This is a genomic window from Lacicoccus kunmingensis DSM 17847, assembly GCF_059568765.1.
Genome location: NZ_JCANUC010000002.1, coordinates 1 through 114,728 on the forward strand (window position 1 = coordinate 1; position 114,728 = coordinate 114,728).

Annotated in this window: 135 protein-coding genes and 2 pseudogenes (1 of these 137 running past the window's edge); 22 read left to right on the top strand and 115 right to left on the bottom strand. The window is 41.5% G+C overall.

Annotated elements, in window-relative coordinates; translation table 11 throughout:
* Positions 1–847 (bottom strand): IS30 family transposase (locus BO48_RS02370; RefSeq protein WP_496365838.1); only part of this gene is annotated, 847 nt, incomplete at its 3' end.
* Positions 848–1,038: 191 nt separating this feature from the next.
* Here BO48_RS02370 and BO48_RS02375 point away from each other — a divergent pair.
* On the top strand, positions 1,039–1,386 hold the full coding sequence (locus BO48_RS02375; protein ID WP_496365839.1) for a DUF6176 family protein: 348 nt from the start codon (positions 1,039–1,041) through the stop codon (positions 1,384–1,386).
* A 495-nt stretch (positions 1,387–1,881) separates the two neighbouring features.
* On the opposite strand, the gene BO48_RS02380 is transcribed toward BO48_RS02375, so the two are convergent.
* The 12 genes and pseudogenes from BO48_RS02380 to BO48_RS02435 form a co-directional block, all read right to left on the bottom strand.
* The gene (locus BO48_RS02380; protein ID WP_496365840.1) at positions 1,882–2,358 is read right to left on the bottom strand and encodes a GNAT family N-acetyltransferase; all 477 of its coding nucleotides are present in this window, start codon (positions 2,356–2,358) and stop codon (positions 1,882–1,884) included.
* 15 nt (positions 2,359–2,373) lie between these two features.
* A complete protein-coding gene (locus BO48_RS02385) occupies positions 2,374–3,114 on the bottom strand; it encodes a hypothetical protein (RefSeq protein ID WP_496365841.1) in 741 nt (246 codons plus the stop codon).
* 39 nt (positions 3,115–3,153) lie between these two features.
* Positions 3,154–4,168: pseudogene (locus BO48_RS02390) on the bottom strand (S66 family peptidase).
* 39 nt (positions 4,169–4,207) lie between these two features.
* Positions 4,208–4,717, bottom strand: a complete 510-nt coding sequence (locus tag BO48_RS02395; RefSeq protein ID WP_496365842.1) for a GNAT family N-acetyltransferase — start codon at positions 4,715–4,717, stop codon at positions 4,208–4,210.
* A gap of 25 nt (positions 4,718–4,742) precedes the next feature.
* Positions 4,743–5,240, bottom strand: a complete 498-nt coding sequence (locus BO48_RS02400) for a GNAT family N-acetyltransferase (RefSeq protein WP_496365843.1) — start codon at positions 5,238–5,240, stop codon at positions 4,743–4,745.
* Between the two features lie 19 nt (positions 5,241–5,259).
* Entirely contained in the window at positions 5,260–5,679 is a 420-nt protein-coding gene (fosB, locus tag BO48_RS02405; RefSeq protein WP_496365844.1) for a FosB/FosD family fosfomycin resistance bacillithiol transferase, read from the bottom strand.
* Positions 5,663–6,025 carry an HIT family protein gene (locus BO48_RS02410; RefSeq protein WP_496365845.1) on the bottom strand — a complete coding sequence of 121 codons (363 nt, stop codon included), beginning with the start codon at positions 6,023–6,025 and terminating at the stop codon, positions 5,663–5,665. Before BO48_RS02410 ends, fosB begins: the two co-directional genes overlap by 17 nt.
* Positions 6,026–6,080: 55 nt before the next feature.
* Positions 6,081–6,284, bottom strand: a complete 204-nt coding sequence (locus BO48_RS02415; RefSeq protein ID WP_496365846.1) for a hypothetical protein — start codon at positions 6,282–6,284, stop codon at positions 6,081–6,083.
* A 155-nt stretch (positions 6,285–6,439) separates the two neighbouring features.
* Positions 6,440–7,309 carry an AraC family transcriptional regulator gene (locus BO48_RS02420; protein ID WP_496365847.1) on the bottom strand — a complete coding sequence of 290 codons (870 nt, stop codon included), beginning with the start codon at positions 7,307–7,309 and terminating at the stop codon, positions 6,440–6,442.
* A gap of 217 nt (positions 7,310–7,526) precedes the next feature.
* The gene (locus tag BO48_RS02425) at positions 7,527–7,709 is read right to left on the bottom strand and encodes a hypothetical protein (protein WP_496365848.1); all 183 of its coding nucleotides are present in this window, start codon (positions 7,707–7,709) and stop codon (positions 7,527–7,529) included.
* Positions 7,710–8,237: 528 nt separating this feature from the next.
* Entirely contained in the window at positions 8,238–8,552 is a 315-nt protein-coding gene (locus BO48_RS02430; protein ID WP_496365849.1) for a YesK family protein, read from the bottom strand.
* 638 nt (positions 8,553–9,190) lie between these two features.
* Positions 9,191–9,463 carry a YesK family protein gene (locus BO48_RS02435; protein ID WP_496365850.1) on the bottom strand — a complete coding sequence of 91 codons (273 nt, stop codon included), beginning with the start codon at positions 9,461–9,463 and terminating at the stop codon, positions 9,191–9,193.
* Between the two features lie 265 nt (positions 9,464–9,728).
* On the opposite strand from BO48_RS02435, the gene BO48_RS02440 reads away from it, so the two are divergent.
* A complete protein-coding gene (locus BO48_RS02440; RefSeq protein WP_496365851.1) occupies positions 9,729–10,547 on the top strand; it encodes an SDR family NAD(P)-dependent oxidoreductase in 819 nt (272 codons plus the stop codon).
* A gap of 571 nt (positions 10,548–11,118) precedes the next feature.
* Here the strand turns inward: BO48_RS02440 and BO48_RS02445 are convergent.
* Together BO48_RS02445 and BO48_RS02450 are read right to left on the bottom strand one after the other, a co-directional pair.
* Positions 11,119–11,496, bottom strand: a complete 378-nt coding sequence (locus tag BO48_RS02445; RefSeq protein WP_496365852.1) for a hypothetical protein — start codon at positions 11,494–11,496, stop codon at positions 11,119–11,121.
* Between the two features lie 102 nt (positions 11,497–11,598).
* Positions 11,599–12,219 (bottom strand): hypothetical protein, encoded by a 621-nt coding sequence (locus BO48_RS02450; protein ID WP_496365853.1) that lies wholly within the window; start codon positions 12,217–12,219, stop codon positions 11,599–11,601.
* Positions 12,220–12,423: 204 nt separating this feature from the next.
* On the opposite strand from BO48_RS02450, the gene BO48_RS02455 reads away from it, so the two are divergent.
* The 4 genes from BO48_RS02455 to BO48_RS02470 all read left to right on the top strand — a co-directional run bounded on the left by BO48_RS02455 (position 12,424) and on the right by BO48_RS02470 (position 15,172).
* Entirely contained in the window at positions 12,424–12,795 is a 372-nt protein-coding gene (locus BO48_RS02455) for a GntR family transcriptional regulator (RefSeq protein ID WP_496365854.1), read from the top strand.
* Between the two features lie 4 nt (positions 12,796–12,799).
* Positions 12,800–13,657: an ABC transporter ATP-binding protein gene (locus BO48_RS02460; RefSeq protein WP_496365855.1), complete on the top strand. Its 858-nt coding sequence runs from the start codon at positions 12,800–12,802 to the stop codon at positions 13,655–13,657.
* Between the two features lies 1 nt (position 13,658).
* The gene (locus BO48_RS02465) at positions 13,659–14,258 is read left to right on the top strand and encodes an ABC-2 transporter permease (protein ID WP_496365856.1); all 600 of its coding nucleotides are present in this window, start codon (positions 13,659–13,661) and stop codon (positions 14,256–14,258) included.
* Between the two features lie 68 nt (positions 14,259–14,326).
* Complete coding sequence (locus BO48_RS02470) at positions 14,327–15,172, top strand: CPBP family intramembrane glutamic endopeptidase (protein WP_496365857.1); 846 nt, start codon at positions 14,327–14,329, stop codon at positions 15,170–15,172.
* Between the two features lie 25 nt (positions 15,173–15,197).
* Here the strand turns inward: BO48_RS02470 and BO48_RS02475 are convergent, their stop codons facing one another.
* From BO48_RS02475 to BO48_RS02485, 3 genes are all read right to left on the bottom strand, one after another.
* Entirely contained in the window at positions 15,198–15,419 is a 222-nt protein-coding gene (locus BO48_RS02475) for a hypothetical protein (protein ID WP_496365858.1), read from the bottom strand.
* Positions 15,420–15,491: 72 nt separating this feature from the next.
* Entirely contained in the window at positions 15,492–15,716 is a 225-nt protein-coding gene (locus BO48_RS02480; protein WP_496365859.1) for a hypothetical protein, read from the bottom strand.
* 20 nt (positions 15,717–15,736) lie between these two features.
* Positions 15,737–15,871, bottom strand: a complete 135-nt coding sequence (locus tag BO48_RS02485) for a hypothetical protein (RefSeq protein ID WP_496365860.1) — start codon at positions 15,869–15,871, stop codon at positions 15,737–15,739.
* Between the two features lie 260 nt (positions 15,872–16,131).
* Between BO48_RS02485 and BO48_RS02490 the strand changes: the two genes are divergently transcribed.
* A complete protein-coding gene (locus BO48_RS02490; RefSeq protein WP_496365861.1) occupies positions 16,132–16,554 on the top strand; it encodes a universal stress protein in 423 nt (140 codons plus the stop codon).
* Positions 16,555–16,613: 59 nt separating this feature from the next.
* Here the strand turns inward: BO48_RS02490 and BO48_RS02495 are convergent, their stop codons facing one another.
* The 7 genes from BO48_RS02495 to BO48_RS02525 form a co-directional block, all read right to left on the bottom strand.
* The gene (locus BO48_RS02495) at positions 16,614–18,260 is read right to left on the bottom strand and encodes an alpha-keto acid decarboxylase family protein (RefSeq protein WP_496365862.1); all 1,647 of its coding nucleotides are present in this window, start codon (positions 18,258–18,260) and stop codon (positions 16,614–16,616) included.
* A gap of 140 nt (positions 18,261–18,400) precedes the next feature.
* Positions 18,401–19,216 carry an amidohydrolase family protein gene (locus BO48_RS02500; protein WP_496365863.1) on the bottom strand — a complete coding sequence of 272 codons (816 nt, stop codon included), beginning with the start codon at positions 19,214–19,216 and terminating at the stop codon, positions 18,401–18,403.
* A gap of 19 nt (positions 19,217–19,235) precedes the next feature.
* Complete coding sequence (locus tag BO48_RS02505; RefSeq protein WP_496365864.1) at positions 19,236–20,303, bottom strand: C45 family autoproteolytic acyltransferase/hydrolase; 1,068 nt, start codon at positions 20,301–20,303, stop codon at positions 19,236–19,238.
* 121 nt (positions 20,304–20,424) lie between these two features.
* Positions 20,425–21,522, bottom strand: coding sequence for a glycerol dehydrogenase (locus BO48_RS02510; RefSeq protein ID WP_496365865.1), 1,098 nt, complete (start codon positions 21,520–21,522; stop codon positions 20,425–20,427).
* A gap of 115 nt (positions 21,523–21,637) precedes the next feature.
* On the bottom strand, positions 21,638–23,197 hold the full coding sequence (locus BO48_RS02515; RefSeq protein ID WP_496365866.1) for a flotillin family protein: 1,560 nt from the start codon (positions 23,195–23,197) through the stop codon (positions 21,638–21,640).
* A gap of 361 nt (positions 23,198–23,558) precedes the next feature.
* On the bottom strand, positions 23,559–23,741 hold the full coding sequence (locus tag BO48_RS02520) for a hypothetical protein (RefSeq protein WP_496365867.1): 183 nt from the start codon (positions 23,739–23,741) through the stop codon (positions 23,559–23,561).
* 30 nt (positions 23,742–23,771) lie between these two features.
* Positions 23,772–24,896 (bottom strand): MFS transporter, encoded by a 1,125-nt coding sequence (locus tag BO48_RS02525; protein ID WP_496366143.1) that lies wholly within the window; start codon positions 24,894–24,896, stop codon positions 23,772–23,774.
* Positions 24,897–25,057: 161 nt separating this feature from the next.
* Here BO48_RS02525 and BO48_RS02530 point away from each other — a divergent pair, with 161 nt between their 5' ends.
* From BO48_RS02530 to BO48_RS02540, 3 genes are all read left to right on the top strand, one after another.
* Complete coding sequence (locus BO48_RS02530; RefSeq protein WP_496365868.1) at positions 25,058–26,029, top strand: periplasmic substrate-binding domain-containing protein; 972 nt, start codon at positions 25,058–25,060, stop codon at positions 26,027–26,029.
* A 215-nt stretch (positions 26,030–26,244) separates the two neighbouring features.
* Positions 26,245–27,723 carry a malate dehydrogenase (quinone) gene (mqo, locus tag BO48_RS02535; RefSeq protein WP_496365869.1) on the top strand — a complete coding sequence of 493 codons (1,479 nt, stop codon included), beginning with the start codon at positions 26,245–26,247 and terminating at the stop codon, positions 27,721–27,723.
* Between the two features lie 114 nt (positions 27,724–27,837).
* The gene (locus BO48_RS02540) at positions 27,838–28,617 is read left to right on the top strand and encodes an acetoin reductase (protein ID WP_496365871.1); all 780 of its coding nucleotides are present in this window, start codon (positions 27,838–27,840) and stop codon (positions 28,615–28,617) included.
* A 332-nt stretch (positions 28,618–28,949) separates the two neighbouring features.
* On the opposite strand, the gene BO48_RS02545 is transcribed toward BO48_RS02540, so the two are convergent.
* Complete coding sequence (locus BO48_RS02545; RefSeq protein WP_496365872.1) at positions 28,950–30,134, bottom strand: NAD(P)/FAD-dependent oxidoreductase; 1,185 nt, start codon at positions 30,132–30,134, stop codon at positions 28,950–28,952.
* A 200-nt stretch (positions 30,135–30,334) separates the two neighbouring features.
* Here BO48_RS02545 and BO48_RS02550 point away from each other — a divergent pair, with 200 nt between their 5' ends.
* On the top strand, positions 30,335–31,162 hold the full coding sequence (locus BO48_RS02550) for an SDR family NAD(P)-dependent oxidoreductase (protein ID WP_496366144.1): 828 nt from the start codon (positions 30,335–30,337) through the stop codon (positions 31,160–31,162).
* 20 nt (positions 31,163–31,182) lie between these two features.
* A complete protein-coding gene (locus BO48_RS02555) occupies positions 31,183–31,416 on the top strand; it encodes a glutaredoxin family protein (protein WP_496365873.1) in 234 nt (77 codons plus the stop codon).
* A 49-nt stretch (positions 31,417–31,465) separates the two neighbouring features.
* Here BO48_RS02555 and BO48_RS02560 read toward each other — a convergent pair whose 3' ends face one another.
* The 28 genes and pseudogenes from BO48_RS02560 to BO48_RS02695 form a co-directional block, all read right to left on the bottom strand.
* Positions 31,466–31,951, bottom strand: a complete 486-nt coding sequence (locus BO48_RS02560) for a hypothetical protein (RefSeq protein WP_496365874.1) — start codon at positions 31,949–31,951, stop codon at positions 31,466–31,468.
* Between the two features lie 30 nt (positions 31,952–31,981).
* Positions 31,982–32,166: pseudogene (locus BO48_RS02565) on the bottom strand (helix-turn-helix transcriptional regulator).
* A gap of 154 nt (positions 32,167–32,320) precedes the next feature.
* Entirely contained in the window at positions 32,321–33,664 is a 1,344-nt protein-coding gene (locus BO48_RS02570; protein ID WP_496365875.1) for an MFS transporter, read from the bottom strand.
* Positions 33,665–33,696: 32 nt separating this feature from the next.
* Positions 33,697–34,803, bottom strand: coding sequence for a 5-methyltetrahydropteroyltriglutamate--homocysteine S-methyltransferase (locus BO48_RS02575; protein WP_496365876.1), 1,107 nt, complete (start codon positions 34,801–34,803; stop codon positions 33,697–33,699).
* Between the two features lie 192 nt (positions 34,804–34,995).
* Positions 34,996–35,430, bottom strand: a complete 435-nt coding sequence (locus BO48_RS02580; protein WP_496365877.1) for a VOC family protein — start codon at positions 35,428–35,430, stop codon at positions 34,996–34,998.
* Positions 35,431–36,029: 599 nt separating this feature from the next.
* Positions 36,030–36,389: a 50S ribosomal protein L20 gene (gene rplT, locus BO48_RS02585; RefSeq protein WP_496365878.1), complete on the bottom strand. Its 360-nt coding sequence runs from the start codon at positions 36,387–36,389 to the stop codon at positions 36,030–36,032.
* Positions 36,390–36,415: 26 nt separating this feature from the next.
* The gene (gene rpmI, locus BO48_RS02590) at positions 36,416–36,616 is read right to left on the bottom strand and encodes a 50S ribosomal protein L35 (protein ID WP_496365879.1); all 201 of its coding nucleotides are present in this window, start codon (positions 36,614–36,616) and stop codon (positions 36,416–36,418) included.
* A gap of 21 nt (positions 36,617–36,637) precedes the next feature.
* On the bottom strand, positions 36,638–37,168 hold the full coding sequence (gene infC, locus BO48_RS02595; protein ID WP_197272225.1) for a translation initiation factor IF-3: 531 nt from the start codon (positions 37,166–37,168) through the stop codon (positions 36,638–36,640).
* A 212-nt stretch (positions 37,169–37,380) separates the two neighbouring features.
* Positions 37,381–39,312: a threonine--tRNA ligase gene (gene thrS / locus BO48_RS02600; protein WP_496365880.1), complete on the bottom strand. Its 1,932-nt coding sequence runs from the start codon at positions 39,310–39,312 to the stop codon at positions 37,381–37,383.
* Positions 39,313–39,615: 303 nt separating this feature from the next.
* Entirely contained in the window at positions 39,616–40,542 is a 927-nt protein-coding gene (dnaI, locus tag BO48_RS02605) for a primosomal protein DnaI (RefSeq protein ID WP_496365881.1), read from the bottom strand.
* 4 nt (positions 40,543–40,546) lie between these two features.
* Complete coding sequence (locus tag BO48_RS02610) at positions 40,547–41,899, bottom strand: replication initiation and membrane attachment family protein (RefSeq protein WP_496365882.1); 1,353 nt, start codon at positions 41,897–41,899, stop codon at positions 40,547–40,549.
* Complete coding sequence (nrdR, locus tag BO48_RS02615) at positions 41,886–42,359, bottom strand: transcriptional regulator NrdR (protein ID WP_496365883.1); 474 nt, start codon at positions 42,357–42,359, stop codon at positions 41,886–41,888. Before nrdR ends, BO48_RS02610 begins: the two co-directional genes overlap by 14 nt.
* Before the next feature lie 110 nt (positions 42,360–42,469).
* On the bottom strand, positions 42,470–43,474 hold the full coding sequence (locus BO48_RS02620) for a glyceraldehyde-3-phosphate dehydrogenase (protein ID WP_496365884.1): 1,005 nt from the start codon (positions 43,472–43,474) through the stop codon (positions 42,470–42,472).
* 72 nt (positions 43,475–43,546) lie between these two features.
* Entirely contained in the window at positions 43,547–44,146 is a 600-nt protein-coding gene (gene coaE, locus BO48_RS02625) for a dephospho-CoA kinase (protein WP_496365885.1), read from the bottom strand.
* Positions 44,147–44,170: 24 nt separating this feature from the next.
* On the bottom strand, positions 44,171–45,034 hold the full coding sequence (gene mutM, locus BO48_RS02630; protein WP_496365886.1) for a bifunctional DNA-formamidopyrimidine glycosylase/DNA-(apurinic or apyrimidinic site) lyase: 864 nt from the start codon (positions 45,032–45,034) through the stop codon (positions 44,171–44,173).
* 8 nt (positions 45,035–45,042) lie between these two features.
* A complete protein-coding gene (gene polA / locus BO48_RS02635; protein WP_496365887.1) occupies positions 45,043–47,643 on the bottom strand; it encodes a DNA polymerase I in 2,601 nt (866 codons plus the stop codon).
* 104 nt (positions 47,644–47,747) lie between these two features.
* Positions 47,748–49,319 carry an AbgT family transporter gene (locus BO48_RS02640; protein ID WP_496365888.1) on the bottom strand — a complete coding sequence of 524 codons (1,572 nt, stop codon included), beginning with the start codon at positions 49,317–49,319 and terminating at the stop codon, positions 47,748–47,750.
* Between the two features lie 160 nt (positions 49,320–49,479).
* Complete coding sequence (gene icd / locus BO48_RS02645; RefSeq protein ID WP_176754073.1) at positions 49,480–50,751, bottom strand: NADP-dependent isocitrate dehydrogenase; 1,272 nt, start codon at positions 50,749–50,751, stop codon at positions 49,480–49,482.
* Between the two features lie 15 nt (positions 50,752–50,766).
* A complete protein-coding gene (locus tag BO48_RS02650) occupies positions 50,767–51,882 on the bottom strand; it encodes a citrate synthase (protein WP_052255954.1) in 1,116 nt (371 codons plus the stop codon).
* A gap of 235 nt (positions 51,883–52,117) precedes the next feature.
* The gene (locus BO48_RS02655) at positions 52,118–52,888 is read right to left on the bottom strand and encodes a hypothetical protein (RefSeq protein WP_496365889.1); all 771 of its coding nucleotides are present in this window, start codon (positions 52,886–52,888) and stop codon (positions 52,118–52,120) included.
* Positions 52,889–53,008: 120 nt separating this feature from the next.
* A complete protein-coding gene (gene pyk / locus BO48_RS02660; RefSeq protein ID WP_496365890.1) occupies positions 53,009–54,769 on the bottom strand; it encodes a pyruvate kinase in 1,761 nt (586 codons plus the stop codon).
* 13 nt (positions 54,770–54,782) lie between these two features.
* The gene (gene pfkA, locus BO48_RS02665; protein ID WP_496365891.1) at positions 54,783–55,742 is read right to left on the bottom strand and encodes a 6-phosphofructokinase; all 960 of its coding nucleotides are present in this window, start codon (positions 55,740–55,742) and stop codon (positions 54,783–54,785) included.
* 114 nt (positions 55,743–55,856) lie between these two features.
* Complete coding sequence (locus BO48_RS02670; protein ID WP_496365892.1) at positions 55,857–56,810, bottom strand: acetyl-CoA carboxylase carboxyltransferase subunit alpha; 954 nt, start codon at positions 56,808–56,810, stop codon at positions 55,857–55,859.
* The gene (accD, locus tag BO48_RS02675; protein WP_496365893.1) at positions 56,810–57,661 is read right to left on the bottom strand and encodes an acetyl-CoA carboxylase, carboxyltransferase subunit beta; all 852 of its coding nucleotides are present in this window, start codon (positions 57,659–57,661) and stop codon (positions 56,810–56,812) included. Before accD ends, BO48_RS02670 begins: the two co-directional genes overlap by 1 nt.
* A gap of 25 nt (positions 57,662–57,686) precedes the next feature.
* Positions 57,687–58,100, bottom strand: coding sequence for a FadR/GntR family transcriptional regulator (locus BO48_RS02680; RefSeq protein ID WP_496365894.1), 414 nt, complete (start codon positions 58,098–58,100; stop codon positions 57,687–57,689).
* Positions 58,101–58,103: 3 nt separating this feature from the next.
* Entirely contained in the window at positions 58,104–59,333 is a 1,230-nt protein-coding gene (gene ystJ / locus BO48_RS02685) for an NADP-dependent malic enzyme (protein ID WP_496365895.1), read from the bottom strand.
* Between the two features lie 71 nt (positions 59,334–59,404).
* Positions 59,405–62,548 carry a DNA polymerase III subunit alpha gene (locus BO48_RS02690; RefSeq protein ID WP_496365896.1) on the bottom strand — a complete coding sequence of 1,048 codons (3,144 nt, stop codon included), beginning with the start codon at positions 62,546–62,548 and terminating at the stop codon, positions 59,405–59,407.
* Positions 62,549–62,565: 17 nt separating this feature from the next.
* On the bottom strand, positions 62,566–63,537 hold the full coding sequence (locus tag BO48_RS02695) for a DHH family phosphoesterase (RefSeq protein WP_496365897.1): 972 nt from the start codon (positions 63,535–63,537) through the stop codon (positions 62,566–62,568).
* Between the two features lie 76 nt (positions 63,538–63,613).
* Here BO48_RS02695 and BO48_RS02700 point away from each other — a divergent pair, with 76 nt between their 5' ends.
* Positions 63,614–63,967, top strand: coding sequence for a YtpI family protein (locus BO48_RS02700; RefSeq protein WP_496365898.1), 354 nt, complete (start codon positions 63,614–63,616; stop codon positions 63,965–63,967).
* A gap of 32 nt (positions 63,968–63,999) precedes the next feature.
* Here BO48_RS02700 and BO48_RS02705 read toward each other — a convergent pair whose 3' ends face one another.
* The 4 genes from BO48_RS02705 to cysK all read right to left on the bottom strand — a co-directional run bounded on the left by BO48_RS02705 (position 64,000) and on the right by cysK (position 67,703).
* Positions 64,000–65,271, bottom strand: a complete 1,272-nt coding sequence (locus tag BO48_RS02705; protein ID WP_496365899.1) for a DRTGG domain-containing protein — start codon at positions 65,269–65,271, stop codon at positions 64,000–64,002.
* A 104-nt stretch (positions 65,272–65,375) separates the two neighbouring features.
* On the bottom strand, positions 65,376–66,059 hold the full coding sequence (locus BO48_RS02710; RefSeq protein WP_496365900.1) for a metal-dependent hydrolase: 684 nt from the start codon (positions 66,057–66,059) through the stop codon (positions 65,376–65,378).
* 58 nt (positions 66,060–66,117) lie between these two features.
* Positions 66,118–66,636 carry a GNAT family N-acetyltransferase gene (locus tag BO48_RS02715; protein ID WP_496365901.1) on the bottom strand — a complete coding sequence of 173 codons (519 nt, stop codon included), beginning with the start codon at positions 66,634–66,636 and terminating at the stop codon, positions 66,118–66,120.
* Positions 66,637–66,785: 149 nt separating this feature from the next.
* Positions 66,786–67,703, bottom strand: a complete 918-nt coding sequence (cysK, locus tag BO48_RS02720; RefSeq protein WP_496365902.1) for a cysteine synthase A — start codon at positions 67,701–67,703, stop codon at positions 66,786–66,788.
* A gap of 127 nt (positions 67,704–67,830) precedes the next feature.
* Here cysK and BO48_RS02725 point away from each other — a divergent pair, with 127 nt between their 5' ends.
* Entirely contained in the window at positions 67,831–68,409 is a 579-nt protein-coding gene (locus BO48_RS02725; RefSeq protein ID WP_496365903.1) for a hypothetical protein, read from the top strand.
* 74 nt (positions 68,410–68,483) lie between these two features.
* Positions 68,484–69,623 (top strand): MFS transporter, encoded by a 1,140-nt coding sequence (locus BO48_RS02730; RefSeq protein ID WP_496366145.1) that lies wholly within the window; start codon positions 68,484–68,486, stop codon positions 69,621–69,623.
* Between the two features lie 46 nt (positions 69,624–69,669).
* On the opposite strand, the gene ald is transcribed toward BO48_RS02730, so the two are convergent.
* The gene (gene ald, locus BO48_RS02735) at positions 69,670–70,782 is read right to left on the bottom strand and encodes an alanine dehydrogenase (RefSeq protein ID WP_496365904.1); all 1,113 of its coding nucleotides are present in this window, start codon (positions 70,780–70,782) and stop codon (positions 69,670–69,672) included.
* Between the two features lie 161 nt (positions 70,783–70,943).
* On the opposite strand from ald, the gene BO48_RS02740 reads away from it, so the two are divergent.
* The gene (locus BO48_RS02740; protein ID WP_496365905.1) at positions 70,944–71,453 is read left to right on the top strand and encodes a universal stress protein; all 510 of its coding nucleotides are present in this window, start codon (positions 70,944–70,946) and stop codon (positions 71,451–71,453) included.
* A gap of 53 nt (positions 71,454–71,506) precedes the next feature.
* On the opposite strand, the gene BO48_RS02745 is transcribed toward BO48_RS02740, so the two are convergent.
* The 7 genes from BO48_RS02745 to sppA form a co-directional block, all read right to left on the bottom strand.
* Complete coding sequence (locus BO48_RS02745) at positions 71,507–71,674, bottom strand: hypothetical protein (protein ID WP_176754071.1); 168 nt, start codon at positions 71,672–71,674, stop codon at positions 71,507–71,509.
* The gene (locus BO48_RS02750; protein WP_496365906.1) at positions 71,667–71,942 is read right to left on the bottom strand and encodes a hypothetical protein; all 276 of its coding nucleotides are present in this window, start codon (positions 71,940–71,942) and stop codon (positions 71,667–71,669) included. Before BO48_RS02750 ends, BO48_RS02745 begins: the two co-directional genes overlap by 8 nt.
* A gap of 162 nt (positions 71,943–72,104) precedes the next feature.
* Positions 72,105–73,298, bottom strand: a complete 1,194-nt coding sequence (locus tag BO48_RS02755) for an acetate kinase (protein WP_496365907.1) — start codon at positions 73,296–73,298, stop codon at positions 72,105–72,107.
* Between the two features lie 8 nt (positions 73,299–73,306).
* The gene (locus BO48_RS02760; protein WP_496365908.1) at positions 73,307–74,221 is read right to left on the bottom strand and encodes a class I SAM-dependent methyltransferase; all 915 of its coding nucleotides are present in this window, start codon (positions 74,219–74,221) and stop codon (positions 73,307–73,309) included.
* 72 nt (positions 74,222–74,293) lie between these two features.
* Positions 74,294–74,791 carry a thiol peroxidase gene (tpx, locus tag BO48_RS02765; RefSeq protein WP_092985636.1) on the bottom strand — a complete coding sequence of 166 codons (498 nt, stop codon included), beginning with the start codon at positions 74,789–74,791 and terminating at the stop codon, positions 74,294–74,296.
* The gene (locus BO48_RS02770) at positions 74,766–75,359 is read right to left on the bottom strand and encodes an RDD family protein (RefSeq protein ID WP_496365909.1); all 594 of its coding nucleotides are present in this window, start codon (positions 75,357–75,359) and stop codon (positions 74,766–74,768) included. The genes tpx and BO48_RS02770 overlap by 26 nt, the downstream gene beginning before the upstream one ends.
* A gap of 11 nt (positions 75,360–75,370) precedes the next feature.
* A complete protein-coding gene (gene sppA / locus BO48_RS02775; protein WP_496365910.1) occupies positions 75,371–76,375 on the bottom strand; it encodes a signal peptide peptidase SppA in 1,005 nt (334 codons plus the stop codon).
* 86 nt (positions 76,376–76,461) lie between these two features.
* On the opposite strand from sppA, the gene BO48_RS02780 reads away from it, so the two are divergent.
* Positions 76,462–77,262 carry an NAD kinase gene (locus BO48_RS02780; RefSeq protein WP_496365912.1) on the top strand — a complete coding sequence of 267 codons (801 nt, stop codon included), beginning with the start codon at positions 76,462–76,464 and terminating at the stop codon, positions 77,260–77,262.
* A 21-nt stretch (positions 77,263–77,283) separates the two neighbouring features.
* On the opposite strand, the gene thiI is transcribed toward BO48_RS02780, so the two are convergent.
* The 3 genes from thiI to BO48_RS02795 form a co-directional block, all read right to left on the bottom strand.
* Entirely contained in the window at positions 77,284–78,486 is a 1,203-nt protein-coding gene (gene thiI / locus BO48_RS02785; RefSeq protein WP_496365913.1) for a tRNA uracil 4-sulfurtransferase ThiI, read from the bottom strand.
* Positions 78,483–79,610 carry a cysteine desulfurase family protein gene (locus tag BO48_RS02790; protein ID WP_496365914.1) on the bottom strand — a complete coding sequence of 376 codons (1,128 nt, stop codon included), beginning with the start codon at positions 79,608–79,610 and terminating at the stop codon, positions 78,483–78,485. Before BO48_RS02790 ends, thiI begins: the two co-directional genes overlap by 4 nt.
* 70 nt (positions 79,611–79,680) lie before the next feature.
* A complete protein-coding gene (locus BO48_RS02795; protein ID WP_496365915.1) occupies positions 79,681–81,375 on the bottom strand; it encodes a septation ring formation regulator EzrA in 1,695 nt (564 codons plus the stop codon).
* A 105-nt stretch (positions 81,376–81,480) separates the two neighbouring features.
* Between BO48_RS02795 and BO48_RS02800 the strand changes: the two genes are divergently transcribed.
* From BO48_RS02800 to BO48_RS02810, 3 genes are all read left to right on the top strand, one after another.
* Entirely contained in the window at positions 81,481–81,951 is a 471-nt protein-coding gene (locus BO48_RS02800) for a GAF domain-containing protein (protein WP_496365916.1), read from the top strand.
* 223 nt (positions 81,952–82,174) lie between these two features.
* Complete coding sequence (gene rpsD, locus BO48_RS02805; RefSeq protein ID WP_496365917.1) at positions 82,175–82,777, top strand: 30S ribosomal protein S4; 603 nt, start codon at positions 82,175–82,177, stop codon at positions 82,775–82,777.
* Between the two features lie 264 nt (positions 82,778–83,041).
* Positions 83,042–83,227, top strand: a complete 186-nt coding sequence (locus BO48_RS02810; protein ID WP_496365918.1) for a hypothetical protein — start codon at positions 83,042–83,044, stop codon at positions 83,225–83,227.
* 91 nt (positions 83,228–83,318) lie between these two features.
* Here BO48_RS02810 and BO48_RS02815 read toward each other — a convergent pair whose 3' ends face one another.
* The 7 genes from BO48_RS02815 to BO48_RS02845 form a co-directional block, all read right to left on the bottom strand.
* Complete coding sequence (locus BO48_RS02815) at positions 83,319–83,591, bottom strand: hypothetical protein (RefSeq protein WP_496365919.1); 273 nt, start codon at positions 83,589–83,591, stop codon at positions 83,319–83,321.
* 178 nt (positions 83,592–83,769) lie between these two features.
* Positions 83,770–84,594, bottom strand: coding sequence for a hypothetical protein (locus BO48_RS02820; RefSeq protein WP_496365920.1), 825 nt, complete (start codon positions 84,592–84,594; stop codon positions 83,770–83,772).
* Between the two features lie 287 nt (positions 84,595–84,881).
* The gene (locus tag BO48_RS02825) at positions 84,882–85,718 is read right to left on the bottom strand and encodes a M23 family metallopeptidase (protein WP_496365921.1); all 837 of its coding nucleotides are present in this window, start codon (positions 85,716–85,718) and stop codon (positions 84,882–84,884) included.
* A complete protein-coding gene (locus tag BO48_RS02830) occupies positions 85,702–85,839 on the bottom strand; it encodes a hypothetical protein (protein ID WP_496365922.1) in 138 nt (45 codons plus the stop codon). Before BO48_RS02830 ends, BO48_RS02825 begins: the two co-directional genes overlap by 17 nt.
* A gap of 67 nt (positions 85,840–85,906) precedes the next feature.
* Positions 85,907–86,203: a hypothetical protein gene (locus tag BO48_RS02835; RefSeq protein ID WP_496365923.1), complete on the bottom strand. Its 297-nt coding sequence runs from the start codon at positions 86,201–86,203 to the stop codon at positions 85,907–85,909.
* Positions 86,163–86,624 (bottom strand): hypothetical protein, encoded by a 462-nt coding sequence (locus BO48_RS02840; protein WP_496365924.1) that lies wholly within the window; start codon positions 86,622–86,624, stop codon positions 86,163–86,165. Before BO48_RS02840 ends, BO48_RS02835 begins: the two co-directional genes overlap by 41 nt.
* 16 nt (positions 86,625–86,640) lie before the next feature.
* Positions 86,641–86,922 (bottom strand): hypothetical protein, encoded by a 282-nt coding sequence (locus tag BO48_RS02845; protein WP_496365925.1) that lies wholly within the window; start codon positions 86,920–86,922, stop codon positions 86,641–86,643.
* A gap of 123 nt (positions 86,923–87,045) precedes the next feature.
* On the opposite strand from BO48_RS02845, the gene BO48_RS02850 reads away from it, so the two are divergent.
* A complete protein-coding gene (locus BO48_RS02850; protein WP_496365926.1) occupies positions 87,046–87,291 on the top strand; it encodes a hypothetical protein in 246 nt (81 codons plus the stop codon).
* Positions 87,292–87,315: 24 nt separating this feature from the next.
* Here BO48_RS02850 and BO48_RS02855 read toward each other — a convergent pair whose 3' ends face one another.
* From BO48_RS02855 to BO48_RS02955, 21 genes are all read right to left on the bottom strand, one after another.
* The gene (locus BO48_RS02855) at positions 87,316–87,447 is read right to left on the bottom strand and encodes a hypothetical protein (protein WP_496365927.1); all 132 of its coding nucleotides are present in this window, start codon (positions 87,445–87,447) and stop codon (positions 87,316–87,318) included.
* Positions 87,448–87,475: 28 nt separating this feature from the next.
* Positions 87,476–87,835: a hypothetical protein gene (locus BO48_RS02860; protein WP_496365928.1), complete on the bottom strand. Its 360-nt coding sequence runs from the start codon at positions 87,833–87,835 to the stop codon at positions 87,476–87,478.
* A 2-nt stretch (positions 87,836–87,837) separates the two neighbouring features.
* Positions 87,838–88,023 (bottom strand): hypothetical protein, encoded by a 186-nt coding sequence (locus BO48_RS02865; RefSeq protein WP_496365929.1) that lies wholly within the window; start codon positions 88,021–88,023, stop codon positions 87,838–87,840.
* Positions 88,024–88,341 carry a hypothetical protein gene (locus BO48_RS02870; RefSeq protein WP_496365930.1) on the bottom strand — a complete coding sequence of 106 codons (318 nt, stop codon included), beginning with the start codon at positions 88,339–88,341 and terminating at the stop codon, positions 88,024–88,026.
* 12 nt (positions 88,342–88,353) lie between these two features.
* Positions 88,354–92,406, bottom strand: a complete 4,053-nt coding sequence (locus BO48_RS02875; protein ID WP_496365931.1) for a phage tail spike protein — start codon at positions 92,404–92,406, stop codon at positions 88,354–88,356.
* Positions 92,403–93,137 carry a hypothetical protein gene (locus BO48_RS02880; RefSeq protein ID WP_496365932.1) on the bottom strand — a complete coding sequence of 245 codons (735 nt, stop codon included), beginning with the start codon at positions 93,135–93,137 and terminating at the stop codon, positions 92,403–92,405. The genes BO48_RS02875 and BO48_RS02880 overlap by 4 nt, the downstream gene beginning before the upstream one ends.
* 12 nt (positions 93,138–93,149) lie before the next feature.
* Positions 93,150–97,577, bottom strand: a complete 4,428-nt coding sequence (locus BO48_RS02885) for a tape measure protein (protein ID WP_496365933.1) — start codon at positions 97,575–97,577, stop codon at positions 93,150–93,152.
* Positions 97,578–97,771: 194 nt separating this feature from the next.
* Entirely contained in the window at positions 97,772–98,149 is a 378-nt protein-coding gene (locus tag BO48_RS02890; protein ID WP_496365934.1) for a hypothetical protein, read from the bottom strand.
* A 31-nt stretch (positions 98,150–98,180) separates the two neighbouring features.
* On the bottom strand, positions 98,181–98,429 hold the full coding sequence (locus BO48_RS02895) for a hypothetical protein (RefSeq protein ID WP_496365936.1): 249 nt from the start codon (positions 98,427–98,429) through the stop codon (positions 98,181–98,183).
* Positions 98,430–98,489: 60 nt separating this feature from the next.
* On the bottom strand, positions 98,490–99,071 hold the full coding sequence (locus tag BO48_RS02900) for a major tail protein (RefSeq protein ID WP_496365937.1): 582 nt from the start codon (positions 99,069–99,071) through the stop codon (positions 98,490–98,492).
* A gap of 13 nt (positions 99,072–99,084) precedes the next feature.
* Positions 99,085–99,486, bottom strand: coding sequence for a DUF3168 domain-containing protein (locus BO48_RS02905; protein WP_496365938.1), 402 nt, complete (start codon positions 99,484–99,486; stop codon positions 99,085–99,087).
* On the bottom strand, positions 99,483–99,878 hold the full coding sequence (locus BO48_RS02910; RefSeq protein ID WP_496365939.1) for a hypothetical protein: 396 nt from the start codon (positions 99,876–99,878) through the stop codon (positions 99,483–99,485). The genes BO48_RS02905 and BO48_RS02910 overlap by 4 nt, the downstream gene beginning before the upstream one ends.
* Complete coding sequence (locus BO48_RS02915; protein ID WP_496365940.1) at positions 99,868–100,245, bottom strand: hypothetical protein; 378 nt, start codon at positions 100,243–100,245, stop codon at positions 99,868–99,870. The genes BO48_RS02910 and BO48_RS02915 overlap by 11 nt, the downstream gene beginning before the upstream one ends.
* On the bottom strand, positions 100,208–100,387 hold the full coding sequence (locus BO48_RS02920; protein ID WP_496365941.1) for a hypothetical protein: 180 nt from the start codon (positions 100,385–100,387) through the stop codon (positions 100,208–100,210). Before BO48_RS02920 ends, BO48_RS02915 begins: the two co-directional genes overlap by 38 nt.
* Before the next feature lie 145 nt (positions 100,388–100,532).
* Positions 100,533–100,850: a hypothetical protein gene (locus BO48_RS02925; RefSeq protein WP_496365942.1), complete on the bottom strand. Its 318-nt coding sequence runs from the start codon at positions 100,848–100,850 to the stop codon at positions 100,533–100,535.
* A 49-nt stretch (positions 100,851–100,899) separates the two neighbouring features.
* Positions 100,900–102,081: a phage major capsid protein gene (locus tag BO48_RS02930; RefSeq protein WP_496365943.1), complete on the bottom strand. Its 1,182-nt coding sequence runs from the start codon at positions 102,079–102,081 to the stop codon at positions 100,900–100,902.
* Between the two features lie 26 nt (positions 102,082–102,107).
* On the bottom strand, positions 102,108–102,863 hold the full coding sequence (locus BO48_RS02935; protein ID WP_496365944.1) for a head maturation protease, ClpP-related: 756 nt from the start codon (positions 102,861–102,863) through the stop codon (positions 102,108–102,110).
* On the bottom strand, positions 102,860–104,032 hold the full coding sequence (locus BO48_RS02940) for a phage portal protein (protein WP_496365946.1): 1,173 nt from the start codon (positions 104,030–104,032) through the stop codon (positions 102,860–102,862). Before BO48_RS02940 ends, BO48_RS02935 begins: the two co-directional genes overlap by 4 nt.
* Positions 104,033–104,058: 26 nt before the next feature.
* The gene (locus BO48_RS02945; protein WP_496365948.1) at positions 104,059–105,744 is read right to left on the bottom strand and encodes a terminase TerL endonuclease subunit; all 1,686 of its coding nucleotides are present in this window, start codon (positions 105,742–105,744) and stop codon (positions 104,059–104,061) included.
* A complete protein-coding gene (locus tag BO48_RS02950) occupies positions 105,741–106,076 on the bottom strand; it encodes a P27 family phage terminase small subunit (protein WP_496365949.1) in 336 nt (111 codons plus the stop codon). The genes BO48_RS02945 and BO48_RS02950 overlap by 4 nt, the downstream gene beginning before the upstream one ends.
* Before the next feature lie 136 nt (positions 106,077–106,212).
* The gene (locus tag BO48_RS02955) at positions 106,213–106,548 is read right to left on the bottom strand and encodes an HNH endonuclease (protein ID WP_496365950.1); all 336 of its coding nucleotides are present in this window, start codon (positions 106,546–106,548) and stop codon (positions 106,213–106,215) included.
* A 386-nt stretch (positions 106,549–106,934) separates the two neighbouring features.
* On the opposite strand from BO48_RS02955, the gene BO48_RS02960 reads away from it, so the two are divergent.
* Positions 106,935–107,543: a hypothetical protein gene (locus BO48_RS02960; protein ID WP_496365951.1), complete on the top strand. Its 609-nt coding sequence runs from the start codon at positions 106,935–106,937 to the stop codon at positions 107,541–107,543.
* A gap of 90 nt (positions 107,544–107,633) precedes the next feature.
* Here the strand turns inward: BO48_RS02960 and BO48_RS02965 are convergent, their stop codons facing one another.
* From BO48_RS02965 to BO48_RS03050, 18 genes are all read right to left on the bottom strand, one after another.
* Positions 107,634–108,065 carry a hypothetical protein gene (locus BO48_RS02965; RefSeq protein WP_496365952.1) on the bottom strand — a complete coding sequence of 144 codons (432 nt, stop codon included), beginning with the start codon at positions 108,063–108,065 and terminating at the stop codon, positions 107,634–107,636.
* A 17-nt stretch (positions 108,066–108,082) separates the two neighbouring features.
* Positions 108,083–108,475, bottom strand: coding sequence for a hypothetical protein (locus tag BO48_RS02970; protein WP_496365953.1), 393 nt, complete (start codon positions 108,473–108,475; stop codon positions 108,083–108,085).
* On the bottom strand, positions 108,475–108,699 hold the full coding sequence (locus BO48_RS02975; RefSeq protein ID WP_496365954.1) for a hypothetical protein: 225 nt from the start codon (positions 108,697–108,699) through the stop codon (positions 108,475–108,477). Before BO48_RS02975 ends, BO48_RS02970 begins: the two co-directional genes overlap by 1 nt.
* An 11-nt stretch (positions 108,700–108,710) precedes the next feature.
* The gene (locus tag BO48_RS02980; protein WP_496365955.1) at positions 108,711–108,971 is read right to left on the bottom strand and encodes a hypothetical protein; all 261 of its coding nucleotides are present in this window, start codon (positions 108,969–108,971) and stop codon (positions 108,711–108,713) included.
* Positions 108,972–109,161: 190 nt separating this feature from the next.
* A complete protein-coding gene (locus tag BO48_RS02985; RefSeq protein WP_496365956.1) occupies positions 109,162–109,584 on the bottom strand; it encodes a DUF1064 domain-containing protein in 423 nt (140 codons plus the stop codon).
* Between the two features lie 41 nt (positions 109,585–109,625).
* Positions 109,626–109,880 (bottom strand): hypothetical protein, encoded by a 255-nt coding sequence (locus BO48_RS02990; protein WP_496365957.1) that lies wholly within the window; start codon positions 109,878–109,880, stop codon positions 109,626–109,628.
* Positions 109,881–109,955: 75 nt separating this feature from the next.
* Positions 109,956–110,117 (bottom strand): hypothetical protein, encoded by a 162-nt coding sequence (locus BO48_RS02995; protein ID WP_496365958.1) that lies wholly within the window; start codon positions 110,115–110,117, stop codon positions 109,956–109,958.
* The gene (locus BO48_RS03000; RefSeq protein WP_496365959.1) at positions 110,118–110,381 is read right to left on the bottom strand and encodes a hypothetical protein; all 264 of its coding nucleotides are present in this window, start codon (positions 110,379–110,381) and stop codon (positions 110,118–110,120) included.
* Between the two features lies 1 nt (position 110,382).
* The gene (locus BO48_RS03005; RefSeq protein WP_496365960.1) at positions 110,383–110,646 is read right to left on the bottom strand and encodes a hypothetical protein; all 264 of its coding nucleotides are present in this window, start codon (positions 110,644–110,646) and stop codon (positions 110,383–110,385) included.
* A gap of 46 nt (positions 110,647–110,692) precedes the next feature.
* Entirely contained in the window at positions 110,693–111,208 is a 516-nt protein-coding gene (locus BO48_RS03010) for a dUTP diphosphatase (protein WP_496365961.1), read from the bottom strand.
* On the bottom strand, positions 111,205–111,429 hold the full coding sequence (locus tag BO48_RS03015) for a hypothetical protein (RefSeq protein WP_496365962.1): 225 nt from the start codon (positions 111,427–111,429) through the stop codon (positions 111,205–111,207). Before BO48_RS03015 ends, BO48_RS03010 begins: the two co-directional genes overlap by 4 nt.
* Positions 111,426–112,220, bottom strand: a complete 795-nt coding sequence (locus BO48_RS03020) for an ATP-binding protein (RefSeq protein ID WP_496365963.1) — start codon at positions 112,218–112,220, stop codon at positions 111,426–111,428. The genes BO48_RS03015 and BO48_RS03020 overlap by 4 nt, the downstream gene beginning before the upstream one ends.
* Positions 112,221–112,235: 15 nt before the next feature.
* The gene (locus tag BO48_RS03025; protein ID WP_496365964.1) at positions 112,236–113,000 is read right to left on the bottom strand and encodes a DnaD domain-containing protein; all 765 of its coding nucleotides are present in this window, start codon (positions 112,998–113,000) and stop codon (positions 112,236–112,238) included.
* Between the two features lie 33 nt (positions 113,001–113,033).
* Positions 113,034–113,513 (bottom strand): single-stranded DNA-binding protein, encoded by a 480-nt coding sequence (gene ssb / locus BO48_RS03030; protein ID WP_496365965.1) that lies wholly within the window; start codon positions 113,511–113,513, stop codon positions 113,034–113,036.
* Positions 113,514–113,534: 21 nt separating this feature from the next.
* Positions 113,535–114,266, bottom strand: coding sequence for a hypothetical protein (locus BO48_RS03035; protein WP_496365966.1), 732 nt, complete (start codon positions 114,264–114,266; stop codon positions 113,535–113,537).
* Between the two features lie 107 nt (positions 114,267–114,373).
* The gene (locus BO48_RS03040) at positions 114,374–114,505 is read right to left on the bottom strand and encodes a hypothetical protein (protein ID WP_496365967.1); all 132 of its coding nucleotides are present in this window, start codon (positions 114,503–114,505) and stop codon (positions 114,374–114,376) included.
* Complete coding sequence (locus BO48_RS03045; RefSeq protein ID WP_496365968.1) at positions 114,502–114,663, bottom strand: hypothetical protein; 162 nt, start codon at positions 114,661–114,663, stop codon at positions 114,502–114,504. Before BO48_RS03045 ends, BO48_RS03040 begins: the two co-directional genes overlap by 4 nt.
* Positions 114,664–114,667: 4 nt before the next feature.
* A protein-coding gene (locus BO48_RS03050) for a hypothetical protein (protein WP_496365969.1) crosses the window boundary here: on the bottom strand, positions 114,668–114,728 show its 3' portion. The gene runs 134 nt beyond the window's last position; the window shows 61 of its 195 coding nt (coding positions 135–195); its start codon lies beyond the right edge, outside the window; its stop codon occupies positions 114,668–114,670.

Below are 114,728 nucleotides of genomic sequence, written 5' to 3' on the forward strand. Positions count from 1 at the left end.
TCACATGCTTCAAGGTTTCATGAAGTGCACTGAATTCAGAGCCATTATCCGATGTGATGGTCTTGAATAACGACGGCATGTGGTCACCGGCCCGTTCAACGAGTGATTCAATCGCCTCAGTGACGGATTGCGCGTCCTTGCCATCAATTTTTAACAGCACTTCAAATCGGGTCTGTCGCTCCGCGAGTGTCAGCAACAACACATCATCCTTGTGTCTCGCACCGATGACTGTGTCGATTTCCCAGTGACCGAATGTCTCCCGGGATTCGACAGCTTCCGGCCGGCCAGAGATCGACGGCCCCAAATCACGTTTGTGTTCACGGTCCTTGCGCGTTTTTGATTTTGTATTGCGGCCCAGCTTCTCTGATAGATTGAGGTTCTTCGTGCGCATGATATGCCGGTCAATCCAGTTGTACAGTGTCGTCGTACATGGCATCAGCTCAGCAGGGAACAGATCCGCCTGTTTCGCAGCACCGACGACCGCATCCGGTGACCAGTGGTGCTCCAGCATCTGTGCATCTGCCCAGTCGACAAATGCATTGGATTGGCTCCATTTCGGTCGCCGGCCAGAGTGAAGACGGTTGGTTTCATAGCGTGTTTGGGCATAGCCCGGGTCATAGACATAATACTCATAATCATAGGTCTTACCCTTCTGTTTCTGGCGGGCGATTTGCCGAACAGTGCCGCGATTGATTTCGTTATTAATCGTTTGAGGTGCGCGTCTTAAACGGCGGGCAATCGCACGGTTGGAGTATTTTTCTTTCTTTAACACCTCGATTTGGGCCCGTTCATCTTTGGTGAGGTGTTTGTCTTTGATGGATTCAGTGTTATCATGAAATTGCGTCATGTGATTTCATTCCTTTATTGAGAGTCTGCTAACTTCAATATAACATGAAATTCACATGGCGTTTTTTGTATCAAAGGTGGCTAAGTTCATTATAAAATCCACCAAACAGTAGAACATATCAAATAATTATACCAAAGTGGTGTAAATTATCAGAACAGATATTATTTCTTTCTGATTATAGGAGGTTGAAAATGGAAATTGAGATTACAAGATTTAGAGTGAAACCAGGTAAATCTGAAGTGGTGGTGGATGAATGGCTGAAATTTTTGAAAGATAATATTGAAGATGTACTTGTCACTCTGGAAGGTGAAAAGATGTACGTTGAGTCAATACACCGGGAAATATGGAATGGAGCAGAATATCTTTATTGGTATTCAGTCCAGGGATATGGCGGTATTGAAGTCGAAGAATCTGAGCATTGGATTGATAAAAAGCATTTAAAATACTGGGAAGAGTGTATTGATAAGACATTTAAGCCAATGGACCTGTCAACAGAAGTGGTCATGATCCCCAGAAAAGTAAGAGAAAGTATGAATTAATTATTTAAATATACGATTAATAACTATATTCATTATTAAGAACCCGGTGTTTATCAATCTTTTCGATACCGGGTTCTAATTATATCTATATTAATCTTTATTACCATTTCTCTTTATTCTGAGCTGCTCCCCAATCAACTGTCTGCAAATATTCATACGTTCCGTTATTCTTAAAAAATTTTGCCATTCACCTGGAAAACTTAAATTTTTTTGTTCTTATTTCAACATTTAAGAAGTCATCAATTTCAAAATTCAGAGCATCCATAATTTCATTCTTTGTGCCAATAGCCTGCCCGTAACCATACTTAAAAATTTTTCGATTTTTCACCCATTCAGAATCACTTCTTACGGTAAATGTTGTAGCATTCTATGATATGTGCGTGAACTCCATAGTATGTTTCATCGGTTGATGCTCTCATAATGCTTTTTATATAAAACTCACTCTATTAATATTTTAATACCCTGTTTGAAGTACGCCTATATTAACAAAATATGTTACCTGAATTTCTCAAGTCGATACAAACCTTCTTCATCTACCTGACCGACACCATTTTTAAAATCATAACCCAACTTTTGATAGAAAGATAAAGCGGTGATGGAGGCTGGGATTTCTATACGCTTTGCTCTCAGAAAATATTCATCACTTTCCAGCTTCTCCATGATCTGTTTCCCAATTCCTTTGCCTTGATAGTCGGGTGAAACGAATATCGTGAATAAGCTGCTTTCGGTTTCACTGCCCCAATATGATCCTATAGAACCGACACCGATGATTCTTTCAGTCTTTTCATCTGTAAAGACATAACAGTTCGTCCACCTACTTCTTTCAATAAAAAAGTTCTCATTTATTTTTGCGACATCATTCTCAATATATTCTTCCGAGTAATCTTTACTGTTCGTCTCTCTTAAAGTTCTTCTGACCATTTCTGATACTTCTTTCGCATCCTGTTCTTTAAATCTCCTATTGTTTATCATCGCAGACTCCTTTATCTAATTTTCTAAATCAAAATATTTAGAGAGAGTGACTTTTCTCTCTTCCCTGCCCCATTTATGATAATCATCAAAAACAGCTGCGATATCATTATCCGCCCTTACTTCCACCAGATATTTTACCGTCAGATAGCTTCGCCAATAATCAAACATTATACTGGATAAAGTCCCTTGATATGAGCTGCTCCCGAACGCTTCCAGTGAATGATTCCCATATTCATCTTTAAATGCATTGTATAACTCAGTTTCTACATTGGTAACTTGATTGAAATCACTTTTATTCAAGAGCAATTTTCTTGGCAGATAGAGGCACATGCCTTCCTCAAACCAAATGCCTTCATCTAATTCCTCGTCAAAATCATCCAAAAACAGATCTGAATGATGAGTAAGTTCATGAGCCAGAATGATAAGCATTTCCTTCTCTGTATTTTCCTTATAAAATCGTCTCACCCCAGGCAAATCTTTGCCATTCAGCTGGTCTTCAAAGATATTCTCCCATGCTTTAATTTCCGGAGACATGTATATTAAATCCTTATTAGTATAAGCCGGTATAGGCACCTCAGAAAATACAGTTGTAGCCAGTTCTTCCGTAGTCCATACAACCGCTTTAGGTTTATCTTTCAATGAAAATTCTTCTTCCAGTATTTGTTGATATTCACTCAATCCTGATGTGAATCTATCAATAATATCATGATACTTTTCAAAATCACTTTTATGTTCAAATGCATATATCTTTTTCATTGAAACAGTCCTGACATGAATTTTTCTGCACCTAATGTTTTATTTAAAAGTTTGCTTAAGAGTCCCTTTGCCATCTTTAACCTCAACTTCTGCATATGCGCCATTAATAAAAGTCATCTGTGGCGGAACGTGACCGCAGTCGATATCGTATATGATCGGCACGCCTAATTCGTTATTCAATTCTTCGTATACATCACTTATAAAATAGTTATCTGCTGCATCATTCGCAGCACTGCGGCCGAACATAATACCGGAACAATTATCAAACCAGCCTGCAAGTTTCATCTGAACCAGCAATCTCCTCAGATCTGTTGTATTTAGTTCACAGTTCTCTAAATACCACAATATCGGCTCGTCAAAAATATGGTTTTTCCTGAAATCATTCACATTGCCATATGGTGTTCCCACTAAATGTCTGATGACATCTATACACCCTCCAAGCAGCCTGCCATTTACAGCCACTGGTTCATCGTCAACCGTCTTCCACTCGGTTGGTTCATTAAGATGGTACACACAGTCAGAAGGGTTCTCATGATTCCACTCTTTTTGAAAACTTGTCTGAAGAGTGCTGAGTTACATAATTTCCGGCCTTTGTACTTAATACCTTTTCCCACATAGCAGTGGTCTCATCAGAGTATTTACCTCTTAAATCGACCAGGTTTGTCCCGTGCGCTGTAGCTATGCCTGTCTTTAAAGTCACTGCCAAGAGCAATGCACTTATGTCCGAATACCCCAATATCCATTTGGGATTTAAGTTGTTCCAGTCTAAATGTTCCAGTATTTCTATTAATAACTCTCCGCCCCACGGCGGTATGATGATATCTATTTCATCATTTGCCAACATTTTGTTAAATTCTTCAGCTCTCTTCAAAGCGTCAGATGATTTAGCCTTATTCTGAGTCCAGATCGTTTCTCCTGCAGTCACTTCGTAGCATCTACTTTCAAACTTTTTAAAAGCCTCATTCAACAAGTTATGCAGTACTTCCGGCACTCCGGATGAAGGCGCCGTTACACCGACTGTATTTTTCTCATTCAATATAGGATATTCGATCATTTTATGCTCCACCTTTTATAATAAAAATTCTTATGTGATTCATCCTGACATGTATTCACTGGAGAGGATACTGTAAACCAATGTATCTCTGTAACCATCCTTCAATAAGATGTTCTCACGCAGCAGGCCTTCTTTTGTCATGCCTGCTTTTTGCATCACTCTTTCGGATCCTTTGTTTCTCTTATCAGTCGCCGCTGATATTCTGTTCAATTTCAATTCATTAAATCCATAATCGAGTAGCTGATTCACTGCATGTGTAGCAATTCCTCTGTTCCAGAAATCCGGATGTAAAATATAGCCGATTTCTCCGCTGTCATTGTCTTTATCAATCGTCATTTCAATCGCTCCGATAACCTTATCAGATTGCTGATCGACAATAACTTTATGATAATGCGTCTCATCACTGTGCATAACAATTTCCACATGCTCTTCTGTATCTTCCAGGCTGTTCGGTCCCCATCCCTGGTATTTTGATACTTCCTCCAAAGCGGCATAGTTATGTATGGCTTCTACATCAGTCCGCTTCACATCTCTTAAATAAAAGTTCATATCAGCACCTCGTATGTATTAAAGCTTATAAAATTTTGGCCATGTAGTATTCATCGTAAAATTTATCATTTATTAAAAGAGAATCTTTTTTGATGCCCTCGATTTCAAATCCCATCTTTTTATATAATGCGACTCCTGCTTTATTGTCAATAACGACCGTGAGTTCCAGGCGATGTATATTATTGTTTGATGCCCATTCGTTCATTTCACTGAATAACCGGGTACCAATCCCCTTTCCTCTATGTGCTTCAAGTATGCCAACGACAATATAAGCTGTATGTCTTTGTCTTCTTGCATTACCGCCAAGAATGAACATGTAGCCGATCAACTCTTCCCCTGCTTCAGCAACCAGTATTGTAGAGTTATCTTTCCTCTGTATACCATCAATCATTTTGAGTTGATTTTCAGCTGGTATATTTCTCTCTCCCGCTTCCCAAAGCATATATTGTGAACTTTGATCCACCTGCTGCATGAGCGTTGTCAGTTGTGCGGCATCATCTGTTGTAGCGCTCCTTATAATCAATTAAACTCTCTCCTCTTCTTTACACATAAAAGTCCATATCCGGTTTTGATTGTTTATAATAATTCAACCGGTCTTCCAGTGTACCTGTATGCAGCTCAAGTTTATGCCCGTCGGGATCGGTAAAATAAACGGATTGCTTATCCCGAATATCTCTTTTGCGACCTTCGAGAATATTCGCTTCATTGTCCTCCAGCCATTGATACCATTCATCAAAGTCGCCATCAGATATGCTGAATGCCATGTGGGTATATGAATATTTGATTTCCTCTCTTGGTATGTTCTTCTCTTCATTCAAAGCAAGCCAGAGCCCGCCAATGTTAAAATAAGCGGTCTTCTTACCCTCAACTAAAATTTCTGCTTTTAAAACATCTTTGTAAAATCTGATGGACCTGGGTAAATCAGATACAGAGTAAGTGACATGATTAACTGATTTGATCATTTTGTGTCCTCCCGTTGCTTTTATCCTTCAAATGCGATCTTACACCTTTGCCCGCCAACTTCTCATCCTGATACCTCGGCATTATATGCATATGAGTATGACCGATATGCTGACCACCAGTTTCATATACATTCCACCCAATATTATAGCCATCGGGTTTATGCTTATTATCTATGTGCACCTTAACTTTACGCAGCAGATGATATGTATCCGTCCATTCCTGATCTGTCAAATCAAACACTGTCTCCCGATGGTTTTTAGGTATGATTACACCTGCGCCTTCCAGAGTCCCCTCTTTTTTCTGCAGCTCGTCCAATTGAAGGAAATAACAGCTCTCATTTTCCATTATAATTTTTTGACCGGCATTTATATTCAAATCACAAAACTCACAGTCATTCATTTTAGTACCCCGACTTTTCATAATCGTCATCCTCAGATCTGTCCCGGCCGATGAAGAAACTGATTATCAATTCAAACACCGAGTATACTATGACTGCCACGATGAACAATGCCCACGATATCAATTCAGGGTTAATGAAATACATCGTCGCTAAAATTCCTACAAATAACAGTCCGAATAAACTTCTGAATACTCTCAGTTTCATATTATCCCTCTTTTCTAACTATTAAGAATAATTATATATAAAATCTCAATAGTTATAAAGATTTAGTTTAATAAATACATATTTATGAGCTTTATATTATGTCCTTTAAAATACGAAAAGGCCACAGTCTACAATATGACCGTGACCTTTCTTTATCAATTTTTCATTTCTTTTACAGGAATCCATATTTCGCTGTAAGCATAACTTTCTTTTTCATCATCCATTATTGTAAATGAAAATGTTGGTGCATCCACCAATTCATAGTTTGAAGATGGCAGCCACTCCGAATATGTCCGGGCCATTGTATTTTGAAGTGTTTCCGGAAACTTCCCTTCATTTGGAAGGACTACCCAAGTGTGTGCATCAACAGCGACTGTATCAAGAATTGAATTGATATCTTCTGCAGTAGTCACTACACCTATTGTATGTGTCAGATCGCCTTCTTCTTTTAATAATTTTTCATCTGCGTCGTATGCAGCATTTACAACCTGATTGGGTTCAAGGTTTTTAATCCTATGCATCTCTATTCTTTGTTCTTCTGTAATACTCTCCGCAAGTTCAACAATTTCGTTGTTCACACCTTCGAACTGCATCGCTACTCTCTTACTCACTCCTGCAATCGTGAATGCAGGCATCTCTTTGATTTTCACTTCCATATTTTCTCCTCCTCTGACATCGATATAGAAAGAAAGTTTTGGAAATGAAATGATTGTCCCAGTCTGTTTAACCTCTGAAGGCAGATGACCGCTCCAGGCTTTGAATGCTCTAGTGAAACCATCCATAGACTGATAACCATATTTGAATGCGACAGATGTCACACTCTCGCCATCCACCAGATCCTGATTGGCCATGGCCAATTTTCTCTTTTTAATATATTCACTGAGTGGCATGCCACTGATATACTGAAAGATTTTCCTGAAATGATAATCGGATTCTCCTACAAAACTTGCAACACCCTCCACTTTAATATCATTCGAAAGATTTTCTTCAATATATTCAATTACATCGTTTAATGTTTTAATCATCATTTCCATCTTCCTTTCAAATCTTATGCTACACACCAATGAAAAGAATCACTCGATGTTTTTATGTCAATTTAAGTCGGATGAAATTTCTCTCGAAACTATTAATATGATATTTATTTTATTATCAAGCGCGAATGTAGGATTAGGAAGAGAAAAAACCACACCTACAGTGATGTGGTTTGAAGCTTATTAGAGTTAGAGTCGCTAATACAAGATCTCATCTATTCATCTGTTTTTCATCTTCAGGTTTGAACATCTCTAACACTGTACCAATTATAAAAACAATGATTGCAATTGCAATAACTCTCAAAATTAAATTATCAATTACGTCTGGAAGTATCAAACCACCTATAATTCCGGTAAGAACTGCCAAAATTAAATATCTCATTTGTTTATTCACATTTATTCCTCCCCTATAATTAAAGGATAGCTACCAACTTTATCTACAACCAACAATTTAATGTTGTGAAATGTATAATCTTCTTCATTAAAATTGGTGAAATGTTTTGACTTCTTACTACGTTTTTACCATATAATTGCTTTTTTAAACAAATTATCAATTCAATAGCAAATGGATTTTGTTCATGTAAAAGAAAAAATGAGATTGAGTAAAACCACTATCTGAATCCACGATCTTAATTACCGTTTCAACAGATGGACTCGATTAAGCGACTGTAGGATGGTTTGCTGGAAAATTTGAGAAAGTGCTGCTGAAAGGAAGGGATTAAACTAAAGGACAAAAGACAGTCGAGGAGATTATAAATAAAAGGGGTAATGAGAAGCTGAGTGACTATAACGGTGACTTCTCCTCTCTTGAATCAGTTGTACAGGCTGCTTAAGATATACTCTCCGACAATGAACGAAATATTTTCCGACTAGTTGTGAGTATGATTTTTTTTATTAAATCCAGTTGTAATTTCTGAATAATCTACCTACAAGAATCTTTGAAAAGTACAATAATCGCGAAAATAAATATAGGGATAGCACACATTATATAAGCAAGACCTTGAAATCCCCTGACGTAAACATATCCGATAACGAACAAGATCAGACCAGCAATGATACCTGAGTAACCCAGGATATTTACAAAAATCGGATTTCCAGAATTTTTTCTAATCAATGACGAAGTATAAAGTAAAATAAGACCAACTATGATTCCAACTCCCATAGGTATGAAAAACATCCAACTCTCTCCCTTTAACTGATTATTTATGGGCTGCCTATCATCGCTTACTTCTCCCATAAAAATTTAATGCTTATTCTCTTCATCGTTATTCCATAGTTTTGTTTTCATTAAAAAACCAACTGATATCGCTGCTGCTACAATGTCTAAAAACCCTAATAGTACTTCCATCATACCCCCACTTTGTTTTTAAAACTTATTTGAATTATACGAAGTATCAACCATTCATCGGAAAGTTTTTGATAAACTCCATCAAACCAAAATAACCAAGCGAACCCAAGCCAAGACCAATGACGATTATAGCAATGATAATATATCTGGTTTTTCTGTCCATTTTCAACCACTCCTGTTTGATCTCATTTATTTTCCAGTTCCTTTATAGTAAGCTTAGGAACTTGCGCCAAGTATCCAAATAATTGAAAATAATATAATCATAACACCTAATAAAACTAATAATGCATTGATAATGAATGCGATCTTTCCTAAGATGCCTGTTTCTTTTTTCATACTTAATAAGCCAAAGATTGTACCCAATATAGCGGAAAGAAAGGATATCGAGATCGGATATAGCGGCTCTGGACCGAAGAAAGGGATAATCACTAGAAAGATACATATTATTGCCAAGTACTTGAACATTTTAATCTCTCCTATTTGTACCATTATTTATCTGTATAATTGAATAGATTAGATGTAGCAAATCAGTTCTCTTTTATTAAAACATCTCCAACTATAGTACCTATCCATATTCCGAAAAAAACTGTGACGGTAAGGAATAATACACCTACTCCGTCCCAACCTCCAATACCGATCAGGCTGTAAATAACTACCGCAATGCAGATTAGACTTGAAATAACAGCGACCGAATATAAAGATTTCCTTGAAATGCTGCGAGAAAAAATTATAAATAAAACCGCAAAACCTAAACCTATCAGGAGTATTGGAGTCCATCCCTCTAACATTAAAGCATCCATCTTCCCCCTCCTCTTAATACTTCTATAAAACTGCCAACATAGTACCCATATTGATAAAAACTAATATGAAAATTAACATTGTATCTTTAACCTTTTAATATATTTTTACCGTATCATCCAACTATTAAACAAATAGTAAAATATAAATTTCTTTCAGGTGAATTTTGAGTACTTTTTAAGGGTAAGCAGTTAATGACCAGGATTTTATTTTAAATTGACATTTCACAGAAATATTTCATAAAAATTAAAGGAAAGGAAGTTTTCAATGAAACAGATATCTGAATCTACAGTGTTAATTACAGGGTCAACAGACGGACTCGGCAAAGCAACTGCTGAATGGTTTGCCGAAAAAGATGCGAAGGTGCTGCTGCATGGAAGGAATGAAACTAAAGGACAACAGTCAGTCGATGATATTAGAAATAAGACTGGCAATGACAAGCTGAAGTACTACAACGGTGACTTCTCCTCACTTGAGTCTGTCGCAGGTGTCACTGAAGATATACTGTCGGATAATGAACAAATCGATATACTGATTAATAATGCAGGTATCGGTGGCGGCCCAGTGTCAGATAACCAACGTGAAACAAGCAAAGATGGTTACGAGTTGGTGTGGGCAGTGAATTATCTTTCACAAGTACTTTTCACCAGAAAATTACTGCCTTTAATGAAAGATGATTCAAAAATCATTAATATCGCTTCTATCGGTCAGGCGGAACTTGATTTTGATGACCTGGGCACTGAAAATAATTATGATGATTTTCTGGCATATTCACGCAGTAAACTTGCATTGATCATGTTCACGTTCGATCTTGCTGATGAACTGGCTGATAAAGGCATCAGTGTCAATGCCATCCATCCCTCCACACTCATGGATACAAACATGGTTCAACGACATTTCGGAAGTTCACAGACATCTGTAAAACAGGGATTGGATGCTGTGACAGCACTGGCAACTGCTGAGGAGATTACGGGAGAATTCTTTGATGGTAAGAATCGTTCGAAAGCACTGGGACAGGCTTATGAGATAGAGGCCAGAGATCAGTTGAAAAGAATTACGAGATATAACTTACAGGCATATATTTGATTAGCATGTATTTATAACTTTAGTGGAATTCAATAACTGCCTTTAAATTACAAGACACTATTTCCTCAGAGATAATATAAACACCGGACAAAATTGTCCGGTGTTTATATTTGTTTAAATATTCATGCTTAATCTTATATCATGATATCTTTCTACCCACTGACGGGAATCATTCTCTTAAAAATATGAACTGATCCAAGTGAATATATCACTTATAAACAAGTAATTGAAAGTAAATACGCCACTGATCAAGAATGCTATCATAGTAATTTTTAGAATTGAAAATGATTCGAATAATTCTTTAATCAAGTATATCTCTCCTTCATACCTTATAATTTTGAAACTAGTTTAACAGGTAAGTAAATCAAGAAAACATGTGCTAAAAATGGCGTTAATATATAAATTATAACATCAAGGTTCAATGAATAGTCCATGACCCCAAGCAAAAACACCGCTGTAATAATACTGATTACCAAACCTACGAATGGCAGCCAGTTCAAATATGTGTCTAAACTCTTTTCCTGCTCTTTGCTCAACATTTTTTTATCCCTTTCTTTAACAGGCTTTAATTTTATGAAACCCCATCCGTTTTCCTTTTATAATGAAATAAAGCGAGAGACGGTATCATTATCAGGAATATCCAGAACTCTGGACTGTATATATTTAAAAGATCCATTTTCGGTTCACCGACCAGGAAATTCATCGCTGCGACTATAAACCACATAAATAGTAAAGCACATAATTTCATAAAATTGCCGGTAGTTTCTGATTTGTCGCTGTCTGACTCATTATGTTCTTTTTTGTTTAAAGCTTCAAATATTGCCAGAACGAAAATAAATAACCATGTCAATGCCATCGGTCCGTATTTTACTGTCGTTGACGTCCAACCGGCATCATGAAAAAAGTCAGCAATGAATGACCACAACAGTGATACATATAACATTGTCATCAGAAACCAAACTTTTAAGTGCATACGCTTCACCTTTTAAAAATTGTTGAATATCACATTTACTATATTTTTATCCTATCATATTAATTATAAGTATTGTTTTTATACTCCAAATTTTTCGTTGCAATCTTCGACCAGATGGCCATAACCGTTATTGATAAGAGAATTCACAATTTCATGTTTCCTGTATGGGTCATCATGTTCCAGTTCATCTATTCTTTGAAACTTACCCTGGAATGTCATTTCCACTATTGTCCTGAGCAGGATATCAGGCCGTAAAATAGCGGTGTTCACCCTTACATACTCCATGTCGGACCTTGATTCATCGAGTACTTTCATTTCGTTATACCCGGGTTGCCAATCGATAATATTTTTGTAGAATACCCGATGTTCCTTGTTCTTCGCTTTCAATATGAAATATTCATCAGTCTCCTGATAGGACATATCATATTCACGTTTTATGATCACAGATGCCAGACCAAACAATACTGCCATAATTCCAAATACAATACCCATTTCAAACTCACCCGCAATTAAACCAAGGAGTGCAGGGATCACACAGAGAATCGCCAGCAGTGTAATAAACCTCAAAATAAAAATATTGAATGTCCCCGGACGTTGTACGTCATTCTCAGATTTGGGCTTCGCAAACTTTTTCCTTATGAAAACCGCGAACCCTATCAAAATACCCGTTATTATAAAAGTTAAAATACCGCTGTTCATAGTACAAATCTCCTTCAAAAATATGAAATAATTCAATCATTTCTGAAAATATATTAGTTTGTTCAGTATAACAAAGAGATAATAACTGACAACATAACTCTGCATTAATTTTAAATTAACTGTTGATAAAAGTGTTATCATTGTATATATTGTATAGTAACAATATAATATGTATTAAAATATGAATGTTATAGAGGTTAAAGCATGAAAATATTATTATCAAATAGCTCCAAAGAACCTTTTTACAGCCAGATTTACGAGCAGATCAAATCATTGATTCTCTCTGATGAGTTAAAAGATGGTGAAGGTCTGCCCTCCATGAGAAAGCTCGCTCATGATCTTAGTGTCAGTGTAATTACGGTCAAGAGAGCCTATGATGAACTGGAAAAGGAACGTTTCATCTTTTCAATCGTCGGAAAAGGTTCATTTGTCAGTGAAAATAACATCGCGCTGATCAAGGAGAAGAAAATGCAGGCTGTAGAAGAACAGCTCCAGTCCGTCGTCGCAAACAGTAAGGAAATCGGTATCAGTCTGGAAGAATTAACGGAAATGCTGAATATATTTTATAAGGAGTGAACACATGGAAAAAGTCATCGAATTAGAAAATGTAAGCAAAAGTTTTTCAGGCTTCTCTATAAAGAATCTTAATTTAAGTATTAACAAAGGTTATGTGACAGGGTTTGTCGGTGCTAATGGCTCAGGAAAATCTACAACTATAAAAATGATTATGAATTTGATTAAACCTGATTCTGGTCATCTGGAAATATTCGGCATGGCACATAGGGAAAATGAGAAGGATATTAAACAGAATATTGGTTTTGTATACGACGACAATGTTTATTACGAAGGGTTAAATCTTCGGGATTTAGAGAAGATCATTGCACCTGCATATCAAAACTGGGATAAGAAAGCATTTAAATATTACATCGAAAAATTCAATTTGCCATTGCGTAAATCGATCAAAGATTTTTCGAAAGGTATGCGTATGAAAGCATCGCTCGTCTTGGCACTTTCCCATAACCCTGAACTGATTATTATGGATGAACCTACAGCTGGTCTGGATCCTGTATTTAGAAAGGAATTATTGAATACACTGCAGGAAATTATGATTGATGAAAATAAAACCATTTTCTTTTCAACTCATATTACATCAGATCTTGAAAAAATTGCAGATTACATTGTTTTTATTAAGGACGGTAATATCATTTTTAATCACTCAATCAATACGTTGCAAAATGATTTTTCTTTGGTTAAAGGAGACCGTTCATTAATTGACAGAGACACTGTAGAGGCGTTTGAGTATATAAATTATAAAAGTGACACTTTTGAAGCCATGACAAAGAATACTAAAGAAGTTGCGGAAATTTTTGGAGATGAAATTGTTATCGATAAGATTTCTTTAGAAGATATAATGTACTTTTTTAATGGAGGTGATTAAAATGGTATATCTTTTAAGAAGAGATTTAATATTACAGAAGAAATTACTTTGGCTGTACATACCGTTCATATTATTGTTTGTATTCACATGGTCCTCGCCTTTTCTAATATTTACCGTGGCAGCATTATACATTCCTTATAATGCACTGGCCTATGATGAGCAGGTCAATTCGGATAAATTGTTGAATTCACTCCCCTATACAAGATTGGAAATTACTTTGTACAGATATATCGGCACATTGGTATACACATTGATTTCTGTTCTGCTCGTGAGTTTGATCTTGGTATTGTTTGATAAACCGTTTACCATTTTTGATATCGGCATTGGGGTTTCATTCTTTTTAATTATCGCATCATTCACATATCCTCTGTTTCAAATTTTCAAGCAGGGTAACATCACTACAATCATTATAATCACATTTGTTCTCAGCGTTGGATTATTGAGCAGCTTCTCCGAACAAGTATCAGATTTTGGAATTTTATTGTCAGAGCCCGATACCAACCACTTATTATTGTTTACAGGCTTGTTGACGACTGTTATGGTCATTTATTTTATATCGTGGTTTATTACTTACATGATATACAATAAAAAGGATTTTTAGCTTATTAAAATATACTTACAGCTGCTGATTAATTTTTTATATTAATATTCATTGGAAGATGTTACCTCATGAAGAAGAGTAAATTATTATTGGTTTTCGGTGGATGGGCCAAATTATCAGCTGGTCTCTTTATAGCAGTTATTTCTGGGAATTTTGCTGAAGAATACTTTGGTGCTGATGAAATTGCCCGACAGATAATACAGGCAGCTGTTATGAGCGGATTTGTAATACCAATAATTTTATGGTTATATAACTTCCATAATAACAGAGCTGAACGCAGTTCATACTCTCTTAAAAGTGCATATCACATATTTAGCGGATTAATAATTGCCTGGTCTTTTGGAATAGTAATTTTTCTTATAATAAATTTTGTAGGATGGATAAATATTATTCAATGGAATTCCCTCCACGAGTGGATCGCTCCCTTCTTATTCACTCTGTTCGTCGCATTTTTCTATGAAGCTTTACCAGAAGAGCTGGCTATTAGAGGACTCGTTTATGACGTACTACGGAACAATTATTCCATCTGGGTTTCCATCTTCATTCAGGCATTAATATTTGTTCTGGTCGCTTTTACAGTGAATGTACTACAAGTAGTTACAGGGATGGAATCTGTTAAAATACTATTATTAAATTCTATTCAGTTTATTTTACTCTTTGTATTTGGCATTGTACTTGCCCTGCTAAGTGAATTGAGCGGAAATATATGGATATCCGTCGGGTTTCATTTAGGGTATCTTACACTAGCGCGTTATCTTTTTACGCCTTACGAACTTAGCCAGTCTTCAATTATAAAGTATGAAGATGAATTGGTCCTGATGCTGGGCTTTACACTGTCTATAGCTATACTGCTATTATCAATGATATTCATATTGATTATTCTATTAAAGAAAAAACAGTCTGCAGAAAAATAATTTTCTGCAGACTGCTTTTTAAATATTATTTATGTTCAGACCAATGCATGCCGTCCAGTTCACCTATCTCTTCAATGTACTCATCTTTGACGAGGTATTTATGATCTGTCCAGTGCAGGAACTGCACCATTTCTTTTTTCTGCATCGAGTCGCCTGGATATACGTCAAATTCCCTGCGTGGAAATTTATTATCGAAAGTCATATCGGCCAGTGTTCTGATCAGGAATTCAGGATTGAAATAATCCATTCTGATACTTATAAATTCATTGTCAGATTTTGTACCATCTAGGATAAATATCTCGCTGTCAGCGCCCCAATTTCAATATGTAATATTTTCAAAAAATACTTTATATTCTTCTTTCCTCTTTCTAAGAATAAAGTAATCATCGGTCTCCTGGTAAGTTGTATCAAACTTACGTCCCATAAAGTATGTCAGTATCGCAAAAATGATAAATATCACCGAGAAGACGATGGCCATTTCCATTTCTCCCATGATTGATCCGATTACTGTAAAGCCTCCCATCAGAATTGTCAGCAGCATCATCACTCTCGTAAAGAAAGTTTTTAAGAATCCGGGCTTCTGTACATTTTGTTTGAATTTACCTTTACTTGTTTTCTTTGTATCCGCATCGCAATAATCACTGAGACAATAAGTGCGAGTACGATAAGATATGGATTTGCACCTAGAAAATCCATCATATTATATTTCTCCTTTTATCTTTTCAAATATTAGTGGGCTCACCCCGGATGGTCATCAGTACCTAATAGAAATTTCACATTATTGAGTTCGAATTTCACCCTTTGCATCATTTGAAATGATACCATATTGGTAGAGGGTTTTTGAAATTTTCTAATGTCTGTTTAAAGTTATTCTTTTAATAATTAGGGAAATCTAATATAATATTGACGACATATAGTAGTTACTGTCAGTTAAAGAAATAAATGAAGGATGTGTATATATGTATAAAAAGATCTTATTACCGTATGATTTTGGAAATTCATTCACTAATGTCCCGGACCAACTGGTGAATCTTACAGAGAAAAGCGAGGATTCAATCATCACGATATTCAACGTCATTTCAGAAAATGAAATGGCAGATAACGTTAAATATCATGGTAAACATTTTGATGAGATATCTGAAGATAAGGTTGAGGATTTAAAACCATTCACCAATCAGCTGGAGCAACTGGGTTTGAATTATAATATTAAAATCGAAACAGGCCGTGTCGTCCAGGAACTTTTAAAAGAGATTAACGAAAATGATTATGAAATTGTGGTCATGAGTAACAGACGTTCAAAAATGGATATCAAACATGTACTCGGCCACGTGACACACAAAATTGCTAAACGCGTGAATACGCCTGTAATGATTGTTAAGTAAATTCTGTTATGTAAAAGGCACTTCCATTTTATTATGGAAGTGCTTTTTAATTTTTGTATTTAGTCGTCTTTTTCATATTCCCTTAATTTATGCAGATACAGCGGCGCGTCCATCGGATCGGTGACGATGAGTTCAATGAGACTCGCTCCGTCAAACTCTTCTGCATTTTTAATGGCTTCGTCCAGTTCGCTATTCGTGCGTGACTGGGCTTTAAATACCTCTTTTGAACCAGCCAGTCCATCAGTAAGAGCCATATAATCCCACGCAGGGATATCATTATAGTCTGCATAAGGGCGTTCTGTGTTCAAATACCTTTCAATTGTATACCCCTGGTTGTTCAATAGGAATATAACCGGCTTGTATCCTTTTTCAATGATGGAGCTCAGTTCCTGTACTGTAAACTGGAAAGCACCTTCCCCGACGAATAAAAGGACGCGGCGCTCAGGGGCTGCAGCTGCTGCACCAAGTGCGGCTGGTGTACCGTAGCCGATACTCTGCCATGCACCGTGGGACAAAAACATCGCATTTTCAGGCAGTTTTACCTGACTCATACCGTAAGACAATGTGCCGGTATCGACAACCAATATATCATCCTGCTTCAACATGTTTTGAAAGCGCGGATAATATGAATCGGCAGTAAGCATCTCATTCGCTTCTCCTGCAATATCGTCATAGATGGAAGGCCACTGCGCTACTTCTCCGTCTTCACGGTAATTCACATCCATCAATGCGTTCAGGCTGTCTGCCGCATGGACATTTTCAAACGATTCATCCGCGATTACTGTCGAATGCGGGTGGATGATAATCATTTTTCCGGTATTCAAATCCGCTGTGTACTTCGCCAGATTGAAGTCGGACCACAACATGCCGACAGCAATGATACAGTCTGCTTCTTCGACTGTCCTGCGGACTTGATCATCTCCGAAGGCGCCGCCGTACATTCCGACATACTGCGGATGCTGTTCATCAAAACCGCTTTTACCCTGAAGCATCTGTGCCACCGGTACATTCAGTTTTTCAGCAAGTGCCTGTACTTCTTTTTCGAGTCCGTAACGGACTGCATTGAAGTCAACAAGCATGACCGCAGTTTCCGCTTTGTCCAGCTGCTCCTTGGCTGTCTCTACTGCTTCATTCAACCGGCTGCTGTCAGTGATCTCTTCTGTTTGTGTTCTTTTAACATCGCTGACGGGCTTAGTCGCCTCATCGAATGGAATATCCATATAGACCGGTTTCTTTGTCTCTTTGGCAATTTGGATGGTTTTTGGAATTTCCGTACCTGCGTTATCTGCAGTGATTTTAACCGCGTAGGCAGTAATATGTTCATACATATGTCTGAACACTTCAAAATTACCGTCCATCAGTGTATGATGCACATTCTTTTCTTCCTTCTGGTCGCTGAGATCCGGAGAACCGGCAATGTGTATCAACGGAATATTTTCACTGTAGGCACCGGCGACCGCATTGCTCGCGCTCAGCTCACCGACACCGAATGTCGTAATCATTGCTGCCATGCCTTTTACTTGTGAGTATGCATCGGCAGCATATCCTGCGTTCAGTTCGTTACGGTTATCGATGAAGTTCATATCCTCATAATCTTCCAATGTATCCAGCAGAGAAAAATTGAAATCCCCGGGCACACCGAAAATGTCATCGACACCCTCCGCTTTCAGGCTGTCAAATAAAAATTCACTAACAGTTCTAGTCATCTTTTTTATCACTCCTCAATCAGTTTTGTTACTTTAATCTTCCCTATTAACGGATGTATTAATCAATGTGATTTACATATAGAAATGCAGCCATCAATCAGTTTGACGGCTGCATTTTTAAAATTTGGATTCTGTTGTAATTATTTGTTCAATATACCTTCTGCATTTTTGTACATGATATTGTCCATCACTTCTTCCGAAAAGTACTTGCGGTATTGTGCAAGTGCGTAATCATATGGCGCATTCGGGTAACAGCTGGCATACAGTATCTGCTCACCCAGTCCTTTATCCGCCGCTTCAGCGAGTACTTCTGCGCCAGGAAAGCCCATATAGAAGTCCGGGCACAAGTATAGATTGCGGAAATGCATGGCGACCGCAATGCCCTCCTGGATGAATGGCCAGCCTGCATGGGAAACGATCACTTTCATCTCCGGATATTTGTGCAGAACCGGAATAAGATGTTTTGGGTTGATATAGTCATAATCCGCTTCATCGTCATTCAACGTGAGCAGCATGCTCAAGGTGATACAAAATGGCAGATTAAATTTCATGCATGCGTCAAATATCGGATTGAGCCTCTCGTCATCTATTTGAGTATGGGGTTCAATCTTTGTCGGTGCAACGGCGACCCCGCTGAATAGATTTGTCACTCCGTATTTTTCAATCGTTTCGACCGCTTCTTCCACCGTCAAGTCTTCGATGCCGATAAACCCGTAAAACCGGTCATTATCATCACTTTTAAGGAATTCATATAATTCCTCATTTGAACTGCCGGGTGAATTGTTTCTCCCAAGGATAACGGCTTTCGTAATTCCTGTGTCATCCATCTCTTTAATGACGTCTTCATAAGTCTCTGCAGTTGTCGGTTCAAAGTCCGGAAGATTGCTGAATTTTTTCGTGACGGGCTTTCGTCCCGCTTTGAACAGTTGCTCCCATTGTGGAATTGGGGGTTTCATCTTGAAATCGATAATCAAATTATTCTCCCACTTTCTGTGATACGTCTTCCATATTTACAAATGACCGGTCAAAGTCCAATTCACCTTTGATCTGTTTGACGAAAACGTCTTCTCCTGCAAGCCATTTTCCGAAGTCGAATATGACAGGTTCCCGGCCCGGTCCGATTGTAATCCACGCTTTCAAATCTTTCGGGAAGTATACGGATGTGTGGATCGTTCCGGCCGAGGCATCGTATTTATTTGAAAATACACCATGTTCCGGACTGCTCATCACTTTATACGATTCATAAGGGTTCAGAGCAGTCTTTTGCCCCGTCAGTATCGTCTCTTCCCTCTGACGGGTCTCTTCCTGACGGTACCGGTTTTCTTCATTCAATATATGAAAGTGATTCGTGCATACATTGGATGCTCTCGCAACGACATTTCTCGGCGACGCTTCAACGACATATGACCTACCGTCCGCATCCAGTATCGGATAGCTGAACGAATGCCTGTGCGGAATTTTCTTGAGCAGCTTAATCGCTTCATCCACATCGGCACAGTTTTCAAGGACCAGTCTGCCGATCATATTACAGATGAAACCGTCATTCGATTTCTTGCTGTGAGTGAAGTTGTAACCGAGCACAAGCCCTTTTTCGTTCATCCCATCTATGCGCCCGGTAATCTGCATCGATGGGCCGATGACCGAGTATCCGCCGTCTGTCGGCTGATAGAAAAGGTATCTGCCCTCGTACCCTTTCGGGTGGCTGTCATAATTTCTGACCATGAAGTCCGGATCCATGAATATCGAACAGCCGCTCGTCGTATATTCCATATAATAACCGCCGAACTGGCGGATTGCTTCTTCCTCATCCATCTCCAGGGCATCGGAGAGACCTTTGATTTCATCGAGTATTTTCGGTGCAATGTCTCCCATGACACGGAGAAATTCATCAGGGTCGATAATAAAGTGACGGTGCTTTCTAGGCTTCCACTGCCGTTCGCGGTTTTCAAGTATCGGTGAATCGCGAAGCAGCTCTCCCTGGTAATATCCGAAGTCGTAATGCGGGCCTCTGAACTGAATGACGTCGCTGTAGTACTGTTTCATTGTCCGTTCACTCCCGTGTTTTCTCTATAGACAGTGTACGTGATATTATAAATCAAGTGAAATTAACGGCTTGAATGAAAAAAGCCCCGGCGAACCGGAGCTTTTCATTTTCTATTAAGTGTTATTCATTGTCCTCACTGAATTCACTGACTGCAAGAATCGCATTCGCGATCTCTTCAGATGTGATCTTGCTGCTCAGATTGCCGAACGTGTCATTCGGATCTGTTGCGAGTTCACCGACTTTGACGAGGTCTTCAAAGCTAGTGTCTTCGAGATGCATTTCTTTAAGTGTCGTCGGCATACCGATGCTCTTATAGAAATCGATATAACGGCTTAATGTTTCATCCGAACTGTTTTCAAGCACGAGATGGATAAGTGTACCGTAAGCGACTTTTTCACCGTGTGACAGATGGTGGATTTCACCTGATAAGGATGTGAAGCCGTTATGAATGGCGTGCGCTGCTGCGAGTCCGCCATTTTCGAATCCGAGTCCTGATAGCAGTGTGTTCGCTTCAATGACTGCATCCACCTGCGGGGTCACAATGCCTTTAGCTGCCGCTTTATGCGCGGAGTGTCCGTGTTTGAACAGTATCTCTTCACATTTTTCAGCGATCGCAACGGATGCAAGTGTCGGCTGGCCGCCGACCATGTTTTCTCCATTGCTCTTCAATACGGCTTTTGCTTCGACAAGTGTTGCCATCGCATCACTGATCCCTGAAGTGAACAGTTTGACCGGTGCATTGACGACAACTTCCGAGTCTATGATGATGAGGTTTGGATTCTTATCGTAAAATCTATACCCCGTAAACTCACCTTCGGCGGAATAGATGACCGACAAGGAACTTGACGGTGCATCGGTTGATGCCGTCGTCGGTACGATGATGACCGGTGTGCCAAGGTTATCCGCGATGGCTTTGACCGTATCCAGCGTCTTACCGCCGCCGACGCCGATAACGATATCCGAGTCATTTTTCTGACCGCTTTCCGTCAATCTGTTAATTTCATTTTCTGAAGCTTCGCCGTTGAATTCTTCATATACAAAATCTATATCTGCATCTTTAAAGCTTTCAGTGATTTTTTCTTCAGTAATTGACCAGACCATTTCGTCTGATATGACTAAAGGGTTTTTAGCAAGCTTTTTAGTCTCTTCACCTAATTCATTCAGAACGCCTGCGCCCTGTATATATTTTCCCGGTGATTGGAATACAAATTTAGCCATTCTAAAAAACCTCCATATTATAAATCGTCCATCCAATGTCTACCCCTTAATCAGAAGCTTTAAACATACACCGGGTATAAAGACGTAAAAAAGATGACTCCGAAGAGTCATCCTTTTAGTAGTCCTTATAATAATCATCGCTGGATGGTTCATCCGGCGGATCTTTGATTTCTGTTTCATCTGTCGTTTCTGTTTCTTCAATTTCCGGTTCCGGTGTTTCTGTTAGTTCTGTGGCTTCTTTGTTGCCTTCACCGCCGTCATCCGAGTCGACTTCAGTGTAATTCGCTTCTGTCGTAGCGGATAGATTGTTCAGGAATCCTTCGAGGTCAAAACCTGTCATCTGGCCCATGCTTTCCTGAAGTTTTGCCATCGTGCCCGTCACAGTATTCGGCAATGAGCTCAATTGCTCGCCTTTTCCGCCGTCGAGGATACGGATGGATTCAACATTGTTCAGTGAATCGCTGACTGCTCTAGCAAATTCAGGCATGATTTCAATCAGCTGTTCCAGGATGATGACATCTTTGTGCTCAGCCATCGCTTTCGCACGGCGTTCAATCGCTTCAGCTTCTGCAAGACTCTTCCCTCTGATGACTTCAGCTTCAGCCTTACCTTCAGCCATACGGGATTCGGCTCTAGCTTCAGCATCTTTCGTCTGTGCATAGTAGTCGGCTTCAGCCTGTTGTCTTCTGACTTCGACCTGCTGCTTCTCGAGTGCCACGTCATTTTCACGTTCCATCTGGCGAAGCTTCAATTCATTCTGCTTCTCCTGTTCGACGATTTCGAGACGCTGTCTTTCAACTTCAAGACGGCGTTCTTCTTCTTCGAGCTGTCCCGCAGCTCTTGCAGCAGCATTCTCTTTCTCTGTTTCCGCAAGTATTCTCGCATCTTTCAGATCTTTTTCCTTACGGCTGTCCGCAATATTCATTTCTCTCTTATATTGCTCGTTGGAAATGTCTTCGTTGTCTTTTGCCTGCTGGATTTCAGTTTCACGTCTGTTTTCAGACTCTGCAATCTCAGCTGCTTTTTTGACTCTCGCAATTTGCGGACGTCCAAGGTTTTCAAGATAGTTTTCATCGTCTTTCAAGTCTGAAAGGCCGAGTGAAGTGATCTTGAAGCCCATTCTGTTCAACTGGTCCTGAGCAATTTCACGGACCTGCTCATTAAAGCTTTCCCGGTCTTTATTAATCTGCTCGACCGTCATCTTGGACAGGATCGCACGAAGGTTCGAGTTCAGCACTTCGGAAATTTCATGCTCGATATCATCCTGGTCTTTACCGAGGAACTGTTCTGCGTACTTGACGATACCGTCTAGATCATCCGCCACTTTAACCGTCGCCACGGCCTGGCCGTAAATGCCGACACCTTCAAGTGTGTATACTTTCGGCGTTGAAATCTGCAGCTGGAAGGATTTAAGTGAAACTCTTGTTCCCGTCTGGAACAATTTCAGTCTGTGACCGCCGCCGCGGATGACTTTCATGTAACGTCCCTGATCATCCTTATAGATGTTCGTCTCTTTCGTCTCGTCACCGAGATTCGGACCTGTAACAATCAGCGCTTCGTTGGAAGGCACAGTACGGTATCTTGCTTTCATGAACAGATACCAGCCGATCGCGCCAATGATGAGCACCACAACGATCGCGATTATTACAAGCAATGTACCTGTAATTTCAAACATATGTAGACCCCTCTTCTATTATATTGAACTCTCCTCTAAGATTTCCATAAATCACTTCGTGAGTCAATGAATTATAGGTATTCCATGCATTTTTATTTATATTTTAAGAAATATATTTTTCAAGTATGATTGCATTCAGATTATTTGAATCTTTAAAGCAATCCACTATTTGAAAATCGTTCTTGATATTTAAAATGAGCATTGATTTCCATTTGTTATAAGTTTTGGTCTGGACTTTTTGATAGCCTTTTGACTTAACTATTGCCATCTGTTTGTCCATCAGCTTTTGAGCAATGCCCTGCTTTCTGTATTCATCTTTGACCCCGCCCAGCCAACTATAGAATGTGCCCTCATCCTTTTCTTAACCCATTTTATATCCTATGATTGCATAATCCTGATAAGCAATCAGAGTGAGAACAGATTCCTTACCCATCAGTTTTTCATTTAAATCAGCTTTCGCATTAAAAATGAGATTATGTACATTGCTCAATTCTTCGTTTATTTCATCTGACAATCTTCCTTCATAACTTTTGATTTCAATCAATTGCCGCACCATCTTTCATATATTAATTTGCTACTTCATCTTGTGTATTTTATTTTTAAGTGCGTAAACTACTACAAACATAATAATAACAATTGTAACGACAAACATATAGCGGACATTCACGATCTCACCGACTATGCCTGTAATTAGATAGGCAAGAGGCACTGATAGTTTCATAATCATTGAAGATGTCCCAGCTACTCTCCCTAAAAGATGGTTTGGTGTGGTTGATTGCCTCAAAGATAAATATGGTATATTGATCAAAATGACTGACATCCCGATAAAGAAATTAGCCACAAGTAACAGTATCCAATGAAAGGACATCCACAACAAGAAGTATACCGACAAAGAAATCAAAAAGGAGAGCATAAAAATATGTCCCTTTTTAAAAATCCTATCCAGTAATTTAACAGACTGGGCACCAGCCAATGCACCTACGGACGCTGCTGTTAAAATATAACCCAATTGAATTTCTGTTATTTCTATCGTATCCAAAGCGAAAAATAACATAACAGCGCCTGTTATACTTGAACCTAAATTCACTAGCAAAATAATAATTGTAAGATTCCATAAATCTTTGTTCTCTGTCAGAGCATGCCAGCCATCCGCAATGTCACCTTTTATATTCTTACCTGACTTTTCCACCCTCTCCTCCACTTTGAGAAATAACATAAAAATCAATGTCAAAAATATACCGGCCAGATAAATAAGAATATTCATTTCAGGACCGTAAAAGGCATAAATAATTCCAGCAAGACTCGGTCCTATAATTCCACATATTGTTCCGTAAAACGAAAATTTAGCATTTGCATCATTCAGTTGCTGAAGATTTATAACATTGGGCAAAAGTGAATGACTCGCACTCCCCTTCATGTAATTTGTAGAAAATATCAAAAATGCAAGTACATATAATAGGATCAGATTAATCAAATTAAAATAAATCAATATGATAATTACAGTGATACAAACGAGTTGCACAACAGTTGCCATAATCAACATGTTCTTACGCTTGAAACGGTCGACATATACTCCGATAAAAATAGCCAGGATTAAATTCGGTACAAATTCCACTGCTCTCATGGTACTCATAGCAAGCACGGAGGTGGTCATGTCATAAATCAATATCGGTAAGGTGAATGCGAAAAAAGAAGCCATGAGCGCTTTGATTGTAGATGTTAGTAAAAGTATTACGAAATTTTTATTCTTCCTGAAAAGATTGAAAAACATGCCTGGAAGTTTTATTTAAAGCCAGATGCTGTATTCCATAACAATAAAAAGCTGACATCAAAGATGTGGAATGGTCTCTCAATTCTGCTGTGGAGAAGGAAGTTAATATAATCAAAAATTATTCCTTTGAAATTATCGATGATGAGACTTTTATAATAAGAACAAGGGATTCCATAGAATACATTAAAGGCGTACTATCATATACAAGATTCAGTATAATGCCAAAAAATACTGATACTCACTGGACTGGCTGCGGTCCATATAAATTAATAGATATGAACCAAAAGAAAATACATCTTCAAAAATTCAATCAATATCACAGTGACAGACCCTGGCTCGATGAATTAGAAGGATTTTTTAATGAAGATGAGAGATTTCATACGATTGTCAGAGAACCCAAAAAGAATAGACAGTTATATAAAAAAGTCACAATTCATCCTCCCGGGTTTAAATATTTACTGTTTAACACTTATCGCCTAAGTTATAATGAACGTCAAGTGATCAAGCAGAATATAGATTTCAACCGTCTGGTTAATTTTGACGAGCACCTTATATCAACAACTAAACAATCCATTAAAAAATCTGATTCAGTAAAAAATTTGAATATTGGGGTACAGGCAATTCGTGATACTGCCGATTATTATAAAGAAGCAGTCGAATTAAAAAAACAACTGGAAGACTCAGGTTACAAATGCACTGTTACTAAGTTGTATATTCAAGATGAGCATGGACTTGAAGATATAGATATATTTATAGGTGGGGTTTTCTTGCTAGAGAATAAAAACTTTCAATCACTGATATTCTTTAACCATTTGGAGAAAAGATTCCATGGTATGTTAAGCAAAGACATTTTACAAGCTACTTCCAAAAGACCTGAGGAGGACGCAATAGATCGTTTTGTCAGTGAAATGTATGGGGAATTGGAAAGCCAATGTATTCTCTCAAGAATCGCTTCGAGAGAATATCATTATTATTATATGCCAAGTGCACAACTTAAAAATGTAGAGATAACAATGACAGGTCTGATCGATTTTAAAAAATTAATACTTGAACAACCGTAAAACAATTACTAAACAATATTTGAAGCTGGTCTGATTAATTTGTCCAGCTTCATTTTTATATTACCTAATCTATTTAAGTCATCTAGATAAATATAATTGACGCATTTTTAAATGAAATTCATTGATCAGACAATAAATTAAAAAACTTTTTGAATCAGACAGGAATATTGGTATGATAATAACAAAGTGAAATCTTTTAGAAAGAAGGACTGAATATGAGTAAAAACAATTCAAAAAGTGTGCTCCTGATCGGAGCGGGCATTTTAAGTACAACATTTGCTTCATTCATTAAAAATGTAGAACCTGATTGGAATATTAAAATATTTGAAAGACTGGACCAGCCTGCGATTGAAAGCTCCAATGAGAGAAATAACGCAGGTACCGGACATGCTGCACTGTGTGAGCTCAACTATACGGTTGAACAGCCCGACGGTTCCATCAATATCGATACAGCCAAAGTCATCAATGAACAGTTTGAAGTATCCAAACAGTTCTGGGGCTACCTTGTTGAATCAGGACAGATTAATAATCCTGATGAATTTATAAAACCGCTGCCCCACCTCAGCTTTGTGCAGGGTGAAAAGAATGTCAACTTCCTGAAAAGGCGTTTTGAAGCGATGTCTACTTTTAAAATGTTTGAAGGCATGGAGTACTCGGAGGATCCGGAACAAATTAAAGAATGGATTCCTTTGATGATGGAAGGCAGAGAGCCGGGTGAAACAATCGCTGCAAGTAAGCTCGAAGGCGGCACTGATGTGAGTTTCGGTGAGCTGACTCGTAAACTCGCTCAAAATATCGATGAACATAAATCGGCAGAAATTCATTTTAATCATGAAGTTGCTTCTTTCAGAAGACTGGATAACTCAAAATGGGAAGTTGAAGTGCACAACCTGGAAACAGGTGCCAGAGAATTCCACGTGACCGATTACATAATTGTCGGTGCGGGCGGAAATGCGATTCCGATGCTTCAAAAAACTAAAATTCCCGAGAGCAAAAACCTTGGCGGATTCCCGATTACCGGTGCATTCCTTGTATGTAACAACCCGGATGTCGTCAGCCGTCACGATGTAAAAGTTTACGGTAAAGAACCCGAAGGCACACCGCCGATGACGGTCCCTCACCTGGACAGACGCTACCTTAAAGGAAAAGACAGTCTGCTATTTGGACCGTTCGCAGCAATCGGACCGAAATTCCTGAAATACGGTTCAAATACGGACCTGTTCAAATCAGTGAACAAGGATAACATTTTGACGCTTGCTTCTGCAGGCATCAAAAACCTGCCGCTGATCCAATATTCCATCCAGCAGGTGATGATGGACAAATCAGACCGGATGGAAGAACTCCGTAAATTCGTACCGGATGCAAAAGACGAAGACTGGGATCTTGAACTTGCCGGTAAGCGTGTACAGGTCATTAAAGACACTGAAGAACACGGACGCGGATTCATCCAGTTCGGTACAGAAATCGTTCATTCAGAAGATGACTCGGTCATTGCGATGCTTGGTGAATCACCAGGTGCTTCAGTTTCTGTATCCGTCGCTCTTGAAGTAATCGAGAACAACTTCTCCCAATATATAGACAAGTGGGATGATAAACTGAAAGAAATGATTCCATCTTATGGACAATCTTTAATCCACGACAGCAGGCTGCTGGAAGAAATCAGAGAATCCAGCAATAAGAAATTGAATCTGTAATCATATTTAATCTAAATATACAGCCTAATGGCTTACTCCAATTGTTTATATAATAATACTCCGGGTAGAGATATATAGTTATTAAATATAAATTTTATTTGGAGGTAATTATATATGGCACAAGATAGAGTCGCTGTGGTTACTGGGTCAGCACAAGGTCTCGGCAAAGGTATTGCAGATAAATTGGGAAGTAAAGGATTCAAAGTAGTCATCAGTGATATTAATGAAGAAGTTCTGAATAAAACTTTAAAAGAACTCAAAGATAAAGATTACGAAGTCAGCTCATTAGTAGCAGATGTTACAAAATTACAGGATCACGAAGCTTTGATAAAACACGCTGTGGAAAAATTCGGTAAATTAGACACATACATTAACAATGCTGGTGTAGAGGGCGAAGTTGAGCAAATGACGGAAATCGACGCTGATAATTTCGATTTTGTGATGGATGTAAATGTTAAAGGTACACTTTATGGGATACAGGCTGCCGCTAAACAATTAAAAGAGCAAGGAAATGGCGGTACTATTATTAATGCAGCAAGTATTGCAGGTCACGAAGGGTTCGACTTCCTTGCAACTTATAGTGCATCAAAATTTGCAGTTCGTGGATTAACTCAAGTTGCTTCAAAAGAATTGGCAAAAGAGAATATCACGGTAAATGCATATTGTCCTGGTATTGCAGCAACAGGAATGTGGGAACGCCTTGATGAAAAATTCATGGAAGTAATAGGAACTAAAAAAGGTGAAGCATTAGAACAGTATGCTTCAGGTATATCATTAGGACGTACACAGGAACCAAATGATGTAGCTAACTTGGTTGCGTTCTTAGCTTCTGAAGAAGCAGGTTATATTACTGGACAGTCTATCTTGACCGATGGCGGTATGGTCTACAGATAAATCAACATTTAAATTTTATCCCTTTCGATACTTAACTTTCGAAAGGGAGTTTTTATATTCCGTTAGTTTAAAACTTTTGATTATGATATTATCCATTTAGCCAATCTGAAGTCAGAACAACTTCACACCATTTCTACTTAAGTATTTCAATCACATAATCAAAACCGATGTTTATCCAGTTGATCGCGCAAGGGCGTCATTTTTTCTTTAGAAAGCACACTGTCGATGGCCGGCGTCATCACTTTGATTCCATTGTATCCATATAATATTAAAATATAATAAATAGGTGATGCTGCATGAAAGCAGCATCATCTTTTCGTTTTCGATCTCCATTACGACTTGCCGTTCAGCATGCCGTACCAGTACATGATCGGCAGCATATTTTTCTTGAACTGATAAAAGAGTTTCTTATTATCAGACTGGTCAAGGAATGTCGTTTCTTTCGGTATTTTATTGTAACCGAACTCTGCCAGGATCAATTCACCGTATTCGGTTGCGATTGGACAGGCAGTCTTCCCTTCGTATATATGCGTTGGATCTTCATCATCCATACGCTGGATAAGATTTTCGACAAGGATCGGCAGCTGCTGCCTGACTGCACCGCCCATCTTCACAGTCGGCAGATTTGAAGCATCACCGAGTGAAAATACTGTCGTATAAGTCTTATGCATCATTGTGTGTTTATCGACATCCACCCAGCCTTCATCATCCAGCAGTCCTGACCCTTTTAACGCACTTGGACCATGCATCGGCGGCGTGATAATCATCATTTCGAATGGTACTGTATGCGTTTCGCCGGTGTGATGATTTTTAAATACCGCTTCTTTCTCCTCACCTCGCACTTCAATCAGTTCCTCATTCAATTTATAATCGATATTTTTAGCTTCAAGCTGCTCAATCAGGCTGTCACTGTATTTTTTAACTTCGAATATTTCCGGACGTCCGGTTCTGAAAACCAGGTCTGCATGACGGTCATGTTTCTTAATGAAGTTATCCATCGTAAACAATGAGTTCTCCGCCGAGACCCCGCCTTTTATAAGCGATTGCGGCTTTGTCACCAGAATGTTGCCTTCGGTTGTATTTTTCAGGGATTCATGCGTATATTCCACAAAATTATAAAGGTAGTTTGTACATACTCCATTTTTACCGAGGGATGCCTTCGCTCCCTTGATCGCTTCATAATCCAGTTCAAGGCCGAGTGCGACAATCATGAAATCATAACTGACAACCTTACCGCCCGCCTTCACTTCACGTTTGACCGGATCGACTGAGTCGACAAATGCTTTCATCCATCTTGCACCTTTTGGTATGACCTTTTCCGTCTCTTTCTTCGTAGCCTCCAGGTTCACTTCTCCACTTCCAACCAATGGCCAGCCCGGCTGGAAAAAGTGATAATCACCCGGCTCTATAATGAGCACCTCATTTTTCAACTCTTTCTTTTTGCTCAGTATGCGGCTTGCGGTTGAAATGCCACCCGCACCGCCGCCAAGAACAATCAGGCGAAAATGTGTCTTCATCTTTACACCTCCATATTATCTTCCATGCGTTTCTCATACTTTTAAATACCCGAAATCCAGTGGTTGTATTCAATAAAACAGACATCAGCCCTTTATTGAGCAAAGCTGAATTGATGACCCTTTACGGCGTGCTATAATTGATTGAATAAAACCATGTACATTTTGAAGGAGATTTTCAATGAAAACAGGGAACACTGGCGATTACAGGTGCGACTTCCGGCATCGGCAAAGCAACGGCACAACAGTTTGCGGATGATTTTGATGATATTTTCCTGCTTGCGAGAAATATTGAAAAAGCTGAAAAGTTAAAAGAGGAACTGCTTAAAAATCATAATAATATCAATATAGATATTGTGGCGTGCGACCTGTCGAGCCTTGACAGTGTACAGACCGCTGCGGACACCATTCAACTGAAGTACGACAAGATCGACTGTCTGGTTAATAATGCCGGCGTCGTTTCTCTGTCTAAAAAGATGACAGATGATGGTTTTGAAATGATGATGGGGACCAACTATATCGGTCACTATCTCCTCACCCACCATCTGTTCAATCTGGTGATGAGGAGTGAGACGAAACAGATTATCATCGTTTCTTCCAATGCTTATGCATTCTCAACGCTTGGCCAACATTACTTTACAGGGAGAGGCAATCCGATGAATCTGTACGGCCGTTCCAAACTTGCCACACTCTATTTCATGCAGGAACTGCATGAACAGTACAGTGATGCGGGCTTACATGTCACAGCAGTCCACCCCGGTGCAGTTTCAACAAATCTTGGAAAGACACCGAAAAATGAAATGATCGGCAGATTAGTCTACGGAATCCTCACTCCATTTTTTCAGACACCGGCAGAAGGTGCAGAATCAACAGTACTCGCTGTCCGCAACGAAGAAAAATATGCCGGACACTACATGCATGCCGGGAAAGATATTCCATTGAAACCGCATGGGAAAAGTTATTATGTAAGAAAACAGCTCATAAAAGATACAATGATTGAACTGAATCTAAATACATTCATGGAAAGATAAAATGAAAAGAGGAAACACTAATGTCACAGAAAACAATGATATATACATCAGCGACCTGCCCGGTATGCAACATGGCAAAAGATCTTTTAAATTCAATGGACGAGCCTTATAAAGAAATTAATATTGATATCAATCCGGTGTCTCTAGTGCAGCTTATCGCCAAAACTGGAAAATTCACCGTACCGCAGACAATTATCAAAGGCAAAGTGATTTCAGGTTTCAAGCCGGAGGAAGTCATTCAGGCGTTGTACTAATATATTAAAAAGGAGCAAATCTATTCAGCGTAGATTTGCTCATTTAAATTTAATCATCTTCCAGCGCAGTACGGTATTTTCTAATGCGTATTTCACCAATGACTACATTCACAAAAATCATTATTATCATGAAAGCAATGAATGTACTGACTATCTCCAACAAATCAAAAGTGAAACTGAGGGCAATTAAATTCTTCACTAAGAATTCCATCAGTGTAATAAAAGCTGCCGCTATGGCTGCCTCTGGTATATAAATGACTAATCTGCCCCCAAATCGTCCATCTTTATGCGGCAGCTCTTTTCTTAACAAGGGTGAATAGTTTAAATCATCCGTCTCTTTCCATTCAGCAATTGCGGTAAATATAATGAAAGTGATCAACATGAAATAAAAATCATTTTGAATGAAATTTACTTCCCATATCCCCATTGAAACGAGTAACACTCTAACAACCATATAGATCCACATCATAAATAAAGTGATAACAGCTGCTCTTCCATATGACTGCCTGACTCTCATCACCCACAAATCTGCCAATGAGTTTTTCCATAAATACCCCGCCTTTGTTTAATTTGATTCTTCCCAAAACAAATCATCCAATGTGCAATCAAGAGATTTACATATTTTAATACATAACGAAAGAGATGGATTATATTCCCCTTTTTCTATCAGGTTGATTGTTTGTCTGCTCACACCAATTTCATCGGCCAGTGTTTTTGTGTAAAGTCACGGGACACCCGTGCACTTTTCATCTTTAAATTTTTGGCCACAAAACCACCTCTTTCAGTTTCTGTATAATAAATATTTAATATTGTATAAAATTAAACCCCTGACTTAAATTTCCATAGGTCAGGGGTTCGAGGCTTTGCTTTCATTATGAAGTTTGATAAGTATTCGATTTTTATTTTACGTTTCATTCGCTACAGGTGTACCTGTCTGTACTGTCTTGCCGCTTTTTTCACGGACAAACAGCAGTGCTGTACCGCCAAGGAGACTCGGTATGGCGAACGCCATGAATGCTGTCTGCGGTTCGAGGTTCGTCATCAGAACGAGACCAATCAGAATCGGGGCAGTAATTGAACCCAGTCTGCCGATGCCGACTGCCATGCTGAGTCCTGTCCCTCTGATATCAGTCGGGTAAAATGCACTGATATACGGATTGACAAGATTCTGTGTGCCGCCTGTACATGCACCGCCGATTGCGATCAGTACATATATAAGTGCCGGCTGCTGCGTGACACTCAAGAAGACAAAGCATATTGCACCCATCAAATACATCGAAAGCAGCACATTTTTATGACCGATGCGGTCGACCATGTACCCGCCTGTAAGCGAGCCGATGATCTGACCGACAGCAAGTATCATGATGAATGACATACTTGACGCGACATTGAATCCGGATTCCTGCATCATCGTCGGCAGCCATGTATTCAGACCGTAGATCATCATCAGACAGCTGAACACCATCACCCAAAATGCAATTGTCGTCATCGATCGGTTATCCGTGAACAGTTTCCCGACCGGCAGTCCCTTCGTATCTTTTTTCGCAGTTGTATATATGAACTTATCTGCTTTATTATAATTGCCTCCAGGATTTGCACGGTTCAATATTTCAGCCACTTTATCTTTATGCCCTCTCTGCAGATGATATGAAATGGATTCCGGAAACTGTTTGATTATAAACGGCAGTGCGAGAAGCGGCAATGCGCTGAGCAGGTACATAAATCTCCAGCCCAGACTTTCAATAAAGTACATCGCAGTGACTGAAGCAATGATTGCGCCGATTGAATAGCCGCAATACATCGCAGCAACCGTCATCGCCCTGTTCTTCTTAGGGGAATATTCGGTCATAAAGGAAATCACGACCGGCATGAGGCCGCCCATACCGATTGAACCGATAAAACGGAAAATCAGGAACATCGTCGCGTTTGTTGCCAGCCCCGCCAGCGCATTGAATACGCTGATCAGTATGAGACAGATGATCAAAATGCGTTTTCTGCCGATAATATCAGAGAAGGAGCCGAGTACGAAAGTCCCGAGCATCATACCGGCAAGGGCATAGCTTCCGATGGCTCCACCGGCTGCAGAAGTCAAGCCGAAGTCTTCCATCATATGCGGTAACCCTATTCCGTATAATGCGATATCAAAACCGTCAAAAGCAATGGCGAAGAAACACCATATAAACACAATCAGATGAAACTTATTGAAGCGGCTTCTATCAATCGCTTCTTCCACTTGCACTTTCTGCATACCTGACCCCTCCTGATATTAGAATTTTATTGTTATGATGACCAGACTTCACGCGCAATGCTGACTACATGTTCAATCTTTTTCCACTGTTCCTCTTCTGTCAGCAAGTTGCCTTCTTCCGTTGAGGCGAAACCACACTGCGGACTCAGCGCCAACTGCTCAAGTGGTACGTATTTACTTGCTTCTTCTATACGTTTTTTCACTTCTTCTTTATCTTCAAGTTCACCGTGCTTTGAAGTGATGAGGCCCAGGATGATTGTCAGATCATCTCTTTGTACATGGCGCAGCGGTTCAAAGCCGCCGGCACGCTCCGTATCATATTCAAGGAAAAAACCGTCGATATTCAGTTTACCGAAGATCTCAGATGCCACCGGTTCGTATCCGCCTGAGGAAATCCATGTTGAACGGAAGTTACCCCGGCAGATGTGCATTGTAATTTTAAGGTCCTCCGGGCGGTCGGATACTGCCTCATTGATCGTCTCCAAATACTTTTCTACAAGGTAATCCGGGTCCAGCCCCTTTTCTTTCAATCGTTCTTTCTGCTCATCAGAACAGAGGTACGCCCATGCAGTGTCATCGAGTTGAAGGTATCTGCACCCTGCTTCATAAAATTTCTGAATGCCTTTTTTATATGCCGCTGCAAGGTCTTTGAAGAATATCGTTTCATCCGGATAGGCAGCAGGGTCGATTTCACCGCGGAAGTGCAGCATGCTCGGACTTGGAATCGTTACTTTCGCTGTGTGCTCTCCTGCCTGTTCCTGAAGGAATTTGAAATCTTCGATAAACGGATGATCATCAAAGTCGAGCTTGCCCGTCACTTTGATCGCCCGTGATTTCGTCTGCTGGTTTTTAAATTGGATGCCGCCACCGGACCAGTAACCTTCCACACCTGTTAAATTCTCAAGGAAATCAAAATGCCACCATGCTCTGCGGAATTCTCCGTCAGTCACAGCTTCGAGGCCCGCTTCCTTTTGTCTTTCTACGACTCTTTTTATTTCTTCATTTTCTATCTGTCTAAGATCTTCTTTAGAAATTTCTCCTGCTTCAACTTGTCTCCGTGCATCCTTGATTCTTTTAGGTCTGAGCAGACTGCCTACCTGATCTGCACGATATATTTTTTTAGTATTTACTGTTGTCATGACTACCACTCCAATTTTTGTATTAGATAAATACTACCATGGTTATCGGATATAGAATAACAGTATTTATTCATAACTCGTTATAACTAAAAGCTATATCAGCTGAATATCTTTTTATGTGGTGAATAAGACATAGAAATAAAAAATCGGCAGACGCTTTTGTGCCGTCTGCCGTTGTTTATTTAACTGTCACTAATCCGTCTGCATATCTTCCCAAATTTTCATGCGCTCTTCGAAACTGACTTCCTTATGGACCTGGTGCAGCATCCACATATAGCCGAAAGGATCCATGAACATGGCATTCGACACACCGAAATCTTTAATCTCTGTTACACTCTGCACTTCTGTGCAGCCGGAATCCAGCGCTTTTTGGTATGTGCGCTCTATGTCCGCCACAGTAATATTGAACCAGACGGTATTTGGATGGTCCGGATCAGCTGCTTTCAGCCCAGCGTCGGGATTGACATCCAGCATATGAAATCTGACATCATATAGTTTAAAAATCACTTCATTCAGACTCTGCTCGAAATTTGTCACTTCTATACGCTCGACTTCAAATATCTTTTCATACAGCTCCAGAGCTTTCAGACTATCTTCAACTATAAAATCAATTTCAGTTTCTCTCATTTTATGCCCTCCTCAGTTTATTTGAATTATAACATTATTGAGTTATTTTATTGGTTATTGAGGGGTACGAGTGAGCCATTGATCAGCCGTTTTAGATACTGTTAAAATCGGTTTCGCATAACTTTGCAATATCATCGGAGAAGTGCGATTTCGACTAACTTTCTACATTTTAGTCATTTATGCGATCATTTAAATGAAATTCAAATATCTTTACGTTTCTGGATGACTTATACGATGTTAGATTATAAATTCCAATCACATCCTCTAAAAAGTACCCACCAAACCGGATTCGGTTGCTAATTCCGATTTGGCACTGCCAAATTCTTCTGTCAAATCGAATCTCAAGCCCCAAAACGATTTCAACCTCCAATATTCGTATCACTAATCGGATTCGATATCGTCTTTCGATTTCAAACTGCCCAACATACCACGCTAATCGGATTCATCCCTGAATTCCGATCACATCTTTCAAATTCCATACCTCACATCAAAATCAGCACCCTAATCCAGCCGCACATCCCCCAACACCTCAAAATTTCCAAAAGAAAATCCCCGCTGCATCTGTTCAGCGGGGATTCAATACCTATATATTATATTAATTATTTAGCTAAAGCGTCTTTTGCTTTAGTTGCCAGTTCAGCAAATGCCGCTTCGTCAGCGATTGCGATTTCTGAAAGCATTTTTCTGTTTACATCGATACCTGCTACTTTAAGGCCATTCATAAGACGGCTGTAGCTGATGTCGTTTTGACGTGCTGCTGCGTTGATACGTGTGATCCATAATTTTCTGAACTCACGTTTTGTCGTTTTGCGGTCACGGTATGCATACTGACCTGATTTGACTACTTGTTGTTTCGCCGTTCTGTATAGAGTACTCTTTGATCCAACGTACCCTTTTGCTAGTTTTAATACTTTTTTACGTCTTTTACGTGACGTTAGACCGTTTTTAACACGTGCCATCGTTTATTCCTCCTTGAAAAATGTAATTATTTAGCTTTTGCCAGTAAGTGCTTAAGTCTTTTAGAATCTGATTTCGCAACTAATGTCGCTTTTCTTAATTGACGCTTCTGTTTAGTTGATTTGTTTGCAAAAAGGTGGCTTGTAAATGCTCTGCCACGCTTGAATTTACCTGTACCAGTTTTCTTTACACGTTTAGCATAACCTCTGTGTGTTTTCATTTTAGGCATTTTATTGACCTCCGGAATTAGTTATTTGTTTTCTACAATTGGTGCAACAATCAGGAACATTGAACGACCTTCCATTTTAGGTCTCTGTTCTATTGTCGCTACATCTTTAAGCTCTTCAGCAAAACGTTCCAAGACTTTACGACCGATATCTTTGTGAGTGATTGCACGGCCACGGAAGCGGATGGAAACTTTTACTTTATCTTCTTTAGAGATGAATTTCTTCGCATTTTTCAATTTAGTATTGAAATCGTGCTCTTCAATCGTCGGTGATAGTCTGATCTCTTTAAGATTGATGACTTTCTGCTTTTTACGTGCTTCTTTTTCTTTCTTCTGCTGTTCGTACTTGTACTTGCCGTAGTCCATAATACGGGCGACAGGCGGTTTAGCCTTTGGTGCAACCAATACTAAATCCAATTCCACACGTTCTGCCATTTCCATAGCTTCTTTCGTCGGTTTAACGCCGACTTGTTCACCGTCTTGTGCAATTAATCGAACCTCTTTAGCGCGAATACGATCATTGATGATTGTTTGGTCTTTTGCTATCTTTGACACCTCCATAATATTTAAGACGAACAAAAAAGGCGGCTGCATATATTATGCACCCGCCTGTCTCCATAAATACGCCGGACATACCTGCTGATATGTCCTGTATTTCTGAAACCCGGTCACAACATTACTGCGCTTGCGGGTGAGAAGCGGGAGCTTCTTCTTGTCCGTTCTTATCAACTCTTAATACTATACAGGCTAAATCTCATTTTGTCAAACTATTTTTTGAGTCTGATCTCATCGATGAGTGACCACAGGAATTCTTCCCTGTCGAATGTGTTCTGTGCTTCTTCACCGTACTTGCGGACGTTCACTTCGTTTTCTGCGATTTCCTTATCACCGATGACGACCTGATAAGGGACTTTACGCATCTGTGCATCACGTATCTTATACCCCATCTTTTCGTTGCGGTCATCGATGTGCACACGGATGCCCTGTGATTTCATCTCATCATGGACGCTTCTTGCGTAATCATAATGCAGATCCAGGTTGACCGGGATGATTTCAACCTGCTGCGGGGCAAGCCACAGCGGGAACACACCTTTATATTCTTCAGTCAGGAATGCCACAAAACGTTCCATCGTCGAAACAACGCCGCGGTGGATGACAACCGGACGGTGTTCCTCGCCGTCTTTACCGATATAAGTGAGATCAAAACGTTCTGGCAATAAAAAGTCGAGCTGCACTGTCGACAGCGTCTCTTCCTTGCCGAGCGCAGTCTTCACCTGTACATCGAGCTTCGGTCCGTAAAACGCCGCTTCGCCTTCTGCTTCAACATAGTCAAGACCCATGTCATCCACTGCTTCTTTCAGCATCGCTTCCGCTCTCTGCCACATTTCATCGTCATCGAAATATTTTTCCTTATCTTCCGGATCACGGTAGCTCAGACGGAATGAATAATCATTCAGATTGAAGTCCTTATATACTTCCTGGATCAGTTCAACCACACGGATCAGCTCTTCTTTGATCTGGTCCGGGCGGACGAATACGTGCGCGTCGTTCAATACCATGCCGCGTACACGTTGCAGGCCGCTCACTGCGCCGCTCGCCTCGTAACGGTGCATCATGCCGAGCTCTGCAATCCGGATCGGCAGCTCCCTGTACGAGTGTTTTTCATTTTTATAGATCATCATGTGATGCGGACAGTTCATCGGTCGGAGCACCAGGTCCTCGTTACCCACTGTCATCGGCGGGAACATGTCGTCCTGATAGTGATCCCAGTGACCGCTCGTTTTATAAAGGTCACTGTTTGCCATGATCGGTGTATACACGTGGTCATAGCCGAGTGCCACTTCCTTATCAACGATGTAGCGCTCGATTTCACGACGGATCGTCGCACCGTTCGGGAGCCACATCGGCAGGCCTGCACCAATCAGCTGGTTGTTTTCAAACAGCTTCATCTCTTTTCCGATTCGGCGGTGGTCACGTTCCTTACGCTCCTCCAGAAGCTGCAGATATTCATTCAGATCTTTCTTGTTAAAGAACGCTGTACCGTAAATCCGCTGCAGCATTTTATTATCAGAATCCCCGCGCCAATATGCACCGGCAGTCGATAAAAGCTTGAATGATTTTATTTTCGAAGTTGATGGGACATGCACACCGCGGCACAGATCCGTAAATTCACCTTGTGAATATATGGAGACATTCTCGTCTGCAGGGATCGCTTCGATCAGTTCCTGTTTATACGGATCATCCTGGAACAGTTCTTTTGCTTCATCGCGGGAAAGTACGCGTCTTTCGATTTCCACGTTTTCATCCACAATCCGCTGCATTTCCTTTTCAATTTTAGGAAGGTCATCTTCAGAAATGCTTTCGTCCATATCAAAGTCGTAATAAAACCCTTCTTCAATGACAGGACCGACACCGAACTTCACATCACCGTAAAGTCTTTTCAAGGCCTGCGCCATCAGGTGGGCAGTTGAGTGTCTGAGCACTTCAAGCCCCTCTTCGTTTTTATTTGTAAATAATTCAATGTCTGCACTTTCTTCGATTGGACGTCTTAAATCATACATTTCACCGTTCACTTTTGCCGCTACAGCCGCTTTTTTAAGGCCCGGGCTGATGGACGATGCCACCTCCTCGGCAGTGATGCCGAAATTGAACTCTTTACTGTTGCCATCCGGGAATTTAATATCAATTGCTTCAACCATTTGACTCATCCTCTCCTATAAAATAAAAAAGCCCCTCTATAATAATAGAGGGACGGATATAACCGTGGTACCACCCTGATTTATGATATAAAAATACTGATCATCTCAAGTAAGGCGATAACGGACCATGCCGGCTGAGTATTAATCAGCAGATCATAAGGTAGTGACATCCAACGGTTTAATACACATCTTTCAGCAGGTGATGTGCTCTCTTTGAATAAATCCGAAAGTGTTTCGTCCTTGGAATTTAATTAATGAAATTTGTAAATTAATTATACTGTATAGAAAAATTTAATGCAATAGCTAGCCGTTTCTGTAATTGTCACCGGTCATCTGCACTTCTTCGCACAATGCCCTGATCCTTTCGGTCATCCGGCGCGCCTTCGTTTCCTCGATACCATTCTCTTTCGTTCTCGCATAACGGTATTCCAGATCATCAATTGAGTAGTTGGAACTGATGAAAGTCGGCAGTTTCTGCACCATTCGGTGATGCAGTATGCCCGTAATGACTTCGTCTCTCGCCCACGGCGTGACGTCTTCTGCACCCAGGTCATCCAAAATCAGCACATGCGCATTTTTGATCAGGTTATACTTTTCATCCGTTGTACCGTCACGGAAGCCTGCTTTTAAGTCACGGAGAATTTCAGGCACATAGACGATCAGTGATGAAACCGCCTTTTCTTTCAGTTCATTGGCGATACATCCGAGAATGTAGGACTTGCCGATTCCAAATTCGCCGTGAATATAAAGACCGCGGTAGTTTGTATCCGACGCCACCGCATCCGTCACCTGGATTGCCTTTTTCAAGAGAACATTCCGGTTGGATGCGTCATCCAGATATATCGTATCGAATGTGGCATTTTTAATATCTTCCGGCACATGATAAGACTGGATCAGATTTTCCCTTTTAATGAATTCGTCGTTTCTCACTTTGATCGGACACGGTGTGTAAAACATGTTCGCCCGGTCGTTCCTGATATCAATATTGATAATATAGCCGTCGGGATGATTTTCACATTGACCATCACTGTTCTCTTTACATTCGGATGGCTGATCGGCATAATGCTTTAAAGTGATCAGGTCGTTTTTAATCATCGAAGCGGTCAGAGGGGTTTCCTCATCATTGATCAGCTCCACTATTTTAGGGTTCTGAATCAGCTCCTGATAAATACGCTCATTGTTTCGCTCTATTTTTTTATTGTTTTTAATGAATTGGTTAATCGGCTCCATACTATCACCTGTTTTTTCTAAAGTCCTCAATCATTTTCTGAAGTTCTGGATCATCTTTTGCAGTTTTTTGTGATTGATTTGTTCGTTTCTTTTCGGTTTTCACCGGTTCTTTATTTTTCTTTTCGGGCTGCTGCTTACTTTTAGACATCCATTTCGGTGCTTGTTCACCCTGGCGTTCTGAAGGCAGATATCTTTTCTTCCGCTTCTCCTGCTGCTCCTGGTACTCTTTGATGGATTCAACGGCCTCTTCTGCAGACTGATACCCTTTTTCAACCCAGTTGTTCGCCACCGTCATCGTGTAATTATACGGCAGTTCCCCCTGCATTTTCAAAAATACATACTCAAGCAGTATATTGATGACCCCGTGATTGAGCGGCGTATTCACAATAATATCCGTCACCAGCTTCAAGTCGATGTCCGTTGGGGAACCATTTCTCAGGTCCCTCAGCCTGTCGATCGGGTTTGTTTCATGCAGCATCTTGATGTATTCTCTGTCTTCCTCTTTTTCCGGGCCGCTTTCTGCCTTCTCCTCTTTTTTTTCGAGAACTGGGCTGACCTGTTTCGATTCAGCCTGGAAATATTTCCTCGCTTCATACTTCAGTTTTGCTTCATCGATGCCGTGGTAATTCGACGTTGCTTTAAGCAGTATATTTTTCATATCATAAGCATTCAGATTGAAAAGCACACTCAATTTGACGATAAGCATCCGGATATCTTTCGTGAAAAACTTCCTGTCGATGATCGTCCCCTTCAGATGCGTGAATAATACGTCGAAATCAAAATCATCCAGGTCGACATTGATCCCGGCAGAAACGGTCCGGTCTTTGAAGTTTTCCGCCGGCAGTGTATAACTGCTGTCATTTTGATGATGGAAGACATCGGTGAATTTCATCGTCACTTCAGAAATGTTTTCTGGAAGCTCCGGATACATCAGCCGTTCTTTCTTTGTTTTGTACTGTGCACTGCCCACTTTGCCATACAGATACATGCTGAGCATCGGATCATTTAAAAATGATTCAGCATCGAGCGGCAGCAAAAGTTCATACACAAACAAATCTTCATGCGTATGATTCGATACATAACTCTTCATCAGACCGATTGCTTCCAATTTCTTAAACCGGTCCATCAGATCTGAAAGTGATATGGATAATGCATCCATGAACTCTTTGTGGAAACGGATGGTCAGCGGCTCATAATGTGCCGTGGATTCGAACATGTAAATGTAAGTCATGGTCGTATCCGCACCGATTAACGGTAAATAAAGTTCATTGACCACTTCCATATTGTCCCGGCTCAAAGTCATCGGACGATACACTATGAATTCAGTATTCGGTTTCAGGCGGTTATTGATGTTCATTATTATTACTACCCTTTGTCAACTGGTTTAAAGTTTCCATCAATTGGTCTATGTCCTTGAATTCTTTATAAACTGATGCAAACCGTACGTACGCAACCTGATCCAGTGTAATCAGTTCTTTCATGACAAACTCACCGATATCATTTGAAGATATTTCAGCCTTATTCAGGTTTCTTAAATTCGCTTCTACCCTATCTGTACGTTTCTCGAGCTCTTCATAAGGAATCGCCCTTTTTTCACATGCCCTGAGAAGCCCGGCAAGCACTTTCTCTCTATTGAAAACTTCTCTTGTACCATCTTTTTTAACAACGACCAGAGGTGTAACTTCTACACGTTCGAATGTAGTGAAGCGAAATCCACAACTTTCACACTCACGGCGGCGTCTGATTGTAGACATTTCATCCGTGTGGCGTGAATCGATCACTTTGGAGTTACTATGCTGACATTGTGGACATTTCATAAACGATCACCTCTTTTAAAGAATTTCTTCTATTATATCAAATTTTATTCATTCCCTATACTAAAGAAAATAAAAAAGACCCAGAACATTGTTCTGAGCCTTGCTGACGATTAAAGTTCGTCTGCAATTTTTTCTGCCAGTTCAACGGTACGCTTCGAGTAAGCCCACTCGTTATCGTACCATGCGAGCACTTTGACTTTGTTATCGTCCATAACCATCGTCAGGCTTGCATCGATGATTGAACTTCTTGCATCCGTATTGAAATCTCTCGATACAAGTGGTTCGTATGTAACACCAAGCACACCTTTCATTTCACCGTCTGCATACTTTTCAAATGTGCTGTTCACTTCTTCAGCAGTCACTTCTTTGTCCAGATCGACAACCAGGTCCACAAGTGAAACATTCGGCGTCGGTACACGGAGTGCCAAACCGTCAAGTTTACCTTTCAACTGAGGCAGGACTTCTCCAAGGGCTTTAGCCGCACCAGTTGAAGTCGGAATGATGTTTTCTGCCGCTGAACGTGCACGGCGCAGATCCTTATGAGGATTATCTATTGTTTTCTGATCGTTCGTATACGCATGGACAGTCGTCATCAATCCATTATTGATACCGAACTCATCATCCAAAATTTTTGCTACAGGCGCTAAGCAGTTCGTTGTACATGATGCATTCGAAAACACATTGTAATCATCGACACTCAATGTTTCATCATTTACACCGACAACGACCGTCTGAACATTTCCGCCTTTTGTCGGTCCTGTCAGGACGACTTTTTTAGCACCGGCTTTAATATGACCGGAAGCGCCCAACTCGTTATTAAATTTGCCAGTCGCCTCAAATACAATATCGATTCCCAAATCTGACCATGGTAGATTTTCAGGGTTACGATCGCTCGTAATCTTTATTTCATGACCATCAACTACAAGGGCACCCACTTTTGGCTCAACCGTTTTCTGCCACTTCCCGTGAGTTGAATCATAATTAATTAAATGGGCAAGTGTTTCAGCAGGATAGCTTGCATTGACTGCAACAACCTCTAAATGTTCAGATTCCGATGCAATTCTGAATACCATTCTACCTATTCTTCCCAAGCCATTTATCGCAACTTTTTTCATGACAAATCTCCTTTATGTTATGCTTTTTCATAAATAGTATAACACATTTAAAATTCCTGGAAAGCGGTATTTTTACAATTGTTGTTTTTTCAGCGTTTCGACAAATTTATCGATCTGTTCATACAGTTCTTTTTGATCATTATTATTATCAAATACATGATCGCTCAAGTCTTTTTTTTCATCAAGTGACATCTGGCTGTTCACCCTGGACGCCGCTTCTTTTTCAGTCAGATTGTTACGTTCCATCAATCTTTCCATCTGGTTCTCTTTTGTCACATAGACGGTAATCGTGATATCACAATTTTTATCCAGACCGTTTTCAAACAGCAGCGGAATGTCCAGGAATACATGGTTATGTTTTAAAAACGCCTCCTGATCCGCATTCATCATCCGGCGGATTTCCGGATGGGATATGCCATTCAGCTTTTTCCGCTCTTTTGGATCATTGAAGATGATTTCACCGAGTTTTCTGCGGTCGATCTCTTTATTTTCATCTAAAATATCCGTGCCGAAAACTTCTATGATTTTATGATAGCCCGCACTGTCTTTTTCGGTGACTTTTCTTGCATAGACATCTGCATCGAGCACTTCAAATCCCAGGCTTTTTATGTAATCGGATGCAGTCGATTTTCCACTGGCGATGCCGCCGGTCAACCCTATCACTTTATACATTGCTGTAACCCTCTCCTAAACAATTTATCGCTGGCATTTCGTACAATAGAATGTATTCCGTCCCGCGATGACTTTTGTCTTTATGTCATGCCCTTCAGGACACGTTTTACGCTGATACACCTGAAATCTGTTCTGCATTTCCCCGCTTCCGCCGGTCGAACTGCGGTAGTCCGATATCGTCGAACCGCCCTGTGTGAGTGACAGCTCAAATACATCTATGATTGCCTGGAATAAGCTCTCAAGCCTTTTGACAGAGATATTCCCGGCTTTTCTTGTCGGCAGCACACCCGCAGAGTACAGACTTTCCGCTGCATAAATATTTCCGACACCCGTGACGACTGTGCTGTCCATCAGCACGGCCTTGATCGTTTTAGAGGCATTTTTAGGATGTTTCACTGCATTCCGGAAAAATTCTTCCGCTTCAATGGAATCATATTCAGGCGCCATCCGGACAACCGGCAGGAAATCCCCGAGTTTATCAATTGTCCTGAGCTCGCCGAAGCGTCTGATATCCGCATAGACCAGCATACTCCCGTCCGACAGATAAAATATGACATGCCAATGCACTTTAAAATTATGCTCCACGATTTCATCCAGGCTGTTCAGATGAAAAAATGCACCGCTCATACCTAAATGACCAATCAGGTATTTAACCTGACGGTCATTCTGCAGTATGAAGTATAAATATTTGCCGCGGCGTCCGAGCGAAAGTATATCCATGTTTTTCGTGTTTTCGATAAATATATCAATAGGTTCTTTAATGATTGTCAGCTTCCCGGCATTATGGCCGTCAATGACCTTGTCCGATACTTCAACATCTTCAATCGTTAAATTTTCCACTGTTTTCAATTCTCTTTTAACCAATTCCACTTCTGGTAATTCCGGCACTTTTACACCTACTTCACCTGGTACCAGTCGCTGCCGTAGCCATGTTCGACTTTCAGCGGCACACCGATATCCATCGCATTTTCCATAATATCTTTTATTACCGTTAAAAATTCTTCCACTTCATCTTTCGGCACATCGAAGATCAGTTCATCGTGGATTTGCAGCAGGAGTTCAGCATTGAATGACTGCGCCTTTTCATCTTTTGCATAATTCACCATTGCAAGTTTGATGATATCTGCTGCACTGCCCTGTATCGGCGAATTCATCGCCGTACGTTCCGCAAAACTTCTTGCATTGAAATTCCTGCTGTGGACATCCGGAGTGTATCTGCGTCTGTTGAGCAATGTTTTAACATAGCCATCACGCTTCGCATCCTGAACGATCGACTTCATGAATTCCTTCACTTTAGGGAAGGAGTTCAAGTAATTATCAATAAAAGTCTTCGCTTCTTTACGTGTGATGCCCAGATTCTGGCTGAGTCCGTAGTCACTAATGCCGTAAACGATACCGAAGTTTACCGCTTTTGCGTTCCGTCTCATTGTGGACGTTACATCATCACGTTCCACGCCGAAGACTTCCATTGCAGTTTTCGTGTGAATATCGAGATCGCTCGTGAATGCTTCACGCATCGTTTCATCACCCGTGATAGCTGCGAGCACCCTGAGTTCAATCTGTGAATAGTCCAGTGCAAGCAGTACATGATCGTCGTCTTTAGGTACAAAGGCACGTCTGATTTTCCTTCCTTCTTCCAGACGGACCGGAATGTTCTGCAGGTTCGGCTCCACTGATGACAGACGGCCGGTCTGGGCCAGCGTCTGGTTGAAACGCGTATGAATTCTGGAGTCCTCTTTCACTTCATTTTGAAGACCGATGACATATGTCGACTGCAGTTTTGACAATGTGCGGTAATCCAGAAGGTACTGGATGATCTCATGCTTATCAAGCAGCGCTTCGAGCACATCCACTGCTGTAGAATAACCCGTCTTCGTCTTTTTGATGACGGGCAGTTCAAGCTTTTCGAACAGCACGACACCAAGCTGTTTCGGAGAGTTGATGTTGAACTCTTCTCCTGCTAGTTCAAAGATTCGGGATTGGATTTCTTTCAACTGACCGTCAATTTCATCTTCCATTTCGACAAGACGTTCAGGCATGACACGTATGCCTCTGATTTCCATATCCGCAAGCACCTTTGACAGCGGCACTTCCAGGTCATAATACAGTTCTGACATTTCATCTTCTGTCAGTTTCTCCACCATCTTATCTTTTGCGGTATGGACCGCCATCACCTTATCTGTCAGAAATTCGATTGTTTCCTCTTCGGAAGGATTCTTTTTATTTCTCCCTTTTCCGTAGTGGAAATCGTCACTGTTGATATTGATGCCGTATGGACTCACCGTCTCTGAAACATCGATGATCTTCGTCGATGGATCGAGCAGGAAACTCGCCATCATGATGTCATTGCTGAAACCGTTGAATCGAATATTAAGCTGATTGAGCAGTGCAATCTGTCTTTTTATATCGTAAGCATTGACCGCTTCCCTGCTGTTCAGGAATTCTTCCAACTGCTTGGCATTAATATTTTCAAGACTTCTGACATACGCTTCTTCACCGTCAGTCAATGCAATGAATTCCGGCTTGTTATATAAGTAGTTTTCTGCATGCACTTCAAGGTGGATGGATACTTTATTTCCAAGATCCTCAAGGTTATCCGTATGCTCAACATCGAAGTCACTGATGTCTTCAGTTTCTGCTGCATCCATATTCTCAAGCAGTGAATTGAATTCATATTCTTTGAACAGCTCATATTTCTGTTCTTCTGTATCATTTTTAAATTCCAGGTCTTCAAGTTTGAAATCAAGCGGCACTTCTCTGTGGATTGTCGCAAGACTTTTACTCATCAATGCTTCTTCAGTAAATTCCTTCAGCTTCTCCTGAAGCTTCTTGCCGCTCACTGAACCTGCATTTTCCAGCACATTTTCAACCGTGCCGAACTGATGGAGCAGTTTCAGGGCCGTCTTTTCACCGACACCCGGGATACCCGGAATATTATCTGATTTATCCCCCATCAGACCTTTTAAGTCTATAATCTGTTCCGGTGTCAGGTCATATATTTCCCTGACATGTTCAGGTGTGTATTCATCAATATCACTGATGCCTTTTTTAGTGAAATATATGACTGTATGATCACTCGCCAGCTGTGTGAGGTCTTTATCACCCGTAATAACAATCGTTTTCATCTTTTCTGCATCCGCCATCATGGAAAGAGTCCCGATGATGTCATCCGCTTCATATTCATCCAGCTCAAAGCGTTTAATTCCGTATGCATCAATCAGGCGCCTGATCGGCGCGAACTGTTCACCCAGTTCAGGCGGTGTTGACTGTCTCCCGCCTTTATAGTCTTTATATTCTTTATGTCTGAAAGTCGATTTTCCAGCATCGAAAGCAACCATGAAATGAGTCGGCTCTTCTTCTTTGATGATTCTTTCCAGCAGTCTCGCGTAACCGAATATTGCATTCGTATGCAGACCGCTCTGATTGGACAACAGAGGCAATCCGTAAAATGCCCTGAAAGCCACACTGTTCCCGTCTATTAAAATCAATTTCTTCATGAGTTATGCTCCTCAATATAAATTATCATTCTTCGAATTATATATACCATTTTAACAGAGAAAAGAAAAAGACGCAGTTTTATCTGCGTCTTTGAAATCTTTTATTAACCTTGATATTCGATTGGTGCTGCTGGTCCGAGCGGTAATCCGAACAGCATCCACACGATGAGCATCAATGCCCAGAATACGAAGAAACATATGGAGTATGGCAGCATGACCGAAATCAATGTACCGATACCGATATTTCTGACGTATTGTTGTGCAAATGCGATGATAATTGCGAAGTATGTCATTAACGGTGTAATGATGTTCGTTGATGAATCCGCAACACGGTATGCCATCGTCGTCAGCTCAGGTGAATAGCCGAGCTGCATCATGATCGGTATGAAGATCGGGGCCATCATAGCCCACTTTGCACTGGCACTTCCGATGAACAGGTTGATGAATGCAGTCACTGCCATAAACCCGATAATAAGCGGAATGCCTGTCAGATTCATGCTTTCAAGCAAATCTGCACCGTTGACACCGATAACGAGTCCGAGATTGGATTCGTTGAAATATGCAACGAACTGACCGGCTGTGAATGCAAGAACAATGAACATACCCATCGATGCCATCGTTTTCGACATCTGTCCTGCAACATCTTTATCGTTCTTGATTGTACGGGTTACCATGCCGAACACAAGACCCGGTATAAAGAACAGAATTGCAATAATCGGCACGAGAGATGACATGAACGGCGACTGGATGATTGTATCCATGTAAGTGCCGTCAGTACCTCTCATCGGCGAATTTGGAAATACGACAAGCGACAATGCAAGCCCAAGTCCGATGATTACAGAAATGAATGCAGACCATAGACCTTTTATCTCAATTTTTGTGAGCGGTGCCATATAATCTTCTGCTGCTTCATCACCAGCATCTTCCGGAGCTTCCGAAGGATTATATTTTCCAAGTCTCGGTTCGACAATTTTATCAGAGACGAACCAGCCGACAAATGTCAATATGAATACGCTTGTTGCGATAAAGAACCAGTTCATGGTTACATTCATCGTTTCAGCATATGCCGGATCGATTGTTGCCGCTGCTGCGGTACTCAATTCAGCAAGCATAACATCTGTACCACTGATCAGAAGGTTTGCGGAGAAACCAGCCGATACACCGGCGAATGCGGCAGCAAGACCCGCAATCGGATGTCTTCCAAGTGCCAGGAATATGACTGCGCCAAGCGGCGGCAGTACAACATAACCCGCATCAGAAGCAAGTGATGACATGATACCTGCAAAAACAAGTCCTGCAGTGATCAGACTTTTAGGTATTGACAGTACAAAACCTCTAAGCGCTGCACTGATTAAACCTGAATGTTCTGCCACACCGATACCGAGCATCGTTACCAATACCACGCCAAGCGGTGCGAAATTAATGAAATTATCTGTCATCGTGGAGAATATGTAATTAATACCCTCTCCGTTGAGCAGATTCGTTACTGAAACTGTCTCCTCTTCCCCAGGGTGTTGCACCGACACGCCCATACTTGCGAATAGCCAAGACGCAAGCAGTGTCAAACCTGCCAGTATTGCAAATAATGTAACTGGATGAGGCAGTTTATTCCCCAGCCATTCTACAAAATCCAGGAACTTTTGGAAGAGACCTTTTTTACTTCTACCATTTTCCATTCCATTCTTCCTCCCAAAAATATAAGTAATCTTAAAATAAAGATAACGGCTTATATTATAAATGGTCGCAGCCATATTATCAAATGGTTTTGAAAATGTTTTCAAACAAAGAAAAAAGAAGAATGGTCAATCTGACCATTCTTCTTGAAATTAATTTTTATTAGTCCATGTTCTTAACAAGTTCTTCACCGAACTCTGAACATTTCACTTCTTTAGCGCCATCCATCTGACGGGCAAAATCGTAAGTGACTACTTTAGAAGCGATTGTTTTTTCCATCGCCTTAGTAATCAGGTTTGCAGCTTCAGTCCAGCCGATGTGCTCAAGAAGCAGTACGCCTGAAAGGATGACTGATGAAGGATTCACTTTATCCTGTCCTGCATATTTAGGTGCAGTACCGTGTGTCGCTTCAAAGATTGCATGTCCTGTTTCGTAGTTGATGTTCGCTCCTGGTGCAATTCCGATACCGCCGACCTGTGCAGCAAGTGCATCGGAAATGTAGTCACCGTTCAGGTTCATCGTAGCGACTACGCCGAATTCTTTCGGACGCAGTAGGATCTGCTGTAGGAAGATATCCGCGATTGCATCTTTAACGATGATTTTACCTGCAGCTTCTGCTTCTCCCTGTACTTTGTCCGCTTCCTCGCGGCCTTTTTCTTCAACGATTTTGTCATACTCTTTCCAAGTGAATACTTTATCGCCGAATTCTCTTTCAGCAAGGTCGTAACCCCATGCTTTGAACGCACCTTCAGTGAACTTCATGATGTTACCTTTATGAACTAAAGTAACAGAAGGACGGTTGTGTTCGATTGCATAGTTGATCGCTGCACGTACGAGACGCTCAGTACCTTCTTTTGATACCGGCTTGATACCGATACCTGAAGACTCAGGGAAACGGATGTTTTCAGAGCCCATTTCACCTTGGATGAAATCAATCACTTTCTTAACATCTTCTGAACCTTCCTGGAATTCGATACCTGCATAGATGTCTTCAGTGTTTTCTCTGAAGATGACCATGTCAGTATCTTCCGGACGTTTAACCGGTGAAGGGACACCGTCAAAATATCTTACCGGACGCAGACATGTGAAAAGGTCCAGTTTTTGACGCAGTGCAACGTTCAGTGAACGGATACCGCCGCCGATTGGTGTTGTAAGTGGTCCTTTGATTGCAATAAGGTATTCGTTGATTGCATCAAGCGTTTCCTGAGGCAGCCACTCTCCTGTTTCATCGAAAGCTTTCTGTCCTGCAAGCACTTCTTTCCATTCGATTTCTTTTTCTCCGTTGTATGCTTTTTCAACAGCACCGTCTAATACTTTTTGTGCCGCATTCCAGATGTCCGGGCCTGTGCCGTCACCGATGATGAATGGGATAACCGGTTTGTTTGGTACAGTCAAATTACCATTGTTAGTTGTGATTTTTTCACTAGCCATAATTAATTTTCCTCCAAATTATCTATTTTCGATTGGTTCGTATTTTCTGTCTGTTGCACCGATATATTCTGCTCTTGGTCTGATCAGTCTGTTGTCTGCATACTGTTCTAAAATATGCGCTGTCCAACCTGATGCACGGCTTATTGCAAAGATTGGTGTGAAGAGATCTGATTCAATGCCCATGGAGTGATAGACAGTTGCACTGAAGAAGTCGACGTTAGGCAGAAGGCCTTTTTCTTCTTTAACGATCTCAGCAATTCGTTTTGAAATGTCAAACAGCTCGCTGTTGCCGCTTTCGTCTGTCAGTTTCTTAGACATATCTTTTAAATATTTCGCACGAGGGTCGCCTTCTTTGTATACTCTGTGGCCCATCCCCATAATTTTTTCTTTGTTTTCAAATTTCTTTTGAATGTAGCTGTCCGTTTTATCAAGTGTACCGATATCCTTCAGCATCGCCATCACCTGTTCGTTTGCACCGCCGTGAAGCGGGCCTTTAAGGGCACCGATCGCCGCTGTGACACCGGAGTACACATCCGATTCAGTTCCGACACAGACACGCGCTGTAAACGTGGAAGCGTTCAGCTCATGGTCTGCATGCAGTACGAGCACTTTATTCATCGCTTCGATTTCTGTATCCGTCGGCTCTTCACCGTTCAGCATATACAGGAAATTCGCTGCATATGTCAGTCCTTCTTTAGGTTTTACAACATCCTTGCCATTGCGCAGTCGTGCAAATGCTGCAACAAGTGCAGGCAGCTGTGCGAGTATGCGCACCGCTTTCTGCTGTGACGCCTCCAATGATTTGTCTTCAGCATTTTCATCAAAGTGGGCTGTCAGTGAAAGACCTGTTCTGACTGCCGACATAGGATGTACTTTATCAAGCGGGTATAATTCAAAATGCTTATAAATGTTGTCATCCAAACTCATCAGATCAAACAGTTCTTTATTGAATGCTTCCAGCTCCTGTTCATTCGGCAGCTTATCGTTCCATAACAGATAAACCACTTCCTCAAACAGTGCATTTTCAGCAAGATCATCTATTTCATAACCACCATAGGTCAATTGTGAACCGATGATTGAACTGATCTTGGAATTAGCAACAACTACCCCTTCTAAACCTTTGTTCTCAGGCATTTTAAATCCTCCTCTAAATTACTATAGAAATATTTATAGTTTCTCTCATTATATCAAAGAATAAGATATTGTGAATATTTCAATGTAATGCCAATATTTGTGAAAGCATTTACATAAACACTATCAGAGCCCATCATCAAAGCTTTTCTAACAGAATATTTGAAAATATGCGTTATGATAAGTAATGTTTAATTATCTTATGGTTAAAGATAACTTTACCTTATGTTGCAGAGATTTACATACCGCTTGGTTTTTCAATGACAGGTATATTGCCGATTCTTTCAATGGAGATTGTCGATGACAGCTCATATTCTTCGCCGTCACTGTTTACAACAGCTGTCAGTTCGCCGCCGTCATATTTGTATTCACTGTCGAAAGTGAGTGTCATCTCACCCGAAATATCATCCGCATCTTCAATGATGCCGCTCGCTTCTTCAGTCAATAAAACGCTGATATCTTCCTGATTTTCAAACTGCACAGCAAGAGAATAGCCATTTTCTGTTTCTGTGACTTCGCCGGATCTGTAGTTGTCGAGCCGGCTGATCAGATCGCTGTATGCGGAGTTTTCAATATCCATCTCTTCATCCTGCAGTTCGAGCGCTTCACCTTTGTAGATGTAGTGTTCGCCGTCGATGATATAGTGCGTCGTTGTCAGATCATCACTGTTGATCGCGATTTTAAGTTCATTCTGATCGCTGTGGGTAGTGATTGTTCTTATCGGGTTGGAGTCTTCTCCGCTGGACATGTTATAAACCTGATTCAGTTCATAACTTTCTGTATCCGACCAATTTTCCTGTGCCCCGTCGATCAGCTCATCTGCAGAAAGGGATGATGCTTCGCCGGATCCATCTTCAGATTCTTCACTTGTCTCACCTTCTGATTCCTCTGTGCCTTCCTCGGAACTTTCTTCTCCAGTCGATTCAGAATCATTCTCGTCATTACCATTACATGCTGTCAATAATAACATTAATCCAAAAATCGTAGTCAATAATAAATTTCTTTTCATAGTCAACACCTCAAAATCATTATACCAGTGAAAAAATTAGAGTGAAACAAATATTTGATGCTTGTCATGTAAAAACACCCCATCAGCCGTCTATTACGGTAATGGGGTGTAAAATGAGTATTAAAGTACGTTTGCATGTCCGCTGTAAATGGAGTTCTGTGCGGAATCGATAGTGACAAGGTCACCGTCTTTCAATATTTCAAACGCGTTTTTTGCACCGACGATTGTCGCAAGCTCAAGGTTCAGGCCGACGATTGCACCGTGGGAGGTCAATCCGCCTTCCACAGTGACGAGCCCTGCCACCTCTTCCAGCAATTCCGTCATCTCGGACTGAACCGAAGTGAGGACGACAATTTTATCTTTGATATCTTTCGATTTCAATTCTGAAAGGTTGTCCGCCGTCACAACTTCGGCCACCGTGCTTCTTCTGCCGATACCTTGTGCTTTGATCAATACATCGCCGACAACATGAAGTTTCATCAAGTTCGTCGTTCCTGCCTGACCTGTCGGTACACCCGCAGTGATGATCAGAAGGTCACCGTAGCTCGCATAGCCTTTTTCAAGCGTGACGGATACAGAAGTATTTAAAAGTGTATCCGTATCTTTCGTGGCGTCTTCAACAATCGGCTGCACGCCCCATATCAATTCAAGCTGTCTTGCCACATATCCGTAAGGCGTCACTGCAACGATATCCGCCTGAGGTCTGTATTTCGCAATAATCTGCGCTGTATGTCCGGATTCTGTTGCAGCGACAATGGCCTTGGAATTTAAATTGAGTGCAGTGTGCGCAACAGAAACACCAATCGCGGTCACAAGATTCGTCTGCTGGACTTTTGTTCTGTCTGACAGAAGCTTTTTATAATCCTGCGCTTCCTCTGCAGAAACTGCGATTGAAGCCATTGTTCTGACCGCTTCCACCGGATAATCCCCTGCTGCTGTTTCACCGCTCAGCATCACGGCATCGGAACCGTCATATATTGCGTTTGCCACGTCACTCGCCTCAGCGCGTGTACAACGCGGATTTACCTGCATGGAATCCAGCATCTGTGTCGCTGTAATTACCGGCTTGCCGATCAGATTACATTTTTTAATCAGCTCTTTCTGTACCATAGGCACTGATTCCGGTGGAATTTCGACACCCAGGTCCCCTCTTGCCACCATCAGTCCGTCAGATACTTCAAGAATCGAGTCGATATTGTCAATGCCTTCCTGGTTTTCAATTTTAGGTATGATATTGATATAACTGCCATCGTGTTGTTCCAGCAGTTCGCGTATTTCGAGAATGTCCTTATTTCTTCTTATGAAACTTGCTGCAATGAAATCGACTTCCTGTTCGATTCCGAAAAGGATGTCGCTCTCGTCTTTTTCAGTGATGCCCGGCAGGTTGACTGATACTCCCGGAACGTTCACACCTTTTTTGTTTTTGAGAAGTCCGTCGTTTAAAACTTCACAGTGGATTTCTCCAGCTTCTTTATCGATTTCTTTTATTTTCAGTTCGACCAGACCGTCATCCAGTAAAATTCTGTCTTCTGTGTCAACGTCGTTGATCAAACCTTCGTAGGAGATTGAAAATTTCTCTGATGTTCCTGTGACTTCTTTCATGGAAACTGTGATTGCCTGACCTTTTTTCATTTCAACCGCACCGTTCTCCATCGAGTGCGTTCTCATTTCAGGACCTTTCGTATCCAGCAGAATGCCGACTGTTTTATCCAATTTTGAAGCGACACGTCTGATATTTTTAATTCGTGCAGCATGTTCTTCGTGATCACCGTGTGAAAAGTTCAATCGTGCAACGTTCATGCCTTCTGCCATTAATCTTTCCAACATTTCCGGTGATTCTGATGCAGGTCCAATTGTACAAACAATCTTTGTTTTTCTCATTTATAATATCCTCCTAAATTGATAACTCCTGGGAAAGTTTATATAGTGCTCTGTCAATCTGATGTTTCTCATCAAATATTTTATCAAATTTTGTTTCAACAAGCTTGTTATTCTCTATACCCACTGCACAGCCGGAAATACCATCTTTCAATAAATCCACGGCAAGTGCACCGAGTCTTGAAGCAAGCACTCTGTCATTGCCGGTCGGCTTACCGCCGCGCTGCATATGGCCGAGAACACTTTCTCTCGTATCCACATTGATATATTTCCTGAGCTCCATACCACATTCCTGTGCAGACATTACCCCTTCTGCCACAATGATGATGGAATGTTTCTTACCACGGTTCATCCCGGTTTCGATTCTTTCGGCCACAGCTTTTATATCCGCCGCCGCTTCAGGAATCAAAATCGTTTCGGCACCGCCTGCAAGACCGGCCCAAAGCGCAAGGTCACCGGCGTCTCTGCCCATCACTTCTATGATGAATGTTCTTTCGTGGCTCGTTGCAGTATCCCTGATTCTGTCGACTGCGTCAACAACCGTATTCAATGCCGTATCAAAACCGATGGTGAAGTCCGTGCCGTTGATGTCATTATCAATCGTTCCGGGCACACCGATTGTTTTGATCCCTTCTTCATTCAATCTCTGTGCGCCTCTGTAGCTGCCGTCACCCCCGATGACGACCAGCGAATCGATGCCGTATTTCTTAAGGTTGTCGAGACCTTTTTGACGCACCCCTGCATCGATGAATTCCGGACATCTTGCACTGAACAGTTTCGTTCCCCCTCTTTGGATGATGTCACCGACATCACCAAGTTCCAGCTTTTCTATATTATCATTGATCAGTCCCTGGAACCCCTGATATACACCATATACTTCATATCCTTCAAAAATACTTTTTCTCACTACAGATCTTATGGCGGCATTCATTCCAGGGGAATCTCCACCACTTGTCAATACTGCAATTTTCTTCATAAATAGCCCCCATCTCTGTTTCTTACTTTAAAAATAGCATATACAATTTAATCTATCCATTATATTGTAACAAGAAAATAACAGGAATAAAAAAAGCAACCCTTTTCGGGTTGCTTACGTCTGTTCCTTATATTCGCCGATGGACATATACTTGTCGAAACGGTCGTCGACCAGTTCATCAGATGATAGTTTGGACAGTTCGGACAAGTAGTCATGGAGCGTCTCATCCAGACTTTTAAATACGAATTCCTTGTCCTGATGTGCGCCGCCGTCCGGCTCTTTGATTACAGCGTCGGCGATGCCGAGTTCCTTAAGGTCGCCTGCTGTGATTTTCAATGATTCTGCTGCTATTTCTTTTAATGATGCATCTTTGAAAAGGATGCTCGCAGCACCTTCCGGTGATATGACGGAATAAGTCGCGTTCTCTAGCATTAAGAGACGGTTGCACACGCCGAGAGCAAGTGCCCCGCCGGAGCCGCCTTCCCCGATGACAATGCTGATAACAGGCACTTTAAGCCCTGCCATTTCCACCAGGTTGCGCGCGATGGATTCACTCTGCCCGCGCTCTTCGGCTGCTTTTCCGGGATATGCGCCTTTTGTATCTATAAAACAGATGATCGGCCGGTTGAATTTATCCGCCTGCTTCATCAGTCTTAACGCTTTTCTGTAGCCATCCGGATGTGCCATGCCGAAATTCCGTTTGATGTTCCCTTTCGTATCACGGCCGCGCTGATGGCCGATGACAGTGACAGGAATATCCTTATATGTGGCGATGCCGCCGACAATCGCATGATCATCGCTGTATACCCGGTCACCGTAAAACTCGATGAAATCATCAAATAATGTTTCGATGTATTCAAGTGTTGTCGGGCGATGGATATAACGGGCGATTTCAACTCTCTGCCACGGCGTCAGATTCGCATAGATCTCTTTCTTTTTATCTTCCAGTTTATTTTCAAGAAAACTGATTTCCTTGGCAAGGTCCAGTTTGTTTTTGGATGCATACTTTTCAAGCTCTTTAATTTTATCCTGTAACTCCTGCAATGGTTTTTCAAATTCAAAAGCCATTATTTCACCTCGCTGTGCATCATTAGAATTCGGCTTAAATAATCTCTCATATACCGTCTGTCGACGACTGCGTCCAGCTGCCCGTGCTTGAGCAGAAATTCAGCCGTCTGAAAATCATCCGGCAGTTTCTCTTTGATTGTTTCTTCAATTACTCTCCGGCCGGCAAAACCGATCAGGGCGCCTTTTTCAGCCAGGTTGATATCGCCGACGGAGGCAAAGCTTGCTGATACGCCCCCTGTCGTCGGATTGGTCATATATGCGATATATAGGAGTCCTGCGTTATTATGTTTTTCAACGGCAACGCTGACTTTGGCCATCTGCATGAGTGAGATGATGCCTTCCTGCATCCTGGCACCGCCGCTTGCCGTAAAGACAACGACCGGCATGCGCTTTTCTGTCGCATGATTGAATGCTCTGGCCAACTTCTCACCGACAGCAGAGCCCATGCTTCCCATACGGAATCTCGGATCCATAATTGCGATGACAACAGGAGAGCCGTCAATGGTCCCTTCATGAACGATGACCGCTTCATTCAATCCTGTCTTGTTTTTATCCTTTTCAATCTTAGACTCATAATTCGGAAAATCAAGCGGATTTACTGAAGTAATCCCTTCGAACAAAGCCGTGTCGGAATCCTCATCCAGAAGCGCCGCCATCCGTTCTGTACTTGTAATCATCAGATGATGGTCACAATTTGAACAGACATTCAGACGTTTATATAATTCTTTTGAATAAAGAATCTTTTTACAGTTCGGGCACTTCGTAATGATTGATTCATTCGATTCAAATACACCAGGTTCTTTTTTATCGTTCACTTTTTTATTCAACTTGAAAAATAAATCTTTTAACATAGTATAATTCCCCATTTTTTACCGCTTATTGTCCTGTATATTTCTTTAAAATCATATATATTTTTCTCATGACTTTATTATCATATGACATCACAGTACTTTTTTCATCCGTTTTCTTTTCAACATAGTCTTCCATCATTTTTTGAAACTCCAATAATTCCCGGCGCTGTTTATCCGACCGGACCAGATACTTGGCTATCAGTTCGAAGAGCTGATGGCTGTCTATGTCGGCAAGGTAGGTCCCCTCCCCCCTTTTCACATAGATGATGCCGAGAAATTCAAGTGCTCTTAACGCTTCCCGGACGCTCTGTCTGCTGACATTCAGATTTTCACTCAAGTATCTTTCACTCGGGAGTTTTTGTCCAACCTGCATCTGCTCTTTGTCGATGATCATATAGATCTCTTCAATGACAGACTCCAGTCCTTTTTTTTCAGTCATTTTCTACACCGTCTCAGTCAATTCCAGTGTTTTTTCATACACTGATTTTGAATCTATTTTTATTCTGCTGACACCTGAATCCATTGCAGCTTCTGCCACAGCCATTGCAACTTCAGGTGCGACATATTTATTGAATGGATCCGGGATGACATAATCACTGCTCAGCTCGTCCTCTTCGATGAGGTCCGCAATCGCTCGGACTGCAGCTTTCTTCATTTCTTCATTGATATGCGTGGCACGGACGTCCAGCGCACCTCTGAAAATACCCGGGAATGCGAGCACATTATTGATCTGGTTCGGGAAGTCACTTCTGCCCGTACCGACAACTTTCGCACCAGCCGAATGTGCAGCATCCGGCATGATTTCAGGGTTTGGGTTCGCCATGGCAAATATGATGGAATCATCCGCCATTGATTTGACCATATCCGCTGAGAGTGCATCCGCCACCGAAACACCGATGAAGACATCTGCACTTTTAATCACTTCTTTAAGCGGTCCCTGCTCATTATTTAAATTCGTATACTTGCTGATTTTTTCTTTAATCGGGTTCATGCCGTTTGGACGGCCTTCGTATATCGCACCTTTTGAATCACACATGATGAGGTCTTTGACGCCGAAACTGTTCAGCAGTTTGACTATGGCTACACCTGCGGCCCCTGCGCCGTTCAATACGACTTTTATTTTATTGAAGGAACGGCCGGTCAGTTTTAATGCATTGAGCAGTCCGCTGACGGTAACAATCGCCGTACCGTGCTGATCATCATGGAATACGGGTATGTCCGTTTCCTTTTGCAATCTCTCTTCAATTTCGAAGCATCGCGGCGCGGATATATCTTCCAAATTGATGCCACCAAAAACAGGTGTCATATGTTTTACTGTATTGACGATTTCATCCACATCATTAGTCTCCAATGCGATTGGAAAAGAATCCACACCTGCAAATGATTTTAACAGTACACTTTTACCTTCCATCACCGGCAGACTTGCTTTCGCACCGATATTGCCCAGCCCGAGTACAGCTGAACCGTCTGTTACGACGCCGACAGTATTCCCCTTGATGGTGTAATTGAATATAGTATTCGGATCTTCGTATATCTCTTTGCAGGGTTCAGCGACCCCGGGTGAATATGCCAGACTTAAATCCGTCTTATCTTTCAACTCGACTTTCGAGTTTACGCTTAGTTTGCCCTGGTTAATTTTGTGCATATGCAGTGCGTCATCTCTTAAAGACATTGAATCAACCTTTCTCCATGTGGTGGCCATACCACTGTAATATATCAAAATATTCATCGATACACAACAACTTAGGTCATAAATCTCAAATCACTTGGATTAATTTTTTCCTGCAGCTCCCTAAGCCGCTCAGTTTCTATATTGCCGAGACTCCCGCCGTCTTCGAATGAATAGATGACGATCCCTTTGTCACCGAGCAGATCACCAAAGTCATACCGGTCTTTATTTCTAATATAAATTTTTCTTATGCGCTGTAAATACTCTGCTTTAAACGTCTCCAGCTCGTCGACTTTCTCAATGATCAGCTGCGGCTGGCCTTTCCTTTCATCCAGCCTGCCCTTTACAACAAGCGCCTGCGAAGTCAGCTTCGGATGATCAGTGAAATATACATTGGGGAAGATGACCGCATCCATATCCACGACGCCGTCCGTTATTTTTGCGAAGGCCATGTTCTGACCCTTTTTCGTCTTGATGACTTTCAGTTCATCCAAAAAGACGAGGTATGTGCCGTAATTCCTCTGCTGGCTGAACATATTGAAAGGTATCGACTGATTTTCCCGCTGGATCAGCTTGACCGGATGACTTGATAAATAAAAACCGAGCGCAGTTTTTTCGCCCTCTATCTTTTCCATCTGCGTCATCTCTTCGACATACTGGTATTCTTTTTTCACATTGAAGCCGAGGGCGCTCAAAAAGGAATTATGCGAGAATTCTTCTGAATTGATGTCCCTTAAATTCGCAAGCGACTGAAGCATCGTTTTTCTGTTTTCTTCAAAGTCGTCGAGAGCACCTGAGAGAATGAGGTTGCTCAACACTTTCTGGGAAAGATTGCCGTCCACCCTCGTCTTCAGATCGTATATATCTTTGAAATCTCCGTCTTTTCTTGCTTCCATGATGGACTCTGCCACTTTATATGTGACGCCTTCAATCATGCTCAAACCGAGCACCACACCGTCATTGACGATATTGCCGCTTCTTGACACGTTGATATTCGGCGGATGGATTTTCACTTTCAACATTTTCATCTCTTCTAAAAGTTCGATGATTTTGGCGTGATTGCCGATATTCTGCATTAAAATGACCGCATAGAAAATGGCCGGATAACGTGTTTTGATGTAGGCCATGATATAGGCTATTTTCGAGTATGCCACCGCATGGCTTTTAGGAAATCCGTAGTCGGCGAACTTCAGTATCAGTTCGAAAATATGTTCCGCAAGGGAGGCTTGATAGCCTTTGTCTTTCGCACCGCCGAGGAACTTTTCCTTCTCTTTTAGCAGTGTTTCCCGGTCTTTCTTACTCATTGCACGTCTCAGTATATCCGCCTCAGCGTATGAGTATCCGGCAATCTGGCTTGCAATCAGCATGATCTGCTCCTGATAGACGATGACACCGTTCGTCTCCCTCAAAATCTCTTTAATATCATCATGCGGATAAGTCACTGTCTCAGGCTGGTGCTTGCCTCGGACGAAGTTCGGGATTTCCTTCATCGGTCCCGGCCTGTACAGTGCGAGCACTGCAGCAAGATCCATGAACTCGGTCGGATTCACTTCCCGCATCACATTCCGGATCCCTGTCGATTCCAGTTGGAAGACGCCGAGGCCGAGACCGTGGCTCAGCAATTTATACACTTTCGGATCCTCTTCCAGATTATGAATGTCGATGGTCTCCCCTTTATAGGCGATCATATTGACCATTCTTCTGATCAGCGAGAGATTCCTAAGGCCAAGGACATCAATTTTCAATAGCCCGACAGCTTCCACTTCAGTCATGGCCCACTGGCTGATCGTATGCCCTTCTGTAAACATGATCGGTACTTTTTCAGTCAGTTTGTCTGCGCTGACCAATACACCCGCTGCATGGGTGGACGGATGTCTCGGCAACCCTTCGATGGACAGGCAGATTTCCTTATATACTTTATACTTATCATCTGAAGCCTCGAGCTTTTTAAATGCCTGGCTGTTGAATGCCTCCGTCAGGCTGACGCTCTGCTCGGTCCCTATCATATTCGATATATATTTAAGTGTTTCATCACTGAATTTCAATACACGCCCCACGTCGCGTGCGGCCATCTTGGCACTGAGTGTCCCGTACGTAATGATATTCGACACATTCATCTGTCCGTATTTGTCATTTAAATAAGTGACCATCTTGTCCCTGTTCGTATCCTCGAAGTCGATATCGATATCCGGCATCGTCACCCGTGCCGGGTTAAGGAAACGTTCAAACAGAAGATTATATTTGAGCGGGTCCACTTCAGTAATATTTAACAGGTATGACACGAGGCTCGCACTTGATGACCCCCTGCCCGGCCCGACGTAGATGTCATTGTTTTTTGCATAGTTCACCGCATCACTGACAATCAGGAAATAGTCCGAATATCCCATTTTGGTAATGACATCGAATTCGTACTGCAGCCTGTCTTTATATTTTTCACTCCCGTCCGTTTTCTCTTTGAGCCTTTTATTCAGCTGCTGCCATAAAAATTCATCTGAATCATCATTTTCAGGGTGCGGAAAATGCGGCAGAGTCGTACTGACTTTCGGCATGGATACGTTACATTTTTCAACGATTTCTTTATTCACCTGTAAAAATGGTTCTATTTCATCAGTAACATCTTCTTTTTTCAGCACGTATTCATCACCTGAAATCGCAGTCAGGTCATGTGCTTCAAGCCTGTCATTGTCCCGTATCGCATTCAGCACTTTGAGCGCTTTCCTGTCTTCTTTTCTCATGTAGCGTGCACTGTGCATGAATGCTTTCTTATATGATGCTGCACCGAGCCCGCGGGATATGTATTTATCATCATCACTCACTTTTGTGAGCGCCCCGAGCAGTTCCGCCCCTTCATCCGTCACCGCAATGACTACGAGATCATTGGCGTTGTTCTGTAAAAACTCGAACGGTGTTCTTGTAATATCTTTATAGGACAGCATCGCAGATATCCTGATTAAAGACTGATATCCCTTATTATTTTTGGCAAGCAAAATTAAAGGGATACCGCTGAGTCCGTCATCGGCAAGCACTTCCATGCCGACAACGGGTTTAATATTATATTCCGGCGCTTTTTTCAGCAGCTGATATATGCCGTGCATATGATTCAGGTCCGTAATCGCCACCGCACTCTGATTATCATCTTTCAGGAGTTTTAAAAGAGGATCAATTTGTATATTGCTGGCTAAAAACTCATAACTCGAATGGACATTTAAATTGATCATTTACAGATGCCTCCCAATTAATTATTTTCGATTTTGTCTTCCAGGGCCTTCACCAGAGTTTCGATTTCATCTTTATTATCGAGTTTGATGCCTGAAGCGAGCGGATGGCCGCCGCCGCCGAACTGATGGGCGACATCATTGATGATGATCGACTTGGAACGCAGTCTGACCCTGATTTCATCCTCTTCCTCGATTGCCATGAACCATACTTTCACATCATCGATATCTCTGTATAAGTTGACTGAAAGACTCGCTTCATTGCCGGATACACCAAATTCCTTCAAATCTTCACGGCTGATGAAAGTGTACAGCACACCGCTCGGCCGCAGGTTGAAGTTGCTGATCAGGTGGCCTTTGAATCTGAATGATTCTATCGACGTCTTGTTCATCTCCTGAATCAGCGACGTCGGATCAAAATCATATTTTTTAAGTTCAGAGGCAACATGATGCGTCATGCCTGTCGTATTATTGAATAAAAATCTTCCCGTGTCCCCGACGATGCCCATATATAACTGCTTCGCCGCTTCATCGTTGATGAAATCATTGTCGTACCCCCACAGGTTCGCAATTAGAAAAAGCAGTTCAGATGTTGAAGACACACTTGTTTCAACAAGATTGATATCACCGAATGGATCGTGATCTGGATGGTGGTCGATTTTTATGATTTTGGCACCTTTCGGTATATCACCGTCAATTCTGTCATAGTTAGCCGTATCAACGACGATGTATAAAGCATCATCCCTGATTTCTGCGATATCCATCATCCCCAGAAATTCAAGGCTCGGCTCACTCTCCCCGAGCGCATTGACTGCTTTATTCGGAAAGATCTTTTGGATGATTGCTTTCAGGCCGAGCTGAGCGCCGTACGCATCAGGATCCGGTCTGACATGTCTGTAAATGATGATATGCTCATACTGGTTGATCAAGTTCAAAATATCTTTGTAATTCTCTTTTATGGACGTGTAATCTTTTATATAATTTGTGAACAAAGTGAATTCTCCCTTTAAAATGATTTACTAAGTAATTATAAAATATTATACTACATGAGGAATGGAGTTGTAACCGATGGAACTAGCGTATCAAATAATCGTTTCAGCACTTGTTACACTTTTGTTAGTCTCACTCTTCATGTTCATCCTGTATAAAATCAGGCAGTTCCGTACGAACCGTGAAGTCCGCACTGTTTACTACAACAGTATTTCAAGAATCTGGCTGGGTATGATGATGCTCAGTTTCGGATTCAATTCAATCATCCAGTTCGGTACGGCAGTTTCTTACATAGTGGGTATCCTATTTATCGTCATCGGTGCTTATAATATCTGGTATTTCAATAAAGCACGCAAAAAGTTCAAAGGAAACCTGCCGATTGAAGAAAAAGCCTGGGAAGAGTTTGAGAAAAACAAACGTAAAAACAAGTGAAAAGGACCAGCAGACTATATCTGCTGGTTTTTTTATTTGAAATATTGGACCATGATGCCGACTTTGTTATAGACGGCACCGTTAGTGATTGTTTTGACCTCGAGTTTAATATACTGACCGCCGAGATCGAGGATTTCGCCTTTCAGCTGAATGTGCTGGTTAATCTGCACGAGTTTCAAGTTTGTCATGTTCATGGAATCGATGTGGTAGTTCATGATGTCGTAGTCGTTCAAAAGTGTCATGAGCATCCGCTCGACAAGACGCATGAAGCCAGTCTGTGTGAGCGTGCCGAATTCATCCGTCATAAACGGCAGCACTTTCATATGGATGGAATCTTCTTTAATCGTAATTTCCCGGTCGATGATCTCTTCAGTAGACATGCCCGTCTGCAGCTTATGCGGCGTGATGTCCTTAAACACGTCTCTCCGGTGGACGACGCCGACAAACCGCTGGGATTCACCGACTACGGGCATGATGTTCAGCTGGTGCCATGTCATCAGCTGCCTGAGGCTCTGAATCGTCGTATTCGGCAGAACATGGATATCCTGATGCAAGTAATTTTTATAGTTATCCCTATTGATGGAGTGAATATCCTGCGATCTTAAAGTGCCAAGAAATCTGTCACCATCGACTAAAAAAGTGATTTTATCATTGGAGACGAAACGGGAGTAATCACCGTTCAGATCGATGGAATAATCGCTCTGCTTGATCATCAGATCATTCGCAGTAATGACCTCGCTGATCAGTGACAGACTGTACAGTTCCCGGTGAATGATGGACGCGATGCTGAAAGTATCGTGTTCTGTGGAAATTACCGGGACCCCGCTCGCTTCCGCCTTTTTCAAAATTTCCCTCGAAGCGCCGAAACCGCCGGTAATTAAAATACCGGCCCCATTATTGATTGCTCTCAGCTGGGCGTCCTCACGATTGCCGACAATGAGAAATGCACTGTCCTCCAGATACTTTTCGATTTCCTCGGTTCTCATCGCACCGATGATAAAGCGGCTGATTTCACGATTTAAGTACGATGCCCCCGTGAGCACCGTCCCCTGGATCACACGGTTCACCTGTTCAAAAGTCAGGTTGCCGACGATATGGTCCTCCCGTTTAATGATACGGATTGTACCGACACGTTCAATCGTCTTTACAAGCCCCTCTTTTTCCGCCTGTTTAATCGCCCGGTAACTCGTCCCTTCCGACACACCCAGGTAGCTCGACACCTGCCTCACCGAAATTTTCGTGCCTTCCGACAGACCTTTGATATATTCTATAATTATTTCCAATTTTGATTTTGCTTTACCCATTTCATCACCTTAAGACCATTATACTGAATTTAAGACCTTTTTTATAATAAAGACCCATAGAAAAAATGACCTGCAGTACTGCAGGTCATCAATAATACCATTCATTAAAATTTAACGGATTCCCCGGGTTTGAGCACCTGGCAGTCCGCGTTCACTTTTTCTTTGAATTTGCCGGTATCTGCTTTGATCGGCGGGAATGTATCATAGTGGACAGGCACAACGATACCCGGTTTGATGAGCGCGTTCGACGCATAGGATGCATCGTCTATACCCATTGTGAAATGGTCGCCGATTGGAACGAACAACAGGTCGATCGGCCCATTGACTTCACTGATCAGCTTCATGTCACCAAACAGCCCTGTATCACCGGCATGATAGATTGTCTTGCCGTCAACATTCAGAATGAGACCTGTTGGCATGCCTGTATACTGGATTGTGCCATCATCATGCGTAAAACTGGATGAATGGAATGCGTGGACCATTTTAACTGTACCCGCTTCGAAATCGACAGTGCCGCCGATGTTCATGCCTACCGCTTCCACACCGTTCTGGTCCATCAGGTCCGCAAGCTCAACAGGCGCAATGACTGTCGCATTATTATTTTTGGCGATCTCAATCGTATCTCCCACGTGGTCGTTATGACCATGCGTCAAAATAATATAATCGACTTTAACATCATCCACTTTTAAATCTGTGAGTTCATTCCCGTTGATGAACGGATCAATAATCGCTTTTTTACCGTTATTTTCAATAAAGACTATAGAATGACCATGAAAACTTATATTCATGAATTTTTCCCTCCAAAGAGATTGTTTTTAAACTCTTCCCTAAAGATGGGTTATTTAATCATTTTTCTTTATTATATACGGTGCTGAACAGCCAATCTTTAATCGATAAAAACCGGTCGTCAGTCAATTGGTCGGGGTATGTCATCAAAACCAGCGGCACACCTTTAATATCCGCATTGATCGTCGGCTGGACATAGCTGTACTCCGTCAAATGATAGCCGTTTCTCTTATAAAACCTGATGCGCTTCTTTTGGATATCATTTTCAGGCGGTTCGACTTCCAGTACAACCGGCTTGTCACTCAATTCATTATATTCATTCAAAAGTTTCGAACCGACACCATTTCCGCGAAAAGCTTCATTCACTACAAAGTGTTCGACAAAACGATATTCCGGACCTTCCCACTCTGCGACAAAACCGATGAGATCGTCCGCTTCTTTCAAACCATAAATAGTGTACTCTTCCAAATCCATGAGCTTTTTCTGATCAGCTTTTGTACGCCGTTCACTTGGCGGGAACGCCTCTTCCAATATTGAAAATATTTCTTCAAAGTCTTTTTCATATAACGCTTTCAGCATATAGAACTCTCCTTAAAACTTATTTCTAAATAAAAAAACGGACAGAACATGCGGTTAAGCAATATCTGTCCGCTTTCTCAATAACATCCCGGACAGAATTCTCTCTGTGTGTTCAGCTGTTCGGATTTAAACAAAGCCGTAACACATGATTACTCGATGAGCCCCATGCTCAGATATCTCTCGCCGGAGTCCGGTGCGATACATAAAATCCTCTTGCCTTTGCCAAGCTTCTCACCGACCATGATTGCAGCATGGACGGCAGCTGCAGCAGAAGGACCCACGAACAGACCTTCTTCTGTGCCCAGTCTTCTGAACATATTTACTGCATCGTCATCATCAATCTGGATGATTTCGTCGTAAACATCTTCATTCAAAATAATCGGGACAAAGCCCGGAGATGTACCCACCAGTTTATGCTTGCCCGGTTTTCCACCAGATAACACCGGCGAGCCGCTCGGCTCGACTACAGCGACATGGAGGCCGGGTAATTTTTCTTTCAACGTCTCGCCGGTGCCCGTAATTGTTCCGCCGGTGCCTGAAGTTGCGACAAACGCATCCAGGTCATTGTCCATCTGGTCTAAAATTTCAAGGGCCGTCGTCGTTCTGTGAATGTCAGGGTTCGCATAGTTCTCAAACTGCTGCGGAATGAATGCATTCGGAATCTCTTCTTTCAGTTCTTCCGCTTTTTTGATCGCCCCCGGCATCTTTTCATCGCTCGGTGTGAGGACAACTTCTGCACCGTATGCTTTTAACAGATTAATACGCTCTTCAGTCATATTATCAGGCAGTACAAATATTGCTTTGTAGCCTTTCGCTGCGGCATTCATCGCAAGTCCGATCCCCGTGTTGCCGCTTGTCGGCTCTATCAGAGTATCTCCCGGTTTGATGATGCCCTCTTCTTCAGCTTTTTTAATCATGTTATATGCTGCACGGTCTTTTACACTTCTGCTTGGATTGAAAAATTCCAGTTTCACAAAAATGTCCGCACAGTCTTCCGGCACAACATGGTTTAATTTCACTGCCGGTGTGTTACCAATTAATTCAGTCATATTATTATATCGTGTCATTTTTTATCACCTTTATATCAGAGTCAATAAAATTATATATGAAATCATTTTGCATATCAAATAAGTAGGAATTATAATCATCTTATTTCAACCGTGTATATGTTAATATATTCTCGAGGTGAATAAAATGAAAACACTGTTTCACAGTCATAATTTAAATACAGCGCATGCATCAGTAGTGATGACCCAGCATAATTTCAATGCGCCAAACCCGGTCCTCCCTGATATGCTGAGGGCTTTGAATCCGGATATTGAAGTCTTCACGAGTGTCGACCATCTCGAGGAAGAGGATGTTTTTATGCATAAGAACATCGTTTTTGAAACGATAAAACATTTTAAAAATGTCGACGGCTACATTACCGACAAGATTTTCACAGACGAACACCACCATATCGATTCGATGTTCGTCAACGAATTATCCAAACTGATCGGTGATAAGCATTTCATCATCGGCCCTTCATTTTCAAAAATACCATATTTCAGACAGAGCCAGATTTTGGATGAACTCATCGAATATGATGTATCCGGTGTGATGTTCGACATCAGGAATATCGATTTTAATAATTACAGTGAACTGCAGCCGCTGGCTAAATTAAAGATCCACGCCAAAAAGAGGATTGAAATCATCCCGGTTGTGTCTTCAGAAGAAAAACGGGATGAACTGACCAAGAGCATTCCATTCGATATGGTCTACATTCATCCTTAAAACTACAGATGGGTGGAATCACTTTGTTGGAACTATTTAAAAACCCCTCCCGCAATGTCATCATTGCGGTCTTTATGATTGGGACGTTTGCGGTCGGCATGACTGAATATGTCGTCACCGGACTGCTGACGCAATTTGCGATCGATCTGAATGTCGAAATCGCAACAACCGGCCTGCTGTTAAGTGTGTACGCACTCAGCGTTACGGTGTTCGGGCCGGTTATCCGTCTGCTGACATTAAAGTTTTCACCAAAATTGCTGCTGATTATTTTAACTTCAATCTTCATCATCAGTAATACTGTCGCTGCGACTGCCCCGAACTTCGAGGTTCTGCTGCTCTCAAGACTGTTGTCCGCGACGATGCATGCACCCTTTTTCGGCGTCATGATGAGTCTTGCGATGGCGATCTCCGAGCCGCACAAAAAGACCAGTGCAGTGGCACTGGTCAACGGCGGACTCGTCATTTCAGTAATGATTGGCGTACCGTTCGGTGCTTTTATCGGGGCAGCGTTAAGCTGGAGAACGGTATTCTGGATCATTGTGCTGCTCGGCATCATTACATTAATCGGTCTCATTTTGACGACGCCGAACTATAAGATCAAAGAGGCGCCGAAAATCATGGATGAGCTGACGGTTTTCAAAGATAAGAATGTACTGATGCTGATATTTACCATCATCTTCGGCTACTCCGGAGTCTTTACAGCCTATACTTTCCTTGAGCCGATGCTCCGTGATATTACAGGGATGGGCAATTTGGGTGTTGCGTTCAGCATGCTGATGTTCGGTACATTCGCAGTCATCGGAAACTTTTCATCCGGCAATATCCAGCCGTCGCGCCTCACTTTCATGGTCACCATGACGTTTTTATTTTTAGGAATTGTCCTTGTAATCTTTACATTCATGCTGGAAAACCAAATACTGGCATTTGTCGCTTCAGGGCTGTTCGGACTTGGCACATTCGGCATTTCGCCGATGCTGAATTCGAAAATAATCTTCGCGGCCATTACCGCACCCGCGCTTGCTGGCACACTCGCTGCGTCCGTCTTCAACCTGGCAAATTCAATCGGAGCCACACTCGGTTCTGCGCTGCTGTCAAACGGCCTGAATTATATGCAGATTACGATGATTGCCGGCGGGATGCTGTGCTTCGGCGTCATATGTATGGTCATTACGCACTTTATAGAGGATAAACAACGTTTCATGCCAAATGAATAAAAGAAAAACGAACGATCATCACTTCAGATGATCGTTCGTTTTGTGTTTACACTAAATCACTTACGTCTGTATACTCAAGATTTTGTGCTTCGGCCACTGCTTTGTATGTGACATGGCCGTCCAGCGTGTTGAAACCGCCAAGCAGCATCGGATTGTCTTCAGCAGCTTTTTTGTATCCTTTACTTGCGATCTGAACACCCAGGTTCATCGTTGCGTTTGTCAGTGCAATTGTTGACGTACGCGGCACTGCGCCCGGCATGTTTGCCACTGCGTAATGAACGACATCATGTTTTACATAAGTCGGGTCGTCGTGTGTCGTCACTTTGTCCGTCGTTTCAAAAATACCGCCCTGATCAATCGCGATATCGATGACTACAGAGCCCGGGCTCATTTCTTTGAGCATTTCTTCAGTGACAAGTTTCGGTGCTCTTGCACCCGGGATGAGTACCGCTCCGATGACAAGGTCACTTTCTTTAACCGCGTTGGAAATGTTGAGCGGTGATGACATCATCGTCTGGATGCCTGAACCGAATAAGTCGTCAAGCTCTCTCAGACGTTGTGGATTGAGATCAATTACATTGACTCTTGCACCAAGTCCGATTGCCATTTTAGCAGCGTTTGTACCGGCCATGCCGCCGCCGATGATCGTCACCGTTGCACGTTCCACCCCTGGGACACCTGCAAGCAGTATACCTTTACCGCCTTTCGTCTTCTGTAAGAATTCGCTTCCAATTTGTGTTGCCATTCTGCCTGCCACTTCACTCATCGGTGCGAGTAACGGTAATGAACCATTCGGTGCCTGAATTGTTTCATATGCGATTGACACGACTTTCTTTTCCAGTAAAGCCTGAGTCAATTCAACTTCCGGAGCCAGGTGAAGGAATGTATAAAGAATCATACCTTCTTTGAAAAAACCGTATTCTTCCTTCAAAGGTTCTTTAACCTTGACGATCATTTCTGCATCCCAGGCTTCTCCTGCAGAACCTGCTATTTCAGCTCCTGCATCTATGTAGTCCTGATCTTCGAAATAAGAAGCAGATCCCGCACCGGACTCAACTTTAACAGCATGCCCCGCAGTCACAAATGCATGCACCCCACCAGGTGTCAAACCTACTCTGCTTTCGTTATTCTTAATCTCTTTAGGTACGCCTATTATCAATCTAAAACATCTCCCTTCTGTAATTGAGTCAATTGTATCACGAGTTCTTAAATTCGTCATGATTTAGAATCAGAAATTATTGTCAATATTCACAATTCAAGTTATAATAATAAGTAAGGAAAAGAAATTTAATCAACGTATCATGAAAGGGGTTTCACATTATGATAGAATACAAAAATATTTTAATCGCAGTTGACGGGTCCAGAGAAGCAGAGTGGGCATTCCACAAAGCATTGGGAGCGGCCAAGCGTAATAATGCAAAACTCAGTATCATCAACATCATTGACACCCGCTCATTTGCATCAGTTGAAGCCTACGACCGTTCAATTTCAGATCGGGCGAATGAATTCGCCAAAAAGTTATTAGACGGTTATGAAGCGTTGGCTCTTGAAAAAGGGATCACTGAAGTGGATAAAATCATTGATTACGGTTCACCAAAAGCGATCATTCCTAAAAAAGCAGTTGAAAAAACAGGCGCCGACGTCATCATATGTGGTTCCTCCGGTCTGAACGCAGTAGAGCGTTTCATCGTTGGTTCAGTATCGGAAGCAATTGTAAGACATGCTCATATTGATGTATTAGTCGTCAGAACTGAAAACATTCCAGAAGACTTTGAAACGACTGTCGCTACAGAAGAACTTGTTTCTGAAAGCGAAGAGAACGTCGAGTAAAAACAAAAAAGCCCTAAGGGGCTTTTTTTAATGTCTTCTTTAACCTGTGGTTATTATTCTTCTTCACCCAGAAGTTTCAGCATGACCATATCGATAAATTCACCGTAAGACATGCTGTTGATTTCCTGAGTGTCCTCCACTACATAAATCTCATCGTCAGACGCCTTATCCACCGGTAAAATATAAGCAGTATCACGGACTTTCAGTTCAAATTCAACCATATTCTTTCTGAATAAAATTTCTATTTTTTTCTTTAATTCCCTCTACATTGATTACAGTATCGAGGCCATAATCCGTCGCCTGCAGATTCTTTTCACTTCGGTTCACGTTTAATTCTATACCTTTTGCTTCCAGGCTTTTCTTATAATCTTCAACTTCCGAAAGGATTCTATCAAGCACTTTACTGCATTCGGAATAATTCTGCTCGGCATCAGCACTGTCCACATCTATACTTTTCTCAAACATATTAACGATCTCTTCTCTATTCACATCCATACACCTCTCTTAAAATATTTTGAAAACGTTTTTCCAATAATATCAAGGCCCATGTTACATATTCTCGTAGATGACTGATCCTTAATTGTATACCCGCTCAATTTCGCCATAAACTAAAAAACGTCTGCCAAAACAAGTTTGACAGACGTGATAATTTTATTCCATCCCTGTAATTCTCATGACATCTCTTGCAATCATCAGCTCTTCGTTCGTCGGGATGATTATAATTTTAACCGGTGAATATGGGTGGTTGATGAATTTCTCCTGTCCTTTGACATCATTCATCGTTTCATCAAAATAAACACCCATAAACTCAAGGCCGTTAACAACTTTGGCTCTGACGACATCGGAGTTCTCTCCCACACCTGCTGTGAAGATGATCGCATCAAGTCCGCCCATTCTGGTTGCGTATGATCCCATATACTTATGGATTCTTTCTCCAAAAACATCCAGTGCAAGCTCTGCACGTGAATTCCCGTTTTTAGCCTCTTCTTCTATATCTCTTAAATCGCTGGAAAAACCACTGACTCCGAGCAGTCCGGATTCTTTATTCAGTACATTCAGCACTTCTGTTGCCGTTTTCCCGGTCTTCTCCATAATATAAGGGATCAATGCAGGGTCAAGGTTGCCTGAACGCGTGCCCATCGTCACACCGGCAAGCGGTGTAAACCCCATGGAAGTATCGATGGACTTGCCGCCCTTCACTGCTGCGATGCTTGCGCCATTCCCAAGGTGGCAGCTGATCAGTCTCAGCTCTTCAAGCGGCCTGCCGAGCATTTCACTCGCCCTGCCGGTCACATATTTATGGCTTGTACCATGGAAGCCGTATTTTCTGATGCCGTACTCTTTATAATAACTGTAAGGTAAACTGTATAGGTATGAACTTTCAGGCATCGACTGATGAAATGATGTGTCGAATACTGCAACGTGCGGAACATCCGGCAGCTGCTCTCTGAATGCTTTGATGCCCATCAGGTTTGCAGGGTTGTGTAATGGGGCAAGCTCACTCAGTTCATCAATTTTTTCCACAACTTCATCAGTGATCAATACTGAATCTTCAAATGTTTCACCGCCATGGACCACTCTGTGGCCGGACCCGATGATGTCATTAATATCATTAATCACTTCTAATCTCAGCAGTTCATCAAGCATGGCATTGACGGCATCTTCATGGTTATCAAAATCGCGCTCCTGGACTTTCTTTTCACCATCGACCGTTACTGAGAATATTCCATTCCTGAGTCCGATTCTTTCAACCAGACCTTTTGCAATCTCAACTTCTTCCGGCATTTCAAAAAGCTGAAATTTGAATGAGGAGCTCCCTGCATTCATCGCTATAATTTTCGTCACAATCCCACCTACTTTTTCTTACTAGTATAAGTTTCGTACCATGTGTTCGTTCTATCCAGGAACAATTTCATATGTTCTGCATTTTTGAAATCCGGCACATCACCGACCAGCACTTCAATATCTTCTATCGGTTTATACCCTTTTTTCAATACAATAATGGATTTGTGCATATTTTCTGTTTTGAATAAAGTGTTCGGTAAATTTAAAAACATCAGCAATGTCGCTTCTGTTGATATATACTCTTTGATTGTTTCATTATTTTCTTCAAGAATATTAGAAGGTACTACAAAGATACCGATGCCGTCATCCTCGACATGACCCATCGCCGCTTCCAGCATCAGCAGATGCGCAAAATTTTTGTCATCTTTGAAGGCCGTTGTAAAACCTTGAACCGGCAGAGGATAATAGCCGATCGGCAGATCACCGATTGCAATATCCGCTTTTGTGAGCTTTGCAGGCTCAATGATATTGTGTGGGTATATATCCATCGGCACTTTCAGAAAATCACACAATGCGACATTGAAGCGTGACAGTACAGGGTCCACTTCGACACCGTGAAAATCAACCTGATCCACATGTTCCTTGACCGTCATGGACAGATGACCTGTCCCGCTGCCGGCATCCAGCAGGTTGATATGATCTTTTTCTTTGAACAGACCGACCAGATGCGCTATCAGATATCCGATGGAATCCGGCGTCAGCTGGTGATTTGCCTGAACACTCTCTTCATTCAGCTGATACAGATAAGCAAATTGAACCGCTTTCCTCAAATCTGCATACTCATATTTACCGTCATCGATCTGAAGTGTCAGCAAAGCTTCCATCAATGCTTCAATTCTGGAAATCTCACTGTTGTCTTTCAGGACAGCTTCTGTTTCGTCTACAATCAACTGATAGATTTCTTCCAAATTACTCTTTGCCATTTTATCCCCACTCACATAAAAATACGGACTGCCCGAGGTCGAACAGTCCCTTTTCAAACATTATAATATATCTTATAAAGATTTTAAAGCGTCCACCGCTGCATCATAGTCCGGCGGATTCGTACCTTCGGAAACGTATTCGACATGAACGACTTTATCATTTTCATCAATGACGAACACACTTCTTGCCTGAAGTCTCAGCTCATCCATCACTGTACCGTAGTTTTTGCCGAATGACAGATCTTTGTGATCGCTGAGAGTAATTGCATTATCAATGCCTTCATTTGCACACCATTTTGCCTGTGCAAACGGTAAGTCGTTTGAAATGGTGATGACGACCGCGTTGTCCACCGAGCCGGCATCCTCGTTGAATTTTTTAGTCTGTGTGCTGCAAAGACCCGTATCCAGTGAAGGCACCACACTGATCAATTTTTTCTTCCCTTTATAATCGGAAAGGCTCACTTCTTCCAGACTGTTGTTTAATACCGTAAAATCAGGTGCAGTATCTCCTACTTTGACTTCGTTACCACTGACTGTGACCGGATTACCTTGAAACGTGACTTCTACCATTGTACAAATCATCCTCCTGATATTTAATTTCTTCATCTCTCATTATACGCTCTTTAATTTCATTTTTATACTGATAGTAACTATTCTTCACCACATACGTATCCGCAAAGTAATCATGCAGTCCGATACGGCGTTCGGTGAACAGCACCATCAGATAAGGCAGATACCATAAAAAGTTGTTGATATAGCGTCCTACAAGTTCACGGAATATCACCTGGGACCAAGACAGCTTTTCGGAATTCACGCTGACCACCGTAATGCCTGTAATCATCTTACCAAGCGTCGCCTGTGCGAAATACGTCATCAGTATAAAGTACAGGAAATAAAGTGCGCCTGAAGCGATGTTTGCGATGCTCAGCATCGGTGTCAGAAAATAGATATCCCCTATACCTATGAGCTGTACGAACGGATAAATGATAATCTGGCTCAGACCCCAAATGGCCAGGCCATCAATTATAAATGCCACTGCACGGCTCATGAAAGATGCGCTGGACATGTAATCCAATTTATCTTCCAGAGTACTTTTTGCCGGCTGGTATCTTACATTATTTTTTTGTGCACTTTCCATATTATCCCTCCTTATCTGTCATACAGGTACATAGGCTGGAGTCCCTGACGGTTGTTGATCAGCTGTTCAACACGCGCGATATCGTTTTGACCCGTTATCTCGCCGAAGATGCTCTCAACACCATAACTCAAGCTGATGTTCGCGAAATTATTAGAGTAGCCGTATTCAATTATTTGCGGATTGCCGCCGACTTCTTCTTTTAATGCTGCAGTGGCATCTTCAATATGCCCGATCTGATCGACAAGTCCGTTATCGACTGCATCCTCGCCAAGATAAATGCGTCCGTCTGCAACATTTCTCACTTCGTCTTCACTCATGCCGCGCCCGTCTGCAACCACTTGTACAAAGTCATCAAACATGGAATCCACCATGCCCTGAACATATCTTTCTTCCTCTTCACTCGGGTCTTTAGTCGAACTCAGCATTTCTTTCATATCACCACTGGTATAACTGTTGAACTCGATCCCGAGATCTTCAGCCAGCTGCTGGAAGTTTATTGCCTGCATGATGACACCGATGGAACCTGTCATCGTTTCTTCAGATGCGAAAATCTGGTCGGCAGGTGCGGACACATAATAACCGCCTGAAGCAGCCATACCGCCCATCGAGCTGTAAATGACCTTGCCGGCTTCCTTGGCCTGTACAAGATATTTATGTATTTCCGCTGATTCATATACACCGCCGCCCGGTGAATCTACATTTAAAAGTACACCTTTGATTGAATCATCTTCAATCACCTCTTTCAGTGACTCGATGATCAACTGATGATTATAGCCTTCAGGTGCAAAAACATTTTGCTGATTGCCTGTATCCACCATCGTGCCTTCAATATTGATCATTGCAATCTGACTGGTTGGATCGCCCTGCTCAACAATCTGGGACGGTGGGAAATCCCCGCCTGCAATCTGATCAAATGTCTCTTGGAAATCACTTGCCCATAAATTGGTGAAAATTGAAAAGAAAACCCCAAAAACCAATAGCGTGGCAGCAATGACTGCCGCTATGATACGCTTCATAAAAACACTCCCTAATATTTAATCCAATGCCAATTTTATGATAACATATAGATGATACAGTCAAATAGAATTAAGGGGCGGTACGCATGAATAAGTTTAAAAATGTCTATTTCTTTGACCCTTTTGGAAAAGAGACAGAAAGAATCAGAAAAGACCTGATAGAAGTATTTAATAACATCGGCATCACAACAGTGAAAACAAGCGAAGAAGCTGACCTGATCGCCTCAATCGGCGGTGACGGCACTTTCCTGCAGGCCGTCAGAAAAACCGGATTCAGAGATGATTGCGTATATATCGGCATCGCAATCGAGAAAGATGATTACATGTATGTCGACTTCGATTACAAAAACAGCCATCTGATTACAGAATCACTCACTTCCGACGAGACCGAGGTGCGCAATTATCCTGCGATTGAAGTGAAGATCAATGATGATCAGCCGAGCTTCTGTTTGAATGAGTTCACACTCCGTTCCAGCATCGTCAAAACAATCATGATGGATATTTATATTGATGACTTTTTATTTGAACAGTTCCATGGCGACGGTGTTTTAGTCTGTACACCGACCGGTTCAACAGGCTACAACAAATCTCTCGGCGGTGCGGTCGTGGACCCTCTGGTGAAAGCCATACAGGTTACGGAGCTTGCCAGTGTCAACAACAACAAATACCGTACACTCGGCACAAGTTTTCTGCTGAATAAAGACCGTCCGCTTACATTGATGATAGATAAGAAAAAAGATTATTATCCGATCATGTCTCTGGACAATGAAGCGCTCAGCCTGCAAAACACTGAGCAGGTCCAAATCCGTGTAGCTGACAGAATCATCAAGACACTGAGGCTGCCGAACAACACTTTCTGGCATAAAACACAAAGAAACTTCCTGTAATCAGGAAGTTTCTTTTTTACATTATAATAATTCTTCGAATTCCGTACCGGCTTCTTTCTCTGTATCCGGTGTATATGTTTCAATACCAGCCACTGCTTTCTCAATCAGTGGTTCAAAGTCGACCCGTTCTTCAAAATGCTTCACCTTTTCAAGTGACGGTTTCGTCTTCGGTGATTTCGGCTTGAATATTGTACAGCAATCTTCAAAAGGCAAGATTGATGTTCCATATGTGCCGAACTGTCTCGACATATTGACGATATCATTTTTCTCGAGTGTCAGCAGCGGTCTCAGCACCGGGAAGCTTGTCACTTCATTGATTGCATACATGCTCGTCAAAGTCTGGGAGGCCACCTGTCCCAGGTTTTCTCCGTTGACGATTGCTTCAGCACCAATTTTTCCTGACAGTTTTTCTGCGATTCTCAGCATTATCCTCCGAGTCGAAGTCATAGACAGATTATCTGGTATCCGGTCATATAAAGTCGTCTGCAGTGCCGTGAACGGGACAATGTGCAGTTTGATATCGTACCCTGTCCGTTCACTCATGATATCAACGAGCTTTTTAACTTTCTCCGTTGCCTGCGGACTCGTATACGGCGGAGAATGGAAATGAATCGCTTCGATTTCCACACCTTTCCTCATTATATCGAGGCCCGCCACAGGTGAATCGATACCGCCTGAAAGCATCAACAGCGCTTTGCCGCCTGTCCCCAGCGGCAGCCCGCCGAGACATTTCACAGTGTCATGATACATATAGATTGCATCCAGCCTCACTTCAGTTGTGATCTGGTGGTCGGGCTGTTTGACATTGACCGTCAGATGCTCCGTATTTTCTAATATATGTCCGCCGAGCAGATTTTGTATATCATGCGTCTTCAAGTGGAACTTTTTATCCGGTCGCTTCACTTCGATTTTAAATGTTTTATCTGCACCAAAATCATTCGCAAACAGCAGTGCCGTTTCCTGCATCGCTTCTTCCGTCTTACCTATTCTCACTACAGGTGAAACACTTAAAATGCCGCTGATGAGCTTCAAATTATCAATGACTTCATAGGCATCTTCGTCATTGATGACAATGTATGCCCGGTCACGATTCGTTTTTATATGCACATCCATACCGGCGAGTGCTCTGTTCATCCTTTTTCGAAGCGCGCTGACGAACATTTTTCTGTTTCTGCTCTTTAACGTCATCTCACCGTAGCGGACCAGTATGTGATCGTATTTCATATTAAAACATCTCCTATTTCTTCGTATACCTCTTTTAGTCCCTTTATGAGCATAGTAACATCTTTTTCCTCAGTATCTTTCGACATTGAAATCCGGATACTGCCATTGATGACGTCCACACTCTGCCCCATCGCCGTCAGTGTTTCATTCAATGTTGCAAGTTTTGATGCACATGCACTCGTGGTCGAAACCATAATATTTTTTTCTGACAATGCATTCACAACGACTTCGCCTTTGGCACCGACATACGACAAATTTAATATATGCGGTGTGTCACCGGGCTGGATAACGATTGAGCGGTAACCTTCCAGAGCATCCCTCACCGATTGATTGTATCCGTCTATTTTATTAAAGTTATCTTCTGTATGTTCATGGCTCAATCTCAATGCTTTTGCCATCGCAGCGATTGCGGGGAGATTGACGGTGCCGCTCCTTAAATTTCCTTCGTGGCCGCCTCCGAAAAATACGGGTGACATGGTTTTCAATTCTTTAATGATCAATGCACCGGCACCTTTTACGCCATGGAATTTATGGCCTGATATGCTGAGTGTGTCAACAGCTTCATAATTGAGCTTTACTTTGCCGACTGCCTGTGTTGCATCCACATGAAAGTGCGCCTTTGGGTATTCTTTCAAAATCTCCGCAATTTCTTCAACAGGCTCGAGGGCACCAACAATATTATTTACAGCCATGACAGTGACAAAAATCACATCATCATTCATAAGCGTCCTTAAATGATCCAGGTCGACTTTACCATGGTCAGTCGTTTTTATAAACTTCACGTTGAACCCTTCGGATTTGTAATGATCCACGACGTTAATCACACTCGGATGCTCAAGCTGGCTGACGAGAATCGTTCTGCCGAACTTCTTCTTTCTGTTGAGCGTGCTCTGAATTGCGATATTATTACTTTCTGTTGCACCTGAAGTGAACACACAGTGATGATGCTTCAGCCCGAATATATCCAAAACCTGCTTTCTTGAAGCTTCCAGCAGTTTTTCGCTGTCACGTCCCGCACGATGGATGCTTGCAGTGTTGAAATAATAGTTTTCATTCACCTTAATAAATGTCCTCAACGCTTCTGAATCCGGCTTTGTCGTTGCAGCATTATCAAAATAATGCATCAAATTTCTCCTTTCATGTAAAAGGACTTAGAATATTAATATTCTAAGTCACTTCATCTTGCTTATAGAACTACTTTTCATCGTATTCATTTTCAATTTTAACCGCTGCGCCGGGTTCCACTTTTTCAAGTGCTGATTTAATGATTTCCAGTGAACGCTTATATCTGCTTTCCTGGAACATCCTTTCGGCTTCACGTGCTTCTGCATCAAAGTCGTGATCATCTCTTCTGAATCTGTTGCCATACTGGATCATCACTTCTGTCAGTTCCGCATCACGGAGCAGTTCAAATGATTCCTGTTCGAACTTATTCAGTTCCACCATCGTCTGATTGACCTTATCTTTGATGTACTGGACATTTAAAGGTCTTTTACTGAAGTACTGTTCGATGTTCCTTAAATCAATATCAAGATCGTTTTTCAAAATGACAAATCTCTCAGGGACGTCAGGCAGATTGGAACCGACCAGCTTACGGTAAATGTTCTCTTTTTTATCCTGAATATAATATGCATTTTCCCGTGCTTCTTCAGCATCATCCCTGAGGTCGATCAGATGCCCCTGAATCTGTTCCTGTTCATCATTTATTTCAATGATTTGTTCTTTGATGTGAGAAATTCTGTTTTCCACTTCACTGTATCTCGCATTAGTCTTGGACATTTCAGTGACAATTTCATCATAGATGTCCACAAGACTTTCTATTTCATGCTCAAATTTTTGAATAGAATGAATATCAGTATCATTTATATAGTACTGGTCTTTCAAATAATGGATTTCAGTTCTGAGAGTATAGTTTGAATTTCTTGCATGGAACAATTCGTCTGTGACGAGCGGCTGGTCCTCATCCACTTTGATTTTCGCCTTCACTTCAAGTTCGATGAGTTCCAGAATATCATCCACATTATTGTTGATGTCATCCAGTATTTTACGCGCTTCGTCGAGATCAAGTCTTGAAATCAGCGGCTCCACCAGGTTCAACTTACCTTTTAATGTTGATAATTTGTTTTCCACCCTGACATGGTCCAGATCATAACCATCCGCTTTCAGATCACGGCAGCCGAATCGGATTTCCTGAAACTGCGCCGGCAGGTCCTTTTGGACTTCTCTGATCAGCACAGGGATATCGTCCATGTTTTCCTTCAATGTTACAAGATCGCTGTGCACTTCTTCTATGTGTTTGTTCGCACTGACATAGTTACCGGCATTTTTCATCAAGTCGTACTCGTTGATCTCCGGCTCAAAACTGTCAATAAGCTCTTCCAGCGGGCCTTCTGCCTCACCAAACTGATATGCACTTGCAAGTACATCCCTTTTTGCTTCCCGATGAATCTTTTCAGCATCCGCCCGGGCAATCATGGCCTTTTCATTTGCCTCTAACAAATCATTAATCTCTCCGCTCAGCTGCTCATACTTGGTTTCAACTGAATCCATAGTATTGTCAGCCTGCTTCACTTTCTCATTACTGTCACTGAACTTGAACTTTGTTAAATCCAATTTTGCGTCTTCAAGCAATGATTTCGACTCATCCACCGATTCATTGTAGGAAGACTGCCATTCTTTTTGCCACCCGGAATAAAGTTCTTTTGCCTCACCATGTAAATTCAAATCTTTGACTTTAAATAACTCATCCTGAAAAGGAAGTGCTTTAACTTCTTCCAGCCGATGAGATTTATTATTTAAATCCTCTAATTTTGTGTTTCTGATATAAAATACAATAGCCACCGCTATCGCTATCAAAACTATTATTCCGATAAGAATATAGACCCACATACACTTACCTCCTAAACATATAGTTAATTATAGCCTAAAAGCTTGAAACAAAAAACAGATAATTATATAATTTATAATTAAATTGATGAATAAAGGTGATTATACATGTTCACAGCCACAAATATTACAGATTACGAACAATTAAACAAGACTTTGAAAAGCCTGCTCGAAGATGAAACAGACAGAATAGCAAATTTATCAAATGCTGCGAGCCTGCTCAATTTCTATTTGAAAGATATCAATTGGGTCGGCTTTTATTTATTTGAAGAGAAATCCAACCAGCTTGTGCTGGGACCATTCCAGGGACTGCCGGCATGTGTAAGAATTGATAACGGTAAAGGCGTTTGCGGCACAGCATTCAGAGGCAATGACGTTTTCGTCGTTGATAACGTGAATGAATTCCCGGGCCACATCGCGTGTGATGCCAACAGTAAATCTGAAATTGTCGTGCCTATTTATAAAGATGGAGAACCGATCGGCGTTCTTGATATCGATTCACCTTTCTATGAGAGGTTCAGTGAAGAAGACCGCGCCGGTTTGATTGCTTTTGTAGATGTTTTAAAGAATTACATTTAACACCTTGACTTCTATCTATATATTATGTAGAATAAGCTATTGTGTAAATGAACGGATTAAGTAGCTTACAATCATTATATGCCAGTATATGGTTCCCGATAGTTGGTATGTGTTGCGTAACCAATGCTATGAGGCGAAGGCACTTTAAATCATATACCCATATGGGCGGTTGTTACCTTATGATGTTTATTGCATAAATAAAACACAATAAGGAGGAGTCATTATGGCTCGTTTTACAGGTTCAGTTTGGAAAAAGTCCCGTCGTCTTGGTATCTCCCTGACAGGTACGGGTAAAGAGTTGGAGCGTCGTCCGTATGCACCAGGTGACCACGGTCCGACACAAAGAAAGAAAATTTCAGAATACGGTCTTCAGCTTCAGGAGAAGCAGAAGCTTCGTTATATGTACGGAATCAATGAGCGTCAGTTCCGCACAATTTTCGAACGCGCTGGTAAACTAAAAGGTGTTCACGGTGAAAACTTCATGATTCTGCTTGCATCACGTTTAGATGCAGTGGTATATCAGTTAGGTCTTGCACGCACACGTCGTCAGGCACGTCAGCTGGTTAACCACGGCCACGTAACAGTGGACGGCGGTCGTGTGGATATCCCTTCATACCACCTGCAGCCAGGTCAGACAATTGGTCTTCGTGAAAAATCACGTAACCTTGACATCGTTAAAGAAGCAGTTGAAGTGAACAACTTCATTCCTGATTATTTAACTTTCGATGACGAAAAAATGGAAGGTTCTTTCGTACGTTTCCCGGAACGTTCAGAACTTCCAGCTGAAATCAACGAACAGCTTATCGTTGAGTACTACTCAAGATAATAGAGTTTTATTTTGTCTAAGGCTTGTAAACATTGACTTATCAATGCTTGCAGGCCTTTTCTTATGCCTTTTTACAAATGCTTAAAATGTTTAATTATATCTATTTATCTTTTCATTTGGGGCTGAATTGGGGCCGTTTTGGGGCTGAATTAAAAATACTCGGGCAAGAGTTATATTATATGGTTTAAGCATCCGCCCAGGGTGTTTATTTTTGTTTAATTCGTAGTATTATAAATGAGGAATATAAAATAAAGGGGAAATGTAATGGATGAGAAGCGACATGAACTATTTTCAAAGGCACATCGCGCAGAAAAACGAGGACATAAAGAGCGGTTTGATACGTACTACAAAATGATCGTTAATCAGGACTTAAAGTTTGAATATGAAACGTATAAGTTGTTTGCACCGAATGATAAAACAGAAGAGAACGATATTGACCTTATATTTTAAACACAAAAACACCCCTCCGGTTTCCAGCCGTGAGGGGTTTAATCAATTATATATAGAAGTTCAATATTGTAATTTAATTATAACATACTCACTATTTATACAAACTCATATCCGCCATTTCCAGTAGCACTTTTCCAGCAGCGATCCTTTCACACTTCTCCCCTTCTTCTATATCATCCAAGTACAAATAGTAATCAAGGATTGGCGCGTAAATTTTTATCTGACCTGATTCGTTATGTATTACTTTCTGTGTAGATCCCCTTACAACATAAATCGATTCTTCCATCTTAATGTCAAACTCGTCTAAATCTGATAACAATTCAGGAAACAATTGTTTGTACTCACTTGTTATATCTTGTTTCATTTCATCCCCTCCGATTTAAATATAGCAGAATATAAATGGTGAGGGAACATAAAAAAGACCCCTCAAAAGGGGTCATAACGTTCGTACTGGGGTCAAAACCCCTATTGAAATTATAAATATCTAGAGTCTCATTGCTCTTTGTAATATTTATTATATTACTAATTTATATAAAATACAATCAAAAGATATAATCTAAAGTGATTTCTCTAATATCTTCAAACGTTGATTTAGCTATCTGTATAGAACCTGAAGGGTCAAATCTATTGATTTTTTTCACTCTAAGCTTACTAATAGTCTGTATGTTTTTAAATGCTACAAATGATTTTTTATCATACTTATTGTACTGTTTCAATACATCTTTTACTAACTCTCTGCTTTTCTTTTGCTCTGTCAACTTCGCTTGTACTCTCCCTAAATTTTTCAATAAATCTTCTGTATGATCATTAATTATTTTTTGTGCATCATCCTCGAATTCATCAACATTACCAATCATTTCTAAACATAGTTCAACAGCAGTCTTATCTTCAGTATTTAAAGAAAAATCTTTTGCTGTTTTGACAATTTGTTTATTTGTTTCAGATAGTTCTTTTCTATATTTACTAACACTTTCATCAATGCTGGTTAAATTACTAGTTAAATGTTTGATGGTATTATTAAATATTGAATCATTAATTCCTAACACATGATTATTAGTTTTAGAAGTGAGTGGGATAACCGTTATATTCCCATTTCTTTTGTTGTCATTTTTATTAAGAGTAATTGCGAAATGAGGCTTAGAAAACTCACTACCTATATTTATACCAAAATCAACGAATATTAAAGAACCCGGTTTATACATATCATAATGTTTTGGAATTCTATCATCTACATATCTTTTATGCCATTTACATGAAAACTCTAATGATTTTACAAGGTGCCACATATCTTTATGTTTTCTATCAACAATCTTTTTATATTCTACCGCTACCTTGTTTATCCTTCTGTAATTACTAATAACTATCACTCTCTCAAATATGTTAACTAAATATTACCAGTTATTGATTAGCAATTAAAGGCGATAATTTACGTGTAAAGAAACATTAGGGGAATAAGAAATTTTTGCACCCTTCTTTTTATGTAAACCGCCAGTGAGGGATACGAGGCCCGTGGCGGTTATTTTTTGAGAAAAGTTGAAGTTGAATCTACATAAAATAATTTGTGGTTTAATTTTATTTTTACGTTATTTGCGTTTGCTCCTAAACGATAATTTAAACGCTAATACACATCACATCCTTTAAAGAATGATCGTTATTATTTATAAACGTGTTGAGGTCTAAAGCGTTCGTGCCATATCCAATCATTTGCGCCATGACCGGAGCTTCTACCAGTGTAAATCTTCAACCAGCCATTGCGTTGTTGGAAGATATAAACGGTGGCGCCCGGTTGAATATCGTAACCCGCTCTCCGATTAAAGTTATTACCACTGCGGTTTCTAACTTGAGCGCCCAAGCTATCGACAGTACCTTTTGCATAAGCCGTGGATGAGAGCGGTCTGTTTTGACGGCCATTAAATGTTTTTGATTTGCTAGCTTTTTTTGTACTACTGGATGAATTAGGCTTTGTTCCGCTGAATGCTGGTTTTGTATTTGAAACATCAATATTGTAAGGATTTAAACCGACACATGTAAAATTCCACGCGTTTAAAGATGCGAAGTTTTGCACTTGAACATGCAAATGAGAAGCCATACTCACACCTAAGTTATTAGATGTGCCTTGATGTCCGACTAAATCGCCTTTTTTAATTTCTTGTCCGACCTTTAGAAAGTTCAGAGGATTTTTATTCAGGTGACCTAAAATCAATTGTCTCGCATGGCCTTGTCCGTCAATAAAGCCGAGGACCGTTGTCCATCCAAATGTATTCCACCCAGTACCACGCAATACGACTGCGTTGACCGGGCTACCGATCCTTACACCGTGTCGTTTCGCACAGTCAAAGGCTGCATGCACACCATTACAATAAGCATCCACATTTGCGCCGTATGCATACAGCTGACGGACGCCAAATCCGCCGGGTTGTTTAGTGGGGTCAGAAGTCATCCGCCATCCGTTAATCATAAATTGATTGACAAGATTATTTTTTACTGCCATCGTCGCCACCTCCGCCGTACTTCTCATCTTTATTCTTTTCTGTCGGGTCGAATGTATCCGGCTTTTCCAGATATGGATTTTCGTCTGGTTTCATGTTTTCGACTTCTTTTTCTTTGCTCATTTCAATCGCTCCTTTTATTTAAATTTGCATAAAAAAAAGCAACCCTTCGGAATTCCGAATAGTTGCCTTATTTGAGACCTTCTTCTTTTAATTTCTTGTTTTGCTTCTGTGCTTTCTTACCGGAAAAATGGTTTTTGTAAATCGTGTAGCAGGTATAACCGAAACCGGCAGCAGCATATAGAAATACTGCGAATGAGTTAATCACTTCTTCGGTGAGCCACTCGACCTGGTAACCCACCAAACCGGCAAACGCTGAGAATGCCAGGAGCATACCCGCAAACTGGTTGATGAGCCCCTTCTTTTTGTCAGATTGCACCTCCTGGTCAATCCTCGTCTCGTCTACTGTCTTCTGTTCTCTGTTCATCTGCTTCGCCCTCCTTTTCAAGTATTTTATTTTTCTTATGCTCTTCGCTTTCATCAACCTGATTCAAGATTTCTATAAATAGTGGGATTGAAACCAGACTCATGACACCAAAAGCAACATTGGGATAGTTGATCAGGAAACTCGCTGTAATAAAAAAGTAGTATATCAATCCGATGATATGGACGGTGATGATAATTGCATATCGCTTTGTAAACAACGCCAGGAAAAATAATACTGAGACGGTCAAGCTGATCCACGCCAAATTTTGCTGACTCCCCACCATCTGTATATATGTCGCATATACGCTGTCTGCTTTGTTTGTGCTGCCGTCAAAAAATAAGTTGGGATCTACGGTCAACGTGAACCACATGTAAGCCGTAAAAAACATCAATCCGATTTCATTCCATTTTGGTTTTCGCATTTTTAATCATCACCTCCTACAGGAAACCCAGCTGCGCGAGGATGTATGTAACAATCCCGCCCACAAGAGCTGTAATACTTGCTTTTTTAATCAACTTTCGCGTTTCTGCTCCGGATTCAACAATTTTATTAACATCCTTTTCGACGCTTTCAATTTTTCTATAGTCTTCTTTTAGTTGATTGATATCTTTTTTTTGTTCTTTTAATCGATGATCATGACTATCCAAATTACTGTCGATGTATCTGAACATTGCCCTCAGAGCCACGTCCTCCACCTTATCTAAAAATTGTTTAATCACATTCGCACCACCCCACTTTGTTAAATTAAAAAAAGTGGCTACTTCTCAGCAGTCACATGATAACTAAAACACCACACCTACAATCTGGTAATATTGAAATTACAGAAAGTGAGGTGAATAGTGATGAGTAATAAATATCCATACAAATTTGAACATAGCGGACCGCATATCAATATCAAATTACCAAAAGATTTACCTCTATCAGAAGTTGATAAAAAATTGATAAAACAAAATTCGGATGAAATTATTATGGAATATAATTATCCGTATGGTTTATCAATGAGAACTACAACTAAATCTGATATTAACACCATCGAATCGACACACCCAGTAGTAGAAAAAGATGGCGTATATTATTTTGATATGTGATTCGATAACCGCCATACAGGCGGTTTATTTATTACACTCAGATATAACCATTTCGTTACCGTCCTTATCATACTGAATCACTTTACTGCCTTTTTCATCTACTACGGTTTTAAACTCATTTTTTCCACCAGCACTTAAAACTGTTAATGTAGCCATAACTATCCCTCCTTAAATTAAAAAGAGCCTACTCTTCAGTAGACTCCTCTTCTTCTTCTTCCTCTTCTTCTTCATCCTCTTCCACACCTAGATACTCTCTGACGATTGCTTTATATTCGTCTGGGGCGTTTGCGATGGTGTGGACATTGCTTTCTGCGGATGACACTCTATAGCAGTAGATGTCCAATCCTAACTCTTTGTAGATGTTATTTAAATATGCTGCCACTCTATTTGCAGTAGACGCATCCTCATAACTTCCCCCCTCCATCTCGCTGCGGTAACTAATCGCACCTGAAATATTACTCACGTTCATAAATTCGACTGTGCGGTTACGCTGACTTACTTTCGCTACATAATACTTGTCTGTTCTGTCTGTTAGATTTGCCATAATTATTCTACCTCCTGATATTGTGCTTCATCAACTTCTTCTACGTCGTCTGATGATGGTGTGTCTTCATACGCTTGCAACCTTTTCAACGTATCATCATAAAGCGCCTGATAGGCAATCGCCAATTCTTGTGCTTCGCTGTATCTCTTCATCAGCAGCGCAAATTCTTTTTTGTAGTTTCTTTCCATTTAAAACTCCACCTTTGTAATTTTTGGTTTCGCATCTTCTTCTTTAATGAGCGCACCTGTGCCCCCGAAACTATCTTCGTTTTCATATTCATCTAAATAATTAAAATACTCTTTTTCGTCCATAAAGTCATCTTTATATTCTTTTTTAACTTGTAATTTACCATTTTGAAAAAATATCTTGTGAAATTGATAGGCGACATGTTCCTCCACAGGTAACACTTTGTCGTAAGATTCATTAGGCACTACACCTCTGCCCGCTTGAACTGGATAATAGTAATCTTCATCTTCTGCATATTTAAAAAGAATAATAAACTCCATATAAATCCTCCTTTAACCATGAAATCGCATCATCAAGCGCCTGAATCTGATGTTGTCGTTACCCCCGGAGTCACTCACTCTCATTTGAGTGTACAGTTGTCTTAATTTTCCCGTGGGTCTTCCCAAATCCAGTGTTAAATCTATAAAATACGGGTTGCTCTGCGAGTCCTCGCTCGGACTGACGTATGCAGCTGATGAAATATTCGGCGACTCGCTGAATGTAGTTAACCTCACATTTCCTCCATAAACAGGGAACGTGCCAGGTCGGTGCATATAAGCGTAGCCTCTAATATTCACGTACCTCGTCGTATGATGAAAATAAGTCGCATCTGCTGTCGTGTAATGGCTATTGCTCGTTGTATAATACGTCGCTGTGATGCCTACGCCAGCCGCGTAAAATCTAGGTTCGGTACTTGCGTAAGAAAAATCCCATTGAGGCATGCCGTTGTTTATTATGTTGAACCCGTCCGGTCGTTTTATTCGATAACCACCCTCAACTTGTCCTGCGGAGTTTAACAATGTTGTCATGTTCAATTGGTTTGTGTTTATTTCAATCGCCTGTATATCTCTCGTAAATTGAGACTTAGAAGTCAACGTCGTCACATACGCATTACTCGCAAATATCTTGTCAATCAAAGCGTGAGACGTCTTGACGTGATCCGCATCAATTACATCTGCATCCAAATAATTTGTAACGATGTGGTTGATGTCTCCTCTAACTGCATCGAGTGACAGCGCTCTAATATCCCCAGCCACGTTCATGTCCGCAGATATATTCATGCTTTCCGTAATAACATCGACGGCTGTCGGATTGACGGATATAATCGATGCCATCCGCCAACTGCTGATTTGTTGTGAGCCGATTAAAATTCTATCGGCCTCGACGATGATATCCGACTGCTGAATCAACTCACTGCCGTCAATGTCCGCCAGGCTCGACACGGATTGACGAATGGCATCCACTTCCATTTCGAATTCAGAATGAGTGACGTACGCCCCGTCCAGTTCTTCAAACACTCGCATATTAATTCTATCTGCCAATTGCTCAACTCTGCTCAACGCTCTGACAATCGGTGTGGCAGTGTCTCCGAATTCCAACTTCATGTTTATCCTATCTTCGATATGTTCCATCATTTCCGGGCCGATATTAAAACCGCTCAAAGGTTCTAACGATACGTAAATTCTATCGCCATCTGCATCAAACGAAACTTCGCCGCCCCTTTCAACCAGACGGTATGTCTGCATTGCGGCTCCTCTGTAAACAAAAATCCGAATTTCTCCAATCCGAGATAGACTCACCGAATTGTCATGGAACGTATATCTCGCGCCTTCCACAATCGGAATCGGATTTATCAATCGGATGCCATCACCGTTGTTGTTTGGATTGCCGGTCGTCCAAAAACCACCCTTTTCCCAAGCGTTTGCGCTCATTGGAATCAGGTTTGTGCCGATTTCTGAAACATCCGTCAGCCACACCTTACTCGTAATGGCGTCGGTGTTAATCCCGAGCTGTGCGCCTTGCGAGTTGAGTTCGCTGTCCAACGAGGCCACGGTTGCGGTAATGTCGTCATAGCTGATGGATAAGTTCCCGATATCCGTCTCATTCTCGCCCACCCGACTCACTAAAGCCTCAATAATACCCGATTCGACTTCAAACTGTCCTTGTGTGACGTAATCCTCTTCGATGTTGGAAACAAGCGCGCTAATAGAGTCTACGGACTGGTCAATCCTCGACATCTCACCCGTTAAATTTTCATCTAAATTGGAGACGGTCGTTTGAATGCCTGTGATGTCCGTATTGATACTCACAATATCCGTGTCAATCCCGTCTGTGCGTGTGATTAACGCGGACAAGCCGTCTGCCGTGGCTGTCAGTTCCGTCTGTGCCGATTCAAGGCCTTTTTCCGTGCCACTCACTCTGCTAAGGGTACGTGTCAATTCCTCCGCCGTGGATTCCGTAAGGTTACTCCATTGTGTGATGTCATCGTCGTGTAGTTCTGTTTTCTCTTGGAGCAAGCTGATGGACTCTGCATCGGCTTCTAACTGCGTATCAAACTCTGTTATCTTATTCTGTATCGGCTCGATTTCCGTACGGTTGAGCTTGGCTTCGAGTTGGCCGTCGATAAATTCGATTTGCTGATTGAGCGTGGTGATTTTAGCTTCGGTGTCTTCGGGGGCGGGTTGGTAGTCCATCAGCACATTACCCTTCATCAACATTAAATCGACCGGATAATTCCCTACCGATATTCTTGTAAAGCGTGCGTTTTCAGGTGCAGTGAACACCTCGCCTTTTTTATCTGGGTCACCTATGAAAATAACAAACAAAAAATTACGCTCATTGTCATAAAAACCTATTCTCAAGTTTTCATAGGCACGCTCTGTTTCTGGAGTCTGTTCAGCAGAAAAGATATATTCTGTATTTGCTTTTATCGGTATGAAATCTGTTATTTTATGCGTGTTGGAATTTCCTACAGCGCCTGATGCGTTTATGACATAACCGTTCGTTATGCCGGACTTTATAATTAAATTCCGTCCCCCAACCTCAATGCCGTCAATGCTCGCTTTCGCATCATCCAATTGACTTTGCAAGTCATCCCTTGTATCGCTTAAATCCGATTCAACAGTGCCGAATCTGGCCAGTGCATCGTTTTGCCACTGGTTGATATCTCCGATGGAGTCACCCACATCATCGATGCGCCCGACAATATCGAGTACATCCTCATTGATGCCGGAAATTTCATCGTCTATGTCCAAGATATTAATCTGCAAGTCGTCGATTAGACTTTCGTGTCGGTCGGAAAAAGATTCAAAGTCATCTACCATCCGCTGTTCCGCCGCCGCAATTTCAGCATAGGCGTCGATTAAAGCCTGTTCGTAATCTTCCCACATCTGCGCCACTTCGCCGTCAAAGCGGGCATCAAAGGCGTTTTTCAACTGCGTAATTCGACTGTTGACCGCCCTTTCATTGCTTTCTCTTTGACGACGGGCAGAACGTTCCACTTTCGTTTCCTTAAAGTGTTCATAATCGCCTAAAACCACTTCAGCATCTTGTGGATTGAGTAGGTCCACGCTGATTTTATGCACCCTCGCCCGGAAGTAGATGCCGTGCTCTCTACGAACGATCAGTACGCTATCCCCGATGTTCACATTGCCGATGTCAGCCACCGTGGCTGTAAAGATATATTGTGGGCGTGATACCCGTTCGTACTCCTCTATGCCGGCTTCAATCAATTCATTGACGTTCTCGATGTCCTCGAATATGACGTTCGCATGTTTCGGCTCATTGTCAAAGTTTCCGTAGTTCGCTGTAATATCCGGGTCTTCGAGGTATCGACTGCCAAGCGGTGAGATAACACCGTTACGGTTGATATTCCGGTCGCTGAAATTAATCCGCCTGCCGTAGCCGTCGCCCACTTCTTCACCTTTACCGTGGACAGCTAACTTCGTCACAATCTCGCTGTAGTCCACGTCATATTGTAATGATGGTGTGTTCGGGCCGAATACAACTCGTTTTGGCTTATCCTCGCCCAGACGCTTTTTAAAGTGGACATTTAAGCCGTTGACCTTTTGACCGTCGAATAGTATTTCCGGCTCAAATTCCAGTCGGAAGTTTTCGACCACAAACTCGACAACCTCCATTGGGGTCGTCCAGTAGAAGTTCGTACTTAAAATACCCGTCGTGTCTGTGATGACCGGATGCCATCTGGTGTTTGCACCAATCGTCTGATTGAGGATAAACGCCGCATCCCGATTTTCAGGGCGGACATCCTCGACTAAACGGCCATAAATCATGTCACTAAAGAATATATGATGCCCGATAATCGTAACGGTCTCTCCGTCGTGAGATTCTTCCACACGTCGGATTTTATCAACGTGGAATTTATCCTTGACGTAGTAACCGAAATGGTCGATATCGTCATTTAAAAAGGACTTAGCATAAGCCAAATCCATTTCAAGAGTCATCATTTTTAAGTTGTTCATTTCATCTTCGTGTTGTGCTCTGTTGATATTCTCGCTCGTCACAATCTTTTGTAACTCTAAATCGTTATTCAAGAAATAAATCATAGCAGCAACTCCTTATACGTGAGCCGAGCTTGTGCGTTCTCACCACTGTTCGTCAGTACAACCACATCACTATCCTCGATACGGAAATCCTCGAATGCACTGTCAAAGCGTAATAGATTCAATCTATCCAGTCCGCTATTAGTCTCATAGATACGTTCATTCGGGATATCAATCGTTAAATTCGACGGCAGGTTTCCCGTCAGACGGATGCGCCTGAACGAGTCGCCGGATATGGACACTTGAACGTCGTCACCCGTTAATCCTGTGAGTTCGATTAACGGCGTGACAGGCAATTGTGACTTCGTGTTGATCGTGACTGTTTTGTTTGCGGTTTGTGTGCGCTCGATGTCGTAGAATTTGTGTGAGTACCGACTAGAAAATTGCAGTTGTATTTCTGTAAACTTATCGAAAAACGGCGGAATGTAATAAGGTCCGCCAAATTCTCCGAGAAAATACCAATCAGTATCTTCCGGTTCGAATCTGGACGGACCATCTGCCATCAACAATCTATTTAATCTGTCTGTAACTTCGTCTCTCGTTATTCTATTATTATCAGTCGTTAAAATGATAGGCACTTCAAAATCAAACGGCTGGTAAATATGTCTGATTCTATTTCTTAAATTTGAATGCGTTGTTTCTCGATACTGTACATTTTTCGTGAAAGAAGGGAACACAAACCCTTCTTGAATTGCAAATAAATCATCTGTTTTACCATTGTACGAAAAGTTCAATATGTCCCCTCCTTAAATTGCAAGTGTTCTATCATCTTTGTATTTGTTGATGCCATCAATCATATCTTTGATAAATACAACATTTTCTTTCTTCTCAATCACTCTTGATGATTCAAGTAATTGCAATGACAATTTGTTCTGTTCAGTGCCTAACAGCCTAATAATTTCTTTCAATGATTTAACTTCCTCAATGAGTATCTTAATTACATTGTCTGAATTTCCACTTTGTTGACCGCCACCCATATAACTCAAAGCTTCCATCATCAATTCGATGGAGCGACTTCTATTCGTGAGTGGCAATATCATTTCCGGTTTATTGCCCTCAGCACCTTCAAAGTAACCGTGCTGATTGATTAGCCCGCCGTTCTCATAACTACCGAGGTTTCTTAATTTTGGCAACGGGTCTTCAGCGTTTAAATTCCCCGGTGCACCCGGCATATATTGAGTGTGCAAGTGCGCGCCGGTCGTCCAATTCCCGCTGTTCCCAGTGGTCGCTATGCGCATTCCGGCTGTGACAGAATCGCCCACAGACTTCATGACATTACTTAAGTGCATAAACCACCAGTAATCGCGGCCGGCTTTTACTTGCATTGACAGACCACCGCCGAAGTCGTTCCAAACACGGTCAACAATACCGTTGATTGGAGAGAGTAACGGGTCAAACACGTGATGTGTATCTAAACCATAATGTATCCCGTTATTAAAGTTGATACCTGCCGGGTATCTGCCAAAGTGCGCCGTAATTGGCTTTCCTAAAATATGTGAGCCGTCGCCGGTAGATGATGACTGTTCAAAGAGTTCTTTGACTTTGTCAATCATTCCAGAAGACAGACTATTGACCATACCCGAGCCGAGTTCTGTTACGGCTCGAATGCCACTGAATGACGATTCGCCGATAAGACGATTAATCAAAGCAGCGGGATCGTCCATATACTCGTAAATGTCATCTATCATGCTGCCGAATGAATGACTCACCTTAGCGACTTTGTTTGAACCGCTGACCGACGGGCTGTAAATGTTCGGCATGAGTAGGTCCATGCCGGAGCCAACTGATGTAAGGTCCGGATTGTAAGCATACAGCCTATCCAGCTCTTCTTTTGACTCCTGATTACTTTGAACTTTTGCGCCTTGTGGGAAGTCCGGCCAAATGACATTGCCGTCCACCATGTAGCGTTTTTTGTCGGGTAATTCAACGATTTCAGCAGTGTTTGAAGCCGAGCCGCCGATTGAGTTCCCCGGTCCTTTATCGCCTAAGAGTGCATGACCACCCTTGTGATAGTCTGTACCGGACGAGTAAGGTGAGATCGCTTGGTTGCCGCCCGGACCAACTCGCCCTTGTGAGTGCCCTCTGTTTGTACTTCCAACAGTACGCATTGGTGGCAGTCTGAATGAGATTCCGAGCGCTTCAGGTATCTTATTAAATTGCTCTCTTAACCAGTTGATGCCATCGATAACGCCATTCGCGATGTTTCGACCAATTTCTTTTGACCGTGTCCACGCTGTACTTGAAAGAGTACTAAAAATGGTGCCAAAATTACGTTTGAACACTTCCCAAGTCGATAATATTTCACCGGTTTCTCTATCAACGATGATGCCGTGTTCTCTCGCTTGTTCACTCGCCCAATCTAACACGTCATCGTGTCTATCTTCGGCAAGTCGAGTTGTTTCAGAATATTCAAGTTCAGCACCTGTGATGATTGCGTTCTTTTGGTCCTCTGAAATTGTGCCGTGATTCTCATACTGATCGATTGCCCACTCTACTGTTTTATCGCGCTTTTCTTTTGCTTCTTCAATGGTGCGCTCTTTCGCTTCGATAGAATCCTTTACCATTTCTGAAGTCATTTCTTGCGAAATCGCTGTATTGTTATTTTTAATACGCCCCATGATCGCTTCTTGTTCAATTTCGGACTCTGACAAATTGTCGGCAGTTGCAATATTATGGTCCTCTTGAATACGTTGAATCGCTGCATAACCTTCATCAGTGATTTCGCCATTCGTCTCGAATTCATTTTCAATGACGTCTTGAATGCGCTGATGCTTCTCATCGAGCATTGTTTCCTCAGTGTTGTAATGCGTTTCAAGGTCAGTAAGGATGTTTTCTTTGTCCTGGTCAGTAAGTGTCTTAATGCCTTCCAGTCGCTCGGCCGTTTGAGTAAGTTCAGATATTTTACGTTCTTCAAGCCGGTCTTTCGCTTCAGTATGCATGGTGTCGTAATCTTCTTTGAGTTGTTCAATTTGTTCCGCAGTGAGTTCATCTTGAGACGACCACAATTCTTCAAGCGAGGCATATGCCTCTTCGCTAAATTCAGCATAATCTTCAATCATCGCTTGCGTTTCTTCCGAAACGACATCTGAAAAACCTTCGATGGTTTCTTGACCCTTCATGTGTTCCTCATAAAAACCGTCAAAGAAATTGACCGTGTTATCCCATGTATCGCTCATAAATCCACTAACGCGGTCCCATCCACGCCCGACAGACTCTGTAAATGTCACTGTTTCGCCGCCCAGCGTCTCTAAATCTCCGACCATCCAGTCAACTAAATTTCCAGTTTCCTCACCTAGCCAAGATAAACCTTCCCAAGCCGCTTCAAGGGAATTAACTAAGCCCTCGCCAGTCAAGGTGACAATTTCATCCACAATCGCTTTGAAGCTTTCCGATTTGTTGTAAGCGACAATCAAACCGCCGACAAGCGTTGTGCCGAGCGCCGCAGCCGCAATACCAACCGGACCGCCCAACGCACCGAGAATGCCACTCAGTCCACCAAGCTTACCAACTAAGCCAGTACCAGCTGCCGCCGTGCCGACCTTACCACCGGTAGACGATGCAATACCGCCAAACGATAGCAGTGCCTTGCCTGTGCCACTTTTAATACCAATCGCCTTCAGTAGTCCGCCGAAGCCTTTGCCGACTGTCGCAAGTGCGCCGCCCAATCGACCGAACACGCTCAGTACCGGTCCGATGGCGACAGCAAACAATCCGGCTTTCCATAACAGTTCTTGCTGCCAGTCGTCGAGTTCTTGGTACCATTCGACGACATCTTCGACTGAGTCTTTGACCTGAATGAATGTTTCGCGCAATACTTCGCCAGTTTCACGCGCCCATTCTTGTGCCTCATCAGATTTAAGTAACTCAATGAATTCTTCAACAGATAGCTTAGATTCCTGGAACACACCTTCGAGTAAAGACTGGCCTAAAATACCGACATACGCCTTTGTATTTTGCATCATGCCTTCCCAAGATTTCGCATATTCTGTCGCCATGTCGCCAGCGAACTCATCCATTACATCCAAGAACTGTTCAGTGGTGATTTCGCCGTCACGCAACATTTCATACATTGCTTCAGAACTGACGCCGAGATTGTCTTGAATCGCAGCACTGAAGCCAGGCATCCGTTGAGAAATCATGTCGAATTCATTGCGGGTTAAATTTCCCTGGTCAATGACTCGCGCGAAGATCTGTTCCATCTCCTGGAATGTGCCGTTTGAGCCGGCCACCGCACCGTCGAGTATCTGAATATATCGCGTGAGTTCTTCGCCTTCTTCCACACCCGCCGCCATCGCGGTCGCCGCAGCAGTCGTCGCTTCGCCCATCGTGAGCATGCCGCCCTCAAGGGCATCAGTAAGTTGATTCGATATTCGTTCGACATCTTCAGTCTCGTAACCTAAACCGCGCAACTGCGCCTGCGCAGTGTCGATGTCTACGAGTCTGCCCCAGCCGAACGCCGCAGTGATACCACCGACAGCAGTAACAACACCTAAAGCCGGCATTGTAATATTCCGAGTGAGAGAATCACCCACTGTGGTTGCCACACCGCTGACACGTTCCAAACCATTAGAAAAGCCGATAACTGCGTCACCAGACTTTGTCCAGTTCGATTCAGCTATCGACTGCTCGATGTGCATCTGTTTCATTTCTTCAGTGTAGTATTCGACGCTGTTTGCGAGTTTATTATAGTCACGTTCAGCACGGTTTAAAGAGACTTCAGCGTTATCCAGTTCAGTGCGATTTTTCGTCACTTCATCATTCAATTCAGCAAACGCCGTTTCCGCTTCACGTAATGCAGTTTCTGCTTGTACAAATTCTTCAGCTGTCGCATCTGTCGATTGCATTAAACGGTCCATTTCACGTTCTGCTGAAGTGAGTTCGCCGGACGTCTTATCGAGTGCTTTTCTGTTTGTATCGTACTCTTTAGATAAGTTTTGATACGCTCGTCTGTTCTCGCCGACAATCTTCTCTTGGACTTCCATCTTCGAGTTTAAACCTTGCAGAGTCGTATCGTACCTATCGATGGACCGCTCGCCACGGTCGAATGCAGACAGTGAACGGCTAAATTCACTGTTCACACGGGTCATTGTCCGATTTAAACCGGACAGCCCTCTATCGACACCAGCCGTGTCTAAGCCTAACTCTATATTAAATCCTCTGATTACATCTGCCATGTGCTTCCTCCTTTCCTATAAAGATTTTATGAAGTCAGCACCACTCATCACTTTTTCGGATTGTTTATCTTTTTCCTTACCGATGACGAGCCGCATTACCTGCTCGTACGGCTGACTGTTCACCTCGTTGAGTGTCCAGCCGTACTCTTTGACGCAGTATTGCCGGATTTTATCGAGATTTTCTTTCCATTCTTTTAACGTGATTGATTTCTCTTTTTTTTATCATCTTCGTCGATGTCTGGAATCGACGGATCAATTTGTCTGAATATCTCATTTAAAGTACGTTGATAATCTTTCGACTTAATACCGTTTCGAAATTCTTCAGCAGTAAATGAGTCGTACGGCTTAAACAATTCGACCAGGTAATCAATCACGATTTCGTCTTGTTTCCGTTCATTCTCGCGGAAGTCAAAGTCTGCGATTTCCTTACGGTCGAGTGTCGTGACTTTCCTTTGTAGTTTTGCGATTTCCTCTTTCATATCCTTGAACGTTTCCATTTCTTGAAACGTCGTGTCTGGTCTTGAATGCTTTTTAACTGAGTCGTCGTCTTTGGTAAATTTAATTTCTATCATGGTTGGGTATCTCCTTTAATTTCTAAATTTATTACATGCGGTCTAATTCTGAAGAGTTGCCATATGAGCATGTATAAATAAATACATTTTTGTTCATAACGTGCACTAATTCATCTGAGTAAGAGCGTTCATAAAATGCTAGTTTTTCAACGAATGATTTATTGGGAATACAGATAATCTCTTGAACGCCTTCAGCTTCGATTCCAACAAAAATATAATCACTTTCTTTCTCTTGCGCCTTTTTAAATACATCTCTTAAATCTTCTTTGGATAATTCCACATTGAACACTCCTAAAAATTAATTTAAAACAAATAAAAAAAGGCAGTCGAAACTGCCTAATTATACTGCCGGCTCTGTTGGCGCGCCTGGGAATACTGATTGTCTCCACTCGTCAAAGCCTTCGTCACCTTCAAAGTCACCGTAAACCACACGTTCACCGCCGATTTCCGTATTCTGCCATGAGCCGGTCAATGCTGTGTTGGAAGGTGGGTTACTACCGTCTTGCGTTCTTGTGTTGACTGTAATCTCATTCATGCCCATTAATCCTTTTGGCAGGGCCATGTAAAACGGTGTGCCGTCTGCATCTTCCGATTTTGCAATCATTGCAACGAATGGCGGGTCTGTGTTCTCACCCATCCACGAAGCCTTACCGTCTACTTTTTTACCGAGTACTTTATTTAAATCTTCTTTTGGTGGGTTAAACGTGTTAAATGTCGATGTCACTTGTCCAGTACCTTTTTTCGACTGCCATACGACGCCGTTTGAAGCTTCCACACGCACAACCTCTTTTTCAAGCCCGGTAATCGTTAAATCGACTGTACCGCCCTTTTCATCTCTCCATACAAATGTGTCAGTGATCGTTTCGCCTGCTGCATCAAATACGCCGACTTCAACCTGGTCAAATCCTACTGTTGTTGCCATATATAAATTCCTCCTATATTACTGATTTTTTATAGTTCAAATGTTGCGGTGTACCAATGAAATTGACGGACTGAACAAACCGTTGAGTTTCCTCAAACCATTCATCAAGCCCGCCATTCTGTGGGTACATATTAAATTCTTGCATCATTACTTTTCGTACTGCTTTATAGAGTGCTGTAACATCATCAAACGTGTACGCTTGCACATCAATTTGATAGTGCTGAGATTCAGCCACAAACGTGTTACTCATACCCGATTCAAGCGCTGGTGGCTCTAAGGGTGTCACGATGATAAATGGCCCGCTGGTGTCATGTGGTTCAACGTAAGCATTCATTTGTGTTTGTGGGTTATCAATCAACTCTAATACTTCATCCGACTGTGAAAATGCCGTGAGTAGCTGTTCCCAAAAGTTCATCGCGACAACTCCTTTTCGACCGCTCTAAAGTATGCTGTTTGTGATTGTCTTAAAGCACGGGCAATGGCGCCGTGGCCTCTAGGCGTGTAGCGTTTCCCGTTCCGTGTATAGCCTTTTTCGTTCAGATGAATAATCCTGAAACGATCCTTCGGACCTTTCCAATAAATATAAAGTTTTAATGTGCCTGTGGTCGTTTCAACGTTTGAAATCTTCATTTCATCTAATGTCGCGCCTGTGTCCCGAAAGCTCATCATAGATTGTTGCATGTTTTTATAGACGATTTTTGCGCCTTCCTGCATGCCTTTTCGAGCGCGATTCTCCGCAATCTCTTTACCGATTCTTTGTTCGATTTCGACCATCATCTCTTTGACACCAGTCACTTTAACTCCCATAAGCCACACCCACTAACTTTAAAAGGCCTTTTTGTTTGGCCGGTGCAATGCTTTGGATGTTGAAAGTCTTACCGGTGTACATAATATCCTCAAGTTCGAACCAGTGTTTATATTCCGGAATGTAATCTTCTCGGGGGTGCGGAATCAAGATCGTAACCACAAATTCAGCGTTTTCAGTATTGACCACTTCATAGTCTTTAATGCTGCCCTCATAATGTTCAGCCATACAGAAATAGAGTTGTTCTTTTTCTGTGTCGCCACCGGGACCCCAACCACCGCCACCTTCTACATAAAATGTAACAGGTGTGTTGAGGTCGCCGGATGTGGTTTCAGGCCTCTGATAATGTCTGTTCGTCGGAGTCCTCATCAGGTGTCAACTCCTTTAAATTTCTATTTGAAAAGTTCATCACCATACTCATAAAGTTTTCATCGAAATACTCGAGAGCATCGTTCATGTCATATCGAGTACGATTGAACACCAGCTCTTTGCCTTCGTTTTCTTCATCCATTGGAAACTCTCCACATTTTCTTGATAAAAAAATATAAGAGTTTTTCATGAGTCTTTTAATATCTTTGTCTTTATGAGAATAATAAATGTTACGACTGAGTTTGAATTCTTTTACAATATCATCTGTGATTTCCATTGGTCATCACCTACTTTTTTAACGCTTCGATATAGTCAACCTTTTTAATGGCGCCGTCTTTTCCAGTGCCGTTAACGACAAGACCTTTGTCATCCGCCATTTTCTTTAACTGCTCGAATGATTGTTCATTCAATCCTTTTTCTTGCACTTCACTTTTTTTCTCTTTCATCGTTTTGATTTCTTTTCCGGATAAATATCCTTTTTCGACAAGTTCATTCACTCTGTCTTGTGCGCCTGTGAATTTATCACCTTTGACAAACACCTTATTTTTCTCTTTTAAGCCTTTGAATGGTTTTAACACTCTGCGTTCATAAGTTTTTTCAGCCATCTATAATTCCTCCTTTAATTTAAAATAAAAAGACACTCTTTCGAGTGCCCTATACTTCTGGAACTGGTTCTTCAATGCCACCAAGTGGCGCAATGTTCAAGTCGTACACCGCTGAAGCTTTGTTATCCACCGGCATACCGTGCGCAAAGTGCTTCGTAATAAATAAGTCCATGTCTTCCATTGCAAATGTCTGGTCGTATTTCTTAATCGTTACATTACCAGTGTGTACCGCTTCATAACGGTTACCAGCCAGCGCAACGACCTTACTTGCCGGAACACCTTCAGATGCAACGACATTGATGTTAAATGGTAGCGAGGTTACCCATGCGCCATTCTGTGTTTGCATAGTGTGTTGTGCTTGTACAAGGAACTGATCTTGTGGATTGACAACAAGAGACACAGTACCTGCAATGTTTGTTGGTTTACCGTTCTCTTTTGTAGAAAGGTTTGTCATAACGTGAGCCAATTCGTGCGCTGTTGTTTTTGAATCGGCGAAAGTTAATGAACCGAGTGACGTTTTATCTGTCACCGTACCTGCTTCCAAGTCGTAATCTTTCGTCATACCGATTGGTTGGTTAACCGCTGAACCACCACCATTTACAATCCCTGCTTCAAGTCGAATACCAATCGCTTCAGACAGTTGTGCTCTAACAAAACGTTCCACCCATTCCGGGCCGAACTCAATTAAGTCTTTCGGTACTAATGCGAAAGCTGTCAATTTGTTTTGAGAGAAGTTAACCACTTTGAAGTCTGCATCGATTTGACCTTGAATTCTACCGAAAATCTCACCCCATACAGCCTGACCGGACGGGTCAGCAAGCACCAGTCGAGTATTTAAACCGGATAACTGGAAATTGATTCTCGCAAGTAATGGACGCGCTTGAACGATGTCATCAAAGACGCGTTCAATGATTGTTTCGGGTAAAATCTTTTCTTCTTTATATGTTTCAGTGTTCGGGTCTACCATTTCATTAAAGAACTTACGCTCTTTGTTTGTTAGTACGTTTCTGCCACGCGCAATTGCAATATTCGTGTCGTCTGTACCATTCTGTGCTTCACGGCGTGCCTGATCCATGATATCCTCTTTAAGAGTTTCAGAGTAAGCCGTCATGTATTCACCGTGTAGATTTTCAACCACTTCAGGCTCTGCACCCTCTTTAACTGCTTCGTAGTATTCTGCGCGTTTTGCTTCCACTTTTTTGTGAAGATCGTCCTTGAATTTAATTACCATATTTTTATACTCTCCTTATTTTTGAATTAAAAATAGAGCCTTTTCTTCGGCTCTTGTTTTTGGGGTTCTATATTATTTTTTATTGATTTAATCTCGTTTTGCATTGTGGACATCATTTCTTTGAACTCTTCCATATCAGTAATGTTTACGTTAACTGATGCTGTGACAGGTTCGCCCTCTTCCGGTTCTTCCACTTCCGCTTGCTTGCTCGATTTCTCATCCGCAAAACCTTTATCAACTGCTTCATCTGCTGTAAACCACGTTTCACCAGTTAGTAGCTCATCAAGCTCTGTCTTGTCAATGCCTGAACGTTCGTTGTAAATATCAACAAGCGAACCATCGATAGTATCGAGTGCATTGAGCGCTTTTCTGATTTCTGTTTTATCACCCCATGCCAGCGTGGAAGCCTGGTGAATCATCATTGATGAACCAGTGTCCATAATCACTTTATCGCCAGCCATCATTATGATGGATGCGGCGCTTGCTGCAAGTGCTGTCACTTCAATTGTGATGTTCGACGGGTGGTTTTTCAGATAGTTATAAATTTCAATGCCAGCGAATACATCGCCGCCACCTGAATTTAATCTGACTCTTATGGGTCGGTCTACATCGTCGAGCGCTTCAGCGACAGATTGAGGGTTGATAGTATCAACGCCCATAATCATGTCAAAAATATCCGGCTCTCCGACAAATCCTGAAAGTGTGAGAATATGTTCATCTTCTGTCGTTTCATTTTTGAATTTGTACTTTAAGCCATTTTCAATGAGTTTCCGTTTCGTCATTCATTCTCACCTCCTTCATCGTAATCAATTAAGTTCGCTTCGTCTGTTTCATCATCTTCATCTGCATGCTGATAGTTTCGAGTTATCAGGAACTTATCCATTTCAGGATCATCCACCCTTTCATCCCCGAACTTCTCACGAACCTCATTTCGGCTGTAAACACCACTTGAAACAAGCTTGTCTCCGGCAGTCGCATTCCTTAACGGATCAATGCGGTTAATACCATAAATCGTAATATGCTGACCGTTGAGGTACTCATGTACTTCAAAAAGTTTCGCGTTCAATTCATCCGAAATCATTTTCGATAATGGATTGATACAAAAATTAATGTATGCCTCCATCGTGTTTTGCAGGTCTGCGGTGTCACCGTGTATAAGATTTACTGGAATCCCAAGAATTTTAGCCACATCATCGATTAAATCCCGTTTTAACTTCACTAAATTATTAATGGATTCATCACGTTGAGCGCTTGAATTTGTTAAGTTTTCCAACTCGATACCTTCACTCAAAGGAGCAAGTGCGACTGAGTTATTTTCGAATATCTCGCGTAATCTGCTCACTTGTTTTTGTTGTCTGTTGAATGTTTCGTCATCAGCTGTCCCGCCATCTTTAAATTTAAATACACCGCGGAACTGGTTGAAGCGCATACTGTTTTCGAGCATCTGCCCGAACAACTTGCCGTAATCGCTGTACAGTTCATCAATAAATGACGAGAGTCGTTCATTGTTGTAATTGAGATATAGAACATCGCCCATCGCGAAACTGCGTTGATAGGTGTAATCCTCAATCATCACATCAGTGAAGACGTCTTCGTATAATGCATATGTTTCGCGATTGAAAGAATCGGCAATGACTAAATCCTCTGTATCAGTTTTGATGACCAATACTTCATTTTCATGAATGAGTTTATAAACGAATCGCTGCCAAAAGTCCGATGCGCTGGAGTCGGTATTCGGACGGACATTTAACTTGTGATAGAGCGTATCTCTATTAACACGTTTGTCATTCATGACTCTGAACTCACTGTTTGCAATGGTCCTTGCGATATAATTGATACAGATATTGAGCGCGAGTCGTTTTAAATACACTCTGTTTGTTGTTTCAATAAGGACCATATCGCCCATTCGCATTTTCTTTTCGCCAGTTTTAAAAAAATCTAAAATCTTCACACTGTTCATCACTCCTTTCAATAAAACTATCCAAGCATCCTGTCCAATGCATCCATTGACTTTTTGATATCCTTTTGAACGATTTCATCACTTTTGAATAATGCATGTAAGAATGCGTGAAAGCCGTCTGTTTTTCTGCGGATGGGGTCCTTCTTGATGTATTCTTTGTTGCCATCCTTCTTAATCTTGACCGCGGTATTTTGTGTATTCCACCGCATCAGCGGATTATCGCCCCAGATGACTTGATGATTATTAAATATCAATTCAATGCGCGGGGACATTTGAGCATGTACGGACGGCATATAGTTGAGTGGCTCTAATTCAAATGCAGCATCTTCAAATGCCTTTCTTGTAATGTCGTATCGAAATCGGTCTATCATGACCTTGTGCACTCGGATATTGAGCTGCTTCATTTCTTTCTGGACCCACTCGACAAGTAGTTCAGGGTCAATTGTCGGCCGGTCTACAATCGTTAACAGACCGTCTTTCTCCCACTCTTTAATTGGTGGTTTCAACTTCACTTTGTCCAGGAACCCTTTACGTGCGAACTGATGAGAGTGCCATACATAATCGTTATCAATCCTAAATAAAAAGCCGACCGCTGCGAAGTCTGTCGTATTCGCATAGTCGACGCCGACGATTGCTGTTCGATTGTTTAATAAAGGCATTGGTCGATTGGCCTTCATGATGTTATCAAAACTGGTTACCGTCGCTGTCGGGTCTTCTTCAGGTAGGTTCATCCGTTTGGTAATGAACTCAATCATTCCCGAAGGGTCATATTGCAACTTCATGAACTCTTCATGGATTTCTTCAAGTAATATTTCAGCATATTCACTATGCGGCGGCTCGAGCATCGGATTGGATTTCGGCCACAAGTCCGGGTTCTCATATTCTTCGCGTTCATCAATTTTACAGATGAACGGGAATAGTTTTGATTCTGGATGTTCGCCGTCGAGTATCGATTCGGCAATACTCTTTTGCATGTCCATATAGCCATCGCGCACATAACCTTCTGTACCGATATAAAATGTTCTTCCATCTCGGACTTTACCCAGCCCGGAGCGGAACACGTTGATCAGTTCAGACGTTTCATATTGGTGTATTTCATCAAATACTAAAAAACCTTGCCGGCCCCCGTCTTTCGTGTTCGGATTGGAGGTGGCAAAGTCAAATATTGCACTGGTTGATTTTGACAGTGTTTCTGTTTTGGTTGACGGAAATAGCTGTCTTAACTTTTTGGAACGGTCATTATTGATTGTGTTGTGAATGTCGTTGTAGCTCGTTTTCGCCTGCTTCTCGCTGTTCGCGACAACTGTGCCGTGATAATTATCCACGCCGTGCAAGCCGGAAATGAGATAGTGTGCGATACCAGATATCAAACCGTTCTTACCAGCACCGCGCCCCATCACCCAAAGAAACTCTTTATAATAGGCACGACCATTTTTCTTATGATATAAAAATATAAATGCGATTAAGAACTTTTGAAACGGCCGTAATTTAAAGTGCCAACGCTCGATGAAAGTGATGCATTGTTCAATCTGATCATCATCGAAATACAGCTCACCAGACTTTACTTTTTTGAATATGGTATTGTCCAAATGCTTGAATAATTTGAAGCGGTCCAGATTGATTATCTTTTTATTTCTATTGCAGTATTGAATGTAATCCGTCACGTAATGATTAATCTGTTTAGTGCTTTTCTCAGGTTTCATTCTAATAAATCACTATTCGATATTTCGGGATGCGACTCTTCTTTGATGCGATATCTTTCGTGTTCTTTGACGTGACGGTCTATTTCTTTCTTTAGATTAATCAGTTGTGCGTTGATGTTTTTTAGATCATTGATAAGAGGGTGTGCCTTCGTGAACTCTTGCTGCCCATTCTTAACAGTAACCGTGTATTCTTCTTTTCTTAATATCGTTTGCATCTTTCTATACATCTGAACGAGTTGCACATATCGATGTACGTTTTCCACGACTGAATAATTATTTTCGTCGATGCGTTCCATGTAATATTCTCTGATATGTTTTAATGCAATCGCCACTTAACACCCCCCCTTCCTTTTCGACCCCCTACATGAGAGTTTTCTATAGTAAATTTGGAGAGTTGATTCCCCTCCACCGGTTCCCCATCCGAAATATAAAAGCAATTCGGTTTGAGCCGGGGGTCTGTCCTTTCTTTTACCACATCTCATCATGGCTCCATTTATTTTTCTTCGGTTTGTTATTTTCTATCCAGCGTTCGTGATGTTGTTCGTGACATCTAAAACAAATTAAAACTAAGTTGTCCGGCGCGAGTCTAAGCTCAGGTCTGTCTGTTAACTCTTCTATGTGATGCACAATCAGAGCGTTCCTTTTCCTGCCGTTACGATTGAGTGCACCAGTATCAATAGTTAATAAACCTTTCTTCTTGCACCACTGACATTCATAGTTGTCTCTTCTTCTAATGTAATCTCTCATCCGTCGCCACTTCATAGAGTTATAGAATGTTCTGCGTTCATCTTCAGTGACTACCATTCAAGTTAATCGCCTGCCTTTGCTTTATGGATTTGGTTTTACTAATTCAGTTCGACAATTCCGGTTAAGACTTTTGGTTTCGCCAATCTGCTTTACGGTTTTGGTTATCTGGTTTGTGATTCTGGAAATGCAAAAAGGCAAACAGCTTATGCCGTCTGCCTAATTAGATGTAGCCGTATGAGTATTTAGATACATGGCTGGATCACTGCTCCCTTCTCTCATATAGAGTTAACAAGTTATGCATGTAATCCTCACCACCTTTATTCCAAAACTTTAACGAATGGATAACATGTTGTGTATAATAGAATTAACTATTCTTAAAGTGAGGTGATAATATTTCTAGTTACTTTAACAACGTCAATAACTTCAACTACTTTGGCAATAGCATGGCAGATGTGGCGGCAGCAGCTAGCTACTCCAACACACTCGCCAATGTAGCTAAAGAGATGACTGTGAACCTCAGCCCTTTGCAACAAGCGGCGCAGCAAATCGACATGAGTCTAAAGCCTGCGAGAGAACAAATGAGATTAAATTCAACCTTGAGCGAGAGCGTAAGAGAAAAGATGTTCATCAACCAAGAGTTTTTTGATAGAATCGCTCCACGATTTGATATGTCCTCTCTTGCCATCCCTCAATTCGAAAGTGCACTTAAAGCAATGAATATCTCGGCTATCCAAGAAATGCAGGAGTCGCTCGCCTTTTATAACGAATCTATTTTGAACGAGATGATGACCAGGCAACTTTATGTCAATGTCGCTACCGCTGAAGTTAGTGATGATCTGAGCGAAGATCAAGAATCTGTATGGTATGAAATTCGTGACAAATTATTTGAATACTCCCCTACAGTCATTTACTATGCTCTCGGTATTGGATTAGCAACTTACACTACTATTCAGATCATTACTGACCCTACAGGTTTGGAATTTATAACTACTGTAGCTGGTCATTACCATAATGAAGAAACTGCAAGGCGTAACAAAGACCGTGACACTTAATAGTGCAACGGTCTTTTTTTCTTTGCAAAGTCATTATAATCCGAATCGATGTAAAAAAAGAAATAGCGTTCCTTCTTTCTCTTATGTCTCTTACGTCTCTTTCTTCTCATGTTTCTCTTTTGTACCGGGCTGAGAATTGAACAGTATAATGACAATCTGGTCGATTCGCTCATACAGGTTGCGGTTGCTGATGTTGAGAAGCACTTTAATACGTTGCTTATTCTCCCCTTGCTTGAGCAATTGTAATATGTGGTAGTTTTTATCGCTGTTGATATGGGTCTCATGTGTATCGATAAATGACACTTCATGAATCAACTTCTCCAGTTTACGCCGTTCATTGTCATTGCGCATGATTATGGATGACACCTTATCTCCGGTCTGACCCTGTCCTTTAGGCATCGCAGACTCTATGCCGTATTGAGCTGTGCTTGTACTGTCCGACTCATACACCTGTGATTGTATGAGTCGCTTCTTCCAATGATAATCGTTTATGATTTGCCTGATGTCGTTTATCAAATACAATTGCGCCACCCCTTATATTACTTATCTTCTAACATCATCTGCTCTTGAGCGTCTCCATCCGCTTCCACATAACCACGCGCCGGATCATACTCTTGCCCTTCAAATATCTCGTCGTTGACCTTCTCTTCATCTTCGAGGAAGAGTTCATCCCTCATGTAAAAGAGTCGCTCTATCTGGTCGTTGATGAAGTCTTTGTCTTCAATGTCGATGGTGAACTTCGGCTTGACTGCCTTGTTTGTTATTGTGGCTTGCATCACTGCGCCCGTCTCTGTCCATTCGAGACTAAAAGTTAAGTGTTTGTCCGTAATGTTGAATGTGTTGAACAATACCTTGTCGTGGTCCACACCAAATGTCTTTACAATAAGCTTTTCTGATTCTCTAATGTTTCTCATTTTGTTTTCTGTAGTCATTAATAATTCTCCTTTATGAATTGTTTATATACTTTCATGTGTTCCGTCAGTGCGTCCTCGTCAATGCTATACTCCACGCTTTCGGCAACGACTCTATCTTCGACGAATGCTTGATTCGTTTGCATACCCAACTCGATAAGGTGACCGAGATTAATATATTTTATTTCTGCTTGCATCAGCTTCATGTACCTTTCTTCAGTAATGGTGACTTGATTGTTTTTCATTTAAACAACTCCTAATTAACAGATGATGTAATATCATGTGCATGAAAGTCTACGACAAATGAGTCTTTCATCGTCCATTCGTCATAAACAGTCACTGATAACCGCGACACTTTTAATGTCTTATATATCTTCTTATTACGTTTTAACAACATTCGTTTAATTCTATTAATCGTGCCCTCAACATCGTTTGGGTTGAATGCGCCATCGAATGGTTCGACTGTAATAAATGCACAATCATTATATATTTCATCGACATACAATGATTTCAACAAGCAATTCTTTTTACACTGACAATTGAGTATGCCATGCAAAGTATTTTGTAAGTGTCCATTCAACATAGCGTTCATTCTCTCACTCCATTCCTTTTAAATTGCCCTGTAGTTCAAACGTTTTAACTTTTATGATACATAACACCTAAATGATGTTAATGCCTCTCACAATCAATCCTGTGCATTTCTAGGACTATGCGCGAGCCTTTCTCTTTTGCGCTCGTCGTTTCTTCTGCAACTCGTCATATTCAATCCAACCGTATTTATCACCGTGTTTTATGTTCTTACACAGCCATACGATCAATTTATCCTGGTGGATGTATTCAGCCAGCTTACGTTTCATCTTTGCGTCCGGTGTCGCCATGCCTTTGATGTCGATGTATACCTCATGACCGTCGTGATACTTCACTCTAAAGTCGAGTCGGTAATCCATCTTGCGGCGGCGCTTGCCGTAGTAGTCGAATCCTGGATGTAGATTGAGAACCGGCTGTAACTCTATTTCTGTGATGTAGCCGGCTCTTTGTTTAACCAGCAGATGTTCGTAGTATTCGGCTTCGGCGGTCGAGTCGAATTTAATGCCGTCGACGACTTTCTTCTTTGCTCCGTATTTGGTCAATGGTCATCACCTTTTTCTTTGCGGTTCATTTAATCAGCCCCTTAAGATTGCTGTATGCTATGAGACGTGAAATTCACGACAAAAGCATCTTTCATCGTCCATTCGTCGTACACAGTTACTGTGAGTTCTTCCACGCCCAAAACTTTGTGTATCGCTTTCTTCCTCCTCAACAACGTACGCTTGATTTTGTCTATGGTTTCTTCTATTTGATTTTGATTGAACGCATCATCGAATGGTTCGACATCAATGATCGCTGTATCGCTATATATTTCAGTGACATGTAAAGATTTTAGCAAACAATTACCTTTGCAATTACAATTCAATAATCCGTGCAGCGTTTCTTTTAAGTGCCCATCCAGCATAGAGTTCATTCACTCCGCCTCCTTGTAAACTTCTTTCAAACCTCTTCTAAGCCCTACATCATGACCTTCCGAAAATCCTTTATTGTAAATGGTTCTTATAGCCTCTAAGTAGTCAGTGTCGAGATTCATTCCGTTATCCTCTAAAAACTCTGCTATTTCATAGTCTGTCATTCACTCCACCTCGCTTTCGACATGTGTTACCGCCCGATAGCATTGATTCATTACGAATAGTGCTTTCTTATGAAACTCTATCTGTTTGTTGCTGTCTTGAAAATCTCTGGGTAATTCATCAATCATCATCAGCGTACGCTTTATAAATTCATCCCACGCCTTAGATTTGGCGTAGACTTCATTGAGTTCTTCCATAAGTTTGTCCGAAAGCGGTGCGTTATTATTGACAAGAATTTTCACGCTGTCCTCATATTTATAACTCACTCTAATTCACCTCGCTTTCGACGTCATTCGTAATGATTTCTATTTCATCTAATAAATTTTCGTAATTAACTAAATCTTCGTCACCTTCTCCTAAACCAGTATTTTCGTCGATGACTTGTTCTATTTCATCATACGCTTTTGCTTTGGCGTAGACTTCATTTAATTCGTTTATTTTATTATAATAATTATCTGAATCCTTTTGAGCGATGCTATTCGGTTCAGGGCCTATATCATCTAAAATTTCGTCTTTATATTCATAAATCATCTAACCACTCCCCAATAATTGTATATGTGCATGTTGCGGTTGGCGTTTAGTAGTTTCCCGCCATACGTTCAAAATTGATCTTATTCTTACGGTTGTATGCGTCGATAATATCTTTTGAAGTGAAGCTGTAGTGATCGAGTATTCTCAATGTCGTGTACATCGTGAAAGGTAAATCATTCACCAATTTCAAGTAATTCTTGATTGCTAAATCCGTCAATTGACTTCCTGACATCATTCCGTCTAAAGACACTAGCTCTTCATGTAAATCTTCTGCTGTATTCATTTTATTCACTATCAACATTACAAAGTGAATGACATCAATCGCTTCATCAATAATCTTTTCACGGTCTACAGGTTTCGATTTCCAATACTTCCAATTGTCCAGGTCATGGCATTCATTGATAAATTCTGCTTTTTCCACGGATAGAGCGATGTAATGCTTGTCGTCCATATCAAGCCATTCATTTTGACTGATGCCTTTCTTCTCTCTGATGTTTTTATCCAACTTTTCCTGTTGTGTCAGCAGATATTCAATGTCTGCAGCTGTTATTAGTGTTTTCATTTTGTGTCCTCCATTCCGTTTCTCGTCATTGCTTCAAGCATTTTCATTCTTACGTTTGTCTGCCCAGAAGCCATCAGCATGTCAATATATGAATCGTTGAACATGTCCAGCGCTTCAATGTCCTCACGGATAATTGGTAAGTCGTCCATGAGTTTGTCGTACATGACCTGGTGTGGTGTTTTTGGGTAGATAATGAGTTTGATATCGTCTAGGGTTTTCATATTGTCATGCTCCTTCTTCTGTAATCTTCGCCACTGATTGCAACAATCATCGTGTTCTCTGTCATACGACTGAACACACGGGCCAATTCCGGTGACTTAGTAAAGTCTTTGCTGTTGTAATTCGTTGTATAGATGGTGCATTTGCCACGCCTGGAATCCACAAGCCTAAATAGTTCTGATACTTCAAACTCAGTCATCCTGTTTGCGCCGACATCATCGAGTACAAGCAAGTCTGCGTCCCTTGCCATTTTAGATATTGGGTGCCTTTGATTCTTATCGCTGAACTCTTGCTTGATTTTGTCGATATAGTCCGGCACGGACATAAACAGAACTTTGTAGTGTTCATCTGCGATCGATTTTCTAATGGCAGCGGCGAGATGCGTCTTCCCCGTTCCGTATGTGCCTTGAAATAAAATGTTTTGCCCTTTCTTTAAGTGAGCCTCGAAATCATTGATGTAATGTCTCGCTACGTTGAGTGCGTGTTTTTGTGCATTTGATTCCGCCTGGTATTCATCCAATGTCTTTTCTCTGTAGTCACCATAAATCAGTGATCGATTATCAAACGTTTTGGCGTTAATTTCTCTTTGCTTTGCATTAATCAATTTCGTTTGTTCGCAAATACATCCGGCGTCCCTGATTTTTTCGGTGCCATCTTCGTAAGTGGTAATGACTTGCTTTAATTCCCTTTGACACACATCGCATTTCTGCGCAGATCCATCGTCATTTGTCAGATGAATCACTTGTGTCGTGAATTTTCTATTATCATCCATGAAGTCTCCGATGCCTTTCATGTAAATAACTCCCTTCTAAAATAAATCTTGATACTGTGATTGACCGGGGAATGATTCTTTTTCGTTATCCCTTTGATTCTCCATTGCATTTATATCCGATAATTTTTTAGTGTTTTTGTTCCGCCAATTTCGGATGATGCCTCTCACATAACCGACCGTCCTTTTATTGCTATCCACACCAATTTGTAATGCTTTAATAATTGCATCCTTTTCGAATCCCTCTTGATACCAACCATCCAATTCTTCAACCGACGACTGACCGATCGTTCCATAGCCGTTGTTTTCGTAAAATGAGATGACTTCTCGCAAGTCAGATTGTCCCTTATTGTCGTTATTAGCATTATTGTCATTATTGTCATTATTGTTTGTATGCATTCGTGATGCACTCGCGTCGCTTTCGTGATGCATTCGTGATGCATTGGCGGTGCTTTTGTGTCGCTTTTGCAAATCTTCATTTTGGTATAAGTCATAGTTGACAATGGTTACAACGGTTTTTTTGGTGTCGCTTTTTGCGGTCAACATTCCGTCGCTCTCCAATAATTTTAAAAAGTTTTTTACTTTGTTGTTGGACCATGACCAACGCTCACATAACTGCCGGATACTGGTTATTTTTTGACCTCTTTTGACAGTTACAAGTTCGTTACCTAGCAATATCTTTTTGTCTTTATGATTGACCATTAGAAGCAAATCAATCCATGCTTCAAACTTTGAAAATTTCCTTTTCTCTTTAAAGGTCCAATGATCTTCGATGCTTCTGTATAAGCTAATCCAACCAGCCATATAATCACCTCACATTCAACTGGTCGGCATCATTTAGAAAGGCAAATCATCATCCCCGACATCCACCGGCCCGCTCCCCTGAAATGGATTCTCCTCGACCTTCTGCTGCTGATTATTCTGTCCTCGAGCCTGTCCGGGTGTCGGACCGTAGTTATTACTCTGATAATTATTATTCGACTGCCCCTGATTACTGCCTTTTGGCTCTAAAAACTGAACACTATCAGCAACAACTTCAGTCACATATACACGTTGACCTTCTTTGTTCTCATAATTCCGCGTCTGCAATCTGCCATCAATCCCGCACAACTTTCCTTTACTCAAGTACTGATTAACTGCTTCAGCTGTCTTTCTGAAGCACACCACGTTGATGAAATCCACCTGCTGTTCGCCATCTTTATTGCCGAACGGTCGATTGACCGCAACATTGAAACTCGTCACTGATACATCGTTCTGACTCACTCTTAAGTCGGGATCGCGGGTTAAGCGACCGACCAATACAACTCGGTTTATCATTTAAAATATTCCTCCATGTTTTTATTTAATTACTGCTCTGCATTCGCTACATACGGTAATTCTTTCAATACCTGTGTCGTCGTATTTAACACCGCTCGACACTTTCGTACTGCCACACTGTTTGCACCTGTACCATTCGTCTGCTTTTAAGTTTTCGATGTTCACCTTATCCACTTGTAGAGTGCTGACTAAATCTCTGGCATCTGACACTTCTTTTACAGCCTTGTTGTATGCTTGCTCCCAATACTCTCTGCGCTCTTTCAATTCCTTATCCAACCGTTCTCGTCTATCATTGTCCAATTCCATCATCGAACCTAAGAAGTGATTACTCTTCTTCAATTCTGCAATTGCCTTCTTCCTAATTTCAGGGTCATCCGACTTTGATAGTGCGAACATTTCATCTTCGTACTCTTTATTAAATTTGTCTTTGAGAGTCTTCATGTGTGGCATAGGGTCAACAGCCACTGTGTGCGTCTCGTCATTAACTTCCTGATACAATCTATCCTTTTTACGTTTCAGATGCTCTAAGCGGTCAATTTTGGCTTTCTGCTCGGTTAAAAACTTGATTTCCTTTTCTTCGTCTGCAATTTCACGGTCGATTTCGGATTTGGGTTCGAAGGTGTATTTTATATATAAATCTAATTTAGATATCCAATTTTTCCAGAGTTTACTTTCTGTTATTGCAATTAGTATCCACGCTCCAACAACTCCCAGAGCCGTTCCAAAAAATATTGACAGTGTGATTCCATCCATACCTATCGCCTCCTACACATATTCATAAGCTCTGATACTCCGAAAATCACACCAACAATCGTCCAGACGACTGCTAAAATTGTTATCAATGTAATGAGTAAGGTCATTTAATCACGTCCCAATCTATCGAGTGTAAGCACTACAAAACACAATGCAATAAACTGTAAATATTCATCTTGGAAGACGACGAGATAGAAGAATGATATGAGTACTGCTACCATCAATAAGAATCGGGTCATTTCCCACTACTCCTTTCAGTCGCTTCATACAGTCTTACGCTTATGTTTATGCCTTTATATTCTTCAGAACGTTCGTTGAAGAAATCTAACGCCCAGCCTTCATCTGTCGTTTCCAATACAACGTTGTAATCAATTATCACTAAATAGACTTTATCCATACGTTCATTCCTCCACTTTTAAAATATATCTATCTTTAAATTCAATGGTTCTGACTGTATAAGTC

What these genes read in the sequence shown, in the direction of transcription:
- BO48_RS02715 (WP_496365901.1), bottom strand. Translation starts at nt 66,636, where the DNA reads ATGCTGAAAGCGTTATATGAAAAAGACTTTGAAGAAATATTTTCAATA.
- BO48_RS02870 (WP_496365930.1), bottom strand. Translation starts at nt 88,341, where the DNA reads ATGGAGTTTATTATTCTTTTTAAATATGCAGAAGATGAAGATTACTAT.
- BO48_RS02620 (WP_496365884.1), bottom strand. Translation starts at nt 43,474, where the DNA reads ATGAAAAAAGTTGCGATAAATGGCTTGGGAAGAATAGGTAGAATGGTA.
- BO48_RS02730 (WP_496366145.1), top strand. Translation starts at nt 68,484, where the DNA reads ATGATTGGGACGTTTGCGGTCGGCATGACTGAATATGTCGTCACCGGA.
- BO48_RS02930 (WP_496365943.1), bottom strand. Translation starts at nt 102,081, where the DNA reads ATGGTAATTAAATTCAAGGACGATCTTCACAAAAAAGTGGAAGCAAAA.
- BO48_RS02700 (WP_496365898.1), top strand. Translation starts at nt 63,614, where the DNA reads ATGGAACTAGCGTATCAAATAATCGTTTCAGCACTTGTTACACTTTTG.
- BO48_RS02410 (WP_496365845.1), bottom strand. Translation starts at nt 6,025, where the DNA reads ATGGAAAATGAGAGCTGTTATTTCCTTCAATTGGACGAGCTGCAGAAA.
- BO48_RS02875 (WP_496365931.1), bottom strand. Translation starts at nt 92,406, where the DNA reads ATGATTTATTTCTTGAATAACGATTTAGAGTTACAAAAGATTGTGACG.
- BO48_RS02380 (WP_496365840.1), bottom strand. Translation starts at nt 2,358, where the DNA reads ATGATAAACAATAGGAGATTTAAAGAACAGGATGCGAAAGAAGTATCA.
- cysK (WP_496365902.1), bottom strand. Translation starts at nt 67,703, where the DNA reads ATGACACGATATAATAATATGACTGAATTAATTGGTAACACACCGGCA.
- BO48_RS02545 (WP_496365872.1), bottom strand. Translation starts at nt 30,134, where the DNA reads ATGAAGACACATTTTCGCCTGATTGTTCTTGGCGGCGGTGCGGGTGGC.
- BO48_RS02960 (WP_496365951.1), top strand. Translation starts at nt 106,935, where the DNA reads ATGGCAGATGTGGCGGCAGCAGCTAGCTACTCCAACACACTCGCCAAT.
- BO48_RS02690 (WP_496365896.1), bottom strand. Translation starts at nt 62,548, where the DNA reads ATGATCAATTTAAATGTCCATTCGAGTTATGAGTTTTTAGCCAGCAAT.
- BO48_RS03025 (WP_496365964.1), bottom strand. Translation starts at nt 113,000, where the DNA reads ATGGCTGGTTGGATTAGCTTATACAGAAGCATCGAAGATCATTGGACC.
- BO48_RS02725 (WP_496365903.1), top strand. Translation starts at nt 67,831, where the DNA reads ATGAAAACACTGTTTCACAGTCATAATTTAAATACAGCGCATGCATCA.
- mqo (WP_496365869.1), top strand. Translation starts at nt 26,245, where the DNA reads ATGAGTAAAAACAATTCAAAAAGTGTGCTCCTGATCGGAGCGGGCATT.
- BO48_RS02900 (WP_496365937.1), bottom strand. Translation starts at nt 99,071, where the DNA reads ATGGCAACAACAGTAGGATTTGACCAGGTTGAAGTCGGCGTATTTGAT.
- BO48_RS03005 (WP_496365960.1), bottom strand. Translation starts at nt 110,646, where the DNA reads ATGATTTATGAATATAAAGACGAAATTTTAGATGATATAGGCCCTGAA.
- sppA (WP_496365910.1), bottom strand. Translation starts at nt 76,375, where the DNA reads ATGAAGCGTATCATAGCGGCAGTCATTGCTGCCACGCTATTGGTTTTT.
- BO48_RS02480 (WP_496365859.1), bottom strand. Translation starts at nt 15,716, where the DNA reads ATGATGCTGCTGACAATTCTGATGGGAGGCTTTACAGTAATCGGATCA.
- BO48_RS02475 (WP_496365858.1), bottom strand. Translation starts at nt 15,419, where the DNA reads ATGGATTATTTCAATCCTGAATTCCTGATCAGAACACTGGCCGATATG.
- BO48_RS02465 (WP_496365856.1), top strand. Translation starts at nt 13,659, where the DNA reads ATGGTATATCTTTTAAGAAGAGATTTAATATTACAGAAGAAATTACTT.
- BO48_RS02525 (WP_496366143.1), bottom strand. Translation starts at nt 24,896, where the DNA reads ATGGCTTCTTTTTTCGCATTCACCTTACCGATATTGATTTATGACATG.
- BO48_RS02420 (WP_496365847.1), bottom strand. Translation starts at nt 7,309, where the DNA reads ATGATTAAAACATTAAACGATGTAATTGAATATATTGAAGAAAATCTT.
- BO48_RS02740 (WP_496365905.1), top strand. Translation starts at nt 70,944, where the DNA reads ATGATAGAATACAAAAATATTTTAATCGCAGTTGACGGGTCCAGAGAA.
- BO48_RS02610 (WP_496365882.1), bottom strand. Translation starts at nt 41,899, where the DNA reads ATGAACATCAATAACCGCCTGAAACCGAATACTGAATTCATAGTGTAT.
- BO48_RS02760 (WP_496365908.1), bottom strand. Translation starts at nt 74,221, where the DNA reads ATGGCAAAGAGTAATTTGGAAGAAATCTATCAGTTGATTGTAGACGAA.
- BO48_RS02935 (WP_496365944.1), bottom strand. Translation starts at nt 102,863, where the DNA reads ATGACGAAACGGAAACTCATTGAAAATGGCTTAAAGTACAAATTCAAA.
- BO48_RS02385 (WP_496365841.1), bottom strand. Translation starts at nt 3,114, where the DNA reads ATGAAAAAGATATATGCATTTGAACATAAAAGTGATTTTGAAAAGTAT.
- BO48_RS02795 (WP_496365915.1), bottom strand. Translation starts at nt 81,375, where the DNA reads ATGTGGGTCTATATTCTTATCGGAATAATAGTTTTGATAGCGATAGCG.
- BO48_RS02580 (WP_496365877.1), bottom strand. Translation starts at nt 35,430, where the DNA reads ATGAGAGAAACTGAAATTGATTTTATAGTTGAAGATAGTCTGAAAGCT.
- BO48_RS02375 (WP_496365839.1), top strand. Translation starts at nt 1,039, where the DNA reads ATGGAAATTGAGATTACAAGATTTAGAGTGAAACCAGGTAAATCTGAA.
- BO48_RS02555 (WP_496365873.1), top strand. Translation starts at nt 31,183, where the DNA reads ATGTCACAGAAAACAATGATATATACATCAGCGACCTGCCCGGTATGC.
- BO48_RS02570 (WP_496365875.1), bottom strand. Translation starts at nt 33,664, where the DNA reads ATGCAGAAAGTGCAAGTGGAAGAAGCGATTGATAGAAGCCGCTTCAAT.
- BO48_RS02680 (WP_496365894.1), bottom strand. Translation starts at nt 58,100, where the DNA reads ATGACTGAAAAAAAAGGACTGGAGTCTGTCATTGAAGAGATCTATATG.
- BO48_RS03045 (WP_496365968.1), bottom strand. Translation starts at nt 114,663, where the DNA reads ATGGATAAAGTCTATTTAGTGATAATTGATTACAACGTTGTATTGGAA.
- BO48_RS03040 (WP_496365967.1), bottom strand. Translation starts at nt 114,505, where the DNA reads ATGACCCGATTCTTATTGATGGTAGCAGTACTCATATCATTCTTCTAT.
- BO48_RS02780 (WP_496365912.1), top strand. Translation starts at nt 76,462, where the DNA reads ATGAATAAGTTTAAAAATGTCTATTTCTTTGACCCTTTTGGAAAAGAG.
- rpmI (WP_496365879.1), bottom strand. Translation starts at nt 36,616, where the DNA reads ATGCCTAAAATGAAAACACACAGAGGTTATGCTAAACGTGTAAAGAAA.
- BO48_RS02705 (WP_496365899.1), bottom strand. Translation starts at nt 65,271, where the DNA reads ATGGGTAAAGCAAAATCAAAATTGGAAATAATTATAGAATATATCAAA.
- fosB (WP_496365844.1), bottom strand. Translation starts at nt 5,679, where the DNA reads ATGATCAAATCAGTTAATCATGTCACTTACTCTGTATCTGATTTACCC.
- BO48_RS02640 (WP_496365888.1), bottom strand. Translation starts at nt 49,319, where the DNA reads ATGGAAAATGGTAGAAGTAAAAAAGGTCTCTTCCAAAAGTTCCTGGAT.
- BO48_RS02460 (WP_496365855.1), top strand. Translation starts at nt 12,800, where the DNA reads ATGGAAAAAGTCATCGAATTAGAAAATGTAAGCAAAAGTTTTTCAGGC.
- tpx (WP_092985636.1), bottom strand. Translation starts at nt 74,791, where the DNA reads ATGGTAGAAGTCACGTTTCAAGGTAATCCGGTCACAGTCAGTGGTAAC.
- BO48_RS02860 (WP_496365928.1), bottom strand. Translation starts at nt 87,835, where the DNA reads ATGGCAAATCTAACAGACAGAACAGACAAGTATTATGTAGCGAAAGTA.
- BO48_RS02800 (WP_496365916.1), top strand. Translation starts at nt 81,481, where the DNA reads ATGTTCACAGCCACAAATATTACAGATTACGAACAATTAAACAAGACT.
- BO48_RS02500 (WP_496365863.1), bottom strand. Translation starts at nt 19,216, where the DNA reads ATGAAACCCCCAATTCCACAATGGGAGCAACTGTTCAAAGCGGGACGA.
- BO48_RS02970 (WP_496365953.1), bottom strand. Translation starts at nt 108,475, where the DNA reads ATGACTACAGAAAACAAAATGAGAAACATTAGAGAATCAGAAAAGCTT.
- BO48_RS02435 (WP_496365850.1), bottom strand. Translation starts at nt 9,463, where the DNA reads ATGGATGCTTTAATGTTAGAGGGATGGACTCCAATACTCCTGATAGGT.
- BO48_RS02835 (WP_496365923.1), bottom strand. Translation starts at nt 86,203, where the DNA reads ATGAACAGAGAACAGAAGACAGTAGACGAGACGAGGATTGACCAGGAG.
- BO48_RS02955 (WP_496365950.1), bottom strand. Translation starts at nt 106,548, where the DNA reads ATGGTAGTCACTGAAGATGAACGCAGAACATTCTATAACTCTATGAAG.
- nrdR (WP_496365883.1), bottom strand. Translation starts at nt 42,359, where the DNA reads ATGAAATGTCCACAATGTCAGCATAGTAACTCCAAAGTGATCGATTCA.
- BO48_RS02710 (WP_496365900.1), bottom strand. Translation starts at nt 66,059, where the DNA reads ATGAATATAAGTTTTCATGGTCATTCTATAGTCTTTATTGAAAATAAC.
- BO48_RS02920 (WP_496365941.1), bottom strand. Translation starts at nt 100,387, where the DNA reads ATGGATGAAGAAAACGAAGGCAAAGAGCTGGTGTTCAATCGTACTCGA.
- BO48_RS02830 (WP_496365922.1), bottom strand. Translation starts at nt 85,839, where the DNA reads ATGAGCAAAGAAAAAGAAGTCGAAAACATGAAACCAGACGAAAATCCA.
- BO48_RS02470 (WP_496365857.1), top strand. Translation starts at nt 14,327, where the DNA reads ATGAAGAAGAGTAAATTATTATTGGTTTTCGGTGGATGGGCCAAATTA.
- polA (WP_496365887.1), bottom strand. Translation starts at nt 47,643, where the DNA reads ATGAAGAAATTGATTTTAATAGACGGGAACAGTGTGGCTTTCAGGGCA.
- BO48_RS02455 (WP_496365854.1), top strand. Translation starts at nt 12,424, where the DNA reads ATGAAAATATTATTATCAAATAGCTCCAAAGAACCTTTTTACAGCCAG.
- rplT (WP_496365878.1), bottom strand. Translation starts at nt 36,389, where the DNA reads ATGGCACGTGTTAAAAACGGTCTAACGTCACGTAAAAGACGTAAAAAA.
- BO48_RS02440 (WP_496365851.1), top strand. Translation starts at nt 9,729, where the DNA reads ATGAAACAGATATCTGAATCTACAGTGTTAATTACAGGGTCAACAGAC.
- BO48_RS02430 (WP_496365849.1), bottom strand. Translation starts at nt 8,552, where the DNA reads ATGGGAGAAGTAAGCGATGATAGGCAGCCCATAAATAATCAGTTAAAG.
- BO48_RS02770 (WP_496365909.1), bottom strand. Translation starts at nt 75,359, where the DNA reads ATGGAAAGTGCACAAAAAAATAATGTAAGATACCAGCCGGCAAAAAGT.
- BO48_RS02745 (WP_176754071.1), bottom strand. Translation starts at nt 71,674, where the DNA reads ATGGTTGAATTTGAACTGAAAGTCCGTGATACTGCTTATATTTTACCG.
- BO48_RS02910 (WP_496365939.1), bottom strand. Translation starts at nt 99,878, where the DNA reads ATGGGAGTTAAAGTGACTGGTGTCAAAGAGATGATGGTCGAAATCGAA.
- BO48_RS02850 (WP_496365926.1), top strand. Translation starts at nt 87,046, where the DNA reads ATGAGTAATAAATATCCATACAAATTTGAACATAGCGGACCGCATATC.
- BO48_RS02925 (WP_496365942.1), bottom strand. Translation starts at nt 100,850, where the DNA reads ATGGCTGAAAAAACTTATGAACGCAGAGTGTTAAAACCATTCAAAGGC.
- ystJ (WP_496365895.1), bottom strand. Translation starts at nt 59,333, where the DNA reads ATGTCTTTAAGAGATGACGCACTGCATATGCACAAAATTAACCAGGGC.
- BO48_RS02395 (WP_496365842.1), bottom strand. Translation starts at nt 4,717, where the DNA reads ATGAACTTTTATTTAAGAGATGTGAAGCGGACTGATGTAGAAGCCATA.
- BO48_RS02905 (WP_496365938.1), bottom strand. Translation starts at nt 99,486, where the DNA reads ATGAACTTTTGGGAACAGCTACTCACGGCATTTTCACAGTCGGATGAA.
- BO48_RS02915 (WP_496365940.1), bottom strand. Translation starts at nt 100,245, where the DNA reads ATGAGGACTCCGACGAACAGACATTATCAGAGGCCTGAAACCACATCC.
- BO48_RS02810 (WP_496365918.1), top strand. Translation starts at nt 83,042, where the DNA reads ATGGATGAGAAGCGACATGAACTATTTTCAAAGGCACATCGCGCAGAA.
- BO48_RS02485 (WP_496365860.1), bottom strand. Translation starts at nt 15,871, where the DNA reads ATGATGGATTTTCTAGGTGCAAATCCATATCTTATCGTACTCGCACTT.
- BO48_RS02855 (WP_496365927.1), bottom strand. Translation starts at nt 87,447, where the DNA reads ATGGCTACATTAACAGTTTTAAGTGCTGGTGGAAAAAATGAGTTTAAA.
- BO48_RS02490 (WP_496365861.1), top strand. Translation starts at nt 16,132, where the DNA reads ATGTATAAAAAGATCTTATTACCGTATGATTTTGGAAATTCATTCACT.
- BO48_RS02510 (WP_496365865.1), bottom strand. Translation starts at nt 21,522, where the DNA reads ATGGCTAAATTTGTATTCCAATCACCGGGAAAATATATACAGGGCGCA.
- BO48_RS02945 (WP_496365948.1), bottom strand. Translation starts at nt 105,744, where the DNA reads ATGAAACCTGAGAAAAGCACTAAACAGATTAATCATTACGTGACGGAT.
- coaE (WP_496365885.1), bottom strand. Translation starts at nt 44,146, where the DNA reads ATGTATAAAGTGATAGGGTTGACCGGCGGCATCGCCAGTGGAAAATCG.
- BO48_RS02515 (WP_496365866.1), bottom strand. Translation starts at nt 23,197, where the DNA reads ATGTTTGAAATTACAGGTACATTGCTTGTAATAATCGCGATCGTTGTG.
- BO48_RS02495 (WP_496365862.1), bottom strand. Translation starts at nt 18,260, where the DNA reads ATGACTAGAACTGTTAGTGAATTTTTATTTGACAGCCTGAAAGCGGAG.
- accD (WP_496365893.1), bottom strand. Translation starts at nt 57,661, where the DNA reads ATGTTAAAAGATTTATTTTTCAAGTTGAATAAAAAAGTGAACGATAAA.
- BO48_RS03035 (WP_496365966.1), bottom strand. Translation starts at nt 114,266, where the DNA reads ATGGATGGAATCACACTGTCAATATTTTTTGGAACGGCTCTGGGAGTT.
- BO48_RS02975 (WP_496365954.1), bottom strand. Translation starts at nt 108,699, where the DNA reads ATGAAAAACAATCAAGTCACCATTACTGAAGAAAGGTACATGAAGCTG.
- BO48_RS02445 (WP_496365852.1), bottom strand. Translation starts at nt 11,496, where the DNA reads ATGACAATGTTATATGTATCACTGTTGTGGTCATTCATTGCTGACTTT.
- BO48_RS02670 (WP_496365892.1), bottom strand. Translation starts at nt 56,810, where the DNA reads ATGGCTTTTGAATTTGAAAAACCATTGCAGGAGTTACAGGATAAAATT.
- BO48_RS02575 (WP_496365876.1), bottom strand. Translation starts at nt 34,803, where the DNA reads ATGACAACAGTAAATACTAAAAAAATATATCGTGCAGATCAGGTAGGC.
- ssb (WP_496365965.1), bottom strand. Translation starts at nt 113,513, where the DNA reads ATGATAAACCGAGTTGTATTGGTCGGTCGCTTAACCCGCGATCCCGAC.
- thiI (WP_496365913.1), bottom strand. Translation starts at nt 78,486, where the DNA reads ATGAAATACGATCACATACTGGTCCGCTACGGTGAGATGACGTTAAAG.
- thrS (WP_496365880.1), bottom strand. Translation starts at nt 39,312, where the DNA reads ATGGTTGAAGCAATTGATATTAAATTCCCGGATGGCAACAGTAAAGAG.
- pyk (WP_496365890.1), bottom strand. Translation starts at nt 54,769, where the DNA reads ATGAGAAAAACAAAGATTGTTTGTACAATTGGACCTGCATCAGAATCA.
- BO48_RS02995 (WP_496365958.1), bottom strand. Translation starts at nt 110,117, where the DNA reads ATGACAGACTATGAAATAGCAGAGTTTTTAGAGGATAACGGAATGAAT.
- BO48_RS02450 (WP_496365853.1), bottom strand. Translation starts at nt 12,219, where the DNA reads ATGAACAGCGGTATTTTAACTTTTATAATAACGGGTATTTTGATAGGG.
- BO48_RS02825 (WP_496365921.1), bottom strand. Translation starts at nt 85,718, where the DNA reads ATGGCAGTAAAAAATAATCTTGTCAATCAATTTATGATTAACGGATGG.
- BO48_RS02885 (WP_496365933.1), bottom strand. Translation starts at nt 97,577, where the DNA reads ATGGCAGATGTAATCAGAGGATTTAATATAGAGTTAGGCTTAGACACG.
- BO48_RS02890 (WP_496365934.1), bottom strand. Translation starts at nt 98,149, where the DNA reads ATGATAGAAATTAAATTTACCAAAGACGACGACTCAGTTAAAAAGCAT.
- dnaI (WP_496365881.1), bottom strand. Translation starts at nt 40,542, where the DNA reads ATGGAGCCGATTAACCAATTCATTAAAAACAATAAAAAAATAGAGCGA.
- BO48_RS02650 (WP_052255954.1), bottom strand. Translation starts at nt 51,882, where the DNA reads ATGCCTGAGAACAAAGGTTTAGAAGGGGTAGTTGTTGCTAATTCCAAG.
- BO48_RS02815 (WP_496365919.1), bottom strand. Translation starts at nt 83,591, where the DNA reads ATGAAACAAGATATAACAAGTGAGTACAAACAATTGTTTCCTGAATTG.
- BO48_RS03020 (WP_496365963.1), bottom strand. Translation starts at nt 112,220, where the DNA reads ATGAAAGGCATCGGAGACTTCATGGATGATAATAGAAAATTCACGACA.
- BO48_RS02790 (WP_496365914.1), bottom strand. Translation starts at nt 79,610, where the DNA reads ATGCATTATTTTGATAATGCTGCAACGACAAAGCCGGATTCAGAAGCG.
- BO48_RS02415 (WP_496365846.1), bottom strand. Translation starts at nt 6,284, where the DNA reads ATGAAACTGAGAGTATTCAGAAGTTTATTCGGACTGTTATTTGTAGGA.
- BO48_RS03010 (WP_496365961.1), bottom strand. Translation starts at nt 111,208, where the DNA reads ATGAAAACACTAATAACAGCTGCAGACATTGAATATCTGCTGACACAA.
- BO48_RS02865 (WP_496365929.1), bottom strand. Translation starts at nt 88,023, where the DNA reads ATGGAAAGAAACTACAAAAAAGAATTTGCGCTGCTGATGAAGAGATAC.
- BO48_RS02540 (WP_496365871.1), top strand. Translation starts at nt 27,838, where the DNA reads ATGGCACAAGATAGAGTCGCTGTGGTTACTGGGTCAGCACAAGGTCTC.
- BO48_RS03015 (WP_496365962.1), bottom strand. Translation starts at nt 111,429, where the DNA reads ATGAAAACCCTAGACGATATCAAACTCATTATCTACCCAAAAACACCA.
- BO48_RS02505 (WP_496365864.1), bottom strand. Translation starts at nt 20,303, where the DNA reads ATGAAACAGTACTACAGCGACGTCATTCAGTTCAGAGGCCCGCATTAC.
- rpsD (WP_496365917.1), top strand. Translation starts at nt 82,175, where the DNA reads ATGGCTCGTTTTACAGGTTCAGTTTGGAAAAAGTCCCGTCGTCTTGGT.
- BO48_RS02655 (WP_496365889.1), bottom strand. Translation starts at nt 52,888, where the DNA reads ATGAAAAGAAATTTATTATTGACTACGATTTTTGGATTAATGTTATTA.
- BO48_RS02840 (WP_496365924.1), bottom strand. Translation starts at nt 86,624, where the DNA reads ATGCGAAAACCAAAATGGAATGAAATCGGATTGATGTTTTTTACGGCT.
- pfkA (WP_496365891.1), bottom strand. Translation starts at nt 55,742, where the DNA reads ATGAAGAAAATTGCAGTATTGACAAGTGGTGGAGATTCCCCTGGAATG.